This window comes from Streptomyces sp. NPDC047525, assembly GCF_040643025.1.
GTDB lineage: Bacteria > Actinomycetota > Actinomycetes > Streptomycetales > Streptomycetaceae > Streptomyces > Streptomyces durmitorensis.
The window spans coordinates 1-115,343 of the sequence record NZ_JBEYTL010000008.1 but is presented as its reverse complement, the minus strand read 5'-3'; the positions used below and the strand labels follow the sequence as shown (position 1 = coordinate 115,343).

Below are 115,343 nucleotides of genomic sequence, written 5' to 3'. Positions count from 1 at the left end.
CGGGGTTGGCGCGTCGTACGCGGTTCAGCGTGGTGATGAGGGGAGCGATGGTGGAGCCGGTGCGCTCGGCCGACTTCCAGTCACGCGGACGCAGTTGATACTTCTCCGAGTTCAGATACTCCTCGCTGTCGGCCCGTGCGGGGGCGTTCTCGCACAGCTCGTATCCGCTGTAGACGCCCCACGTCGGCGAGAGGGTTGCGGCGAGCACGGCGCGGGCCTCGAAGGCCGGTCGTCCGCCGTTCTGGAGGTAGGCATGCAGGATGTCCGGGGTGTTGACGAAGAAGTTCGGCCGCAGGTAATGGGCGGTCTCGGTCGACAACTCCCGCAGGTAGTCGGTCAGTTCGTCCTTGCCGTTGCGCCAGGTGAAGTACGTGTAGGACTGCTGGAAGCCGATCGCGGCCAGGGTGCGCATCATCGCCGGGCGCGTGAACGCCTCCGCCAGGAAGATGACGTCCGGGTCGGTCCTGTTGATGTCGCCCAGCACTTCCTCCCAGAAGCCGACGGGCTTGGTGTGCGGATTGTCCACGCGGAAGATACGCACGCCGTGGGCCATCCAGAACCGCAGCAGACGTAGGGTCTCGGCGATCAGGCCCGGCATGTCGCGATCGAAGGCCAGGGGGTAGATGTCCTGGTACTTCTTCGGCGGGTTCTCCGCGTACGCGATGGAGCCGTCGGCGCGGTGCGCGAACCACTCGGGGTGCTTGTCCACCCAGGGGTGGTCGGGGGAGCACTGGAGCGCGAAGTCGAGGGCGACTTCGAGGTCCAGTTCGGCGGCGCGGCGCACGAAGGCGTCGAAGTCATCCAGCGTGCCGAGGTCCGGGTGGACGGCGTCGTGGCCGCCCTCGGGGGAGCCGATCGCCCAGGGCACGCCGACGTCGTGCGGCCCGGGGGAGAGGGAGTTGTTCGGACCCTTGCGGAAGGTGCTCCCGATCGGATGGACCGGCGGCAGATAGACGACGTCGAAGCCCATCGCGGCGATGGCCGGGAGGCGCTCGGCGGCGGTGCGGAAGGTGCCCGACCTCGGTGGCTCGCCCTCGCGGACGACGGCGCCCTCCGAGCGCGGGAAGAATTCGTACCAGGACCCGAAGAGGGCGCGCGGCCGCTCCACGAGCAGCGGCAACCGGTCCGACTCCGTGACGAGTTCGCGCAGCGGATGCTCGGCCAGGACCGCGTCCACCTCCGGGGTGAGGGCGGCGGCCAGGCGGGCCGCGACGGGGCGGTCCGTGTCGCGCAGGGACTCGGCGGCGGTGCGGAGGGTGGCGCGGCGGCCCTTGCTCACGGGGGCGTCGGCGGCGGCGCGCTCGTGCAGACGGGCGCCTTCCTCCAGGACGAGCTCGGTGTCGATGCCCGCCGGGATCTTGATGTGCGCGTGGTGCCGCCACTGGGCGAGGGGATCGCCCCACGCCTCGACGCAGTACGTCCAGTTCCCCTCGGCGTCCGCGGTGACGTCCGCGCCCCACCGGTCGGTCCCGGGAGCGAGTTCGCGCATCGGCGTCCACGGCCCCGGGCGCCCTTCCGGGTCCCGCAGGACGACATTGGCGGCGACCGCCTCGTGCCCTTCGCGGAAGACGGTGGCGGTGACCTGGAAGGTCTCGCCCACCACGGCCTTGGCGGGCCTGCGTCCGCCGTGGACGAGGGGCGCGATGTCGAGGACGGGTATGCGGCCGGTGAGGGTGTCCGGCCGGGCGGGTCGAGGGGGTGGATCCTGCGGGTCCTGCTGTGGTGCCGGGGATGTGGGCACCCTTGTGGGGGCCTTTCCCGAGGGCTTCGCCGACGGGCGAGTTGAGGGCATGACCGCTCCTGTCCGCGTTACATAAGTGGGGCGGATACGGGGGTGTGGAGGGGTTCTGCGACTGCGTGCCGCGCTGTACAGGCCGTTCTGAGCCGTGACTGACCGTACTGAGCCGTGTGCGTACGGGGGAGCCTTCCCACCAACTTTGGGTGGGCAATCCGGCGCTTTGTTAACTACTGGTGCGTAAGGCTCAAACAAGGCTGTGCGTGTATCGGGAGTGCTCCCGGACGGCGGGCAATGCAGCACTACTGGTGCGTAAGGCTCAAACAAGGCTGTCGCCCTATCGAGGGTGCTTCGGGTCGGCGCCAGAGGCAAGGCCAAAGCTCGGGCACGCGGAACGGGCCCCGCCGTGTGCGGCGGGGCCCGTTCCGTGATGCGCAGTGCCTTAAGGGTTGTTGACCTGCAGCAACTTGTTCGGTGAGCCGAGACCGGCGCCCGTCACCTTGCCCGGCACCGCCCGATCGGTCAGTGCCTTGCTCACCTCGGCCGGTGTGGCCGAGGGGTGGTCGGCGAGGTAGAGCGCCGCCGCGCCCGCCACGTGCGGCGAGGCCATCGACGTACCCGAGATGGTGTCCGTGGCGGCGTCGTCCGTGTTCCAGGCGGAGGTGATGCCGACGCCCGGCGCGAACAGATCAAGGCTGCCGCCCCAGTTGGAGAAACTGGCCTTGGCGTCCTTGACGTCGGTCGCGCCGACCGTGACCGCTTCCTTCACGCGGGCCGGTGAGAACAGGAAGGCGGGCAGCCCGTCGTTCCCCGCGGCGACCGTGTAAGTGACCCCGGACGCGATCGAGTTGCGCACGGCCGCGTCCAGCTGGGCGTTGGCCGTGCCGCCGAGGCTCAAATTGGCGACGGCGGGTTTCTTCGCGTTCTTGGTCACCCAGTCGATGCCGGCGATGACCTGGGCGGTCGTCCCCGAACCCGCGTCGTCGAGCACCCGCACGCCCACGACGTCCGCCTTCTTGGCGACCCCGTGGCTCTCGCCCGCGACCGTCGCGGAGACGTGCGTGCCGTGTCCGTTGCCGTCCTGCGCGGTGGCGTCGTTGTCGATGAAGTCCCAGCCGCTGCTTGCGCGGCCGCCGAAATCCTTGTGCGTGGTGCGGACGCCGGTGTCGATGACGTACGCGGTCACGCCCTGCCCGGCGGATTCGGGAGAGGTGTAGGACTTGTCGAGCGGCAGACCCTTCTGGTCGATCCGGTCGAGCCCCCAGGACGGCGGATTCTTCTGGGTGTGGTCCAGGGACACGATGCTGTCCTGGACCACGGTGGCGACCCTGGAGTCGCCCGCGAGCTTCTTGGCCTGGGCCGAACCCGCCTTCACCGCATAGCCGTTGAGCGCGGTGCTGTAGGTGTGACTGATGTCCGCCCCGTACTTGGCGGCTATGTCCTTGCCCGTGTCCGACGGGGCCGAGGTCCCGCCCTTGAGCGTGACGATGTAACTCCCGCTGATGGAACCGGGCTCACCGGCGCCGAGTATCTCCCCGAGCGGGGCATCGGCGGGAGCGGCGTGTGCGGGCAGCGTGATGGCCGAAAGTACCGCTGCCGTGGTGGCGGCGGTGATGGCTCCCGCCCACCGCAAACGCTTCGTTCGCGTAAGAGTCATACGCTGGTTTCCCTCCCCAACTTGACGTGCCCACCGCAGAGTTGGCCGGTCAGTGCCGGATCCCCTGTATCTGCAAGGGCGTCACTTGGCAGCCTCTCGTGCGGTGTGAGGGCCTACAAGACCACAGGGCAGGGGGGAATCGGCCATATCGCCCGTGGGGGTGCTGTGAGGGTTGCGCCGATTTTCGGACGGGTTCAGGACGCCTCCGTCAGGTGCGGGGCCACGGGGTGACCGTCGGTACGTCGGCGTCCGATTACCGCCAGCCGACCAGCGCCGCAGCCGTCACGCTGAGGGCATGACCACCCAGCACGAATCACCCGCGCCGGACTCCCTGACCGTCCTCACCGGCATGTACGAGGCGGAGTCCCGCTACCTGGCGGCCGGCGGCCCCGGCCGGGCCACGTTCGACCTGCTCGCCCCCTATTTCGCCCCCGATGTCGTGATGCACCAGGCCCGGGCCCTTCCGTACGGCGGCACCTGGCGCGGCCACGACGGCATGACCCGCTTCTTCCTCGCCATGAGCCGGACGTGGGAGTCCTTCGAGATCGGCGAGCAGGAATTCCTGGCCACGGGCGAGACGGCGGTCGTGCACAGCCAGGTCCACGCGAGGGCCCGCGCCACGGGGCGTGAACTCGCCTTCCCCGTACTGCAGACGATCGCTGTGCGGGGCGGGCGGATCGCGGAGGTGCGGCCGTTCTACTGGGACACGGCGGCGATCGTGGCGGCGACGACGCCTTAGCGCGTCACAGGGCCCGGCCCGAGACGAGGCGGCCCTCGATGGACTCGGCGAAGACCGCGCCGCCCAGATAGAGCGGCGTCGTCAGGGTGGGTGCGAGGCCGTCGATCGCCATGGGGTCGGTCGTGGGGATCGTCCGCTGGGTGATGTTCTCCGCGTCACCGTCGAGGGGCACGGACCGGATCTCGTACGAGCCCACGGACAGGACCCGGTCTCCGGAGAGGCCGAGGGCGCTGGGCGTGCCGCGGGCCGGGAGGTCCCAGAGTTCCTTGCCGGACTTCCAGTCGTACGCGGTCAGGCGGTCCTGCAGCTGAGCCTTCTTGTCGCTGCTCGCGATCACCAGAACGCCCTTCTTGCCGACGACCGGGGCGACGTCGGGCTGCTTGGCGGCCCCGATCGTGCGGCGGGAGGCAAGGGTGTCGCCGTGGAGCACGCTCACGCCCGCGCGCTCCACGGACCAGCACAGGACCGCACCGCCGTAGCCGATGAGGTCGCCGCACGCGGGCTTCGACACCTTGGCCTTCTCGTCGCCGTTCCGGGTCGAGAGGGCGATGACGCCACCGGCCTCCAGGGCCGCGTACAGCCTGCCGCCCTGCACGAGCAGCGTGCCCCGGGGTTTGCCGTCGACGCGGGTCTCCCACAGTTGCCTGCCGGTGCTCGCGCGGCGGGCCCGCACCACGGTCGTGTACGGGGCGGGCGCGGTCTGGCTGTTGAACTCGGCGGTGTACACCACCCCTTGCGCGTACGTCACCGAGATCACCCCCGCGTACGGGGCGACCTTGTGCCGCCAGACTTCGTCGCCGGTCGCCAGGTCGAGGCCGATGACGCCCAGTTCACTGGGGACGAAGACCCGCTTGCCGTCGGTCTCGGGCGGGTTCTCCTGGATGCCGGTCGGCCTTCCCGCGAAGCCGGGGGCCTTCCATCGGTCCTTGCCGGTCGCCGCGTCCAGGGCGGTCGCGGCGCCCCACCCGTCCCGGCACACGAGCGTGGACCGCGCGATGACGCAGCCCTTGCCCATGCCGTCGACGCCTTTCGGCTTCTTGCGGGACCAGGGGCGCCAGCCCTTGGGCAGCGCGGCTTCGCGCACCGCGGATGTGCCGAACTCGCCCGAGTGGCCCTGGTTTCCGTACGCGGTGACCACGCGGCCGGACGGCGCGCCCGCGTCCGGTCCCGGCCCGGCGGCAGGAGGGCCCGCCGGGTCGTCCGTGAGGGCGTCCGGCAGCACCACCGCCGCCACGGCGACCACCACGGCCGCCGCGGCGGACGCCACGACCCACGGCAGGCGGCGCCGCCCGATGACGGGTGGGGGACCGAACGACCCCAGGGCGGGCGGCGCCACCGGCAGGGGCGGCGCGTCCGCCTCCGACCGCTCGAACCCGGCCGCGGCCAAACGGTACTCGGCGAACAGCGACAGCACGTCGGACGGCCAGGGGAACGTGGAGGCCGCGGGGACAGCCAGGCGCTCGGCGAGCTCCGTCGGAGTGGGGCGCCTGGCCGGATCGGTGTCCAGGCAGTCGGTGACGATGCCGCGCAGCTCGTCCGGCACGCCGGTCAGGTCGGCGTCGCCCTGGGAGATGCGGAAGACGACCGAGGCGAACTCCGGGTCGTCGAAGGGACCGCGGCCCGTCGCCGCGTGGCACAGGACCGCGCCGAGCGAGAAGACGTCCGATGCGGGGACGACCGCCTGGGACCCCTCGATCTGCTCCGGTGCCAGGAAACCGGGCGTGCCCACCAGCATGCCGGTCACGGTCAGGGCCGTGGCCTCGAAGGCCCGCGCGATGCCGAAGTCGATCAGACGGGGGCCGTCGGGTGTGAGCAGCACGTTCCCCGGCTTCAGGTCGCGGTGCAGGACCCTGGCCGCGTGCACCGCGGCGAGCGCGCGGGCCAGGCCCGCCCCCAGTGCGCGGACCGCCGGCGTGGGCAGTGGCCCCAGGCGTGCGACCGTGTCGGCGAGCGAGGGACCCGGCACGTACTCCGTTGCCAGCCAGGGGAGTTCGGCGTCCGCGTCGCCGTCCAGCAGCGCCGCGGTGAACGGTCCTGTGACCGCGCGGGCCGCCGCCATCTCCCGTCGGAAGCGGACCCGGAACGCGTCGTCCAGGCCCAGGTCGAGGTCCTGCCGTACGGCCTTGAGGGCGACCAGTGGCCGGGCCGCCCCTTGCTCACGTTCCGCACGCCGGGCGAGGAAGACCTCGCCCATGCCGCCCGCCCCGATCCCGGCAAGCAGCCGGTAGGGGCCGATGCGGCGGGTGTGGCCCGGCGGCAAGGGGGTGAGCATGGGTCTCCTCGGCTCGGCGGCTGGACGGGAACGTCAGGGCGGCGGTGCCGTCAGGGCAGTTCGACCGACGAGATCTTGCCCTCGTCGTAGATGACGTGGGCGACGCCGCCGAGGGCCAGGACGGTCGGCGCGCGCAGCGTCTCCGAGATGACGGTGCCGTTGGCGTTCTGCGGGGGCTCGGGGCGGTCGCCCGGCGCCCCCGGCACGGGATGCCGCTTCGGCTTCCCCGTACCGGCGTTGAGCGGCAGCGTGTAGAGCGCGCCGCTGTCCGCGTAGACGGCGCGCCCGCCGAGCAGCAGCGGCGCCGAGGCCGGGACGTTCCCCTTGGGCAGCTGCGCGGAACGCAGCACCTCTCCGTTGCCCCGGTCGTTCACGAGCACGCTCTTCTTGTCGGGGTCGACGGAGACCGCGAGGGCGTGGTTCATGGCCGTCGGGCCCGTGACCGGTGCGAACTCCTCGGGTGTCGGGTAGAAGAAGGGCTCGCTCGCCTCCTGGAAGGTGCGGGGCTTCAGCTGCAGCGCCCTCACGCGCGGCGCCGGAGCGTCCGTCCCGGCCGCGGCGCCGGCGGATGCCGTGCACAGGACGTCCTCGCCGACGAGCACCGCCCCGCACTCGCTTCCTGCCCGGCCGAGCTCCTTGCCGCTTCGCACGTCGTACGACGTCAGGCTGCCCTTCTCGTCGGCGTAGACGACCCCGTCGCGCAATGCCCGCAGCTGGTAGCGGTTGATGTCGGCCTTGGCCTCCAGCGGGGTGCCGAGATCCTCGTCCCACAGAGGGCGCCCGCCGTCGAGGTCGTAGGCGTGCAGGGAGGCGATGGAGCCCTCCTTGCCGTACACCCCCTCCGCCGTGACCAGGAGTGTGTCGTCGCCCAGGAGCGGACGCAGGCCGAACGCGCCCGCACCGTCCGGGGCCGGGGCGTCCCAGATGACGTCACCCGACGTGGAGTCGCGGACCTGCAGGACACCGTCGCTCGCGATGACCGCTCTGCCGCCGCGCACCTGCGGTTCGAGCACGTCGCCCGGCCTGAAGTAGGCGCCGCTCGGGCCGATGTACGCCTCGTCCACACCGCCCTGCGGATCGACCTTGCCGGACTTCCACAGCCGCCGTCCGTCGACCGCGCTCACCGCTTCGTAGGTGCCGTTGGTCAGCAGGCAGACGATGGCGTGGGTGTCGGCGGCGCAGCTCATGGGGGAGTGGCTGAGACGCCCCTGCCACGCCTTCCACCCCTTGGGGCGCTGGGCGGCGACCTGGTCCACCACCCCGGACCGGTCGGCCGTGCCGTCCGCGTCGACCCCGGCCCGCGCGATCAGCTTCTCGGCGGCGGCCGGGTCGGTGGGCCCCGGATCGACCTTGCCGGGCGCGGCCGAGCCGCCGGGAGTCGCGGCCTCCGATCCCTTGCCGCCGGACTCCTCCGTCCAGGGCCCCCACACGGCGAGCGCACCGCCCAGCGCGCCCGCCACCACGGCGGCGGCGACGGTGGCGAGCAGCGCGCGCGGCACCCGGCGACGCGGACGCGGCGGGGCGGGCGGCGGCGATCCGCTCATCGTCGGCAGCTGATGCACGCCGAAGGGGGCGGGCGCCCCGGTGGCGATGACCGGATGGCCCGGCGCGGTGGCGGGATGGCCCGGTGCGGTGACCGGATGGCCCGGTGCGGTGGCGGGGCCGCCCTGAGCCGTCGCCGGACGCCCGGCCTCCGGCTCCGGCCAGAGCGGAACCGGCAGCAACGGCTGCCCCGAGGCGCAGAGCTGCTCCACGTCCCGCCGCACCTCACCGATCGCCGCCCGCACCGCGTCCGGCCACCGCGCGTTCGTGGCCGCGTCCCGCAGCCGTGCGAACCGCTCGGCGACCTCCTGCGCGCCCGGCCGCTCGCCCGGGTCCCGCGCGAGGCATGCCGCAAGGATGTCCCGCAACTCATCGGGCATGGCGCCCAGTTCGGCCTCGGCCCGCGAGACCCGGTACAGGACAGCCGCCATCGGCCCGTCCCCGAAGGGGTCCCGCCCCGTCACCGCGTACGCGAGCACCGAGGCGAGGCAGAAGACGTCCGATGCCGCCACCACATGCCTGCCGCCCGCCACATGCTCCGGCGACATGAAGCCCGGTGTTCCGACGAGCAGGCCGGACCGGGTCATGGTCGTGGCGGCCTGCACCCGTGCCACACCGAAGTCGATCAGCTTGGGGCCGTCCTGGCCGAGCAGTACGTTGCCCGGCTTGAGATCACGGTGCAGAGCGCCCGCCGCGTGCACGACCGTCAGCGCCCCCGCCAGGCCGGCGCCGAGTGCGGCGACCGCGCCCGCGGGCAGCGGACCGTGCCCGCGCACCGCCTCGGAAAGCGTGGGCCCGGGAACGTACTCCGTGGCCAGCCACGGCACTTCACCCTCGGCCTCGCTCGCCACGAGCCGCGCCACGTAAGGGCTGTCGACGGAGGCGGCGACCTCCGCCTCGCGCCGGAAGCGCCGCCGGAACATCTCGTCCGTCGCCAGTTCGTTCCGGATGGCCTTGACGGCGACGAGGTCATCGGGCCCGTACCCGGAGGCATCGCCGGGGCGCGCGAGGAAGACCTCGCCCATGCCGCCCGCCCCGAGCCGGGCCAGCGTCACATACGGTCCGATCCGCCTCGGTGACGCATCCCGCAACTGGCCGATCATCCGCCCCGTACCCCCTGTGCCCCCGTCAACTCCCCCAATACCAGGTCACGTTACCCCCGACCCGGAATATGCGCCCTGTGCGCCGTGGTGACAGGGGCGGCGCACCGCTAACGTCGAGGCGACACGTCGATGCGCACGTCGTTGTGCGAGGTACGAACGCCCCCGTCATACGCCCCGTCGGACACCCTGACAGAGGTGCACCGTGATGAAGGCCATCCGTCGATTCACCGTACGACCCGCCCTTCCCGAACCTCTCACCCCGCTCTCGGAGCTTGCGCGCAACCTGCGGTGGTCCTGGCACACCGGAACCCGTGAGCTGTTCAAGGCCGTCGACCCCGAGCAGTGGGCCGCTTCGGACTGCGACCCCATGCGGCTGCTCGGCAGCGTGCCGCCCGCGCGGCTCGCGCAGCTGGCCGGGGACGGGGCCTTTCTGCGCCGCCTCGCCGAGGCCTCGGACGGCCTTCGGGAGTACGTCACCGGAGCCCGCTGGTATCAGGACCAGTCCGCCGAGCGTGGCGGTGAACTGCCGCGCGCCGTCGCCTATTTCTCGCCCGAGTTCGGCATCACCGCCGCCCTTCCGCAGTACTCGGGCGGGCTCGGCATCCTCGCGGGCGACCACCTGAAGGCGGCGAGCGACCTCGGGCTTCCGCTCATCGGGGTCGGGCTGCTCTACCGGCACGGCTACTTCCACCAGTCGCTGTCCCGCGACGGCTGGCAGCAGGAGACCTACCCGGTGCTCGACCCGAACGAACTGCCCCTGTCCCTCCTGCGGGAGGCGGACGGCACTCCGAGCCTGGTGGCGATCGCGCTGCCCGGCGGGCGACAGCTGCGCGCACACGTCTGGCAGGCCAGCGTCGGGCGCGTACCGCTCCTCATGCTCGACTCGGACGTCGAGGAGAACGACGCGGGCGCCCGCGAGGTGACCGACCGGCTCTACGGCGGCGGCAGCGAGCACCGGCTGCTCCAGGAGATGCTGCTCGGCATCGGCGGGGTGCGCGCCATCAGGACGTACTGCCGCCTGAGCGGGCACGCCGAGCCCGAGGTCTTCCACACGAACGAAGGCCACGCGGGCTTCCTGGGTCTTGAGCGGATCCATGAACTGGCCGCGCCGGGCGTGGAGTTCGACGCCTCGCTGGAAGCGGTCCGGGCCGGGACGGTCTTCACCACCCACACCCCCGTACCCGCCGGGATCGACCGCTTCGACCGCGAGCTGGTCGCCCGGCACTTCGGCCCGCACGCCGAACTGCCCCGCATCGACGTCGAACGCATACTGCGGCTCGGCATGGAGACGTATCCGGGCGGTGAGCCCAATCTCTTCAACATGGCGGTGATGGGCCTGCGGCTCGGGCGGTGCGCGAACGGCGTCTCGACCCTGCACGGCAAGGTGAGCCGCGAGATGTTCGCGGGCCTGTGGCCGGGATTCGACGCCGAGGAGATCCCGATCTCCTCCGTCACGAACGGCGTGCACGCCCCGACCTGGGTGGCCCCCGAGGTGTTCCGGCTCGGCGCCCGGCAGATCGGCGCCCAGCGGACGGAGGAGGCGCTGTCGGTGGGCGGCTCGGAGCGGTGGGACGCGGTCGCCGAGATCCAGGACGTGGACATCTGGGAGCTGCGGCGGGAGCTGCGGGGCCAGCTGGTGACGGAGGTCAGGCGGCGGCTGTACGCGTCGTGGCGTCAACGGGGCGCCGCGAGCGCGGAGTTGGGGTGGATCGACGACGTACTCGATCCGGACGTCCTGACGATCGGCTTCGCACGCCGCGTCCCGTCCTACAAGCGCCTGACGCTGATGCTGCGCGACAGGGACCGCCTGATGGAGCTCCTTACGCACGAGGAGCGGCCGATCCAGATCGTCGTGGCCGGAAAGGCGCATCCGGCGGACGACGGCGGCAAACGCCTCATCCAGGAGCTGGTGCGCTTCACGGACGACCCGCGGGTGCGGCACCGCATCGTGTTCCTGCCGGACTACGGCATGGCGATGGCGCAGAAGCTGTATCCGGGGTGCGACGTGTGGCTGAACAATCCCCTCCGTCCGCTGGAGGCCTGCGGGACGAGTGGGATGAAGGCCGCGCTGAACGGCTGCCTCAACCTGTCGGTCCTTGACGGCTGGTGGGACGAGTGGTTCGAGCCCGACTTCGGGTGGGCGATCCCCACGGCGGACGGGGCGGCGACGGACGACGACCGGCGGGACGAACTGGAGGCGGCGGCGCTGTACGACCTGCTTGAGCGCCGGATCGCCCCCCGCTTCTACGAGCAGGGGCCGGCAGGCCTGCCCGACCGGTGGATCGAGATGGTGCGGCGGACGCTGACCCGGCTGGGCCCGAAGGTGCTCGCGGGGCGGATGGTGCGTGACTACGTGGAGCAGCTGTACGTTCCCGCCGCGCGGGCGCAGCGCACGCTGGGCGGCGTGGACGCGGCGGGGGAGCTCGCCTCCTGGAAGGCACGGGTGCGTGCGGCCTGGCCGCGGGTTGCCGTCGACCATGTCGAGGCGTCGGCGACGGGGGCCACGGCGGAGCTGGGCGCCACGCTTTCGCTGCGGGTCCGCGTGCATCTGGGGGAGCTGACGCCGGACGACGTGGAGGTCCAGACGATCGCGGGCCGGGTCGACCCCGAGGACTTCATCGCCGACGCGAGTCCGGTGCCGCTGAAGCTGGTGGGCGGCCCCGACACGGAGGGCCGCCGCCTCTACGAGGGCCCTCTGGCCCTCGACCGCACGGGCCCGTTCGGCTACACGGTGCGGATCCTGCCCGCGCACCGGCTGCTGGCGAGCGGGGCGGAGCTGGGGCTCGTGGCGGTGCCGTCGGAGGGGACGGGGGAGGCCGCGGGGGTGTTGTTGCGGTAGGGGAGATCCGGCACGACGACAGGCGGCACCCGGGGGAAACGAGAACCCCGGGTGCCGCCTGGTCGTGCAGGGTGACTACTTGACGTTCACGCCGGCCCAGGCCGCGTCCACGCCCTTGTACTCCGCGGAGTCCGCGCCGTACAGGTCCTTCGCGGCGCTCAGCGTGCCCTCGCGGGCCGCCTTGTAGTCCGTCGTCGTCGTGAAGTACGACGTCAGCGCCTTGAACCAGATCTTCTCGGCCTTGTCGCGACCGATGCCCTCGACCTTGGAGCCGTCCGCGGTCGGGGAGTCGTACTTGACGCCGTTGATCTCCTTCGCGCCGCTGCCCTCGGACAGCAGGTAGAAGAAGTGGTTGGCGATGCCGGAGGAGTAGTGGACGTCTACGTTGCCCGCGTCCGCGCTCCAGTTGTCCAGGGACGAGCCGTCCTTGGAGGGCTTGTCCATGTAGCGGAGCGGCGAACCGTCGCCGTTGATGTCGATCTTCTCGCCGACCATGTAGTCGCCGATGTCCTCGGGGTTCTTGGCGTTGAACTCGACCGCCGCCGCGAAGATGTCGGAGGTGGCCTCGTTCAGGCCGCCGGACTCACCGCTGTACTCCATGTTGCCGGTCGCCGACGTGACGCCGTGCGTCATCTCGTGCGCGGCCACGTCCATCGACGTGAGGGGCTTCTTGTCGCCCTCGCCGTCGCCGTACGTCATGCAGAAGCAGCTGTCGTCCCAGAACGCGTTGACGTACGCGTTGCCGTAGTGGACGCGCGAGGTGGCGCCCTTGCCGTCGCCCTTGATGCCCTCGCGGCCGTGCACGGCCTTGTAGTAGTCCCACGTCAACTGGGCGCCGTAGGCGGCGTCGACGGCGGCGGTCTGGGCGTCGTCCGGCTTTCCGGTGCCCCACGTGTCGTCGTCGTCCGTGACGAGCTTGCCCTCGCCGCTCTGGCCGTGGGCCAGGTCGTACGTCGAGTGGCCGCCGCGCGCGTCGTCGGTCAGGTCGAAGCCGCTGGTGCCCTTCTTGGAGCCGACCTCGACGTCGCCGCTGTACTGGCTGTGGCCCGCGCCGTTCTCGATGGCCTGGTACTGGAAGAGCTTCTTGCCCGTGGCCGCGTCGGTGATGACGTGCAGCTTGCTGGGCGTGCCGTCCTTCTGGACGCCGGTGACGACGGTCTCGTGGGCGAGGACCGGCTTGCCGGACGCGGCCCAGACGACCTTGCGCGGCGTCTGCGCGTCGGCCTTCTTGGTGTCGCCGCTCTTCGACGCGGTCGACTCGGCGGACTTCGCGGCCGACTTGGCCCCGACCTTCGCGGAGGTGGAGGCGACCTTGATGGTGGCCTTGGCCGCCTTGGTCACGCTCTTGACCGAGCCGCTCTTGGCGGTGTGGACGACGAGGTCGCCGCCGAGGACGGGCAGACCGTCGTAGGTGCGCTCGTAGCGGGTGTGCGTGGTGCCGTCACGGTCCTTGACGACGTCGCGTACGACGAGCTTCTCCTTGGCGCCGAGGCCGATCTTCTCGGCGGTGGCGGCCTTCTCCGTGTTCGCGTCCTGCAGCAGGTCCGCACGGGCCGTCGAGGAGAGCGCGACGGGCGCTCCCGAGGGCGCGGCCGCCCGGTCGGGCTGCGCGGAGGCGCCGGTGGCAAGACCGCCCGCGAGCAGGGCACCTGCGGCAACAGCGGTGGCGATGGCCAGCGTCGAGCGCTTCCGGGATATGTGGGGGGTCACGCATGCTCCTTCTGTGGGGGGCCCGGACGGCATGGGGACTGTCCGGGCTGAAAGATGCGGTGCGGGTGTGCTGGTGTGACTGATCGAGGGAAGAGTGTCAGTTGAGCCAGGTTCATGTCAGGTCCCTGACCGCAGGTTGGCCAGAAATCGTCCGTTGAGCGATGGTCCATGTACGCAATGCGAACGGGGAGTTACGCGGTCGGCGCCACGCATGGGTGCGCCGCTCCGGGGAGTCGGTCCACCCGGAGCGGCGCAGTCTGCATGTGTCTCAAGCCTGGTCAGGGCTTACGGGAAGGTCAGCTTCCAGCTGTTGATGCGGCCGACGTCCTGCGCGGCCACGTCCTGGACCTTCAGCTTCCAGGTGCCGTTGGCCACCTCGGACGAGGCGTTGACCGTGTACGTCTCGACGATGTTGTCCGCCGAGTCGTTCGCGCTCGAATTCTTCAGGCGGTACGTCGAGCCGTCCGGGGCCACCAGATCGACGACCAGGTCACCGCGCCAGGTGTGCACGATGTCGACGCCGACCTTCAGCGCGGCGGGCGCGTTGCCCGTGCGTCCGGTGACGTTGACCGACGAGGTGACGGCCGCGCCCCGGTCCGGGATGGCCACGTCGGTGGTGTTCTCGAAGTCCGTGCCGCCGCCGGGGCCGCCACGCGTGCCGACGTTGACCGCTGCCCAGGCATCGCCCACCGCCTTGTACTCGGCGCTGGTGGTGCCGTACAGCTCACCGGCCACCGCGAGGGTCCCGGTGCGGGCCGCCGCGTAGTTGGTGGTCGTGGTGAACTTCGTCGTCAGCGCCTTGAACCAGATGAGCGACGCCTTGTCACGACCAATTCCGGCCACAGGCAGGCCGTCCGAGGTCGGCGAGTCGTACGAGACGCCGTTGATCACCTTGGCGCCGCTGCCCTCGCTCAGCATGTAGTAGAAGTGGTTGGCGACACCGGACGAGTAGTGGACGTCGATGTTGCCGATGCCCGAGTACCAGGAGTCCTTGGACCCGCCGTCCTTGCTCGGCTTGTCCATGTAGCGCAGCGGGGTGCCGTCGCCGTTGATGTCGATCTTCTCGCCGACGAGGTAGTCGCCCTTGTCCTGCGCGTTGTTGGCGTGGAACTCCACGGCCGCCGCGAAGATGTCGGAGGTGGCCTCGTTCAGGCCGCCGGACTCACCGCTGTACGTCATGTTGCCGGTGGCCGCCGTCACGCCGTGCGTCATCTCGTGGGCCGCCACGTCGATGGACGTCAGCGGCTTGGCGTTGCCCGCGCCGTCGCCGTACGTCATGCAGAAGCAGCTGTCGGACCAGAACGCGTTGACGTAGTTGTTGCCGTAGTGGACCCGCGAGTACGCGCCGACGCCGTCACCGCGGATACCGGAACGGCCGTGCACGTTCTTGTAGTAGTCCCAGGTCAGCGCGGCCCCGTAGTGGGCGTCCGCGCCGGCGGTCTCCAGGTTGGAGGCCGCGCCGTTGCCCCACACGTCGTCCGGGCCGGAGAAGAGCGTGCCCGTGCCGGACGTGCCGCGGTTCAGGTTGTACGTCTTGTGGTTGCCGCGACCGGTGTCCGTCAGGTTGTACGTGGACCCGGACTGGGCGGACCCCAGGGTGACTTGACCGCTGTACTGGGTGTTGCCCGTGCCGTTCTCGATGCCCTGCCACTGGAAGATCTTCTTGCCGGTGGCCGCGTCCGTGATGACGTGCAGCTCGTTCGGGGTGCCGTCGTGCTGCAGCCCGCCGACCACCGTCTCGTACGCGAGAGTCGGCTCGCCCTTGGCCATCCAGACGACCTTGCGCGGCGCGCGGTCCGCGTCGGTCTTCTTCGAGCCCGCGGCCTTCGCCGCGCCGAGCGCCTGCTTCTCGGCGGCCGACGCCTTCACGTCGGCGCTGGTGTCGACGCCCTTGAGCTCGGCCTTCGCGGCCTTGGTGACGCCCTCGGCCTTCCCGGACTTCGACTCGTCGACGACCAGGTCGCCGCCGAGGACCGGGAGACCCTCGTAGGTGCGCTCGTAGCGGGTGTGGGTCGTGCCGTCGCCGTCCTTGGTGACGTCACGTACGACGAGCTTCTCCTTGGCGCCGAGCCCGAGGTCCTTGGCCGTGTCCGCCTTGGTGGCGTTGGCGTCCTTGAGGAGCGCGGCACGCTGGGCGGGGGAGAGCTTCACGGGCAGGGAACCGGGGTCGGCCTTGCCTATCTTGGCCGCGGCCGGGGCCTTGGCCTTGGGTATCCCGGGGTCGTCGGCCGATGCCGGGCCCGTCTGGAAGGCCACCGCGACAAGGGCGGCGACGGCGGTCAGGGCGCCCGCGGCGGTGGCGCGTCTGTGGGAGGCAGGTCTGTGAGAGGTGCTTCTCAACACGGACTCCTTCTGCGTGGCCGCGGGATACGCGGCCAGGGGGACCGGTCGGCGCGGTCGTGCCGTCCGGGCAGAACAAGGCAGAACGTGGAGCGTGGTGGAGCGTGGTGGAGCTGGGAATCGAGGGGAAGAGTGGCACCGGGGCGCTCTGTTTGTCAGGAGTGCGTCAAGAGTTGGCCGGAACTGGTCCGCTGCCCGGTGGGTCACGTTCGATATACGGAGGGGTCGCTCAACGCCAAGGGCTCGCGATTGTTCGAGGTGAAACTTCGTGGGGTGCCCGAAGGGGTGTGGCCGATTCCGCACCCCAACCAGCGCCGGATGCCGACGAGTTCAGGCAGAACGAAAGCCGGCCTGGAGCGCTGCGTCGCTCCAGGCCGGTGCTCGGGTGGTGGGCCGCTGATCAGAAACGGATCAGCAGCGGGTCAGAGACTGCTCAGGACCGCTCAGAAGTCGTAGGGCTTCGTGGTGTTCCAGTTGGTGACCTCGGCGTCGGACCAGGTGAACTCCGACGGCGCGCCCTTGCCGTCGAAGGCGCCCGTCCCCGCGCCCGGACCGGTGTCGCCGGTCTGGTCGCGCAGGGCGACGGAGAGTTCCGCCGAGGTGTGGGTCTTGTCGGAGTCGGTGAAGAGGGACACGGCGGAGTAGACCTTGCCGCCGGGCTTGACCGTGATCCGGGCGGTGCCGCCCGGGGCGTCCTTGGCCGCGTGGGGCAGGACGCCCGAGGTGTCGCCGAGCATCACGGACGGGTAGGAAGTGACCCAGCAGGGCTTGGAGTCGGCGTTCGTCGCGGTGATCAGGAGGTGCTCGCCCTCCTCCGCCGGGAAGCGGTGCAGCACGGCGTACGAGATCTCGTCGCCCGTGCACGGCTGGGCCGCGGCGGCGCGTGCGGGGGCGGCCTTGCCCGCACCGGAGCCTGCCGTCCCCTGCTCGCCGCCGCCCGTCTCCGTTGTGACCGTCGTCCCGGACGCCTTCTCGGAGCCCGCCGTGCCGTCGGCCGTGGCAACGCTCCGGCCCGAACCGGCCTTCGACGCGCTGCCGCCGGAGCCGTCCGAGCCGCCACAGGCGGTCAGGGTCAGGGCGAGCGCGGCGGTGGTGGCGGCGAGGACGGTGGTGCGGATCCGGGTCGTACGCATGTGAGGTTCCCCCGTGCGGTGGTGGTGGGCGCGGAACGGGCTGGTCGTTCCCGCTGTTGAGACCACTGTGTCCACCCCCGCTGGCGTTCCGCTCACGCCGCGCTGACGTCCCGCTGACGCGGGGGGCCGTGCCGCAAGCGGGGCTGAGCCGGGGTCGGGGTCGGGGTCGGGGTCGGCGGGAACCTGCCCCCCGTCAGCCGCGCCGCACCCTCACGTCCGTTCCGCGAACCGGCCCCTCACGTCCGTTCCGCGAGCCGCACCATCGCCGTGTCGTAGCGCGCCCGCAGCCCCACGTCCGCCGACACCCGCAGCAGCGCACCGAGGGCCCGTACCGCGCCCTCGTCGTAGCCGGACGCCTCCGCCTCGCTCGCCGCGCCCTCCAGGCGGCGGATTCCCTCGGCCTCGTCGCCCATGCCGATGAGGGCCTCGCCGCCCGCGGTGAGCAGCAGGACGCGGGAGGTCGCCGGGGCCTTCGGGGAGCTCTCGATGTCCAGGGCCGCGACCGACGTGTCCAGGGCCGACTGCCATTGCCTGGTGTCCAGTTGATGCCGGGCGAGGTGGTGCAGGGCCAGGCGTTCGGTGTGGCGGTCGCCCGCCTCGTGGGCCAGGTGCGCCGCCTGTACGCAGCCCTCGGCCGCCTCCTCCGGGCTGCCGAGCGCGGCCTGGGCGAGGGAGAGGTTGATCAGTGCCGTCGCCTCGCCGAGCCGGTCGCCCGCGCGGGCGGCGATCACCGGGGCGGCCTCCAGGTGCACGAGGGCCTCCTCGGTGCGGCCCTCCTCGGTGAGCACCCACCCGAGCAGGGCGAGCACCCGCGACTCCGCACGGGCGTCCGCTTCGGCTCGCGTGGCCTCAAGTGCCTTGTGGAGCAAGGGAGTCCAGCCGTCGAGGACCCGCCACACCATCTGCGGCCACAGCCCGAGGACGATCCGCCACGTCCTGCCGGGCAGCCCGGCCGCCTCCGCCGCGGCCGCCGCGAGCATCAGGTCGTCACGCTCGGCCGCGTACCACTCCATGGCCTCGTCGCGGTCCGCGAACGTCCGTATCGCGTGCGGCGGACGGAAGTCCGCGGGCAGCGTGAAGCACGACTCGGCGCCGGGCTCGGCCGAGTCGGCCGCGGCCAGGGCGGTGGCCACGCCGTGGTCGAGCACCCGGATCAGGGCGTCGGGCTCCGCGTCCAGGTCGCGCGCGTAGAGGCGTACGAGATCGTGCAGGGTCCAGCGCCCCGGCGCGGTCCGGGTGACGAGATGGGCGGCGGTCAGCCGGTCGAGGGCGGCCTCGGCCGTGTCCGGGTCCGTGCCCGCGAGGGCCGCCGCCGTGAAGCGGTCGACGTGCGTGCCCGGATGGCGGCCGAGGTGGGCGAAGTGGTGCGCGACGTCATCGGGCAGCCGCCGCACGGTGAGCCGCAGCGCCGCGCGTACGCCCGTGTCCTCCACGTCGAGCAGGGTCAACCGGCGTGATTCGTCGGCCAGTTCGGTGCTCATCGCCCGCAGGGACCAGTCCGGCTGGTCCGCGAGGCGGGCCGCGGCCACCCGCAGCGCGAGGGGAAGCCCGCCGCACAGCTCCACGAGCCGCCGGGCGCCCACCGCCTCCGCGAGGACCCGCTCCTTGCCGAGCACCGCGGCGAGCAGGGCCGTGCTGTCGTCCGGTTCCAGTACGTCCACCGGGACGGGACGGGCGGCGTCGGACGCGATCAGGCCACGCAGGCGGTAGCGGCTGGTGACCACGGTGACGCAGCGGGTGCCTCCCGGAAGGAGCTCCCTGACCTGCTCGGAGCCGCGCGCGTTGTCCAGGACGACGAGGAGCTGCCGGTCGGCGGCGAGCGAGCGGTACAGCGCGGACGCGCCGTTCGCCGACTCCGGGATCCGGCGCGGCGCGACCCCGAGGGCGAGCAGGAACTCGCGCAGCACTTCGAGGTGCGTCGGCTCGCCCGTGTCGCTGAAGCCGCGCAGGTCGGCGTAGAGCAGGCCGCCGGGGAACGCGGCGCGGTTGCGGTGCGCCCAGTGCACGACCAGGGCCGTCTTGCCCACGCCCGCGGGCCCGGTGACCAGGCACACGGGGGCTTCGCCCGCGGCCGCGCGGGACAGGTCGGTCAGTTCGCCCGCGCGCCCGTGGAAGCCGCGGGGCATGCGCGGCAGCAGGTCGACCGTGTCCGCCACGGGGGCGGTGGGCGCGCCGTGTGCCGGGACGGGCGCGGGGGCTGCCGCGGCCGGGGCCGCCGTCCCCGCGTCGTCACCCTCCCCGCGCAGCGCGACCCCGTAGGCGTCCGCGAGTTCACGGCCCGGGTCGACACCCAGTTCGTCGGCCAGCAGCCGCCGGGTGCGGTGGAACCAGTCGAGCGCCTCCGAACGGCGCCCCGCGCGCTGGAGTTCGCGCATGAGCGCCGCGGACAGCGATTCGCGCAGCGGGTGGGCCTCGGCCTCCGCGCGCAGGACGGCCGCCGCGCGGTTGTGCTCGCCGAGGCGCGCGTAGGCCCCGGCCAGCATCTCCACGGAGGCGAGCCGGAGTTCGTCCAGGGCATGGGCGGCGGCCTGGAGCGGCGGGCTCGGATAGGTGCCGCTCAGCGCGGGCCCCTGCCACAGGGACAGCGCCTCCTGGTACATCGCCACGGCGTCGGCCGGCGCGCGCTGGCCGCGGGCCAGCGTCACCAGCTCCTCGAACCGGTGGGCGTCCAGGAGGCTCTCCGGCATCCGCAGGACGTAGGAGGCGCCCTGGGTGACCAGCTGCACCCCGAACATCTCGGCGTCCGCACCGGCGAACAGGACCCGCAGCCGCGACACATGGCCCTGGATGACGCTCCGGGCGCGCGGCGGAGGTTCGTGATCCCACAGGGTGGCCGTCAGCTGGTCCACCGGCACCGGGCGGTTGGGCCGCAGGAGCAGGGCGGCGAGGAGGCTGCGCCGCTTGGCCGGACCGAGTGGCAGTTCGCCGCTCTCGGTGGCGACGGAAACCGCTCCGAGCAGCCGGAACTCCACTGATGCATCTCCTTCTGGGGGAAAAGTCCAGATTACCGGAGGTGCCCGTGCGGACCGCGCGGCGGCCTGCCCCTGTGCCTACCCCACCACGCTGTCCCGCCACGCCCGGTGCAGGTCCGCGAACGACCCGCTCCCGGCGATCAGTTCGTCCGGTGTGCCGTCCTCCACGACGCGCCCGTGCTCCATCACCAGCACCCGGTCGGCGATCTCCACCGTGGAGAGCCGGTGGGCGATCACGACGGCGGTACGGCCGCGAAGCACCGTGTGCATGGCGCGCTGCACGGCCCGCTCGCCGGGGATGTCGAGCGAGCTGGTCGCCTCGTCGAGGATCAGCACCGCCGGGTCGGCGAGCAGCGCCCGCGCGAAGGCGACGAGCTGCCGCTGACCGGCGGAGATACGGCCGCCCCGCTTGCGTACGTCGGTGTCGTAGCCGTCGGGCAGCGACGTGATGAAGTCATGGGCGCCGATGGCCTTCGCCGCCCGCTCGATGTCCTCGCGGGTGGCGTCGGGGCGGCCGATGGCGATGTTCTCGGCGACCGTGCCGGAGAAGAGGAAGGCCTCCTGGGTCACCATGACGACGCCGCGCCTCAGCTCGGCGTTGGCGAGGTCCCGCAGGTCGACCCCGTCGAGCAGGACCCGGCCCGCCGTCGGGTCGTAGAAGCGGGCGAGCAGCTTGGCGAGCGTCGACTTGCCCGCGCCGGTGGAGCCGACGACGGCGACGGTCTGCCCGGCGGGCAGCGTCAGATCGAAGCGGGGCAGGACCTCGCCGCCGGTCCGGTAGGCGAACCGCACGCCGTCGAAGTCGACCTCGCGGCCCGGGTGTTCGGAGGCGAGGGCGGGCAGCGGGCGGGCGCGGTCGGGGTGGGGCTCGGGCACGGAGGGGGTCTGGGCAAGCAGTCCGGCGACCTTCTCCAGGGAGGCGGCGGCCGACTGGTAGGAGTTCAGGAACATCCCGAGCCGGTCGATCGGGTCGTACAGGCGCCGCAGATAGAGCACGGCCGCGGCGAGGACGCCAAGGGCGAGGGTGCCGTCGGTGACGCGGTAGGCGCCCCACAGGACGATGCCGGCGACGGCCGTGTTGGCGACGAGCCGGGAGCCGACGACGTAGCGGGCCATCTCCAGCATGGCGTCGCCGTTCGACCGCTCGTGGTGGCGGTTGAGCACGCCGAACTCGGCCTCGTTGGCCCGCTCGCGCCGGAAGGCGCGGACCGGCCGGATGCCGTTCATCGTCTCGGCGAACTTCACGATGACGGCGGCGATGGCGGTGGACCGCTTCCCGAAGAGGGGCCCGGCACGATGCTGATACCGGCGAACGAGCAGATACAGCGGCACGAACGACACGACCGCCGCCGCGCCGAGGCTCAGGTCGAGCCAGAGCAGCATCGCCGAGATGTAGACGAAGGACAGGATGACGGTGACCAGCTCCTGCAGCCCTTCGCTGAGGAGTTCCCGCAGGGATTCCACGTCGGTGGTGGACCGGGAGATGAGCCGCCCCGAGGTGTACTGCTCGTGGAAGTCCACGCTGAGGGCCTGCGCATGGCGGAAGATCCGCCCCCGCAGATCGAGCAGTACGTCCTGGTTGACGCGGGCGGAGGCCACGATGAACGCGTACTGGAACCCGCCGGATGCCGCCGCGCAGAGCAGATATCCGATGCCGATGGCGATGAGCGGCCCGTAGTCGTCGGCACGGACGGCGGGCACGCCACGGTCGATGGCGTACGCGACGAGCAGCGGCCCGCCCTGCACGGCGGCCTGCTGGAGAAGAAGCAGCACGGTCGCGAGAACAACGCGCCCACGCAACGGCGAGAGCAGCGAACGGAGCAGGGCGGAGGTGGCGCCGGGGGGCGCGGGGAGGGTGTCCTTGTCGAAGTGGTCCGTGGGGGAGGGGAGTTGGATGGCCTCCGCCTCGGGGGACTCGGTGACGGCCAGCGACCCACCGGCGGCCTCCCGGCCGGGAAAGCGGGGCGGGTCCTCTTCACCGGGCCCGGTGGTCCGTGAGGCGGGTGTAGACGCGCTCATCGTGCGGCCTCACCTTCCGCGGACGCGGGGCCCGCTTCTGTCTGTGGGGGTGGGGGTGGGGATGGGAGTGAGGGCGCGGTGGCGGGCGCAGAGTCCGCTTCCCCGGCCGCGGGGCCGGCCTCCGGCTTCGTCGGTCCGTTCGCGGGCGCCGGGTCCGTTTCCCGGGCCGCGGGAGCGGCGTCCGAGCTCGTCCCGCCGGGCGCGGGCGCCGGGCCCGCTTCCCCTGTCGTGGGGGCGGTGTCATGCCCCGGATCTGCTTCCCCAGCCGCGGGAGCGACCCCCGACCCCGACATCAGCCACGCGTACTCCGCGTTCCCCCGCAGCAGCTCCTGGTGGGTGCCCACCGCGGTGATTCTGCCGGCGGAGAGCAGGGCGACGCGGTCGGCGAGCAGGACCGTGGAGGGGCGGTGGGCCACCACCAGGGCCGTCGTGTCCTTCAGGACGCGCCGCAGAGCCGCCTCCACCAGGGCCTCCGTGTGGACGTCCAGCGCCGAGAGCGGGTCGTCCAGGACCAGGAAGCGCGGGCGGCCCACCACCGCGCGGGCCAGGGCGAGGCGCTGGCGCTGGCCGCCGGAGAGGCTCAGGCCCTGTTCGCCGACCTGGGTGGCCGTGCCCTGGGGCAGCGCGTGGGCGAAGTCGGCCTGGGCGACCTCCAGGGCGCGCTCCAGCTCCGCGTCGCCCGCGGCCTCTCCGGCCCCCATGAGGACGTTCTCGCCCACCGTCGCGGAGAAGAGCGTCGGCTCCTCGAAGGCGACCGCCACCAGCGTGCGCAGCCGCTCGCGGTCCATCTCCGTGATGTCCTCGCCGTCCAGCGTGATGCGGCCCCCGCTCACCTCGTGCAGCCGGGGCACCAGCGCCGTCAGCGTCGTCTTGCCGCTGCCCGTCGCGCCCACGAGGGCGAGCGTCTCGCCGGGGCGTATGTGCAGGTCGATCCGGTCGAGCGCGGGCGGCGCATCGGGCGGCGCGTCCGGGTAGCGGAACTCCACGCCGTGGAAGCGGAGTCCGGCCGCAGCACCGGAGCCCGGCCCCGCGTCGTCGGCCACCATCACCGAGGACTCCGGCTCCGCATCCATCACCTCGAAGTACCGCTCCGTGGCCGTCGCCGACTCCTGGCTCATCGCGAGCAGGAACCCGATCGACTCCACCGGCCAGCGCAGCGCGAGCGCCGTCGAGAGGAACGCGACCAGCGTGCCCGTCGACAGATCCCCGTCCGCCACCTGCACCGTCCCGAGGACGAGCGCCGCACCGAGCGCGATCTCCGGCAGCGTCATGATCACCGCGTATATCGCGGCGAGCAGCCGCGCCTTGACCAGCTCCGTACCCCGCAGCGTGTGCGACAGCTCGCGGAACGCGTGCGCCTGACTGCGGTGGCGGCCGAAGCCCTTGATGATGCGGATGCCGAGCACGCTCTCCTCGACGACCGTCGTCAGATCGCCGACCTGGTCCTGCGCCCGCCGCGCCACCGCCATGTACCGGCCCTCGAAGTACGCGCAGGCGACCACCAGCGGCAGCAGCGGGGTCAGCAGGACGAGACCGAGTGCCCAGTCCTGCGCCAGCAGGATCGCCATGCCGACCACGATCGTCGTCCCGTTCACGATCAGGAACGTCAGCGGGAAGGCGAGGAACATCCGGAGCAGCATCAGGTCCGTCGTGCCGCGCGACAGCAACTGGCCCGAGGCCCAGCGGTCGTGGAAGGCCACGGGAAGCCGCTGCAGATGGCGGTAGAGATCCGCCCGCATCGCCGCCTCGACGGAGGCGAGCGGCCGGGCCACGAGCCACCGCCGCAGGCCGAAGAGCAGCGCCTCCGCGACGCCGAGCAGCAGCAGGAGCAGCGCTCCGAGCCACACACCCGCCAGGTCCCGGTCGGCCACCGGGCCGTCCACGAGCCACTTCAGGACGAGGGGGAAGACAAGCCCCGTACAGGAGGCGATGATGGCGACAAATGCCGCGCTGAACAGGCGAGTTCGTACGGGTCGGACATACGGCCACAGCCGCAGCAGAGTCCGCGCCGCTGACCCTTCCCGGGTCGGTTCCTTGGTCGGTGCATCTGGTTTCGGCATCAGGAGCGAGCCTACGGACGGCCACCCGCGCAGCCCACTGAGTTTTGGCCCGTCCCTGCTCGTCCGCTGGTCCTAAGCCCCAGGAACGTGACGCCAGTCGTACCCCGCCATCAACCGATCGGCTGATGCCGCTTCGAGCGCGATGGGCGATGCCGGGACCCCCGCCCACCGGCGAGGCTCGACCCATGCCCATCATCGAAGTGCAGGACCTGCGCAAGGCCTACGGCGGACGTGCCGTCGTCGACGGTGTCTCCTTCGCCGTCGAGGAGGGCGAGATCTTCGGCGTCCTCGGGCCCAACGGCGCGGGCAAGACCACCACCGTGGAGTGCGTCGAGGGCCTGCGCCTGCCCGACAGCGGAACCGTCCGCGTCGCCGGGCACGACCCCGTCGCCGACCACGACCGGGTCACCCAGCTCCTCGGCGCCCAGCTCCAGGAGAGCGAGCTCCAGGCGAAGCTCACCGTGCGCGAGGCCCTTGAGCTGTACGCCGCGTTCTACCCGAACCCCGCCGACTGGCGCCCCCTCGCCGAACGCCTGCGCCTGACCGACAAGCTGGACAGCCGCTTCGGCAAGCTCTCCGGAGGCCAGAAGCAGCGCCTGTTCATCGCGCTCGCGCTGATCGGCAACCCGAGGGTCGTCGTGCTCGACGAGCTGACCACCGGGCTCGACCCGCGCGCCCGCCGCGACACATGGGAGCTCATCGAGGACGTACGCGACAGCGGCGTCACCGTCCTCCTGGTCACCCACTTCATGGAGGAGGCCCAGCGCCTCTGCGACCGCATCGCGGTCATCGACCAGGGGCGGATCGCCGCGCTCGACAGCCCGGCGGGCCTCATCAGCCGGGCCGCCGGATCCACCGTCATGTCCTTCACCCCGTCCGCGCCCCTCGACGAGCGGGAGCTCGCCGCGCTGCCGCGGGTGATCTCCGTCGACCAGCGCGACGGCCGCTACACCCTCAATGGCACCGACGAGACCGTCAACGCCGCCATCACGCTGCTCGCCCGGCACCACATCACCGCCCACCAACTGCGGGTCTCCGACGCCACGTTGGACGACGCGTTCCTCGACCTGACGGGAGCCACGGCATGACCGCCACCGCCGTCGCCGCACCGCACGCCACCGCGAGGAGCAAGGCCTCGGCCGCCGTCCTCAAGGCCGAGTTCCGGATCTTCCGCCGCGAGCCGGGCGCCCTCTTCTGGATCATGGCGTTTCCCACGGTCCTCCTGGTGATCCTCGGCTCCATCCCCTCCTTCCGGGAGACCGACGCCTCGCTGGGCGGCATCCGCCTCGTCGACGCGTACGTCCCCGTGACGGTGCTGCTCTCCCTGATCATGGCGGGCCTGCAGGCCATGCCGCCGATGATCACCGGCTACCGCGAACGCGGCATCCTGCGCCGCATGTCGACCACGCCGGTCCGCCCCTCCGCCGTACTCGGCGCGCAGATGGGCATCCACGGCGCCGCCGCGCTCGTCTCGGCCCTGCTCTCCCTGACCGTGGGCCGCCTGGTCTTCGACGTGCCCCTGCCGCGCCAGGCCTTCGGCTACGCGATCGCGCTGCTCCTCGCCATCCTGTGCGGGCTCGCGCTCGGCGCCATGGTCTCCGCCATCTCGCGCACGACCAAGGCCGCGACCGCGATCGGCTCCGCCGTCTTCTTCCCGATGATGTTCAGCGCGGGCGTCTGGCTGCCGGTGCAGGCGATGCCGGACGCGCTCGCCCGCGTCGTGGAGATCGCCCCGCTCGGCGCCGCGGCCCAGGCCCTGGGCGAGGCCGCGGCGGGCGACTGGCCCGGCCTGTCCCACCTCGGCGTGCTCGCGCTGTGGACCGTGGTCCTCTCGGCGGCGGCCGCGCGGTGGTTCCGGTGGGAGTGAGCCGGATGCGGCCCCGCAGGTGACCGACACTGGGAGCGTGAGTACGACTACGGCGGACGCCACGCAGATGATCGAGCGGCGATGGGGCATGTTCCACCGCTGGGGCCCCTACGTCCTGCTCGGGTTCGGCGTCCTCATGTCGGTCGCCACGAGCGGCGTCGTCGGCATGGGGCGCGACGCGTGGTACCTGTCGGGGGCCCTGGTCGCCGCCGCGGTGGCGCTCCAGCTGTGGTGGGGCCGCCTGGCCCCCGCCCACCCCGGCCCCTCGCGCACGGGCGCCGTCTACTACGCCCTGCGCTGGGCGATCGCCTTCGTCCTCACCTGGATCAACCCGTTCTTCGCGTTCTACGCCGTCGTCGGCTACTTCGGCGCCGAACGGCTGCTGTCCCCGCGCCTGGTCAAGCCCGGCCTCTTCGCCACCGCCGTCATCATGGCGGGCTCCCAGTCGGGCGGACTTCCGCCGGACGAGGAACTCGGCTGGTCCGTCTTCGGCGGGCTGCTCGCCGTGAACATCGCGCTGCTCACCGTCTTCGCCCACCTCGCGGAGCAGGAGGAACAGCGCGCCCGCGACGCCGCCGCCACCATCGTCGAACTGGAACGCACCAACACCGCACTCCAGCAGGCCATGGACGAGAACGCCGCCCTGCACGACCAACTCCTCGTCCAGGCACGGGAGGCGGGCGTCGCCGACGAGCGGCGCAGGCTCGCCGCCGAGATCCACGACACCATCGCGCAGGGCCTGACCGGCATCATCGCCCAGCTCCAGGTCGTCTCGACCGCCTCCGACGAGACCCTGGCCCGCGAACACCTCGGCCGCGCCGCCGACCTGGCCCGGCACAGCCTCGGCGAGGCCCGCCGCTCCGTCCACAACCTCTCCCCGACGGCCCTGGAGCACGACGCCCTGCCCGAAGCGCTGAAGAAGACGGTCGCCCAGTGGGCCGAACGCACCGGCGTCCGCGCCGACTTCACGGTCACCGGACCCGCCGAGCCGCTCCACGAAGAGATCGAGGCGACCCTCCTGCGCATCGTCCAGGAGGCCCTGTCCAACGCCGCCCGGCACGCGGCAGCCGCCCGCCTCGGCGTCACCCTCTCCTACATGGAGGGCGAGGTGGCCCTGGACGTACGCGACGACGGCCGCGGCTTCGACCCGCTGACCCTGGTGCAGCGCAGCGGCTCCGGCGGCTTCGGCCTGGACGGCATGCGGGCCCGCGCCGAACGCATCGCGGGCTCGTTCACCGTCGAATCGGAGCCGGGCAACGGCACCGCGCTCTCGGCTCGCGTACCGTTGGTCCGCCATGGCTGACCTGATCACCCTGCTCATCGTCGATGACCATCCCGTCGTACGGGACGGTCTGCGCGGCATGTTCCGGTCGGACCCCTGCTTCGAGGTGCTCGGCGAGGCCGCCGACGGCGTCGAGGCCGTCGCCCTGGTGGAGCGCCTCGACCCGGACGTCGTCCTGATGGACCTGCGCATGCCGGGCGGGGGCGGCGTCGACGCGATCGCCGAGCTGGGCCGGCGCGGGGCCCGTGCCCGGGTCCTGGTCCTCACCACGTACGACACGGACTCGGACACGCTGCCCGCGATCGAGGCTGGCGCGACCGGCTATCTCCTCAAGGACGCGCCCCGCGACGACCTGTTCACCGCGGTCCGCGCGGCGGCCCAGGGCCGCACGGTCCTCTCGCCCGCCGTCGCGTCCCGGCTCGTCTCACGCGTGCGTGCCCCCGGCAACGAGCCGCTGAGCACCCGCGAACGGGAAGTGCTCGCGCTCGTCGCCAAGGGCACGTCGAACCGTGCGATCGCCGTCGAACTCTTCATCAGCGAGGCCACGGTCAAGACGCATCTCACCCACATCTACGGCAAGCTGGGCGTCAAGGACCGAGCGGCGGCGGTGGCCACGGCGTACAGCCGCGGCATCCTGGGCTGAGGCCGGGCCCCGAAGGGGCGCGGGGAACTGCGCGACCAGCCACGGCGGTCCGCAGCCAACAGATGAGCGATCAGGCGGCAGCCCACAGCGCAGGAGTATTCGGCGGCTCCCAGCCCGACTGCGCCTGGTGCCCCTGGAGGCACCGGTAGGTCGACCCGCCGTAGGTGACGGTGTCACCCGCCGCGTAGACCTTGCCCGCGGCCCACGTGCCGCCGGGGTCCGGATCGCCGGGGCCGGGGCCACCCCCCGTGGTCTTCAGCGTCAGGCCGAACTGCTGGAGCAGCGGATTGATCGGCTGGTGGAAGGTCGTCCCGCCGCTTGAGCAGTTGCCCGAGCCGCCCGACGTGACGCCCTGCGCCTGGCTCCCGGATATGTAGGAGCCGCCCGAGTCGCCCGGCTCCGCGCAGACCGTCGTCCGCGTCACGCCGCTGATGGTGCCCTCGGGGTAGGTGACACTGGTGTTGTGCTGCTGGATCGTGCCGCAGTGCCACCCCGTAGTGGAGCCGGAACGGCAGATCGACGCACCCACCGGGGACTGTGTGGAGCCCCCGACGCCGACCCGTTGCCCGCCCTGGCCCTTCACGTACGGGGTGGCGGTCCACTGGGAGTTGACGGCGACCCAGGCCATGTCCCTGCCGGGGAAGATCGACGCCTGGAACGTGCCCTGGGCCACCTGGTTGTAGCCGCTGGTCGCGGTGCCCGCGCGCCCGCAGTGGCCCGCCGTGGCGAAGCCCTGCTGCGTGCCCTTGGTGATCGGGAAGCCGATGGAACACCGGCCGCCCATGTAGTACGCCTCGCCGCCCACGAGGTCGTACAGCGGGCGAGGCCGTTCCTTGGTCCTCTCGATCCGTACGAGGGAGGACGCGACACCCGCGGCGGAGACGAGGGATTTGGCGGCGGCGGTGTGCACGGCACGCACCACGACCGCGTTGGAGCGCACGTCGACGTACCAGACGGGCGCGTCGCGCGTCGCCGTCTTCTTCGCGGCGCGGTCCAACTTGCCCTTGGCCGCGTCCAGTTGAGCCGTGGAGTGCCGCACGACCTCGGCCCGCGCACCCCGCGCCTCGATCGCGGGGACGTCGGCGGCGTCGGTGGTGGCCACGGTGAGCCGCGCCGACGTGGCGCCGTGCACCCAGGCGCCCGCGAAGTCACGGCCGAGGGCGGCCCGCAGGGCTCCCGCGGCGGCGCCGGCCTCGGCCTCGTTGACCAGACGGGCCTCGGCCTGCGCCGACGTGAGGCCGAGGTCCCGCTGCATGGCCTTCAGGACCTCGGGCGATGTCCTGTCGACGGCGGCGGTCTCGGCGGGTGATGGCAGAGAGGCGCGAGCGGGATCGGCCTGGGCGTTCGCGGTGCCGGGCAGACCCGCGAGGACCAGGGCGCAGGACGCGGCGAGCGCGGCGCACGCCGCCGCGGCGCGTCTGTGGTGGGTGGGGAGCATGGGGACGTCTCCTCGGTTGCGAGGGGGTGAGCGGACCGGTGAGGGGGTCGGTCAGCGGATCGCCCACACCGTAGAAGCCTCAACTGCCGCCCAGTAGCTGTCAGCCGACCCCCTGCCCCGGCGTTATGGAACGCGCCACGAGGTTCCGTGAGGCCTCGCCGAGGCCCCACCGGGCAGGTCAGGGAAGGCGGGTCGAAGGCGCCGCGAGCCACGCCGTGTAGCTCTCGCTGCGCGCGGCGGCCTCGGCGTGCGCAGCGCGGGCCTGTGCGAAGACGGCGGGCGCGGTGTCGTGGGCCGGGGCCGTCGGATGCCAGCCGAGCAGATGCCGCCAGTACAGCGGCGCCCCGGCGAGCGGCCGGGTCACCAGGCCGTGCGTCGGCGGGAACGTCGCCCGGCAGAGGCCCACCGCCCGCCCCACCTGGACCAGATGGACACAGGACGCGACATCCGTCTCGTAGACGGACGACGGAGTGAACCCCGCGCGGGCGCACGCGGCGGTGAAGCAGTCCGCGAAGCAGCCGTCGCCCGGCACGTCCGTCCACGCCTCGCCCGCGAGCGCCGCCAGGTCGATCTCCTGGCGGGCGGCCAGCGCATGCCCGGTGGGCAGCATGACGAAGACGGGGTCACGGGCGACCTCACGCCACACAAGCAGCTCGCTCTCCGGCGGCGTGCTCGCCCCGCACGTCCCCACCAGCGCGAAGTCCAGGCGCCCGTCGGCCGTGCGGGAGGCGATCTCCCGCTCCGACCAGGAGGTGTGGGTCGTCACCGGCACCCCCGGGTGCGCGGCGGCCAGCCGGTCCACCAGGGCGCCGAGCAGCGGCCCGTGCGTCGCGCCGAGCCGGAACCCCGCCCCGCCCTCCCAGGCCCGGCCGAACCGCAGCGCCTCCTCGCGCAGGCCGCTGACCGCGGGCAGCACGACCCGGGCACGGGCGAGCACGAACTCCCCGAGCGGAGTGGCCCGCACCCCGTGCCGCCCCCGCTCGAACAGCTCACCTCCCAGGGCGCGCTCGATCCGCTTCAGCTGTGCGCTCAGGGCGGGCTGCGCGAGCCCGAGCACGGTGGCGGCCTTGGTCAGGCTGCCCGCGTCGGCGATCGCCCGGATCGTCTTGAGGTGCCGCAACTCCAGGTCCATGGGCCGAGCTTGACCCGTGGCCCGGAGCGCTGCAATGGGCAGGTTCGTACCAATGCGGCCGCTGCGGAGTGCCGCCCCCGGGCGACGTCCCGCACGGCGTCAGCCTCCTTCGCCCGTCACGTCGTCGCGCACCCGCAGCAGCAGCACCGACCGCGCGTCCATCGTGACCGTCGTGTCCGCGCGCAGGACGGTGCCGGGCGCGGCCCCCTGCTCCTCCAGGGAGGTGTCCACCACCACCTCGTACGCCTGGGCCCACGGCGCACCCGGCAGCACGAAGCTCCCCGCGCGGTCCGCCGCGTGCAGGACCGCGAGGAAGCTGTCGTCGACGACCGGCGCGCCCCTGGCGTCACGCCCGGGGATGTCGCGGCCCGACAGATACATGCCGAGCGTCGCCGCCGGCGCGTACCAGTCGCCCTCCGTCATCTCCGTCCCGCGCGCCGTGAACCACGCCAGGTCCCGGAGCCCGTCCGCCGAATGCGCACGCCCCGAGAAGAACGCCCGCCGCCGCAGCACGGGATGCCGGTGCCGCAACCCGATCAGACGGGACGTCAGGTCGTACAGAGCGCGCCACCCGGGCTCCTCCAGGAGCCCCCAGTCCACCCAGCTGACCTCGTTGTCCTGGCAGTACGCGTTGTTGCTGCCCCTTTGCGTACGCCCCATCTCGTCCCCGGCGACCAGCATCGGCACCCCGGTCGAGAGCAGTAGCGTCGTCAGCAGATTGCGCAGCTGCCGGCGCCGCAGCACGGTCACCCGCTCGTCCGCGCTCTCGCCCTCCACGCCGCAGTTCCAGGCCCGGTTGTCGTCCGTGCCGTCCCTGTTCCCCTCGCCGTTGGCCTCGTTGCGCTTGCGCTCGTACGTCACCAGGTCCCGCAGCGTGAACCCGTCGTGCGCCGTCACGAAGTTCACCGACGCGTACGGACGCCGCCCGCCCCACGCGTACAGGTCGCTCGACCCGGAGAGCCGGTACCCCAGATCCCGCACATCGGGCAGCGCGCCCCGCCAGAAGTCCCGCACCGCGCCCCGGTAGCGGTCGTTCCACTCCGTCCACAGCGGCGGGAACGCCCCCACCTGATAGCCGCCCGAGCCCACGTCCCACGGCTCGGCGATCAGCTTCACGCGCCGAAGCACCGGATCCTGCGCGATCACCGCGAGAAAGGGGGAGAGCATGTCGACGTCGTGGAACGAGCGCGCGAGCGCCGCCGCGAGGTCGAAGCGGAAGCCGTCCACGCCCATCTCGGTCACCCAGTAGCGCAAGGAGTCCGTGATCAGGCGAAGGACGTGCGGCTGCACCACCTGGAGCGTGTTCCCGCAGCCCGTGTAGTCCGCGTACCGCCGTGCGTCGGACGACTGAAGCCGGTAGTAGCCGCGGTTGTCTATGCCCTTGAGCGAGAACATCGGGCCCAGCTCGCCCGCCTCCGCCGTGTGGTTGTAGACCACGTCCAGGATCACCTCGATCCCGGCCTCGTGCAGCGCCCGCACCATCCGCTTGAACTCGCCGACCTGCCCGCCCGTCGTCCCCGACGCCGCGTACGCCGCGTGCGGTGCGAAGTAGCCGATCGAGTTGTAGCCCCAGTAGTTCCTCAGGCCCCGCCGCAGCAGATGGTCCTCGTGCGCGAACTGGTGCACCGGCAGCAGCTCCACCGCCGTCACCCCCAGCCCGACGAGATGCTCGATCGCCGCCGGATGCGCGAGACCGGCGTACGTGCCCCGCAGCTCCTGGGGAATCCCCGGGTGCAGCTTGGTGAAGCCGCGTACGTGGACCTCGTAGATGACGGAGTCCGCCCACGGCGTCTTCGGGCGCCGGTCGTCGGTCCACTCGTCGTCCGGGGCGTCGTCGTGCACGACCACGCCCTTGGGGACGTACGCGGCCGAGTCCCTGTCGTCCCGCACCGTGTCGGCCACCTGCTGCTGGGGCCAGTCCCGCACGTGTCCGTACACCTCGGGCGGCAGACCGGACGTGGCGAAGTCGCCGTCCACCGCACGCGCGTACGGATCAAGGAGCAGTTTCGCCGGGTTCCAGCGGGCGCCCGTCCACGGGTCCCAGCGGCCGTGCACGCGGTAGCCGTAGCGCTGCCCCGGACGGACGCCCGGCACGAAGCCGTGCCAGATCTCGTGCGTCAGCTCGGTCAGGGGCGAGCGTGTCTCGACGCCCTCGTCGTCGAAGAGGCAGAGCTCGACGGCCTCCGCGCCCCCGGCCCACAGCGCGAAGTTGGTCCCCGCGACACCATCGGGCCCCACTCTGAACCGCGCGCCGAGCGGCGTCGGGGCCCCCGGCCACACGGTCGGGCCGTGCGTGCTCGCGGCGGCCCGCGGCGCGGTGCGCGCCTCCGTCCGCGTCGGCGGACCGTTCACGGCGGCGGCCTTCCCGTTCACGGCGGCCGCGCCCGTCCCGCGCCGCCCACCCCGAAGTGCTTCCTGTTCGGCTGCGCTGGACACCCATCCGCCTCCTGCGGCTCGACCCCTGCCGCGTCCCGGCGGCGGGGGCTTACCAGACCGGACGGCACGCCTGGACCCGTGGGCCGGTGCCGTCCTCCCCACTGTTCTGCCCAGCGTGTGCGTCGCACTCACGTTTCCCCAGGAGGGGGACGGTCGTTGGGACGGACGTGAGACAGGTAGCGAGGCGCGCTCGGCGCGCAGGGGCCGCGCTGGCCGCCGCAGTGACATGGGCAGGACTGCTTGCCGGTGCCGCGGGGTGCAGTGGTGACGGCGGAGGCATCGACCGGCTGATGGGCAAGCCACGCTCGCCCGCCGACGCGATCCGCGTCACGCCCGACGACGGCAGCAAGGGAGTCAAGGGCGACGAACCGCTCCAGGTGAAGGTCCCCGACGGACGCCTCGAATCGGTGAAGGTCGTCCGGGTGCAGGACGCGCAGGAGGCTCCGGTGCCCGGCCGCATCGACGAGGACGGCATGACCTGGAAGCCCGCGGACGAGGGAGGCCTGGCGCTGGCCGCGAAGTACACGGTGGACGCCGTCGCCCTCGACGGCCACGGCCGCCGCTCGGCCCGGCACACGACGTTCACGACCCAGGTCCCCGACGAGCGGTTCATCGCCTACGTGTCGCCGGAGAACCGCTCCACCGTCGGCACCGGCATGATCGTCTCCCTGGAGTTCAACCAGGAGATCGAGAACCGCGAGGCCGTCCAGCGGGCCATCCACGTCACCGCGGACCCGGAAGTCGACGTGCGACCCCACTGGTTCGGCAAGACCCGCGTGGACTTCCGCCCCGAGAAGTACTGGAAGCCCGGCACGAAGGTCACCGTCGGCCTGCGCCTGCGCGACGTCGAGGCCGCCCCCGGCATCTACGGCCTCCAGGACAAGAGCTTCTCGTTCACCGTCGGCCGCAGCCAGACCTCCCTGGTGGACGCCGCCGAGCACACCATGGAAGTACGCCGCGACGGCGAGGTCCTCTCCACGGTCCCGATCACCGCGGGCGCCCCCAAGACCACGACGTACAACGGGAAGATGGTGGTCACCGAGATGCTGGAGGTGACCCGGATGAACAGCCGCACCGTCGGCTTCGGCGGGGAGTACAACATCCCCGACGTCCCGCACGCGATGCGCCTGACGACGTCCGGCACCTTCCTGCACGGCAACTACTGGTCGCCGAACGCCCCCGGCAACACGAATGTCAGCCACGGCTGCGTGGGCCTGCGCGATGTGAAGGGCGGCAGCTCACGGACCCCGGCGGGGTGGTTCTTCGACCGCACTCTGATCGGCGATGTGGTGGAAGTTGTCAACAGCGATGACAAGAAAGTCGCTCCTGACAACGGGCTCGGTGGCTGGAACATGGAGTGGAAGGACTGGACGGCACCGCCCGGCTCCAAGCCGGAAGCCAAGCCCGAGGGCCGGAACTGAGGCAGGGCCCGCACCTCATGCGCAGTTGGGACTGAACAGTGACATTGGCGGGGAGTCATCGGTCGGGACCGTGTGGTTATCTAGCGCAGGCGCGTGTCTGTGCGCGCTGAGGCACTGGGGTGCGGGCCTGACCAGGCCGTGCGAGGGGAGACACATCTTGAACGGGCGACCGATATCGGGGACGTCGGTTGGTGCGCGGGGGCGCGCACGGCGACGGGGCACCAAGGGCCTCTTTGCGGTGGCATCGGGTGTGACGCTGCTGTTGGTCACGGCATGCGGCGGGGGAGGCGGCTCGGACGCGGGCGGCGACGGCAAGGGCAAGGCGGCCGACAAGAACGCGCCGTCGACCGCGGTGGTGAACATAGCGCCGAAGGACGGCGCCGACTCGGTGGCCACCAGCGGCGCGCTGAAGATAGCCGCCGACAAGGGCAAGCTGTCCGAGGTCAAGGTCGAGGACAGCAAGGGCAATCCCGTCCCGGGCAAGATCACCTCGGGCGGAGCCTCGTGGGCGCCGGCGCATCACCTCGCCGCCTCCACGAAGTACAAGGTCCACGCGATAGCCAAGGACTCCGAAGGACGTGAGTCCGCCAAGGACACGTCGTTCACGACGCTGACGCCGAAGAACACCTTCATAGGTCAGTTCACGCCGGAGGACGGCTCCAAGGTCGGCGTCGGAATGCCGTTCTCGGTCCACTTCTCGCGCGGCATCACCGACCCGGAGGCCGTCGAGAAGGCCATCGAGGTCAAGACCGAGCCGGCCGTGGACGTCGAGCCGCACTGGTTCGGCAACGACCGCATCGACTTCCGCCCCGAGAAGTACTGGAAGGCGGGCACGAAGGTCACCGTCAACCTCAACCTCGACGGTGTCGAGGGCCGGCCGGGGGTCTACGGCGAGCAGGCCAAGACGCTGAAGTTCGAGATCGGCCGCAGCCAGGTCTCCACCGTCGACGCCAAGAAGCACCAGATGAAGGTCGTCCGGGACGGCAAGCAGATCAAGAAGATCCCGATCACCGCGGGCGCGCCGGGCACGACGACGTACAACGGCCAGATGGTCATCAGCGAGAAGCTGAAGGTCACCCGCATGAACGGCGAGACCGTCGGCTTCGGCGGCGAGTACGACATCAAGGACGTCCCGAACGCGATGCGCCTGTCCACCTCGGGCACGTTCATCCACGGCAACTACTGGTCGGGCGGCGCCTTCGGCAACACGAACGCCAGCCACGGCTGCATAGGCCTGAGCGACGTGCGCGGCGGCTACAGCAAGAAGACGCCCGCCGGCTGGTTCTTCGAGAACTCCCTCGTCGGGGACCTCGTGGTCGTGAAGAACTCGGCGGACAAGACGATCCAGCCCGAGAACGGCTACAACGGCTGGAACATGTCCTGGGAGAAGTGGAAGGCCTGACCGGTCGGCAGACGCGTGCGGGGCACGGCTAACGTGCCTCGCATGACATCTGTGCATCTCGAAGTCGCCGAAGGCGTCGGCACGATCCGCCTCGACCGCCCCCCGATGAACGCGCTCGACATCGCCCTCCAGGACCGGCTCAAGGAGCTGGCCGAGGAGGCGACCCGGCGCGACGACGTACGCGCCGTGATCATCTACGGCGGCGAGAAGGTGTTCGCGGCGGGCGCGGACATCAAGGAGATGCAGGCCATGGACCACGCGGCGATGGTCGCGCGGTCCAGGGCGCTGCAGGACTCCTTCACCGCCGTCGCCCGCATCCCCAAGCCCGTCGTCGCCGCCGTCACCGGCTACGCCCTCGGCGGCGGCTGCGAGCTGGCCCTCTGCGCCGACTTCCGCATCGCCGCCGACAACGCCAAGCTCGGCCAGCCGGAGATCCTGCTCGGCCTGATCCCCGGCGCGGGCGGCACCCAGCGCCTGTCCCGTCTGGTCGGCCCGTCCAAGGCCAAGGACCTCATCTTCACCGGCCGCATGGTCAAGGCCGACGAGGCGCTCACCATCGGCCTGGTGGACCGGGTCGTGCCCGCCGCCGAGGTGTACGAGCAGGCGAAGCAGTGGGCCGCGCGGCTCGCGCAGGGGCCCGCGCTCGCGCTGCGCGCCGCCAAGGAGTCCGTGGACGCGGGCCTGGAGACGGACATCGACACCGGGCTCGCGATCGAGCGCACCTGGTTCGCGGGCCTGTTCGCCACCGAGGACCGCGAGCGGGGCATGCGCAGCTTCGTCGAAGAGGGTCCGGGCAAGGCGAAGTTCCTCTGAGGCGACGTCCCGCGTTCCGTCTGCGGCGTCCGAAGTTCCTCTGGATCACGTTCAGTTGAGGACGCGTCAGCCAAAGTGTCCCTCGAAGGAGCGGATTATGCGGAGCTTAAGAGAACCTTAAGTCTGCCTCGTTCGCGGCCGTAGGTGATCATCCGTAAGCGGGTAGTCATTGCAGGTCAGCAGGGGTGTCATAGGGTCCCTTCTGCCACTGGCATATGCCTACCCAGCCCCCCGGAATGGATGGTTCCGGGGGGCTTATTCCGTCGGAACGGCCCCGGAACACGCTCTGTGCGGCCATGATGGGGGGCATGGCGGGGCTGGAGGGTATCGAACAGCCGCGGCGACACGGGAGTGCGACCGCGGCGCGCTGGTCGCCGGCGGTTGAGGACGAACACGCGCTCAAGGCGCTCGAGTTGTTCGGCAATCCGACGGACGCGGAGGTTCCGCTGCCGTCGCGCCCGGAGTCCGCCGCCATCGCGCGCAGGCTCACCCAGGTCGTCGTGCTCCGCCACTGGGGGCTCTCCCCGAAGCTGACCGAGGACGCGGTGCTCCTCACCTCCGAACTCGTCGGCAACGCCGTGCGGCACACCGGCGCCCGCGTCTTCGGGCTCCGGATGATGCGGCGGCGGGGCTGGATCAGGATCGAGGTGCGCGACCCCTCGCGCGGACTGCCCTGTCTGATGCCCGTCCAGGAACTCGACCTCAGCGGCCGCGGCCTCTTCCTCGTCGACAAGCTCTCCGACCGGTGGGGCGTGGACCTGCTGCCGCGCGGCAAGACGACCTGGTTCGAGATGCGGGTCGCCGACCGCTGAGGCGCGCGGGCTCCGCGGCGGTACGGGGGCAGCGCGGGGGCGGTACGCGAAAGCCCCCGGTCGCCGGCTGCGGCAGTGCGGGGGCCTTCGCGGAGCGCCGTGGACAAAGGGGTGTGGTCCACGGACGCTGATGACGACCTGAGCCCGGGTCAATGGGGGTCGTGGCTCCGACTATGGCAGACAGGGGCCAGCGATCCAAAAGTCCTGATCCGGTCATACAGGCACAAAACGTGACACATCAAAGGTGAATCCTTGGTGAGCTGGGACACCTGCCTGGTAAACGCTGGTTAAGTTCAGGCTGTGGCAGATGTTCCGTAAGAGGCGATGAAGGGGCCAAGTGCCCCCGCGGCCCCGACCCGTAGAGTTCGAGCGCGGGCAATCAGCGGCTTTTGCCCGCTTTTACCATTAAATGGTCGCGTGATCGAGACTGACCGCCGCGGAGCCCTGCGCGCGGGCGCCGCACTGGCCGTCGCCGGCGCGCTCACCGCAGGCTGCTCCGCCTCCGGATCCGCCCCCACGGCACACCGGGCCGCACCCGCCGCCCGGCACCCCGCCACGCAATCCCCCCGCGCCGCCCCCGCACCCCGCCGCTTCCCCGGCCTGCCCGACCAGATCGCGCACAGCCCCCGCGACCGCCCCCAGGTCGCCCTCACCTTCCACGGCCAGGGCGACCCCGCCACCGCGCGATCCCTGCTCACCATCGCCGAGAAGGCGGACGCCAGGATCACCGTCCTCGCCGTCGGCAGCTGGCTCGACGAACACCCCGAGCTGGCCCGCCGCATCCTCGACGGCGGCCACGACCTCGGCAACCACACCCACCACCACCGCACCATCAACGAGATGACCGAGGCCGACGCCTACGCGGAGATCACCGGCTGCGCCGACCGCCTGCGCCGCCTCACCGGCTCCATCGGCACCTGGTTCCGCCCCTCGCGCGCCGAGACCGCGACCCCCCTCGTCGCCCGCCTCGCCCGCCGCGCGGGCTACCCGCACGTCCTCATCTACGACGTCGACTCCCTCGACTTCACCTCGCCGGGCGCCCAGGCCGTCACCCGAAAGGTCGCCTCGGAGGTGCGCGCGGGCTCCGTGGTGAGCCTGCACTTCGGGTACGCCGACACGGTCGCCGCACTGCCCGCCGTCCTGGAAGCCCTCGACCGCCGCGGCCTGCGCGCGGTGACCACCACGGAGTTGCTGACCTGATGACCCTGCACCTGAACCTCACCCAGCGCACCGGAGCGGTCATCGCCGCCGGCGCCGTCGCCGCCGCCGCACTCGCGGGCTGCGGCACCGACGCACGCGAGAACGAAGCCCTCAGCACCCAGGGCATCCAGAAACCCGCCAAACCCAAGGTCGCACCCGGACTCCCGGGCATGCCGCCCGTCCTCGACGCGAAGGACGTCTACGCGGCGGACCGCCCCAACAAACTCTCCCCGGTGGTCAAGGACTTCCCCTCCCGGATCTACGTCCCCAACACCAACTCCAACACCGTCTCGGTCATCGACCCCAAGACGTACGAAGTCGTCGACACGATCGACGTCGGCGTCCAGCCCCAGCACGTCGTGCCCTCCTGGGACATGAAGACGCTCTGGGTCAACAACAACCGCGGCCACACGCTCACCCCCATCGACCCCAGGACCGGCAAGGCGGGCAAGCCGGTCGACGTCCACGACCCGTACAACCTCTACTTCACGCCCAACGGCAAGTACGCCATCGTGATGGCCTCGATGGACCGCGAGCTGGTCTTCCGCGACCCGCACACCATGAAGAAGGTCAAGACCGAACCGGTCAGCTGCTACGGCGTCAACCACGCCGACTTCTCGGCCGACGGGCGGTACTTCATCGTCTCCTGCGAGTTCTCCGGCGAACTCCTCAAGGTCGACACGGAGAAGATGAAGGTCATCGGCCAGCAGAAGCTGCCCTTCGAGGGCGCGATGCCGCAGGACGTGAAGATCTCGCCCGACGGCAAGACGTTCTACGTGGCCGACATGATGGCCGACGGCATGTGGGTCCTGAACGGCGAGAAGTTCGAGAAGCCGAAGCTGCTGCCCACCGGCAAGGGCACCCACGGCCTGTACGTCAGCCGGGACTCACGCGAGATGTACGTGTCCAACCGCGGCGAGGGCACCGTCTCCGTCTTCGACTTCCCCAAGAACAGGCTCACCAAGAAGTGGAAGCTCCCCCAGGGCGGCAGCCCCGACATGGGCGGCGTCTCCGCGGACGGCAACACCCTCTGGCTGTCGGGGCGTTACGACTCCGAGGTGTACGCCATCGACACCCGCACCGGAGTCCAGACGGCCCGCATCCCCGTCGGCGGCGGCCCGCACGGCCTCGCGGTGTACCCGCAGCCCGGCCGCTACTCGCTCGGCCACACGGGGATCTTCCGCTGAGTCATTCAACGGTTGACCATCACGGCCACCGGGCACCAGAAGGGTAGATCGACCCCTCCCCTCTGCCACGCAGGAGGCCGCGCGTGCTCAAAGGCATCGACGTCAGCTCGTACCAGTCCACGTTCAACACGGACGGCATATCTTTCGTCATCATCAAGGCGACAGAGGGCCGTTCGTACGTCAACCCAAGACTGACCGCACAGACGAAGCGGGCCAGGGACGGCGGCTGCGTGGTCGGCTTCTACCACTTCCTGTGGCCGGGGAACATCACGGCACAGGCGGCGTACTTCGTGAGCAAGGCCCCCGAGAAGGCGGGGGACTTGCTGGCGGTGGACTGGGAATGGACGGGCGAGCACACGCGCGCGAGCAACGCGGAGAAGGACCGCTTCATCCGGGAGGTGAAGCGGCTGCGCCCGAACCACAGGACCGTGCTCTATACGAACCGCGATTTCTGGCTGAACCACGACACCACGTCCTACGCGGGCGACGGCCTCTGGATCGCCGACTACGTCACGGCGGGCAAGCCCCGAATCCAGGCGAAGTGGCGGATCCATCAGTACACGTCGACGCCGCTGGACAAGAACGTCGCGGACTTCGCGAGCGAGGACGCGCTGCGGGACTGGGCCACGCCCTAGCCACCCCCGCCGCGCGGCCCGTGGCGGTCAGGCGCGCCACTCCGCCGTGCGCTCCGAGGACGCCTCGGTCAGCGCCGTGGCGACTGCTTCGGTGTCCGCGGCCAGGCCGTAGACGGGGGTGCCCGGCTGCTGGCGCCACGACTCGTCCTGACCGCCCGTGTCGACGGTGTCGAAGCCGATCTCGTCGATGAGGTCGCGTACGACCTTCTTGGCGGCCTCGTCGTCGCCGGACACCGGGAGGGCGACGCGGCCGGGGGTGCCGCCCGGCTGCGGCTTGTCGAGGATGTCCTGGGCGTACGTGCCGTTGAAGGCCTTGATGACCGGGTGGCCGATCTGGCGCTCGGTCCAGCGGCTCTCGGTCAGGCCGTCCTCGATCTCGGCGATCTTCCCGTCGCGCTGCTGCGGGTAGTAGTTGCCGGTGTCGATGACGGCGACGTTCTCGGCCGCGCCGTCGAGGAAACCGGACGGCAGGTTCGGCACGGCCTTCAGGGGGATCGTCACGACGACGACCTGGGCGCCGCGTGCGGCCTCCTCGACCGTCACCGGCGTCGCGCCGGTCTCCTCGGCGAGGGCGGTGAGGGTCTGCGGGCCACGGGAGTTCGCGACGGAGACGTCGTGGCCGATGGCCGTGAGGCGGCGCGTCAGGTTGCCGCCGATGTTGCCCGCGCCGATGATGCCGATCTTCATGACTGACCCTTCCGTGGTTGGTTCGCTGGTGTCGTAGCGGAGCCAACCTCCGGAACGGCTGAGGTATTCCGGCCGGGTGGTTCCGGGTGGGTGTTTCCGGTTGGGTGGGTCGGCCTCTCTCGGTCGGCGGCCGGTCGGCGAAGTGGTGTGACGAGGGGCACAGGAACTCGTCGGGGGGCGCGGAGAGATACGTGATGTGAGGCCTACTGAACTGGGAGATGGCATCCATGCACGGATACGCGCAGGTGAGCGGGGAGCGTTCGGTGAGTTGTACGAGGCGTATGCGCGGACGGTCTACAACCATGCCCTGCGGCTGACCGGCGACTGGTCGACCGCCGAGGAGGTCATGTCCGAGACCTTCCTGGCGGCCTGGCGCACGCGCGAGCGGCTGGAGCCGGACGGCGGTTCGCTCAAGCCGTGGCTGCTCGGTATCGCGACGCACAAGGCGCAGAACGCCAACCGCGGTCTGAGACGTCGGCTCGCTTTTCTGTCCCGTCAGCCGTCCCCGCCCCAAGTGGCGGACTTCGCCGAGGAGTCGGCGGGGCGGATGGACGACGCGCGACGCCTTGCGGCGGTGCACGGCGCGCTGCGCCGGTTGCGCCGTCAGGAGCGCGAGGTGCTCGTCCTGTGCGTGTGGTCCGGGCTCGACTACGCGCAGGCCGCCGAGGCGCTCGGCGTTCCGGTCGGCACGGTGCGGTCGCGGCTCTCGCGGGCCCGTGCGCGGCTGAGGCGGCTCAGCGACGACGGGGCCGACGTGACCGGTGTGGCGCAAATGAAGAACGTGACGGAACCTCTCCGTGGCCGCGGAGAGGTAGAGAGTGAGGCCGCGTTCGCGGCCCTGCCCCTGCGGGAGGAATTCCGATGAACGCCGCCACCCCGTCCCGGGGAGAGGCCGAGGCCGCTGAACTGGCCCGCCTGCTGCCGGAGTCGGACGAAGACGAATGGGAACTTCCGCCGGGGCGTCACCTTCACCACAAGGACGTCCTGATGCAGCAGATCGACCGAGACACCGAGCCCGTACACCAGGCCCCCGCCGCCCTGGCACCCCGCCGCAGGCTGCTGCGTCCCGCGGTGCTGATGCCGGCCGCCGCCGGGCTCGCCGTGGCCGGAATCCTGGCCGCCACGCTTCCCTCCGGCGGCTCCGACGGCGTACGCGACATGGGTGCGGGGCAAGGCGCCACTCCCGGCGCGGCCGTCACGCTCGACCGGATCGCGAACGCGTCCCTGAAGTCCGGCACGCGGCCGGTGAAGGCCAGTCAGTTCGTCTACGTGCGCAGCCTGGTCCGGGGCAACGACGGCGAGCTCAACGGCAAGGTGAAGCTCGGCGCCCCGTACACGGAGCAGACCTGGTTCTCGCAGGATCCAGCCCCCGTCACGGACATCGGCATGACCCGGGAGAGCGGCAAGGGGGCGCAGATGCCCGGCCAGGACGTGCCGATCGAGGCGTCCGCGGTGGACGGTTCCGAGGACTCCGGAGCCATTCCGGAGGGGCCCGAGCGGCCCACGTACAACTGGCTCGCCTCGCTGCCCACCGACCCCGACGCCCTCCTGAAGAAGCTGTACGCCGAGACGCGGGTGATCGAGGGGCAGGAGACGAAGGCGCAGGCCGTCTTCGACAAGATCGGTGGCCTGCTCGGCGCGACGATCATGCCGCCGGAGAATGCCGCCGCCCTCTACAAGGCGGTCGCGAAGCTCCCCGGTGTGACCGAGGTGCCCGATGCGGTGGACGCGGCGGGCCGCCACGGGATCGGCATCACCCTCGATGAGTCGTCGTACACGACGCGTGAAGAGTGGATCTTCGACAAGAAGTCCTTCACCTATCTCGGTTCACGCGGCTACATGACGAAGAACCACCAGCCGGGCGGCAGGCCGGGAAGGGAGGGCAACCCCGAGGTGCTCTACGGCAGCTCCGCGGTCCTGGAGCGCGCCGTCGTCGATCAGCGCGGCATGGAGCCCGCGGGCGAGAGCGGCTGATCGCGGTGCGTCCGCTGGGTCAGGACGGCCCGTATCGCCAGGAAGAGCAGCAGTCCGAACGGTGACAGGAGAATCGTCAGGACCAGGAGCGGTCCCATCACCAGCGGGTGGATGCCGATGCGCCGCGCCTCGCGGTACATCCACTGTCCGATCAGCAGGTCCCAGGCGATGACCTGGGCCCAGATCGCGCCCGCCCCGTTGGCGAGGACGAGCAGGTCGCGGAATCCGTCGATGTCCGGGCTGCTGACGGCGGTCCAGAGTTCGGGCATGACGGGCAGCGCCATCGCGACGTAGACGGCGAGGACCGGTACGACGGTGAGGGGAGAGGCGGCGACGCGGGCGGTCGTCCGCCACCCCGGGGCGAAGATCATGAGCAGCCAGACCGGGGCGGCCAGCCAGAAGGAGAGTTCGAAGAGGAATCCGGTCATGACACAAGCTCCTTGTAGTTGTCTTCGTGTTCTTCGTCTTTTTCGTTGCTGCGGGGCGTGTGACCCAGGCGGTTCTTGAGGTGAGTCGGGGTGCGCAAGGCTCCGTACGCACCCGCGGCCGTGGCGGCGATGATCAGTCCCGCCGCCGTCAGCGTCGCGCCGTCCGGGCGCAGGAGCGGCTGGCCGCGCAGGGCCTGCCAGGTGACCAGGGCGAAGAAGGCCGCGTACGCACCCGAGGCGATGAGCACGATCCGCAGTCGCGTCCGCTCGTCGGCAAGGCGGCTGAGGCGACTGAGGCGGCCGGGGTGGCCAGGGCGGACGGGGCGGGGGCGTGCCGCGAGTGCCGTGAGGCCCATGAGGAGCAAGGGGAGCAACTGCAGCGCGTGCATGCCGACGAAGTGCGGGATGCGCAGATCACCGCCGGTGGTCGACCAGCCGGTCAGCGGCATGGAGGGGCCGCCGTCCGGTACGCCGACGCTGTGGGCACCGACGATCGACGAGGAGCCCCGCTCCTGGTCGGGCGTCGGCTGCGTCATCAGGAAGCCGACGGCGGCACCGGCGAGCGCGATGGCGATCCCGCAGCGCATCGCCCAGGCGGAGGCGCGGTCGGCGATGCGGGCGCGCAGCAGCAGGGTCGCGATGAGCAGGGTGCCGAGCCACAGGATGACGACGGTGACGGCCATCGCGTTGAACAGCGCTTCGTCGAACGGGGTCTGCTGGTTGAAGTGGCTGCGCTTCCCCCGCACCACCTGCCCGGTGATGATCACCATCTCGGCGAGGCTCGACACGGCGACGACCGTGCCTGCCCACCAGCCCGTTCTCCGGCCGCGGTCGAGCAGCGACAGCATCCAGGCGAGCGAGAGCCCGTAGGCGATGAACGAGACCGAGAACTTGAACGGCTTGAACCAGATCGGCGAGCCGGCGAGGACGCGGTCGTCGACGACCAGGCCGACGCCGGACAAGACGGCCAGAGCCGCCATGGACGCGGAGAACGCCACGAGCGGCCGGTGCCATGAACGCCATGAAGACATAGGAATCCCCGAGATGGTGGTCGCTGAAAATGGATAGTGGAGCTGTCTACTATCCGATAGCGCCACTATCTATGATGGGGGCCGGGGATGGCAAGGGCGGAGCCGGTGGCAGAGTGGCGAGCGGGAGCGCGAACAGGAGAGTGGGCAGGCCGTGCGTATTGGCGAGTTGAGTCGCAGGACCGGTGTGCCGGTGCCGACGATCAAGTACTACGTCCGTGAAGGGCTGTTGCCGCCGGGCGAGCTGAGCAGCCCGAACCAGGCGCAGTACGGCGAGGCTCACGAGCGAAGGCTGCGCCTCATCCGCGCGCTGCTCGACGTGGGCGGCCTGAAGGTGGCCGCGATCGCGGACGTGCTCGGCGCGGTCGACGACCCCGGGCGCCCGCTGCACAAGGTGCTCGGCGCGGCCGCCGACCGGCTCGGTGCGGCGGGGGAGGCCGACGACGATGCCGAGGCGGCGGCCGCGCGTGCGGCGGTCGGGGAGCTGATCGCGCGCCGAGGCTGGCACACCAACGAGTCGAACCCCGCCGCGGCCGACCTGTCACGGGCCCTTGCCGCCATGGGCCGCGTCGGCCACGGAGCGTTCGCGGAACTGCTCGACGAGTACGCCGACGCCGCCGAGATGGTCGCCCGCGCCGACCTCGGTTACGTGGACCGGCGGGTGGCGGTCGAGGACCTGGTGGAGAGCGTGGTGATCGGCACCGTGCTTGGGGAGGCGGTGTTCAACGCGATGCGGCGGATGGCACATGTGAACGCGTCGGCGCGGCTGTACGGGGACGACCGTGAGGAGCCAGGCGGAAACCGGTAAGGGGGAGGGCTGGGCGCGCGGATGGTCGGCCGCCTAGCCGCGGGCCAGCAACCGGCCCAGGGTGTCCTGGAGTTCGGCCTGCGCCACGCGTGCCGCTTCCTCGGCGTCCATCGCCTCGACGGCCCGTACGAGCGCGGCGTGTGCGGCGTCCCCGTGGTTCGTCTCCTCCGTGCGTACGTCGATCAGGTCGAGCAGGCTGATCAGGCCCTCCCGCAGTACGGGGGTGAACTCCGCGAAGAGATCCGTGAGGACGGGGTTGCGGGCCGCCGCCACGACCGCCGCGTGCAGGGCGATGTCGGCGTCGATGAAGGCGGCGTCGCTCGCCGACGCGGTGGCCCTGCGGCCTTCGAGCGCGGCGCGCATCGCCGTGATGTCCTCGTCGGTGCGCCGCATCGCCGCGAGCCGGGCGGCCTGCACCTCCACCAGCATCCGCACCTCGTACACGTCCGACACCGCCGCCCGCCGCAACCGCGTCGGCCAGTCCGCGACCGGCTGCGTCGCGATGACGAAGACACCGGCGCCCTGCCGTGGCTGGACGAGACCGGCTCCGGCGAGGGAGCGCAGTGCCTCGCGGACGGTGGAGCGGCCGATGCCGAGCTCCTTGGCGAGGGTCGTCTCGCCGGGGAGTCGGCTGCCGATGGGCCAGTGGCCGCCGGTGATCTGCTCGCGCAGGCGCTGGGTTGCTTGTTCGACCAGGGGGCTGGGGCGCAGGGAGCCTAGCGGCATCCGGGGGACCTTTCGGGGTGAGGCCGGGGGAGGGGGTAGCTCATCGGGAGGAGTGACCCCTCTGAGGACCTACTCCTCGGAGGAGCTGAGGACCAACTTGTCTGAGGAGTACTTGTCTGAGGAGCTGAGGTGTGGCTAGTCTACCGCCATGATCTTCTGCGGTCTCCTTCTTCTCGGCTGCCGCGGCGGGGCCTGAAGCGACCGGCACCCCGCCGCGGGGTGCCGTGCTGCCGGTCGGCAACCGATCGCGAGCTGAAGGACACCGCTTCCGATGAGCGCCACTCCCGTCACTCCCGCCACCTCCGCCTCCGCGGGCCCGGCGGCCACCGCGTACGACATCGCGTACGACATCGCGTACGACTGGAACCCGCAGCGCCCCAGCCCCATGCCGCACCACCGCTACCGCCCGTACCAAGACCGGGTCAACATCCCCTCGACCCCCTCGATCCAGCGCAGTTGGCCCAGCTCCCGCATCGAGCGCGCCCCCCTCTGGGTCCCCGTCGACCTGCGCGACGGCAATCAGGCGCTCGCCGAGCCGATGGACACCGGCCGCAAGCGGCGCTTCTTCGATCTGCTCGTCTCGATGGGCTTCAAGGAGATCGAGGTCGGCTATCCGTCGGCCAGCCGCGCCGACTTCGACTTCGTGCGCGACCTCGCCGCGCTGAGCGCGAGCGGCGGCATCCCCGACGACGTCAGCATCGTCGTCTTCACCCCTGCCAAGCCCGAACTCATCGACCGCACCTTCGAGTCGATCGAGGGACTGCCCCGCGCGGTCGTGCACCTGTACATCCCCACCTCGCCCGTCTGGCGCGACGTCGTGCTCGGACGGTCGCGCGCGCAGGTGCACGACGTCGTCACCCAGGCCGCCTCGCACATGGCGCGCCTGGCCGACGCGCGGCCGGGCGCGGACATCCGGTTCCAGTTCTCGCCGGAGACCTTCAACCTCACCGAGCCCGACTACGTACTCGAACTCTGCGACGGACTCACCGAGTTGTGGGACGCGAGCCCCGACCGGCCCGTCACCCACAACCTCCCGGCGACCGTCGAGATCGCGACGCCGAACGTGTACGCCGACCAGATCGAGTACCTGCACCGCAACCTCTCCCGGCGCGACTCCGTCATCCTCTCCGTCCACCCCCACAACGACCGCGGTACCGGCGTCGCCTGCGCCGAACTCGCCGTCCTGGCCGGGGCCCAGCGCGTCGAGGGCTGCCTCTTCGGCAACGGCGAGCGCACCGGCAACGTGGACCTGGTGACCCTCGCCCTGAACCTGTACGCCCAAGGCGTCGACCCCATGGTCGACTTCTCCGACATCGACGCCGTGCGCGAGGTCGTCGAGCACTGCAACCGGCTGCCCGTGCACCCCCGCCACCCGTATGCGGGCGACCTCGTCCACACCGCCTTCTCCGGGACCCACCAGGACGCCATCAGCAAGGGCTTCGCCCATCACGCGCGCAGGGCAGCCGAGTTGGGGGTCCCGGAGAGCGAGGCGCCGTGGGATGTGCCGTATCTGCCCATCGATCCCGCCGACATCGGCCGCTCCTACGAAGCCGTCATCCGGGTCAACTCCCAGTCCGGCAAGGGTGGAATGGCGTACCTGCTGCAGACCCGGCACGGCCTCGACCTGCCGCAGCGCATGCGGCCCGACTTCTCGAGCGTGGTGCAGGAGGCCACCGACGACAGCGGGCAGGAGGCGAGCGCCAAGGAGCTGTACGAGCTGTTCCGCGCGACCTACGTCGCACCGGGGCAGGCCGGCGGCGGCGACGTGGAGCTGAGCTCCTGGACCACCGACCGGGCCCCGGACGGAGCCCACCGCTTCGTCTGCACCCTCCAAGTGGGCGACCGCACAGGGGACTTCGAAGGCGTGGGCAACGGCCCGCTGTCCGCGTTCGTCGAGGCGCTCGCCGCGGCCGGGATCACCGTCGGCATCCTCGACTACTCCGAACACGCCACCGAGGCGGGCGGCGGCAGCGAGGCCGTCGCGTACGCGGAGTGCCGGGTGGGCGATGCCGTCCGCTGGGGCGCGGGCCTGGACACCTCGGTCCTGACGGCGTCCGTGCAGGCCGTGCTCGCGGCGGTCAACCGAGCGGCGGCCAACCGTGCGGCGGTCGCCCGATGACCCCGGTCCTGCACGCCGACACCGTCACCGTCGTGCGCGAGGGGCGCCCCATCCTCGAAGAGGTCACCCTCACCGTCCGCCCCGGCGAGCACTGGGCGCTGCTCGGCGCGAACGGCGCGGGCAAGTCGACCCTGCTCGGCCTCTGCGGCGCCGTCACCCACCCCACGCACGGCACGGTCGAGGTGCTCGGCCGCCGCCTGGGCAGCGTCGACCTGCGCGAACTCCGTGCATACGTAGGTCATGTGAACCCGCGTCACCCGCTCCGCTCACCCCTGCGCGTGCGTGACGTCGTCCTCACCGGGCTCACCAACAGCGTGGAACCGCTGCCCCGTTGGCGCCCCACCCCCGAGCAGGAGGAGCAGGCCGACCGTCTGATCGCCATGCTCGGCCTCGCGCACCGCACGGAAGCGCGCTGGCCCACGCTCTCGCAGGGCGAGCGCGGACGGACCCTGATCGCGCGCTCGCTGATGCCGAGGCCGCGGCTCGTGCTGCTCGACGAACCGGCCACCGGGCTCGACCTCGCGGGCCGCGAGCGCCTCCTCGACAGCCTGGACGCCCTGCGCGAGACGCACCCCGAGCTCGCCACGGTCCTGGTCACGCACCACCTGGAGGAGCTCCCGGCCGGTACGACGCACGCGCTGCTCCTCCGCGACGGCCGCGCGCTCGCCTCCGGTGCCGTGGACGACGTACTGACCAGCGATCAGATCAGCAAGTGCTTCGACCACCCGGTGCGGCTCGAGCGCACCGAGGGCCGCTGGAGCGTGCGGGCCGCGCGGCGCCCCCGCTGAGGCACGCGGAAGGGGCCCGGCGCTCGCGCGTGCCGGGCCCCTTCCGCGTCGTGTCCCGCTACTTGTTCAGGCTCGCCCAGAACTCGTCGAAGGAGAGACGCTTGTCCTTGTCGGTGTCCTTCGTGCCGATCACGGCCTCGGCCACCGTCTCGGTGACGTAGAAGTCCCCCATCTTCGCCATCGCCGACTTCCACTCGGCCGCCGTGATGAAGCCGTCGCCGTCCGCGTCGAACTGGTCGAACGTCTTGCGCGCTTCCTCGATGTCCGCCACCGGATCCACCCCTTCTTGGTGCACTACTGACGAGGGCTAGGGTATCGGCCGTCCGGGGACGCGATCACAAGGAGTACGCCCATGGCCAGCACACCTGCCACGCTCGGGTCGATCCTCGACGCGGCGGCCCACGGGCGGTTCCCGCCGCCCGACGGCACCACCACCGTCGTGCCGCAGCCCTGCCACCGCGACGCGGGCGTGATCGCCTTCACCGCACACTCGGTGGTCTTCACGGACGAGGACCCGACATGGGTGCACGACACCCTCGCCGCGCTCGACTGCGACCCGCTGGCCGCCACGATGAACCCCCTGTTCCTCGCCGCCTTCCTGCACCGGACGGGACGCGCGACGGACACCACCGATCTCCTGACCGTGGCCGACGCACTGCCGGGCGGCCCCGAACCGGCCCTCGGCCTGCGCGAGATCGACGACCCGGACCATCCCCGGGTGGCACGGGCCCGCAAGCGTCGCGACGACGTGCGGGTGTGGGCGTCCGCCGAAGGCGGGGTGCTGGTCCTTGGCCGGGGACTCACCGGGCGCTGGGAGGCGGCCCTAGAGGTCGACGAGGACGTACGCCACCGGGGCCTCGGCCGCGCGCTCGCCCTCGCCGCCCGGCACCTGGTGCCCGGCGCGTCCCACGTGTGGGCGCAGCAGTCACCGGGCAACGCTCGCAGCGTGCGGGCCTTCCAGGCGGCGGGGTACCGGCCGGTGGGCGCGGAGGCGTTGTTCGTGGCGCGGTGAGGGCCCCGGCCTTTTCCTCGGCAGCAGGCCTCAGCACTCGATGATGTTCACCGCGAGCCCGCCCCGCGCCGTCTCCTTGTACTTCACGCTCATGTCCGCGCCGGTCTCCTTCATGGTCTTGATGACCTTGTCGAGGGAGACCTTGTGGCTGCCGTCGCCGCGCATCGCCATCTTCGCCGCGGTCACGGCCTTCACGGCCGCCATGCCGTTGCGCTCGATGCACGGGATCTGGACGAGGCCGCCGACCGGGTCGCAGGTCAGGCCGAGGTTGTGCTCCATGCCGATCTCGGCCGCGTTCTCGACCTGCTCGGGGCTGCCGCCGAGCACCTCGGCGAAGGCGCCCGCCGCCATCGAGCAGGCGGAGCCGACCTCGCCCTGGCAGCCGACCTCGGCGCCGGAGATCGAGGCGTTCTCCTTGAAGAGCATGCCGATCGCGCCGGCCGCGAGCAGGAAGCGGACCACGCCGTCCTCCCGCTCCTCCTGGGAGGACCCGCCGGCCACGAAGTTCATGTAGTAGTGCAGGACCGCCGGGATGATCCCCGCGGCGCCGTTCGTCGGGGCGGTCACGACACGGCCGCCCGCGGCGTTCTCCTCGTTCACCGCCATCGCGTACAGCGTGATCCACTCCATGGCGCGGGCCTGCGGATCGCCCTCGGCGCGCAGCTGGCGTGCGGAGTTCGCCGCGCGGCGGCGGACCTTGAGGCCGCCCGGCAGGATGCCCTCGCGGGACATGCCGCGCGAGACGCACGCCTGCATCACGCGCCAGATGTCGAGCAGGCCCTCGCGGATCTCCGCCTCGGTGCGCCAGGCCTTCTCGTTCTCCAGCATCAGCGCGGAGATGGACAGGCCGGTCTCGTCGGCGAGGCGGAGCAGCTCGTCGCCGGTGCGGAAGGGGTGCTTGAGGACCGTGTCGTCCGGCACGATCGGGTTCTCGCCGGCCACCGCGTCCTCGTCGACGACGAAGCCGCCGCCCACGGAGTAGTACGTCTTCTCCAGGACGAGGGCGCCCTCACGGTCGTACGCGAAGATCGTCATGCCGTTGGCGTGGTACGGCAGGGCCTTGCGGCGGTGCAGGACCAGGTCCTCGTCGAAGTCGAAGTCGATCTCGTGCATGCCGAGCAGGTTGAGGCGTCCCGTGCTCTTGATCTGCTCGATGCGGTCGTCGGCGAACTCGACGTCGACCGAGCGCGGGGACTCGCCCTCCAGGCCGAGAAGGACCGCCTTCGGGGTGCCGTGGCCGTGGCCCGTCGCGCCGAGGGAGCCGTAGAGCTCGGCCCGTATGGCGGTGGTGTGGGCCATCAGGCCCTCGTTCTTGAGGCGGCTCGCGAAGATGCGGGCGGCGCGCATGGGACCGACCGTGTGGGAGCTGGACGGGCCGATGCCGATCGAGAACAGGTCGAAGACCGAGAGGGCCACGAGAAACTCCAATGATGGTTGGTAGACGCCGTTGTCTGCCGGGGTGGTGCAGAAAACTACGAACGCGGGGCATGAGCCGGGGCACCGCACTCACTGTCTTCACTGTCCAGTGTGCGCGGTGCCCCGAAGATTCGTACGAAGGAAAGCGTACGAAAATGCTACAGGTTGGGGTACAGCGGGTGCTTGGCTGCCAAGGCCGAGACGCGGGCCTTGAGCGACTCCGTGTCGACGTCGCCCGGCTTCAGCGCCTCGGCGATGACGTCGGCGACCTCACGGAAGTCCTCCTCCTGGAAGCCACGGGTCGCGAGCGCGGGCGTACCGATCCGCAGGCCCGAGGTGACCATCGGGGGGCGCGGGTCGTTCGGGACCGCGTTGCGGTTGACCGTGATGCCGACCTCGTGGAGGCGGTCCTCGGCCTGCTGGCCGTCGAGCTCGGAGTTGCGCAGGTCCACCAGGACCAGGTGCACGTCCGTGCCGCCGGACAGGACGTCGACGCCGACGGCCTTCGCGTCGTCCTGCACCAGGCGCTCGGCCAGGATGCGGGCGCCGTCCAGGGTGCGCTGCTGGCGCTCCTTGAACTCCTCGGAGGCCGCGACCTTGAAGGAGACGGCCTTGGCCGCGATCACGTGCTCCAGGGGGCCGCCCTGGAAGCCGGGGAAGACCGCGGAGTTCAGCTTCTTCGCGAACTCCTTGCTGCGGGCCAGGATGACGCCGCCGCGCGGGCCGCCGAGCGTCTTGTGCGTCGTGGAGGTGACCACGTCCGCGTACGGCACCGGGTTCGGGTGCAGCCCCGCGGCGACGAGTCCGGCGAAGTGCGCCATGTCGACCCACAGGTACGCGCCGACCTCGTCGGCGATCCGGCGGAACTCCGCGAAGTCCAGCTGGCGCGGGTAGGCGGACCAGCCCGCGATGATCACCTTCGGGCTGTTCTCCTTGGCCAGGCGCTCGACCTCGGCCATGTCCACCAGACCGGCCTCGTCCACGTGGTACGCGACCACGTTGAACTGCTTGCCGGAGAAGTTCAGGCGCATGCCGTGCGTGAGGTGGCCGCCGTGCGCCAGGTCCAGGCCGAGGATCGTGTCGCCGGGCTTGGCGATCGCGAAGAGGGCGGCCTGGTTGGCGGAGGCGCCGGAGTGCGGCTGGACGTTGGCGTACTCGGCGCCGAACAGGTCCTTGATCCGGTCGATCGCGATCTGCTCGGTGACGTCGACGTGCTCGCAGCCGCCGTAGTAACGGCGGCCGGGGTAGCCCTCGGCGTACTTGTTGGTCAGGACCGTGCCCTGGGCCTCCATGACGGCGACCGGAGCGAAGTTCTCCGAGGCGATCATTTCCAGGGTGGACTGCTGGCGGTGGAGCTCGGCGTCGACGGCGGCGGCGACGTCCGGGTCCAGCTCGTGGAGAGGGGTGTTGAGAAGCGACATCAGGTGGTCCCTAAGGGTCTTCGGGGGGCTTCAGCTGCCGGAGAACTCGGTGTACTCGTCCGCGGAGAGCAGGTCCTTCGGCTCCTCCGTGACGCGCACCTTGAAGAGCCAACCACCCTCGAACGGGGCGGAGTTGACCAGCGACGGGTCGTCCACGACGTCCTGGTTCGACTCGACGACCTCACCGGTCACCGGCGAGTACAGGTCGCTGACCGACTTGGTCGACTCGAGCTCGCCGCAGGTCTCGCCCGCGGTCACCGCGGTGCCGGCCCCGGGCAGGTCGGCGTAGACGACGTCACCGAGCGCGTTGGCCGCGTGCTCCGTGATACCGACCGTCGCCACACCGTCCTCGGCGTTCGAGAGCCACTCGTGCTCCTTGCTGTAACGCAGCTGCTGGGGGTTGCTCATGACCTGAATTCTCCTGTACGCGGGGGAGTGCTGATGAACGAGGCTGTTGTGCGGGGTGTCACTTCTGGCGCTTGTAGAACGGCAGCGCCACGACCTCGTACGGCTCGTGCGTGCCCCGGATGTCCACTCCGACACCCTCGGTGCCGGGCGCCGCGTGCGCCGCGTCGACGTACGCGATGGCGATCGGCTTGCCCAGCGTCGGGGACGGGGCGCCGGAGGTGACCTCGCCGATGACCTTTCCGTCGGCGACCACGGAGAAGCCCGCGCGCGGGACGCGACGGCCCTCGGCGATCAGGCCCACCAGCTTGCGCGGGGGAGCGGTCTCGGCGCGCTCGGCGGCGGCCGCGAGCGCGGCGCGCCCCACGAAGGTGTCGGACTGCGAGGTCTTCTCGAACTTCACGACCCGGCCGAGACCGGCGTCGAAGGGCGTCAGCTCAGCGGTCAGCTCGTGCCCGTACAGCGGCATGCCCGCCTCCAGGCGGAGCGTGTCGCGGCAGGAGAGCCCGGCCGGGACCAGGCCGACGGGCTCGCCCGCCTCCATCAGCGCGCCCCAGAGCTTCTCGGCGTCGCCGGGCGCGACGAAGAGCTCGAAGCCGTCCTCGCCGGTGTAGCCCGTGCGGGCGATCAGCGCGGGGACGCCCGCGACCGTGCCCGGCAGGCCCGCGTAGTACTTCAGGCCGTCCAGGTCGGCGTCCGTGAGTGACTTCAGGATGCCGGGGGACTCGGGACCCTGGACGGCGAGCAGGGCGTACGCGTCGCGGTCGTCGCGGACCTCGGCGTCGAAGCCGTCGGCGCGGGCGGTGAGCGCGTCGAGCACCACCTGCGCGTTCGAGGCGTTGGCGACCACCATGTACTCGGTCTCGCCGAGGCGGTAGACGATCAGGTCGTCCAGGATCCCGCCGTCCTCGGCACAGATCATCGTGTAGCGGGCGCGGCCGACACCGACGGAGCCGATGTTGCCGACGAGCGAGAAGTTCAGGAAGTCCACGGCCTCAGGTCCTGTGACCGTGATCTCGCCCATGTGGGAGAGGTCGAAGAGACCGGCCTTGGTGCGGACGGCGATGTGCTCGTCGCGCTCGCTGCCGTAGCGCAGCGGCATGTCCCAGCCCGCGAAGTCGGTCATGGTCGCGCCGAGCGCGCGATGCACGGCATCGAGGGCAGTCAGACGGGGGGCGGTACTCATACGTGGAACTCCCAGGGCATGACGGGCGAGGTCGATCCTCCCCATCTGTCATCGGAACCTGAGAGGTTCACCACGACCCGCTCGTACAGGGGGTCATGACTTGCACCTTGGGTGGAGCCACCGGGGCGGCCCGCTTTTCAGATGTGCCTCGCCCGCGCGGTACGGGGCCTGAGAGATTCAAGGGAGGGACTTGCTCCTTCGGCGCCCCGGTGCGTCGTACGACGGTGACCGGGAACTCTCCCGCGCGGATTCAAACGGCCTGTATGGAGTTTGCGGGCACATCATTGCACGCGCCCGCGTCACAGGGCAGTGCCAGTCCAGTAATGCCCTTGTGCCGCATTACCTTCTCTTTACACTTGCCGGGGAAGCTGCGGGAAGCAGGTACGTGACCGCTATGGGGAGGCCGATCACGGTGCGCAGGACGAGTGTCTACGCGACCAACACAGGGGTGGCCCTGCCCAAACAGGCCGCCGCCCCCACCAGGGAGAGCTGCGGCCCCCTGCCGGCGGCCGTCGTCCGCGATCTGCGGCAGCGGACCGGCCACAGCCCGCACCGGCTGACGTTCGGCGACGGCGACCTGATCGTCGTCTCCGGGCTGCCGGGCAGCGGCAAGTCCACGCTGATGCGCAGAGCCGTCGCGGGCCCGCGCATCGACTCGCAGGACACCCGCGACCGCTGGGCCCGGCGCATGCCGGACCTGCTGCCGTACGCGGTGTACCGCCCCCTGGTCCGCCTCGCGCACTACGCGGGGCTGCGCAGGGCCCTGCGCTCCGGCGAGAGTGTCGTGGTGCACGACTGCGGAACGCAGGCGTGGGTGCGCCGCTGGCTGGCCCGCGAGGCCGCGCGGCGCGGCACGACGCTGCACCTGCTGCTGCTCGACGTGCCGCCGGACACCGCCATAGAGGGCCAGCTCTCGCGCGGCCGCGGCGTGTCGCGGTACGCCTTCGCGCGCCACCGCAGGACGGTCGGCCGCCTGGTCGGCGCCGCCGAGCGGGGCGATCTGCCGCGCGGCTGCGGCTCTGCGGTGCTGCTCGACCGGACCGCGGCGGGCGTGCTGCGGGGGATCGGCTTCGGCGACTGAGCCGCCCGCCGCCACGTTAGGGTCGTGCCGCAGGCAGAGCGGGACCGAGCAGGGGTTAAAGAGATGGACTTTCCGGCGCAGGCACACGCCCATCCCTATGGAGGATGGCCGGGCAACGAACTCGAAGAGGTGCTCGCCGCATCTCTCGGCACGCCGGGGGCGCCGCAGGCCTCCGCGGGGGCCCGCATCGTCGAGGTGCTCGGCCGCAGCCACGTCTGGGTCCCGCTGCCGAACGGCGGAGCCCCGGACAGCGGCACCCTGGACCTGCCCACGCTGGAGATCGACGGCCAGGCCTACGTCCCCGTCTTCAGCTCCGAGCAGCAGTTCCAGCAGGCCACCGGCGGCCGGATGGGCTGCACCGTGGCGCCCGCCGTGGAGTTCGCGCGCGGCCTGCCCCCGCAGCTGGGCATCGCGGTCAACCCGGACGGCACGATCGGGGTCCCGCTGCCGCCGCCTGCCGTCGCCGAGCTCTGCCGCGCCGGGCGCACCCCGCTGGACGGGCCCGCGAGCGGCGGCCGCGTACGCCTCTTCGAACCGGACTGGCAGGAGGACCCGGTGGACTTCCTGTCCGCCGCCGCCCGTGAGTTCGAGGCCACCGGGGTCGTCCTGAGCGCACGCCGCTGCCTGGCGAGTGTCGAGGGCGAGGACCCCACGCTGTTCGTCGGCGTCGAACTGACCTCCTGGGAGGGCAACGCGCGCGAGCTGCCGATGGAGGCCGTGGGGCGGGCCCTCGGCCAGGCCCCGGTGGCCTGGCCGGTGAACCTGGTGCTGCTCGACGTGGCCCAGGATCCGGTCGGCGACTGGCTGCGCGAGCGGGTGCGGCCCTTCTTCGGCCGGGCCGCCGGGCACGAGCACGGACACGCGTAAGGACATGTGCAGGTACGTGTGTGAGGGTGCCGTACGTCAAGTCGGTGTCAGGATCGCCGCTTAAGCTGGTTTCATGACCTGGGTCCACCGGGTCAGCGGGTCATCGCGAAGGGGCGGTTAAGGGTGAGTGCGTCGGGCACGGCTGCGGCCGGGCAGGTCGAGCACATGCTGCGCCAGGTGACGCCGGGGCGCTACGACGCCTACGAGGCGCTCCTGCGGGCGCTCGCCGCCGACCAGGTATGGATGCTGCTCTGGCACGGCCAGGCCGGATCCCCCGACGCGCAGTACGGAAACATGGAGGTCGAGGGCCTCGGGTACGCGCCGTGCGTGACCTCCGCCCAGGAGCTCTCCGCCAGTGGCTGGAACCGCTCGTACGAGGTGGTCAGCGGGCTCGACATCTCCCGCACCCTCTACCCCGACCACTACGGCCTCTGGCTCAACCCGCACGCCCCCGGCGGCGGCGTCGGCATCCCCTGGCTCGACCTGCGGCGCATCGCGTCGGGCCTCGACCTGCTGCCCGCGGGCCCGCTGCGGCTCACCGAGCCGGCCATCGAGATCCCCCAGTTCTACGCCCTGCTCACGCAGAACGCGCACCGCACCCCCGCGGTCCGCTCGCTGCGCCGCGCCTGGGTGCAGCCCGCTCTCGGCGCGCCGTACCTGGCCATCGGCCTCGATGTGTACGACACATCGCCGTCGTCGGTCGACGGGGTGCGCACGATGATGCAGCAGTCGATCGCCGCCGTCCCCGACGGCCTGCCCGTGTCGACCGTCGCGATGTCGGACGCGTACGACCCGGTGGCCATGTGGCTGCGCGCCAACGTCAGGCCCTTCTACGACCGCGAGGCCCAGCCGGCCCCGGCACCCGCGGGCGGATACGGCTACCCCGCGCAGTACTGAAGCGGCCGCGACGCGGCACTCGTCAGGGCCCTGAAGGGGCCCTGAACCGGCCACCGCGGCTCGTATACCTGCCCTGACCGTCACGATGTCCGTTCTGATGGTGGAGGGGCCCTATGGGCTCCCGTGGCACCTTGCGACCCAACTGCCCCGTGTTCGCCCCTCGTTCACGTGCGTCCGGATAACGGAACACCTCGATCAGCATCACGGTTGCGCATCCATTCACCGTCAAGGCTGGTAACAGATCGCGACCCCGATGAAGACTCCCGCACCAGGGGCGCTTCGCCCCTGTGTACGACGGACTGATCACATCGCTACAGCGACAAGTGCGGGCCGGTCACCACCGGTTGAGAGGGGTCCCTGCCACGATGACGGCACCATTGCATGACACACCTGCGGACGCGGACCCGACGGCGGACGTCGCTCCCGCAGCTGATGCAGGGGTGAAGAAGGTCGAGGGGCGGTCCCTCAAGCAGATCGCCTGGAACCGCCTGAAGCGGGACAAGGTCGCCCTGGCCGGCGGCATCACCGTGCTCGTCCTGGTCCTTGTCGCCGTCTTCGCGCCCCTGATCGTCTCCCTGCTGGGCCACCCGCCCAACGAGTTCCACCAGGACGAGCTGGAAGACCTGACGAACCTGCCCAAGGGCGCGTTCGGCGGCATGAGTTGGGACTTCCTCTTCGGAGTGGAGCCCAACAAGGGACGCGACGTCTTCAGCCGGATCGTCTACGGCGCCCGGATCTCGCTCCTCGTGGCGTTCCTCGCCGCCGTGGTGGCCGTGGTGCTCGGCACCTTCTTCGGGATCATCGCCGGTTACTTCGGCGGCTGGATCGACGCGCTGATCAGCCGGGTCATGGACGTGCTGCTCGCCTTCCCGCAGCTGCTCTTCGTGATCTCCCTGGTCTCGGTCCTGCCCGACGACCTGCTCGGGCTCACCGGCAGCGGCGTCCGCATCGCCGTACTGATCCTGGTGATCGGCTTCTTCGGCTGGCCCTACGTCGGGCGCATCGTCCGCGGCCAGACCCTCAGCCTGCGCGAACGCGAGTACGTCGAAGCGGCCCGCAGTCTCGGCGGCGGTCAACGGCACATCCTCTTCCGTGAGTTGCTGCCGAACCTGGTCGCGCCGATCACCGTGTACGCCACGCTCATGATCCCCACCAACATCCTCACCGAAGCGGCACTCAGCTTCCTCGGCGCAGGTGTACGCCCGCCGACGGCTTCCTGGGGCGGCATGCTCCGGGACGCGCTCGCGACGTACGAGCACGACCCGATGTTCATGGTCTTCCCCGGCCTGGCGATCTTCGTGACCGTGCTTGCCTTCAACCTCTTCGGTGACGGGCTGCGCGACGCCCTGGACCCCAAGGGAACTCGGTAAACAGCTCCAACTGGCTTGCCCCTGCCGCAGCGTCAGGTGGCTCTTCCCATGGTTCTTAAGGCAGTCAAAGCCAAGGACCGCGAATCTCGGAGGATGCGAGAAATGCCCACAGGTTCCTCTAAACGACGGTTGACCGCAGGCGCGGCCCTCGTCGTGGCGGCGCTGGTGACCACCACGGCGTGCGGCGGCGGCAGCGACGACGACGACAGCAAGGGCGCCGGCTACGACGCGGCCATCGGCAAGGTCGCGAACGAGTCGGCGAAGAAGGGCGGAACGCTCAAGTTCATCGCCAAGCAGGACCTGGACTCGGCCGACCCGCAGCGCGCGTACTACGGCATGACGTGGGACTTCATGCGGTACTACACCCGCACGCTGATCACGTACGACACCAAGCCGGGCGCCGCGTCCAACAAGCTCGTCCCCGACCTCGCCGAGTCCACGGCGAAGATCAGCGACGACGGGAAGACCTACACGTACAAGCTGCGTGACGGCCTGACCTGGGAGGACGGCTCGAAGCTGACCTCCAAGGACATCAAGTACGGCATCGAGCGCATCTGGGCCACCAAGGTCATCACCGGTGGTCCCGGCTACCTGAAGTCGACGCTTGACCCCAAGGGCGAGTACAAGGGCCCCTACGAGGACAAGTCCAAGGACAAGCTGGGCCTGAAGGCGATCGAGACGCCGGACGACACCACCATCATCTTCAAGCTGCCCAAGAAGAACGGCGACTTCGAGCAGATGCTCGCGATGCCGTCGGGCACCCCGGTGAAGCAGTCCGAGGACACCGGCGCCAAGTACACCCAGCGCCCGTTCTCCTCCGGCCCGTACAAGTTCCAGAACTACAGCGCGGGCAAGAGCATCACGCTCGTCCGCAACAAGAACTGGAAGAAGTCGTCCGACCCGGTCCGTCCCGCCCTGCCGGACAAGATCTCGGTCACCATCTCGGCGAACCTCGAAGAGAACGACAAGCGCCTGATGGAAGGTGACTACGACATCGACATGAATGGCACGGGCATGACCCAGTCGGGTCGTACCACCGCCATTCAGGATCACAAGGACAACGTCGACAACATGCAGACGGACTTCGTCCGTTACGTCGCCCTGGTGACCAAGACGAAGCCGTTCGACAACGAGGCCTGCCGCAAGGCCGTCTTCTACGCCACGGACTTCGCGAGCCTGCAGAAGACCCGTGGCGGCGAGGTCGCCGCCGGTGAGATCGCCACCAACGTCTTCCCGAAGTCGATCAAGGGTCACGACGACTACGACCCGTACGGCATCAAGGAGCGCAAGGGCAAGCCGGACGTCGCCAAGGCGAAGGCTCAGCTCAAGGAGTGCGGCAAGCCTGACGGCTTCTCGACCAAGATCTCGGCGCGCACCAACCAGCCGGGTGAGGTGGACGCCGCCACGGCGCTCCAGGAGCAGCTGAAGAAGGTCAACATCAACGCCGACGTCGACCAGATCGACGGCGCCGACTCCTCCAGCATCACCGGCTCTCCCTCGGTCGTGAAGAAGCGCGGCATCGGCATGACGATGGCGGGCTGGGGTCCTGACTTCCCGACCGGCCAGGGCTACGCCCAGCCGCTGTTCGACAGCCGTTTCATCAACGAGAACGGCAACTACAACGAGTCGCAGATCGACGAGCCGAAGGTCGACAAGTACTTCGACGACGCGATCGGCACGGTCGACCCCGACAAGGCCGGTGAGATCTACACCGACCTGGCCCACGAGATCGTGGACAAGGCCTACTGGATGCCCTTCATCTACGAGAAGAACATCTCGTGGCGTTCCTCGCGGGCGACCAACGTCTACTCGTCCGCCGCTTACAGCGGTCGTTACGACTACGTCTCGCTCGGTGTGAGCGACAAGAAGTAGTCCCCGCCGCCAAGGCAGTCCCACCGCCGAATCCCGCCAGTCCGAAGGGCAGGTGATGGCCCCGGGCGGTGGCCGGGACCCCTCACAAGGGGGCCCCGGCCACCGCCGGGCCGCGCACAGTGCTTGCTTATCTCATCCGGCGCCTGATCGCCGTTGTCGTCATGGTGCTGGTCGTACTGCTCGCGACCTTCACCGTCTTCTTCATGCTGCCCAAGTGGGCGGGACAGGACATCGCCGTCCTCTTCGCCGGCAAGTCGTCCGGAGCCGAGCAGCTCGCTGGCATCCGGATCAAACTGGGTCTGGACGATCCTCTGCTCGTCCAGTTCTGGGACTTCGTCAAGGGCATCCCGATGGGGCGTGACTACGCCAACGGGGCCGACGTCACCCACTGTCCGGCCCCCTGCTTCGGATACTCCTTCCGTACCGAGGCGCCCGTCTGGGAGACCCTCAAGGACGCCCTGCCCGTCACCGCGGCGCTCGCCGCCGGTGCCTGTGTGCTGTGGCTGGTCGCCGGTGTCGCCACCGGTGTGCTCTCCGCGCTCAAGCGGGGCACCATCTGGGACCGTTCCGCGATGATCACCGCCCTCGGCGGCGTCTCGCTCCCGATCTTCTTCACCGGCATGATCGCGATGGGGCTCTTCGTCCACACGCTCGGCTGGGTGAAGATCGAGGACACCCTCACCACGGACGATCCGATCAACATCTGGTTCGAGACCCTGATCCTGCCCTGGATCGTGCTCGCGTTCCTCAACGCCGCCATGTACGCGCGCCTCACCCGCGCCACCATGCTGGAAGTGCTCGGTGAGGACTACATCCGCACCGCGCGCGCCAAGGGGCTCGGCGAGGCCGTCGTCATCAGACGGCACGCGCTGCGCTCCGCCATGACGCCGATCCTCACGGTCTTCGGCCTCGACCTCGGTGTGCTCCTCGGTGGCGCCGTCCTCACCGAGTCCACGTTCAACCTGCCGGGGCTCGGCCTGGAGGCGGTCAAGGCCATCAGCAACAAGGACCTGCCGGTGATCCTCGGCGTGACCTTGTGCGCGTCGCTCGCGATCGCGCTCGCCAACCTCGTCGTCGACCTTCTGTACGCCGTCATCGACCCGCGAGTGAGGCTGGGATGACCGAACTGCACAAGACCGGGGCGGCGGTCGGAGAACCCGTCGCCGACGCGGTCGCTCCCACCGCCTTTCTCGAGGTGCGCGATCTCAAGGTGCACTTCCCGACCGACGACGGCCTGGTCAGGTCCGTCGACGGGCTCAGCTTCCAGCTGGAGAAGGGCAAGACCCTCGGCATCGTCGGCGAGTCAGGATCCGGCAAGTCGGTCACCTCGCTCGGCATCCTCGGCCTGCACACCGCCGGGCAGTACGGCAGCCGCAAGGCGCAGCTGTCCGGCGAGATCTGGCTGAACGGCACGGAGCTGCTCAGCGCGGACCCGAACGAGGTGCGCAAGCTGCGCGGCCGCGACATGGCGATGATCTTCCAGGACCCGCTGTCCGCGCTGCACCCGTACTACTCCATCGGCAAGCAGATCATGGAGGCGTACCGGGTCCACAACAACGTGGACAAGAAGGTCGCCCGCAAGCGCGCCATCGAGATGCTCGACCGGGTGGGCATTCCCCAGCCGGACAAGCGGGTCGACAGCTACCCGCACGAGTTCTCGGGCGGCATGCGCCAGCGCGCGATGATCGCGATGGCCCTGGTGAACAACCCCGAACTGCTCATCGCCGACGAGCCGACGACCGCCCTTGACGTCACCGTCCAGGCGCAGATCCTCGACCTCATCCGGGATCTGCAGAAGGAGTTCGGCTCCGCGGTCATCATGATCACGCACGACCTGGGCGTGGTCGCCGAGATGGCGGACGAGCTGCTCGTGATGTACGGCGGGCGCTGCGTCGAGCGCGGCACCGCAGAGAAGGTCTTCTACGAGCCCCAGCACCCCTACACCTGGGGCCTGTTGGGGTCGATGCCGCGCATCGACCGCGAGGAGACCGACCGTCTCGTGCCGGTCAAGGGCTCCCCGCCCAGCCTGATCAACCTGCCGGACGGCTGCGCCTTCAACCCGCGCTGCCCGTACGCCGACATCCCCAAGGACCAGATCACCCGCCGTGAGCGCCCCGACCTGCACGAGGTCGCACCGGGTCACTTCACCGCCTGCCACATGTCGCAGGGCGAGCGCACCCGCATCTGGACCGAAGAGATTGCGCCGAAGCTGTGAAAGACGATGCGAAAGATCAGGCGAAGGGCCAGGAGATGACGATCCCGGCGCAGACGAAGAGTTCCTCCGGGTCGCCCGAGGCGCTGCTCAAGGTCGACGGCCTGGTGAAGCACTTCCCCATCAAGAAGGGGCTGTTGCAGCGCCAGGTGGCGGCGGTGCAGGCCGTCGACGGCCTCACCTTCGACGTACGTCCCGGTGAGACGCTCGGCGTCGTGGGCGAGTCGGGCTGCGGCAAGTCGACGATGGGCCGTCTGATCACGCGCCTGCTCGAACCGACCGCGGGCCGCGTGGAGTTCGAGGGCGTGGACATCACGCACCTGAACACCGGCAAGATGCGGCCGCTGCGCCGCGACGTCCAGATGATCTTCCAGGACCCGTACTCGTCGCTGAATCCGCGGCACACCATCGGCACGATCGTCGGTGCGCCGTTCAAGCTGCAGGGCGTCAAGCCCGAGGGCGGCCTGAAGAAGCACGTGCAGGAGATGCTGGAGCGCGTGGGGCTCAGCCCCGAGCACTACAACCGCTACCCGCACGAGTTCTCCGGCGGTCAGCGCCAGCGCATCGGCATCGCCCGTGCGCTCGCGCTGCGGCCCAAGCTGGTCGTGGCCGACGAGCCCGTCTCCGCCCTGGACGTCTCCATCCAGGCGCAGGTGGTCAACCTCCTGGACGACCTCCAGGACGAGCTCGGCCTCACGTACGTGATCATCGCGCACGACCTCTCGGTCATCCGGCACGTCTCGGACCGCATCGCGGTGATGTACCTCGGCAAGATCGTGGAGCTCGCGGACCGCAAGGACCTCTACTCCACGCCGATGCACCCGTACACCAAGGCGCTCCTGTCCGCCGTTCCGGTGCCCGACCCCAGGCGGCGCGGCGTCAAGAGCGAGCGCATCCTGCTCCGCGGTGACGTCCCCTCGCCGATCGACCCGCCCACCGGCTGCCGTTTCCACACGCGCTGCTGGAAGGCGACGGAGATCTGCGCGAAGACCGAGCCGCCGCTGATCGCCCTCGCCTCCGGCCACCAGGTGGCGTGCCACCACCCGGAGAACGCCGAGGACCAGCAGCCGGGCGACACCAAGCTGCTGCAGGTCGCCAAGGAGGCGATCGACGTGGTGTCGGTGGTGAGCAAGGCCGAGGAGACGGCCGAGGAGGCCGCGACCCCGAAGAAGACCGTCGCGAAGGAGGAGGCCCCGAAGGCCGCCGCGGAGGGCGACGCCCCGAAGGCCGCTCCGGAAGCGGAAGTCGCGGGTCAGGAGTCAACCGGCAAGTAGTGCCTGATGACTTGGTAAAAATCAGTCACCAGGTCATGTACACGCCCATACGGGAGAGTGCAGAGTCTGCGTGTCCGTTTCATCGGAACACGCGCGAAGGGATGACTCATGGCACTCTCCCGTTCGGCACGTCTGGGGGCACTGGCCACCGCCGCCGCCTCCTTCTGCTTGATCGCCGCCGCACCCGGGCCCCAACCGGGCTCCGACGGCGTCGGAGACCCGTACTTCCCGCAGCTCGGCAACGGCGGATTCGACGTACGCCACTACGGCCTCGACGTGGCGTACAACCCCGACACCGACCGCCTCGACGGCCGCACCACGATCACCGCGCGCGCCACCCAGAACCTCTCCTCCTTCGACCTCGACCTCCAGAAGCTGGAGGTGACGAGGATCGAGGTGAACGGAAGACGGGCGCACTTCACGCGCAAGGGCGACGAGATCCGCATCAGCCCCCGCGACAGCCTGCGCAAGCACAAGAACTTCACGGTGAGCGTCACCTACGGCGGTGTGCCCGAGCCGCTGAGCGGCCCCATCGTCTTCGGCTCCGACTACGGCTGGATGAAGACCACCGACGGCGTCTTCGTCGCCTGCGAGCCCAACGCCGCGTCGACCTGGTTCCCCTCCAGCGACCACCCGATGGACAAGGCCGCCTTCGACATCCGCATCAAGGCGCCCAAGGGCCTGACCGGGGTCTCCAACGGCCGCCTAGTCGGCACGTACGACAAGGGCGGCCAGACCGTCGCCCACTGGCGCGAGTCCAAGCCCATGGCGACCTACCTCGCGACCGCCACGATCGGGAAGTTCGACGTGAAGCGGGGCAAGACCCCGGCGGGGACCCCGATCTACGTCGCCATCGACCCCGTCCTGGAGAACAGCAACAACGTGGATGTGTACGGCGTCACCGCGGAGGTCACCGACTACTGGTCGAAGATCTTCGGCCCCTATCCCTTCGAGGAGACCGGCGCGATCGTCGACGACATGCCGCAGGCAGGCTTCTCCCTGGAGACCCAGACCAAGCCGGTCTACTCCGCGATCCGCAGCGAGTCGACCATCGCCCACGAGCTCGCCCACCAGTGGTTCGGCGACTCCGTCACGCCCGACAAGTGGAACGACATCTGGCTCAACGAAGGCTTCGCCACCTACTCCCAGTGGCTGTGGAGCGAGCACAAGGGCACCCAGACCGCACGTGACGCCTTCCTCGCGGGCTACAACTCGCGCCCCGGTGACTCGGCCTTCTGGCAGATCGTCGTCGGCGACCCGCAGCGCGACACGATGTTCGCCTCCGCCGTCTACCAGCGCGGCGCGATGACGCTCCAGGTCCTGCGCGAGCGCATCGGCGACAAGGCGTTCTTCAAGCTGCTCCCGGCCTGGGCCCAGCAGAACAAGTACGGCAACGCGAACACCGCCGACTTCATCCGGCTCGCCGAGAAGGTCTCGGGCAAGCAGCTCGACGCGTTGTTCGAGACGTGGCTGTTCACGAAGGGCAAGCCCGCCCTGTAGTCGCCTCGCGGTGCCGCCCTGGTGAGGCCCGCGTCGGCGGGCAGGTAAGAATGTCGCGTGATTCAGGATCTGTTCAGTCCCTCCGTCCAGCACGCGCTCGACATCGTCGGGATCTTCGTCTTCGCGATCTCCGGGGCGCTGCTCGCCGTGCGGAAGAACTTCGACGTGTTCGGCATCGCCGTGCTCGCCGAGGTCACCGCGCTGGGCGGAGGGCTCATCCGTGACGTGGTCATCGGTGCGGTGCCGCCCGCCGCCTTCACCGACCTCGGCTACTTCATCACCCCGCTGTTCGCGGCCCTCCTGGTGTTCTTCCTGCACCCCGAGGTGGAGCGCACCCAGCTCGCGGTGAACGTCTTCGACGCGGCGGGCCTCGGCCTCTTCTGCGTCACGGGCACGACCAAGGCGTACGACTACGGCCTCGGGCTCACCGCGTCGGCCGCCCTGGGCCTGGCCACCGCGGTGGGCGGCGGCGTGCTGCGCGACATCATCGCCAACGAGGTGCCCTCACTGGTGCGCTGGGACCGCGACCTGTACGCCGTGCCCGCGATCGTCGGCTCCGCGATGGTCGCGCTCTGCATCAACTACGACATGGTGAACGCCTTCACCAGCAGCCTCGCCGTGGTCACGGCCTTCGTCCTGCGGCTGCTCGCACTGCGCTACCACTGGCGCGCGCCGCGGGCCTGGCACCGGCGTTCGACGGCGGTGGAGGTGGAGGATGTCGCGTCGTCGTGACAGAAAAAGCTACCGCTCAGAAAAAGCTACCGCTCAGTAATTAGATGTTGTACGTTGCCGGTATGGCAGAGGCAGCATCCATACCGGCAGCGGTGCCCGCGAGCATCGGCGACAGCGAGTTCGACCGCGACACCGCGGTCACCCGGCGGGAGCCCGGTGTCTATGACATCGAGCTCTCCGCCGGGTGGACGATCATCAACGCCGTCAACGGCGGCTATCTCCTCGCGGTCATCGGCCGCGCGCTGGCCGACGCCCTGCCGCACGCGGATCCCTTCACGGTCTCCGCGCACTACCTCACGGCGTCCCACCCCGGGCCCGCCGTCATCCGCACCGACACGGCGCGGGCCGGGCGGACCCTGTCGACCGGGCAGGCCTCCCTCTTCCAGTACGACGACGAGGGGCGCGAGGTCGAGCGGATCCGCGTGCTCGCCTCGTACGGAGATCTGGCGGGGCTTCCCGACGACGTCCGCACGACGGCCAAGCCGCCCGCCCTGCCGCCGATCGAGCAGTGCTTCGGTCCGCAGGACGCTCCGGATCACCGCCCCGTGCCCGGCAGTTCGGCGATCAGCGACCGGCTCTTCCTGAAGCTGGACCCCTCCACCCTGGGGTGGGCCCTCGGCCAGCCGTCCGGCAAGGGGGAGATGCGGGCCTGGTTCGGCCTCGCGGACGGCCGTGACGCCGATCCGCTGTCGCTGCTGCTCGCGGTGGACGCGCTGCCGCCGACGGCCTTCGAGCTGGGCCTCTCCGGCTGGGTCCCCACCGTGGAGCTGACGGTGCATGTGCGGGCCAGCCCCGCGCCCGGTCCCCTGCGGGTGTCCATCACCACGCGGAACCTCGCCGGCGGCTTCCTGGAGGAGGACGCGGAGGTCTGGGACGCGGCGGATCGCCTGGTCGCCCAGTCGCGCCAGCTTGCCCGGGTCCGGCTCTCCTGACGGGGCTCCACAAGACGGGGGTCTGTCCGGCGGGTCGGCGCCGGACAGGCCTTCTTTCCCCGGTCGGGCCTTCCTTCCCCGGTCAGGCCGTGAGGACGACGCCCACGTAGGAGACCCCCGCCACCACCACCCACGCGGACAGCCCAAGTGCCGCCATGCGCCCGCCCGTTCGGGTGAGCGAGGGCAGGTCCACCGCGGCGCCGAGCCCGAACAGGGCCGCCGCGAGGAGCAGTTCCTGGACGTGGCCCGCCAGGTCCAGGACGGATCCCGGCACCCAGCCGGTGCTCCGTACCGCGACCATCCCCAGGAACCCCGCCACGAACAGCGGCAGCACCGGCGGCCTCCGTTTCCCCGCAGTCGCCCCCGCCCCGCGCGCGGCGGACCGCGCCCGCAGGGAGAGCCCCACCGCCGCCACCAGCGGCGCGAGCACCGCCACCCGCATCAGCTTCACCAGGACCGCGTCCCCCAGCGCCCCCGCCCCGGCGGTCTGCGCGGTGGCCACCACCTGCCCCACGTCGTGCACGCTCGCACCGGCCCACCGCCCGAACTCCGCGTCGCTCAGCCCCAACGGCCCCTGCAACAAGGGAAGTACGGCGATGGCAAGCGTCCCGCAGAGGGTCACCAGGGCCACGGAGACCGCCGCGTCCCGCTCCTCGCTCTCGGTCACCTCGCTGACCGCGCCGATCGCGGACGCACCGCAGATCGAGTAGCCGGTGGCGATCAGGAGCGGCTGGTCGCCGGGCAGGCCGAGCCTGCGGCCCAGCCACCACGTACCGAAGAACGTCGCCGCGACCACCCCGAGCACCATCGCCACCGTCGCCCAGCCGAGGCCAAGGACGTCGTCCAGGCTCAGCTTCAGGCCGAGCAGGACGATGCCCAGCCGCATCAGCCGCTTGCCGGCGAGGGAGAGCCCGGCCTTGCCCCGGCCGCGTACGACAGCGCGCACGCCCGGGACATGCGCCGCCGCGAGGCCGAGCACCACCGCCGCCGTCAGCATCGGGACGGCGGGGAACAGCGCATGCGTCGCCCAGGCCACCGCGACACCGAGGGCCGCGAGAGCGAGCCCTGGCAGGGGACTGCTGGGGCGGGGAGGCGTGGTGGCGGTGGCGCGCGGCCGCTGCCCGAGCAGCGCCATCAGCGGTCGGCCGGCAGCTCGTACACCCGGCGCACGCTGGTGCCCAGGCGGGAGATGTCCGCGCCGTACACGTGGAGCGAGATCGCCCGCTCCGTGCCGGCGTTCCAGACCCGGTGGATGTCGCCGGGCGGCGCGAAGCCGCACACCGCGCCCTGCGGGTTGACCAGGTCCTCCGTGGCGACGAGCCGCGCCGGGGAGCCGGACGCTGCCGGGACGAGGCGGTAGCGCCGCTCGTGCTCCGCGCCCTCGTGGACGCCGGTGACGCACCAGGAGACGTGGTCGTGGACCGCCGTGTGCTGGCCCGGCAGCCAGACCAGGCCGACCACCGAGAAGCTGCCGTCGTGCTCGGCGTGCAGCAGGTGCTGCCGGTAGCGATCGTCGTGGCCCTCGCACTGCTCGTCGGTGAGCAGATCGGCCGCGCCCAGGTGGGGCGCGAGCCGCTCGCCGACGAGGTACGCGGTCAGGTCCGGCGGCAGGCCACGGCCGACGGCCTCGCGGACGCCGGCGACGAGGTCGTTCAGACGCCCGGTGGTGCGGGCTGCGCGGTACGCGGTGATGGAGGCACTCATAAAGGCAGCGTCCTGCCGCGCTTCCATCACGTCCAACGACAGTTTCTAAGCCTCGCCCCAACTTCCGCTTATGGATGGGAGTGTTCGGAGGGCCGCCGAGCGCCTCAGCAGCCCATCCGGTTCGCCGCGACCGTCTTCAACTCCTCGAGGACCAGCGCCGTCGAGGGAATCCGCAGGTGCTCCCGGAGCGCGTACGCCGAGACCTGCCGCCGCGACGCCGGATCGAGGGCCCGGCCCGTCACCTCCCGGTGACGCAGGAAGTTGAGGACGAGCCCCGGCATCATCGCGATGCCGAGCCCCTCGGCGACCAGGCTCTGGATGACGAGGTTGTCGTCCGTGGTGAAGGCGATGTCCGGTGCGAAGCCCTGCTCGGCGCACTCGTGCAGGAAGTTGGCGCGGCAGCGCAGGCAGCCCGCGATCCAGCGCTCGTCCGCGAGGTCCACGAGCCGGACGGAGCGGCGCCGGGCGAGCGGGTGGCGGGCCGGCATGAGGACCGTCAACTGGTCCTCCATCAGCGGGATCTCCATCACCTCGTCCGGCACGTCCTCGTGCAGGCCGGGGTAGTGGAAGGCCAGCGTGATGTCGCAGTCGCCGTCCACCAGGCGCTGGAGCGACTCGGGCGGTTCGTTCTCCTGGAGCTCGACGCGCACACCGGGATGGCTCTTCGCGAGCCGGGCCAGCGCCTCGGGGATGAGCGTGGCGTTGGCGCTGGGGAAGGCGCAGATGCGGACGCGCCCGGTGCGCAGGCCCGTGATGGCGTTCATCTGCTGCTCGGCGGCGTTGATGTTCCCGAGGATGATCCCCGCGTGCCGGGACAGCGCCTCGCCCGCCTCGGTCAGCCGCATCCTGCGGCCGACGCGGGTGAACAGGACCGTGCCGACGGACCGTTCGAGCGCCTTCATCTGCTGGGTGATCGCCGGCTGCGTATAGCCGAGCGAGCGGGCGGCGGCGGAGTAGGAACCGGTGCGGACCACTTCATGGAATGACCTGATGTGCCGGGAATCGAACACGCCTGAATCATAGGCAGGCCCCGGGAGGAGCCGACAGGTCCCCCTTCCCGGCACCACCTGACAGCCGTCGACGGCGTCGTCCGCCATCCTTGGCTGCGTGAAATCCGATCGGCTGCTCTCGATCCTGCTGCTGCTCCAGACCCGCGGGCAGGTCCCCGCCCATGAACTCGCCGACCGTCTCGAAGTCTCCGTACGCACCATCTACCGCGACATCGAGGCGCTCTCCGCCTCCGGCGTCCCGGTGTACGCCGAGCGCGGGCGGCACGGGGGCATCGCGCTCCTGCCCGGGTTCCGCACCGACGTCACGGGGCTCACGGCGGACGAGTCCCGGGCGCTGTTCATCCTGGCCGCCCAGGGCGCGCACGCCGCGCTCGGACTCGGGGACGCGATCGGCTCCGCGCTGCGCAAGGTGATGGCGGCCCTGCCCGCACCGCACCGTCCCGCCGCCGAGCTGACGAGCCGGCGCATCCTCGTCGACGCGGCGCGCTGGATGCCGGGGCCGCGCGGATCGGATCCGGTCACCGCCGACCTCGACGTGCTGCAGGACGCCGTCTTCTCCGACCGGCGGCTGCGGCTGCGCTACCGGCACAGCGGCGACGCGGAGCCGAGCACGTACACGGTGGATCCCTACGGCCTCGTCTCCAAGGCGGGGGTCTGGTACCTGGTCGCCGACCGGCGCGGCACGCCCCAGCTCTTCCGCGCCGACCGGGTGCGGGCGGCGACCCTCACGGACCTGCCCGTGCGGCGCAGGCCCGGTGTTGAACTCGCCGACGTCTGGCGTGTGCTGAAGCGCCAGGTCGAAGACCGTCCGGTCGGCGTCGACGTGACCGCGCGGGTCGCGCGCGACCGGTTCGCCCAGTTCCTGCGCCTGAAGGGTCAGTTCCTCAGCGCACGTCCCGAGGACGACGGGGAGAGCGAGTGGATCACCGTCCGGCTCGGTTTCGGCGTCGTCGGTGACGCCCGCACGCTGCTCCCGTTCGCCGCGAGCGTGGAGGTGCTCTCGCCGCCCGAGGTGCGGGCCGAGCTGGAGCGCGCCGCCGCCGCGGTCACCGGTCTGTACGCAGGAAACGGCTCAGCTCGCCGGTGAGTTCGGCGGGCGCGTCCTCCTGTACGAGATGTCCCGCGCCCTCGATCAGACGCAGCTGCGCGCCGGGGATCAGCTTGGCGAGCTCGTGGCCGCGCTCGACCGGGATCCAGCTGTCGTCCGTGCCCCAGCAGATGAGGACGGGCAGCGCCAACTCCCCGTACCGGCCCTGGATCTCGTCGGTGAACCGCTGGTCGTTCTGCTCGATCTGCCGGTAGAACGCGGGCCTGCCCTCCTGTGTGCACCAGGGCTCGACCAGGCGGTCGAGCACCGCGGGGTGCAGGCCGCGGTGGCTCGCCGAACCGACGTAACTGCGCACCAGTGCCTCGTGCAGGGCGGGCGGCAGCTGGGCGAAGACGTCGGCGTTCGCGCCGAGCAGGCGGTAGGCGGGGGAGCCCCAGGGGGCGAGGGCCACCGGGTCGACGACGGCGAGGCGTTCATAGCGGGCGCCGTGCAGGAGGTGGGCGCGCAGCGCGACGCAGCCGCCGAAGTCGTGGGCCACGACGGCGGGTTCGTCCAGGCCCCAGTGCGTGAGGAGTTCGGCGAGCACACGGGCCTGCGCGGCCAGGGTCACGTCCTGCCCGGAGCGCATCTCCGACGTTCCGTAGCCGGGCAGGTCCCATGCGTACACGCGGTGCTCGCGGGAGAGCGCGCGGGCCACGCCCCGCCAGACGTACGACGAGAAGGGCGTGCCGTGGACCAGGACGACGGGCGGCGCGTCCTCGGGGCCCAGCGCGGTCCAGCGGACGGCGCCGGTCGGTCCTGCGAAGGTCTGGTCGAGCGTCCAGTCGCGGTCGGTCGTCATGACCGTAAGGCTAGTAGCTCCTTACGGGAGAGTCGAGGCTCGCGGGGCGTACGTCGTTTCCCCGGTCACCGCTCGTCCAGCCAGTGGCGCCGCCCGAGCGAGACCAGGCGCAGCTGCCGGCGCGCACTGGCGGCCACTCGCTCCTCGGTGTCGGGCGACGCCTCCAGGAGCGCGGACGCGGTCATCACCATGTGGTCGACGTACATCCTGGCCAGCATCAGGAGGTCGTCCTCGTCCCAGCCCGCCGACTCGGGCTCCCGGGCGAACTGGTCCTTCACCTCCCGTGCGAACAGGGTGAGTTGATCGCCTATCGCGGAGCGCACGGCCTGTACTCCGCCGTGCTGCTCGCGCGCGATGAAGCGGACGTGGGCGGGGTGGGTGCGCACGTAGGCGACGATCAACTCGACCGTGGCCGCGATGCGTTCCTCGCCCTCGTCGTCGCCCTCGCTGTCACCGGTCGCCGCCAGGAGCGCGACGAGCGTGGTGTGCAGGCTGCTCAGAGCTTCCTCGACCAGGGCCACACCCAGGTCGGCCATGTCGCGGAAGTGACGGTAGAAGGCGGTGGGGGCCACACCCACGGCGCGGGTGACCTCGCGCAGGCCCAGGCTGCTCAGGCTCTGCTCCTCGAGCAGCTGGAGCGCCGCGTCCAGGAGTGCCTGCCGGGTTTTCTGCTTCTGGGCCTGCCGGATGCCGAGAGTGTGACTCATGCCATGCAGTTAACAACTGTTCTCCGAGATTGGGAAGCCGGAGAGGCGGTAGACTCCAGAGTCAGTGAACAGTTGTTACCACAAGCGTTCACCGAATTCTCAACGAGAGGCATCCCATGTTGTTCCTCGTCGCCGCTCTCCTGCTGCTCGGTGTGGCACTGGGCTCCGTTGCCCACGCGCCGCTCCCCGTCACCCTCGTCGCCGCCGTCGTCATCGGCGTCTGGCTCATGGTGTTCGCGGTCCGCGAGCGCCGCGCGGGCCGCCGGTCCTGAGCGCGCCACTGGTCCTGGGCGCGCCACCACCCCGGAGCGCGCCACCACTGATCCGTACGGCACCTGCAAGGAGTCGCACCATGGAACTCACCACCCTCACCCGCAAGCCCACCACTGCTTCCACCGCCGCCCCCGCCCCCGCGCCCGTCCCCACCCCCACCGGCCGGCGTGACACCGACGGCATGGCCGTCGCCTCGTTCGTCCTCGGCCTGCTCGGGCTGCTCGTCCTCAACCTCTTCCTCGGCCCGATCGCGATCGTCCTCGCGGGCATCGCGCTCCTGCGCGGGACCAGCCGAAAGGGCCGCGCGCTCCTCGGACTCGGGCTCGGTGTGGCCGATCTCGTCGTCCTCGCCGTGCTGATGTCCATGGACAACACCGTGTCGTGGGGTCTCGCGGGCTGACACCGCTTGGACGCGGGGCCCCGCGAGGCTCGTAGAATCGTGCCCACCATGGCCTACCTCGACCACGCAGCGACCACTCCGATGCTCCCGGAGGCGATCGCGGCGATGACCGCCCAGCTCGCCGTCACCGGCAACGCGTCCTCATTGCATGCCGCGGGGCGCCGGGCGCGACGCACCGTCGAGGAGGCCCGCGAGACGCTCGCCGAGTCGCTCGGCGCGCGCCCCAGCGAGACCGTCTTCACCGCGGGCGGCACCGAGGCCGACAACCTCGCCGTGAAGGGCCTGTACTGGGCGCGGCGCGACGCCGACCCCGCGCGCACCCGGGTCCTCTCCAGCCCCGTCGAGCACCACGCCGTCCTCGACGCCGTGCACTGGCTCGGCGAGCACGAGGGCGCCACCGTCGAGTACCTCCCCGTCGACACGTACGGCCGGGTGCACCCCGAGGCGCTGCGCGAGGCGATCGAGCGCAACCCCGACGACGTCGCCCTCGCCACCGTCATGTGGGCCAACAACGAGATCGGCACCATCCAGCCGATCCGCGAACTCGCAGACGTGGCAGCGGAGTTCGACATCCCGCTGCACGCCGACGCGGTGCAGGCCTTCGGTCAGGTGCCCGTCGACTTCGGCGCATCGGGCCTCGCAGCGATGACCGTCTCCGGGCACAAGATCGGCGGTCCGTACGGCATCGGGGCGCTGCTCCTGGGCCGTGAGTACAGCCCCGTGCCCGTCCTGCACGGCGGCGGGCAGGAGCGTCATGTGCGCTCCGGGACGCTCGACGTGCCCGCGATCGCCGCGTTCGCGGTGGCGGGGCGGCACGCCGCCGGGCAGCGCGAGTGGTTCGCCCGCGAGATCGGCGCGCTGCGGGACGATCTGGTCTCCGCCGTGCGCGAGGCGGTCCCCGGCGCGATCCTGGGGGGAGACCCGGTCGACCGCCTGCCCGCGAACGCGCACTTCACCTTCCCCGGCTGCGAGGGGGACTCCCTCCTGCTGCTGCTCGACGCCCAGGGCATCGAGTGCTCCACCGGCTCGGCGTGCACGGCGGGAGTGGCCCAGCCGAGCCACGTCCTGCTCGCCACCGGGACCGACCCCGACCTGGCCCGCGGCACACTCCGCTTCTCTCTCGGGCACACCTCGACGAAGGCGGACGTGGCGGCGGTGGCCCGGGCGATCGGCCCGGCGGTGGAACGGGCGCGGACGGCGGGGCTGAGCTGAGTCCGGCCTCCTGTGGCACCGGCTTGGTCCCGGTTCGCGGCGATATGTGACGAGGGTGACGCACGACTCGGTTGATCCCGCCCGGAGTTGATGCCGGTTTCGGCCGCTATCGGGCGGACAGGCGCAGGAGCGGGCTACGGCGCCCACAGTCCGCCGATCTATGCTTGCCGCTCGCGAGTCCGCTCCGCGCGTTCGGGGCTGCACGACAACCCCCTCATGGAGTTCACATTGAAGGCGAACCTCCGCTCTCGCATCGCCGCGCGGCTCGGGCGCATCTATCTCTCCAGGATCCAGAAGAACGGGATCAGCGCCTCGGCGATCTCGCGGCTGCCCGAGCCCCTGCTGGCACCGATGCGCCGCGACGGGCTCGACCCGGTGGCCCGGCTCACCGAGCACCAGGCGGAGCAGCCGGTCTCCAAGGTGCCGCTGCCGTTCGGCATGGACGCCTGGGTGGTCACCGGCTACGACGAGGTGAAGGCCGTCCTCGGCGCGACCGGCGGCTTCAGCAACGACTTCACGAACCTCGCGGGCAACGCGGGCGTGGTCGAGGACCACAACCCCGGTGGCCTCGGCTTCAGCGACCCGCCGGTCCACACGCATCTGCGCCGCATCCTCACGCCCGAGTTCACGATGCGCAGGCTGCGCCGCCTCACGCCCCGGATCGAGGCCATCGTCGAGGAGCGGCTCGACGCGATGGAGGCCGCCGAAGGGCCCGTCGACCTCGTCGAGGCCTTCGCGCTGCCGATCCCGTCGCTGACGATCTGCGAGCTGCTCGGCGTGCCGTACGAGGACCGCCACGACTTCCAGCAGCTGGCCATGGAGCGCTTCGACCTCTTCGGCGGGGCGACCGCGCCCTTCGGGGCCATATCCGCCTCGCTCTCGTACTTCCGGGACGTCGTCAAGAAGCAGCGCGAGAACCCGGGCGACGGACTGCTCGGCATGATCGTGAAGGAGCACGGCGACACGGTCGACGACGAGGAGCTCGCCGGTCTCGCCGACGGCATCCTCACCGGCGGCTTCGAGACCACCGCGAGCATGGTGGCCCTCGGCTCCCTGCTGCTCCTGCAGGACCCGCGGACCGCCGCACGGCTGCGGGACGACGAATCGGCGGCCGCACCCTTCGTCGAGGAGGCGCTGCGCTACCTCACCGTCGTACAGGTGGCCTTCCCGCGGTTCGCCCGCGAGGACATCGAGATAGCCGGGGTGCTCATCCCCAAGGGCGACCTGGTCCTGTGCTCCCTCAGCGGCGGCAACCGCGACGCCAAGTACACCCCCGACGGCGGCGGCTTCGACCCGCACCGCAAGGCCTCGGGCCACCTCGCCTTCGGCTACGGCATCCACCGCTGCATCGGCGCCGAACTGGCCCGCATGGAGCTGCGCGCCGCCTACCCGGCCCTGGTGAAGCGCTTCCCCGGGATGCGGCTCGCGGTCGACCCCGAGGACCTCGCGTTCCGCAAGCTGTCGATCGTGTACGGGGTGGAGTCGCTGCCGGTGCACCTTCGGTAGGAGGCGTCACCCGGCCACCTTTGGCAGGGCGCGTCACCCGAGCGCGGTGCGCGCCTTCCGTACCAGCCGCAGATACCGGTCCCAGTCCCAGTGCGGCCCGGGATCCGTGTGGTCCGTGCCCGGCACCTCCACGTGCCCGATGATGTGCTTCCGGTCCACCGGGATGTCGTACCGCTCGCAGATGCCGGCCGTGAGGCGCGCCGACGACTCGTACATGGCATCGGTGAACGAGGACTTCCGGTCGACGAAGCCCTCGTGCTCGATGCCGATGCTCCGTTCGTTGTAGCCCTTGTTCCCCGCGTGGAACGCCACGTCCAGCTCGCGGATCATCTGGGCGACGTGCCCGTCCTTGCGCACCACGTAATGGGCCGCCGCGCCGTGCGCCGGGTCCTTGAACACCCTCAGCGCCGTCGCGTACCCGCCCTGCACCACGTGGATGACGACCATGTCGATTCCGTAGTCGTCGGGGCGGTCCGCGCGGCGCCAGTTGTAGTCGGACGCGGCGACCCACTGGGCGCCCCGGGCGTCGACCTCGCCCTCCTTGCGCTTCTTGACGACGCCGGGCAGCCGCCACCACAGGCGGCCCAGCTGGTCCGAAGCGAGCGCGGCCGTGCCGACGGCCGCCGCCGCGCCGCCGATCAGGAGCGTCCGCCGGTTGACGCCCCGGCGTCCCCGCTCCGGCCCCGCCGTCGTGTCCTTTTCTTCCCCCATGTGATCGTCAACGCTTACTCACGGGCGGCTGGTTCCCGCGGGCCCGTACCCTGTTAGAGCTATGACTGAGAACCGGACCCCGCAGCACCCCCGCCCCCTTCGCGTACTCGCCGCCATGTCGGGCGGCGTGGACTCCGCCGTCGCCGCCGCGCGCGCCGCCGAAGCAGGGCACGACGTGACCGGAGTGCACCTGGCACTCTCGGCGAACCCGCAGTCGTTCCGCACGGGCGCGCGAGGCTGCTGCACCATCGAGGACTCCCGCGACGCCCGCCGCGCCGCGGACGTCATCGGCATCCCCTTCTACGTCTGGGACCTGGCCGAGCGGTTCCGCGAGGACGTCGTCGACGACTTCATCGCCGAGTACGAGGCGGGGCGCACCCCCAACCCGTGCCTCCGCTGCAACGAGAAGATCAAGTTCGCGGCGCTCCTGGACAAGGCGCTCGCACTGGGCTTCGACGCGGTCGTCACCGGCCACTACGCCACGGTCGTCGTGAACGACGACGGCACGCGCGAGCTGCACCGCGCATCGGACATGGCCAAGGACCAGTCGTACGTCCTGGGGGTCCTTGACGACCGCCAGCTCGCCCACGCGATGTTCCCCCTCGGTGACACGCTCACCACCAAGGAGGAGATCCGCGCGGAGGCCGAGGAGCGGGGCCTGGCCGTCGCCAAGAAGCCCGACAGCCACGACATCTGCTTCATCGCCGACGGCGACACCCAGGGCTTCCTCGCGGACCGCCTCGGCAAGGCGGAGGGCGACATCGTCGACGCCGACGGCAACAAGCTGGGCACCCACGAGGGCGCCTTCGGCTACACCATCGGCCAGCGCAAGGGCCTGCGGATCGGCACCCCGGCCCCCGACGGCAAGCCGCGCTACGTCCTGGACATCTCCCCGGTGAACAACACGGTGACGGTCGGCCCGGCGGCCGCCCTGGACGTCACGGGCCTGACGGCCATCAAGCCCCGCTGGTGCGGAGTGGCCCCCTCCGGGCCCGGCACGTACACCGCGCAGCTGCGGGCGCACGGCGGCGAGACGCCGGTGCGCGCGGAGCTGGTCGACGGCTCGGAGCTGCGGGTGTCCTTCGACGAGCCGGTGAGGGGCGTGGCACCCGGCCAGGCGATCGTGCTGTACGACGGCACGCGCGTGGTGGGGTCGGCGACGATCGCGACGACGGAGAGGGCCACGGCGGCGGCCTAGCCCCTCCGTCCGTCTCGCTCGCTAGTCGGCCGCTTCCACTTCGTACGCGTAGAAGCAGAAGTGGTCCTTGATCTGCGCCACCGCCTCCTTGGGCTCGGGGTAGGCCCACACCGCGTCCTTGGCGTCCTCGGAGCCGGGCAGCGACCAGTAGGACGCCGTTCCCTTGAACGGGCAGTACGTGGTCGTGTCCGAGGGGGTCAGGAGATCGGTGCGCACGTCCTGAGGCGGGAGGTAGTGGCGCACCGGGTAGCCCGTCTCGCGCAGCAGCAGCGGGCGTCGGCTCTCGGCCACGACCTGGCCGTCCCGCACCACCCGTACGAGGTCGGTGCCCTGCTCGATGGTGATCGTGTGTCCTGCTGTCACCGTGGTCTCCTTCTGTGAGCGGCCGCGTCCCACCCAGTCTGTGCCGGATCGTACGGTGAAGCCATGAACATCTGTGTCTTCCTCTCCGCAGCCGACCTCCCCGACCGCTACACCCGCCCCGCGCGCGAATTCGCCGAGCTGCTCGGCAGGGGCGGCCACACCCTGGTGTGGGGCGGTTCGGAGAGCGGCCTGATGAAGGTCGTCGCCGACGGAGTGCAGGAGGCCGGCGGGCGGCTCGTCGGGGTCTCGGTGGACTTCCTCGCGGCCAAGGCCAGGGACGTCTCCGCGCCCGACGAGATGGTGATCGCGCGCGACCTCGCCGAGCGCAAGGCGCTGCTCCTGGAGAAGTCCGACGCAGTGGTGATCATGGTCGGCGGCACGGGCACGCTGGACGAGGCCACCGAGATCCTCGAACTGAAGAAGCACGGCAAGCACACCAAGCCGGTGGTCCTGCTCAACTCGGCGGGCTTCTACGACGGCTTGAAGGAGCAGTTCCAGCGCATGGAGGACGAGGGCTTCCTGCCGGTGCCGCTGACCGGTCTCGTCTTCTTCGCCGAGGAGCCGGTCGGCGCGCTCGCCCACCTCGAGGAGTCCATGGGCGTGCGCTGACCTGCACCTGCCGGGGTGCGACGATGGACGCATGGCAACACATATGATCACCGGGGCGGGCTCAGGCATCGGCGCGGCCGTCGCCCGCCGCCTCCACGCACGCGGCGACGCCCTCGTCCTGCACGCACGGGACGCGGGCCGCGCGAAGGAACTGGCCGCGCAATTCCCCGGGGCGGACACGCTCGTGGGCGACCTCTCCGACCCGGACAAGCTCTCCTGGGCGTTCGGCCACCAGTCGCTGCCCGACCGGGTGGACTCCCTGCTCCACATCGCGGGCGTCGTCGACCTGGGCCGGGTCGGTGACCTCACCCCCAAGTCCTGGCGCCACCAGCTCAACGTCAACCTCATCGCCCCCGCCGAGCTGACCCGGCACTTCCTGCCCCAACTCCGCGTCGCCCAGGGCCACGTGGTCTTCGTCAACTCGGGCGCGGGCCTGAGCGCCCACGCCGACTGGTCCGCCTACGCCGCCTCCAAGCACGGCCTCAAGGCCCTGGCCGACGCCCTGCGCGCCGAGGAACACGCGAACGGCGTCCGGGTCACCTCCGTCTACCCGGGCCGCACGGCCAGCGCCATGCAGGCCAAGGTCCACCAGCAGGAGGGCAAGGCGTACGACCCCTCCCGCTTCATCGACCCGGAGTCGGTGGCCACGACGATCCTGATGGCGATCGACCTGCCGCGCGACGCCGAGGTCAACGACCTGACGGTGCGGCCGGGACAGTGACCGACATCAGTTGGGGCCCGGCCACCGGCATCGGGTCCATGCCGGGCGGCGACGCCCGAGAGACCGCGAAGACCGTCACGGGCAGCTTCGAGGAGTTCCCGTATCTGGCGGAGCTGCCCGCGCGGGGGCCGGGCGCCGACATGATCGGCCGGACCGCAGGAATGCTGGTCGAGCTCTACGCGCGCGTGGAGCCCAGCGGCTGGCGGATCGGCGACCGGCCGGGGCGGGACACGCGCCGCGCGAAGGCGTGGCTCGGCGAAGACCTCGACGCCCTGGAGGAGTTCACCCAGGGGTACGAAGGCCCGGTCAAGGTGCAGGCCGTCGGGCCGTGGACGCTGGCGGCAGCCCTGGAGTTGAAGAACGGCGAGTCCGCGCTCTCCGACCCCGGCGCCTGCCGTGACCTGGCAGGATCCCTCGCCGAGGGCCTGCGCGCCCACCTCGCGGACGTACGCCGCAGGATCCCCGGCGCCCAGATCGTGCTGCAGCTCGACGAGCCCTCGCTCGTCGCCGTCCTGCGCGGACACATCAAGACGGCGAGCGAGTACCGCACCCACCGCGCCGTGGACCGGCAGCTCGTGGAGAGCACCCTGCGCGACGTCATCGGCGTCCACGCGGACGGGCCCGCCGTCGTGCACTCCTGCGCGCCCGACGTGCCGTTCGCGCTCCTGCGCCGAGCCGGGGCCGACGCGATCTCGTTCGACTTCTCGCTCCTCACCGAGCGTGACGACGAGGCGATCGGTGAGGCCGTCGAGGGGGGCACGAAGCTCTTCGCCGGTGTCGTGGCGGGCGTGGACGGCTCATTGTCAGACCCTGCCGGTAGCGTCATGGGTGTCAGGACGCTGTGGCGCAGGCTGGGGCTGAATCCGGGTTCTCTCGCGGAGTCGGTCGTGGTCACTCCGTCGTGCGGGCTCGCAGGGGCTTCCCCCGCGTACGCGCGCGCGGTGCTCGCCCACTGCGCCCGGGCGGCGAGATCACTCGCGGACAACCCTGAGTAATTGGGTATGACGTAACGGGAGGACGAAACGGTGGCTGTCGAACAGCAAGGCTCTGTGCCCGCCGAGGCACGGGATCAGCACGCCCAGCTGGCCGAACAGATCGAGGAGCACCGCTTCCGGTACTACGTGAACGACCAACCGGTCGTCAGCGACGCCGAGTTCGACAAGCTCCTTCGCTCGCTCGAGGCCCTGGAGGAGCAGTATTCCGAGCTGCGCACCCCCGATTCGCCCACCCAGAAGGTCTCCGGGGCGTACGAGACCGAGTTCACCTCGGTGCAGCACCGCGAGCGCATGCTCTCCCTGGACAACGCCTTCGACGACGAGGAGCTCGCCGCCTGGGCCGACCGCGTGGCCAAGGAGGTCGGCACCGGTGATTACCACTTCCTGTGCGAACTGAAGGTCGACGGCCTCGCCGTGAACCTCACGTACGAGGACGGCAAGCTCACGCGCGCGGCCACCCGCGGCGACGGCCGCACCGGCGAGGACATCACACCGAACGTCCGCACCATCGCGGACATCCCGGACCGCCTCAAGGGCGACAACATCCCCGCCCTGGTCGAGATCCGCGGCGAGGTCTTCTTCCCCATGGAGAAGTTCGAGGAGCTGAACGCCCGCCTGGTGGAGGCGGGCGACAAGCCCTTCGCCAACCCGCGCAACGCGGCGGCGGGTTCGCTGCGCCAGAAGGACCCGCGCGTCACCGCGACGCGCCCGCTGCACATGGTGGTGCACGGCATCGGCGCCCGCGAGGGCTTCGACATCGACTGCCTCAGCCACGCCTATGAGCTCCTCCACGGCTGGGGCCTGCCCACCGCCCAGCACAACAAGGTGGTCCAAGGGCTCGACGGCGTGCGGGAGTTCATCACGTACTTCGGCGAGAACCGCCACTCGGTGGCGCACGAGATCGACGGCGTCGTCGTGAAGCTGGACGAGATCCCGCTCCAGGGCCGCCTCGGCTCGACGTCGCGGGCCCCGCGCTGGGCGATCGCCTGGAAGTACGCCCCCGAGGAGGTCAACACCAAGCTGGTCAACATCCGCGTGGGCGTCGGCCGCACCGGCCGCGTCACGCCGTACGCCCAGGTGGAGCCCGTGACTGTCGCGGGATCCGAGGTCGAGTTCGCCACCCTGCACAACCAGGACGTGGTGAAGAAGAAGGGCGTCTTCATCGGGGACACGGTCGTCCTGCGCAAGGCGGGCGACGTCATCCCGGAGATCCTCGGCCCCGTCGTCGACCTGCGCGACGGCACCGAGCGGGAGTTCGTGATGCCCGCCGAGTGCCCGGAGTGCGGGACGGCGCTGCGGCCGATGAAGGAGGGCGACATCGACCTCCGGTGCCCCAACGCCCAGTCCTGCCCCGCCCAGTTGCGCGAGCGGCTCTTCTACCTCGCGGGCCGCAAGAGCCTGGACATCGAGAACTTCGGGTATGTGGCCGCCGCCGCGCTCACCAAGCCCCTGGAGCCGTCCGAGCCGCCGATTCTCGACGAGGGCGACATCTTCGACCTGACCATCGAGCGCCTCCTGCCCATCAAGGCGTACGTACTGGATCAGGACAGCGGTCTGCCCAAGCGGGACCCCAAGACGGGCGAGGAGAAGATCGCCACGATCTTCGCCAACCAGCAGGGCGAGGCCAGGAAGAACGCCGTTTCGATGCTGGAGAACATCGCGGCGGCCAAGGAGCGCCCGCTCGCGCGGATCATCACGGGCCTGTCCATCCGCCATGTCGGCCCGGTCGCCGCGGAGGCGCTCGCCCGCGAATTCCGGTCGATCGACCGCATCGAGCAGGCCACGGAGGAGGAGCTCGCCGCCGTGGAGGGCGTGGGCCCGACCATCGCCGCCTCCCTGAAGCAGTGGTTCGAGGAGGACTGGCACCGGGAGATCCTGCGCAAGTGGCGCGCGGCCGGGGTCCGCATGGAGGAAGAGGGCGGGGGTGAGGACGAGGGGCCGCGACCGCTCGAAGGACTCACCGTCGTCGTGACCGGAACGCTGGAGAACCACACGCGGGATGGCGCAAAAGAGGCGTTGCAGAGCCGGGGAGCAAAGGTCACCGGTTCCGTTTCGAAGAAGACAGCATTCGTGGTTGTGGGCGACAATCCCGGCTCGAAGTACGACAAGGCGATGCAGCTGAAGGTTCCGGTTCTCAACGAGGAAGGCTTCGCCGTCCTGCTGGAACAGGGACCGGACGCGGCGGCGGAAGTCGCGCTTCCGACCGAGGAGTAGCGGTTGAAAGCCACCCGTTCAGCGCATACCAGAGGCATACGGGTGGCCGGGTCGCATTCGGGCAACCGTAGTGGACCGCTGCCCGTAGAAGCCTTCTGCGGCCTACTGTTGAGGTGTGCGCCTGCCGTGCCCCGCTGCGATTGGGGTATCCCCTGCTCATCGGGAGCAAGGGAAGGAGTTTCAGACGCGGCTGACTTCTGGACCGAGTCCGCGTGGCGTGGGCACCGCCGGCTGTGAGAGGGACGGGAATGGAACCGACCGAGAGCGCCGCACCGGACTCCCGGCTGCGCGCGCGCCTGCGGCGCGGACCGGGCGCGTGGCTCAGCGGACGCAGAGCGGAACGGGAGGCGCGCGAAGCCGAGAGCAGGCGCCCCGCCGTCCCGAGCACCGCAGTTGAGCGCCGCGAACGGGCGTGGAGCACCGTCGGCGGGTACGGCACACAGGAACTCGACGTGGGCGAGGCCTCGGGCGGCAGGGACGCGGCGGGGCCCTGCTCCGCCAAGTCCGGCGCCGACGGACGGCGCAGGACGCTCTGGCGCGGTTCCGAGGCGCACGGCCCGGACGACCCGTCCGGCGAGCGCGACCCCTGGCCGGTGCTTCCGGTTGCCGTCGTGGCCGTCGCCGCCGTCGTGCTCGGCACGGGCTTCTTCCACGCGTTCACCGGACGCAGCACGCTCTTTCCCTCCGGCACGGTCGGCTGGTCCCTCGCCGTCCTCACGGGCCTGATCGTCGGCCACCTCGTCGCGCTCGGCCGCGACCGCTGGTGGGGCGGCACCGGCTCGGGCGGCGCACTCACCGTCGCGGTGCTCCTGCTGTACGGCTGGGTGCCCGCCGGAATGGTCAGCCTCACCGTCGTCGTCCTGGTCGGCATCGCGCGCCGCCACCGCTGGCGCCAGGGCATCCTGCACGGCGCCGTCGACATCCTCGGCATCGGCGCGGGCGCGCTCGCCATGGCCGCGTTCGGCACGGCGCCGTCGGTGCAGTCGCCCTGGCTCCCCGAGACCTGGGACCTGTACTCGGCCCCCGAAGTGGCGCTCGCCGCGATCGCCTACCTCGTCGTCACCCGCGTCCTGCTCTGGTACGTCCACGCGCCGCGCACCGGCGCCCTGCCCACGGTCACCCGCACCGCCCTGGTCAGACAGGGCCTGGTCGGCGTCGCGCTGCTCGGCATCGCCCCGCTGATCTGCGTGGTCGCGGCCTCGACGCCCATCCTCCTGCCGCTGTTCGCGATCCCCCTCGTCGCCCTCGACTCGACGCTGTGGATCGCGCGGGCCAGGGCCGAGGAGCAGCTGCGCGACCCGCTCACGGGCCTGCCCAACCGGCAGTGGCTGCTCGAACGGACCTGGACGGCCCTGGACGACGCCGAGCGGATCGGGGCGCGCTCCGCCCTGATGCTGATCGACATGGACCGCTTCCGTTCGGTGAACGACACCCTGGGCCACCTCGCGGGCGACCGTCTGCTGCTGCAGATCGCCGACCGGCTGCGCCTCGCCCTGCCGCGCGGTGCGGAGGCCGCACGGCTCGGCGGTGACGAGTTCGCCGTCCTGCTGCCGGTCGCCGACTCCACGACGTCGGCCACCCGCGTGGCCCGGTCGCTCGTCGCGGCCCTCGGCTCGCCCCTCGATCTCGACGGCCTGACGCTGGTCCTGGAGGCCAGCGCCGGGCTCGCCGTCTTCCCCGACCACGCGATGGACGCGGAAGGCCTGCTCCGGCGTGCGGACGTCGCGATGTACCAGGCCAAGCGGGACCGCACGGGCGTCGAGGTGTACGAGTCCAAGCGCGACTCCAACACCCCCGACCGGCTCGGCCTGTTGGGCGATCTGCGGCGGGCGCTGGACGCGGGCGACGTCGAGCTCCACTACCAGCCGAAGGTCCAGTTCGACGGTCGCGTCGCGGGCCTCGAGGCGCTGGTGCGGTGGGTGCATCCCGAGCGCGGAAAGGTGCCGCCGGACGAGTTCATCGCCATAGCGGAGTCGTCCGGGCTCATGCCGCACCTGACGGAGTACGTCCTGGAGACGGCCCTCGCCCAGGTGGCGAAGTGGCAGGCGATGGGGCTCAAGGTCCCCGTCGCGGTGAACGTCTCGCCGCGCGACGTCCATACCCCCGGCTTCGCCGGAGCGGTCGCCGCACGCCTCGCCCGGCACGGGGTGCCCGCGGGAGCGCTCCAACTGGAGATAACGGAACACGTCCTCCTCGAGGACCCGCAGCGGGCCGCGGACACGCTGGCCGGTCTGACCGGCCACGGGGTCAAGATGTCGCTCGACGACTTCGGCACGGGGTACTCGTCCCTGGTGCACCTGAGGCGGCTGCCGGTCAGCGAGCTGAAGATCGACCGCTCGTTCGTGGCGCGGCTTGCCATCGACAACGAAGACGCGGAGATCGTCCGCTGCACCGTCGACCTCGCACACTCCCTGGGACTGCTCGTCGTCGCCGAGGGCGTCGAGGACGACGAGACGTGGGAGCGGTTGCGCGACCTGGGGTGCGACGCCGTGCAGGGATGGCTCGTCGCCGCCGCGATGCCGCCGGACGAGACGACCGCCTGGCTGCGGGCGCGGGGCTCGCGCGGCTGGCGCAGGCCGGTGGATGTCGCAGCCGAGGAGGCGGCGGCCGCGGCGGAGGCCGAGACCGGGGCCGACATCGTGAAGTAGCCGCGGGGCGATCGAGTGGGCGGCGGGCGGCACAGACAGCGCCCCGCCGCCGGGAGTGAGAGGCGGCCCGGCCCTCCGGGAACCCGCCAGGACCCCTGCCAAGGGAATCCGTTTCACGTGCACGGGGTGCGGCCCCATAGGATTGGGCCACAAACCACACACTCACCCCCAGAGGATCGCCGCATGCCTGGCATTACGCGCGAGGAGGTCGCCCACCTCGCCCGCCTTGCACGTCTGGAGCTGAAGGCAGAAGAGCTCGACCACTTCGCCGGACAGCTCGACGACATCATCGGCGCGGTCGCCCGCGTCTCCGAGGTCGCCGACCAAGACGTACCGCCGACCTCCCACCCGCTGCCGCTGACGAACGTCATGCGCGCGGACGAGGTCCGTCCGTCGCTCACCCCCGAGCAGGCGCTCTCCGGAGCCCCGGCCCAAGAGCAGCAGCGTTTCAAGGTGCCGCAGATCCTGGGGGAGGACTAACCCACCATGACGGACAGCAAGATCGACATCATCAGGCTCACCGCCGCCGAGATCGCCTCCAGGATCGCCTCCGGCGAGCTCACGGCCGTCGAGGTCACCGAGGCCCACCTCGCCCGCATCGAGGCCGTCGACGAGAAGGTGCACGCCTTCCTGCACGTCGACCGTGAGGGCGCGCTCGCGCAGGCCCGCGCCATCGACGCCAAGCGGGAGAAGGGCGAGAAGCTCGGCCCGCTGGCCGGCGTCCCGCTCGCGCTCAAGGACATCTTCACCACCGAGGGCGTTCCGACCACGGTCGGTTCCAAGATCCTCGAAGGCTGGATCCCGCCGTACGACGCGACCGTCACGCGCAAGCTGAAGGAAGCCGGCGTCGTCATCCTCGGCAAGACCAACATGGACGAGTTCGCCATGGGGTCCTCCACCGAGAACAGCGCGTACGGCCCCACCGGCAACCCGTGGGACCTCACCCGCATCCCCGGCGGCTCGGGCGGCGGCTCCAGCGCCGCGCTCGCGTCGTACGAGGCCCCCCTCGCCATCGGCACGGACACCGGCGGCTCCATCCGCCAGCCCGCGGCCGTCACCGGCACGGTCGGCGTCAAGCCCACCTACGGCGGCGTCTCGCGCTACGGCATGGTGGCGTTCTCGTCATCGCTCGACCAGGGCGGCCCCTGTGCCCGCACGGTCCTCGACGCGGCCCTGCTGCACGAGGTCATCGCCGGGCACGACGAGCTCGACTCGACGTCCATCGACGCCCCGGTGCCCTCGGTCGTCGAGGCGGCCCGCAACGGCTCCGTACAGGGCATGCGCGTCGGTGTCGTCAAGCAGTTCGCGGGCGAGGGCTACCAGGCCGGTGTCGTCCAGCGCTTCCAGGAGTCGGTGACGCTGCTCAAGGAGCTCGGCGCCGAGATCGTCGAGCTGGACTGCCCGTCCTTCGACCTGGCGCTCTCCGCGTACTACCTGATCGCGCCCTCCGAGTGCTCGTCGAACCTCGCGCGCTTCGACGCCATGCGTTACGGCCTGCGCGTCGGTGACGACGGCACGAAGTCCGCCGAGGACGTCACCGCGCTGACCCGCGAGGCGGGCTTCGGCGACGAGGTCAAGCGCCGCGTCATCCTGGGCACGTACGCCCTGAGCTCCGGCTACTACGACGCGTACTACGGAAGCGCCCAGAAGGTCCGCACCCTGATCACGAAGGACTTCGAGAAGGCCTTCGAGCAGGTCGACGTGATCGTCTCGCCCGCGACGCCCACCACCGCCTTCCCGATCGGCGAGCGTGCCGACGACCCGATGGCGATGTACCTCGCGGACGTGTGCACCATCCCGTCGAACATGGCGGGCAACGCCGCCATGTCGCTGCCCTGCGGCCTCGCGCCGGAGGACGGCCTGCCCGTCGGGCTGCAGATCATCGCCCCGGCCATGAAGGACGACCGCCTTTACAAGGTCGGCGCTGCCGTAGAGGCCGCCTTCGTGGAAAGGTGGGGTCACCCGCTGCTTGAGGAGGCACCGTCACTATGAGTCCGATGACTGCCAAGGCCAAGGGCTTCAAGAAGTCGAAGCCCGGCGCGTACCTGTCGATGGCCACCACCGCCTTCGGTGCGGTGTCCGTCGTCAAGCAGGCCAGGATGGCCCGCAAGGAGAACGACACGCTCCGTCTTGTCGACGCCGCTGTCTCCGCCGCCGCCATCGTCACCGGTCTTGCTCTGCTCTATCGCGAGCTGAAGAAGCTCGGCGACGACGACGTCCTGCTGGGTTGAGAGGGAAAGTTTCACCGTGACTGTCACGACTGACCTGGTGTCGTACGAGGATGCCCTCGCGACGTACGACCCCGTCATGGGCCTTGAGGTCCATGTCGAGCTGGGCACCAAGACCAAGATGTTCTGCGGCTGCTCCACCGAGCTCAAGCAGGACGCCAACAGCCAGACCTGCCCGACCTGTCTCGGACTGCCCGGCGCGCTGCCGGTCGTCAACGAGATCGGCGTCGAGTCCGCCATCAAGATCGGCCTCGCGCTGAACTGCGAGATCGCCGAGTGGTGCCGCTTCGCCCGGAAGAACTACTTCTATCCGGACATGCCGAAGAACTTCCAGACCTCCCAGTACGACGAGCCGATCGCCTTCAACGGCTATCTGGACGTCCAGCTGGAGGACGGCGAGGTCTTCCGCGTGGAGATCGAGCGCGCCCACATGGAGGAGGACACCGGCAAGTCCACGCACGTGGGCGGCGCGACGGGCCGTATCCACGGCGCGTCGCACTCGCTCCTGGACTACAACCGCGCGGGCATCCCGCTCATCGAGATCGTCACCAAGCCGATCGAGGGCGCGGGCGAGCGGGCTCCCGAGGTCGCCAAGGCGTACGTCGCCGAGCTGCGCGAGGTCATCAAGGCGCTCGACGTCTCCGAGGCCCGCATGGACAAGGGCCAGATGCGCTGCGACGTGAACCTCTCCCTGCGTCCGCACGGGCGCGAGGAGTTCGGTACGCGCTCGGAGACGAAGAACGTCAACTCGCTCCGTTCCGTGGAGCGTGCGGCGCGCTTCGAGATCCAGCGCCATGCCGCGGTGCTGAACTCGGGCGGCACGATCATCCAGGAGACCCGTCACTTCCACGAGGAGGACGGCTCCACGACGTCGGGCCGCATCAAGGACAACGCCGAGGACTACCGGTACTTCCCGGAGCCCGACCTCGTCCCGGTGGCCCCGGCCCGTACGTGGGTCGAGGAGCTGCGTGCAGGCCTCCCCGAGATGCCGCGCGTGCGCCGCAACCGCCTCCGCGAGGAGTGGGGCGTCTCGGAGCACGACATGCAGTCGATCCTGAACGCCGGCGCGGTCGACCCGATCGTGGCCACCATCGAGGCGGGCGCCGATTCGGCCGCCGCGCGCAAGTGGTGGATGGGCGAGATGGCCCGCGCGGCGAACGAGTCGGGCAAGGCCCTGGACGAGCTGGGGGTCACCCCGGTGCAGGTCGCCCGGGTCGCCGAGCTCGTCGCCAAGGGCGACCTGAACGACAAGCTGGCCCGTCAGGTCTTCGAGGGCCTCCTGGCCGGCGAGGGCACGCCGGACGAGGTCGTCGAGAAGCGCGGCCTGAAGGTGGTCTCGGACGAGGGCGCTCTGACGACCGCCGTGGACGAGGCGATCGCCGGCAACCCCGCCATCGCGGACAAGATCCGCAGCGGCAAGGTCGCGGCGGCCGGTGCGCTGGTCGGCGCGGTCATGAAGGCGACCCGAGGTCAGGCCGACGCTGCCCGCGTCAAGGAACTGATCCTGGAGAAGCTGGGCGTGGAGGGCTGAGTCCTCTCGCCGGTACGGCCTGAACCGCCGCTTCGCGACGGATCTTTCCCGCCCACCCACTCGATTGCCCTGGGGCGTCGAGTGGGTGGGCGGGGTGCTGTGCGGCCCGCCTTACGCTGGGGAGCATCCGTCCCGCCGAACCACCGCCTCACCCCGAACCACCGCCCCACCCGGGCCACGGAGTACCCCCTGAACACCGTCACCGCCGAGATCCTCTCCGTGGGCCTGCTGCTCGCAGTGCTCGCGTTCGCCGTCATACGGCCCAAGCAGTGGCCCGAGGCCGCCGCCGCGCTGCCCGCCGCCGGGCTCGTCGTGGCGCTCGGGGCCGTCTCGCCGCAGCACGCGCTCGCGGAGGTCGAGAGCCTGCTGCCGGTCGTGGGGTTCCTCGCCGCCGTGCTCGTGCTCGCTCAACTCTGCGCCGACGACGGGCTCTTCGCCGCCGCCGGTGATCTCGTCGCCCGGCTCTGCGGCGGGCGGACCAAGGCGCTGCTCGGCGGCGTCTTCGGTGTCGCCGCCGTGATCACCGCCGTGCTGAGCCTCGATGCCACCGTCGTGCTGCTCACGCCGGTCGTCTTCGCCACCGCCGCCCGCGTCGGCGCCAGGCCGCGGCCGCACGTCTACGCCACCGCCCACCTGGCCAACTCGGCGTCGCTCCTGCTGCCCGTCTCCAACCTCACCAACCTCCTCGCCCTCACCGCAAGCGGGCTCACCTTCACGCGGTTCGCGATGCTCATGGCGTTGCCCTGGCTCGTTGCGATCGGGATCGAGTACGTGGTCTTCCGGCGGTACTTCGCCGCCGATCTGGCCGCGGGCGCCCTTGAGCCCAAGGAGACCGAGCCGACCCCCGTGCCGGTCTTCACCCTGGTCGTCCTCGGCCTCACGCTCGCCGGGTTCGTCGTGACCTCGCTCGCGGGCCTCGAACCCCTGTGGGCCGCCCTGGCCGGGGCGGCGGTGCTCGCGGGTCGTGAGCTGCGGCGCAAGCGGACGACCGCCACCAGGATCGTCCGCTCCGCGAGCCCGCTGTTCTGCCTGTTCGTGCTCGCGCTCGGCATCGTCGTCAAGGCGGTCGTCGACAACGGCCTCGGCTCCGGGATCGAGTGGCTCCTGCCGGACGGCGCGTCGCTGCCCGCGCTGCTCGCCGTGGCGGCCGTCGCCGCCGTGCTCGCCAACCTGATCAACAACCTGCCGGCGATCCTCGCGCTGCTTCCCGCCGTCGCCCCCGCCGGGCCCGGCCCCGTCCTCGCCGCCCTGATCGGCGTCAACATCGGCCCGAACCTGAGTTACGTCGGCTCGCTCGCCACGCTGCTGTGGCGCCGCATCCTGCACGACCACGGCACGGACGCGGAGTTGGGGACCTTCACGCGCCTCGGCGTGCTGACCGTACCCGCCACGCTCGCTGCGTCGACGGTGGCCCTCTGGGCGGGGCTCCTGATCGGCTTCTGACCGGCTCCCGATTGACTCCTGAGCCGCGGCGACATCCGCCCGGCCCATCCGTTCACGTCGACTTCGTCCCCAAGTCTTCACAGGGAAACCAGACTTCACTACCGTCCCGGCGGAGCAGGTCAATGGATCAGCAGAGAACCATTGGCCGTCGACTGGAGGTCGTACGTGTCCCCGGAGATTTCACGCAGGCGGCTGATGGCAGTCGGCGGTGGCGCACTCGGCGCCGCCGCCGTCGGATCCTTCCTGCCGCCGTCGTTGCAGCAGGCACTGGCACAGGACCGGCACAAACCAGGCAGCGGTGGGCTCGACTCGATCGAGCACGTCGTCATCCTCATGCAGGAGAACAGGTCCTTCGACCACTACTTCGGCGCCCTGCGCGGCGTACGAGGCTTCGGTGACCGCAACGCCATCCGGCTCCCGGGCGGCAAGTCCGTGTTCGAGCAGCCGGGCGTGCTGCGCACGGTCATGCCCTTCCCCGTCCGCGAGGCCGCCGCGGCGCAGAAGAAGGACCTGCAGTACATCGGCGCACTCGACCACTCATGGAGCGGCGGCGCCAAGGCCTGGCACGACGGCTGGATGGACGGCTGGATCACCGCCAAGACCGCCGCGACCATGGCGTACTACACACGCGACGACATCCCGCTGCACTACGAACTCGCCGACACCTTCACCGTCTGCGACGCCTACCACTCATCCATCCACACCTCCACGAGCCCCAACCGCAACCACCTGTGGAGCGGAAAGACGGGCTATGAGGCGAACGGCAAGCGGGCCGTCGAGAACGACGCGTACGCCGAGGGCACCCACCCCGGCTACGACTGGGGGACGTACGCCGAGCGCCTGGAGAAGGCGGGCGTGAGCTGGCAGACGTACACCGAGTGGGAGAACTTCACCGACAACCAGATCGAGTTCTTCACCACCTTCAAGGCCATCGCCCGCAAGGTCCTCGCCAAGACCGGCCTGACCTTCATGGAGGCCTTCTACGCCAAGGTGCGCGACGCCAAGGACGAGGCCGAGCGCGAGAAGCTGCTGGCCACCCTGGAGGAGGGCGTCGCCACCCTCACCAAGGCCGAGAAGTCGCTCTTCGAGCGCGGCCTGCGGCGCGTGCCCACCGGCAGGCTCGCCGATGAGTTCGCCAAGGACGTCGCGGGCGGCAAGCTGGCGAAGGTCAGCTATCTGGTGCCCTCCGCCCAGGACTCCGAGCACCCCAGCGTCTCCTCGCCGATCCACAGCGCGACCATCGTCTACAAGGTCCTCGACGCCCTCGCCTCGCACCCCGAGGTCTGGCGCCGCACGGCCGTCTTCATCAACTACGACGAGAACGACGGCTTCTTCGACCACGTCCCGCCGCCCGTGCCCGGCGGCGACAGCGACGAGGCGAAGGAGGAGCGCTGGGAGGGCAGGCCCACCGGCCTCGGCGCGCGCGTCCCCATGCTCGTCGTCTCGCCCTGGACCGTCGGCGGCTACGTCACCTCCGAAGTCTTCGACCACACCTCCGTCGTGCGCTTCCTGGAGAAGTGGACCGGAGTGAAGGAACCCAACATCAGCGCCTGGCGCCGCAAGGTCACCGGCGACCTCACCGGCGCCTTCGACTTCAGGCGCGGCCACCGGCAGCCCGAGGTCGAACAGCCCGGCACCATCCCGGAGTTCAGCGGCCGCTGGTCACCGCAGCCGCCCCTGAAGCAGTCCATGCCGGTCCAGGAGCCCGGCACCCGCCGCGCCCGCCCGCTGCCCTACCAGCCCGACGCGTACGTGAAGCCGGGCGAGAGCGGTGCTCTGTCGGTGCGGCTGCGCAACGGCGGCCGCTCCAGCGCGCACTTCGCGCTCTATCCGTACGCGGATGAGTTCACGGTCCCGCAGCACCAGGACGTCGTCCGCGAGGGCTCCTGGACCGTTCCGGTGGCCAAGGACGCGTACGCCTTCACGATCACGGGTCCGAACGGCTTCCGGCGCGAGTTCGCGGGCGGCAAGGACGGCAGCGCGCAGCTCGCCTCCGCGATCACCCGTCGGGAGATCCACGTCACCCTGGCCAACCGGGGCCGCAAGGAGCTCGTCTTCAAGGTCGAGCCTGTCGGATATGTCTCGGAACGTCACGTCAGGTCGCGTACGCGGGTCGTCCGCGTCAAGGCGGGCAGCAGCCGCACGATCGCCTGGCAGACGGACGACGAGCACGGCTGGTACGACGTCGAGGTCACGGCCGCGGGCGAGCCCGCATTCCGGCGGCGCCTGATGGGTCACATAGAGAACGGACGCGCGAGCGTGTCGGGCTGAAGCCCCCAGTTCCCAGGGTGTGCGAGGTCCCGGTGGGGCCTCGCACGCCTTTTGTGCTCTTGTGAGGAAACCCACGAAGCGGTCCAACGATCTCCAGGTGCTGCCAGAGTGTCCGTGGCGCTTATGTCATCGCTCATGCGTTCTTTGCGGGCTGTTCAGGTCATTCAAGACTGTTCCCGATAAAGATCCACGAACCACATCAGGGAGCCGGTCAGTGGCAGCACTCGCACGGTGGTGTGTGAAACACCGCCTCCTGGCAGTCCTGCTCTGGCTCGTCGCCCTCGGCGGCGCCGCGAGCGCCGCGGCCGTCGCCGGATCCGCGTACTCGAACGACTACGAAGTGCCGGGCACCGAGTCGGGCCGCGCGACCCAGCTCCTGAACGAGGGCTTCGCAGGGCTCGGCGGCGACAGCAACACCGTCGTCTGGCGGACCGAGGCGGGCACCACGGTGCGCGCGGCCGACGTCGAGCAGACGATGACCGACGCCCTCGACACGATCGAGGACATGCCCGCGGTGGCCTCCGTCAGCAGTCCCTACACGGAGCGCGGCGCCGCACAGATCAGTGACGACGCCCGCATCGCGTACGCGAACGTCACCTTCCACGAGCAGGCCGACGCCATCGACAAGGCGGACGCGCAGGCCCTCGTCGACACCGCGAAGGCCGCGTCGTCGGACAGCCTGGACGTCGAGCTCGGCGGCAGCGCCGTCGGCCTCACCGAGTCCAAGAGCGCGCAGACCGCCGAGATCGTCGGGGTCGCCGTGGCCGCCGTCGTGCTCTTCCTCGCCTTCGGCTCGCTCGCCGCGTCGATCCTGCCCATCGCCACGGCGCTGGTGTCGGTCGGCACGGCGTACGCGGGCATCGTGCTGCTCGGGCACTTCATGACCGTCGCGGACTTCGCCCCGATGCTGGGCACCCTGATCGGGCTCGGCGTCGGCATCGACTACGCCCTGTTCATCGTGACCAGACACCGCAAGGGCCTCAAGCAGGGTCTCCCGGTGGCCGTCGCAGCGGAACGCGCGGTCGCCACCACCGGGCGCGCGGTCGTCTTCGCGGGCGCCACCGTGTGCATCGCCCTGCTCGGCATGCTCATCCTGCGGCTCAGCTTCCTCAACGGCGTCGCGATCGCGGGCTCGCTGACCGTGCTCCTCACGGTCGCCGCCTCGGTGACGCTGCTCCCCGCCCTCCTGTCCTGGATCGGGCCGCGCGCGCTCAGCCGCCGCGAACGGCGCACCCTCGCCGAGCACGGCCCCGCCCCCGAGGTGCCCACCGGGCTCGCCGCCCGCTGGTCCGCCTTCGTCGAGCGGCACCCCAAGCTGCTCGGCGGCGTCGCCATCGCCGTGATGGCGCTCCTCGCCCTGCCCACGCTCTCCCTGCACCTGGGCACGTCCGACCAGGGCAACAACCCGGCGTCGGCCACCACACGCCAGGCCTACGACCTGCTCGCGGACGGCTTCGGCCCCGGCGTGAACGGCCCGCTCACGCTGGTCACCGACGTCCACGGAGCGGGCGACCGGCTCGCCCTCACCAACCTGGTCCCCACGCTCGAGTCGACCAAGGGCGTCGCCTCCGTCAGCCCCGTCACGTACGACGCCGAGGGCACCGCCGCCTACGTCACCGTCGTACCGGACTCCTCCCCGCAGTCCGAGCGCACCAGCGATCTCGTCGACCGGCTGCGCGACGACGTGCTGCCCATGGCCGAGGCCGACACCTCGCTCGACCTGGCCGTCGGCGGCGTCACCGCGAGTTACGACGACTTCGCGGAGATCATCGTCGGCAAGCTGCCCCTCTTCGTGGGCGTGGTCATCGGCCTCGGCTGCGTCCTGCTTCTGCTCGCCTTCCGGTCCATCGGCATCCCGCTGAAGGCCGCCGCGATGAACGTGGCGGCGGTGGCATCGGCCTTCGGGGTCGTCGTCGCGATCTTCCAGTGGGGCTGGGGGAGCGAGCTGCTCGGCCTCGGCGCGGCCGGACCGATCGAACCCTTCCTGCCCGTGATCATGGTGTCCGTCCTCTTCGGGCTCTCCATGGACTACCAGGTCTTCCTGGTCAGCCGGATGTACGAGGAGTGGCTCGAGACCGGCGACAACCGGCGGGCCGTGCGGGTCGGCCTCGCCGAGACGAGCCGCGTGATCAACTCCGCGGCCGTGATCATGATTTCGGTCTTCCTCGCCTTCGTCCTCAGCGGCGACCGGGTCATCGCGATGTTCGGCATCGGCCTCGCGGCCGCGGTCGCGCTCGACGCGTTCGTGCTTCGTACGTTGCTGGTGCCGGCCCTCATGCACATGCTGGGCGGCGCCAACTGGTGGCTGCCGCGCGGCCTCGACCGCTGGCTGCCGCGCATCAGCATCGAGCCCCCGGAATGTCGTTCGAATTCGGCCGTCGCGGGTGCGAGTATCCCGGAGCAACGGGACACGCACGACGTACCGGTCGTGGAGCCGGACGGACTGAAGGAGCGGGATGTTCGCGATATCGCTGGGCGAGGGCGCTGAACTGAGGCCCATCGAGCCGTGGCAGGCGCAGGAGTTCCTCACGCACGTCGAGCGTGCGCGTGAGTACGCGGGACCGTGGGTCCCCCTGACCGCGCTGACGACGGACCTCGCATCGGCCCGGGAACGGCTCCAGGTGTTCGCCGACAAGCAGGCCGCCGACACGGGGCGGCTCTACGGCATCTGGCTGGACGGCACGCTCGTCGGCGGGGTGCTCTTCCGGATCTTCGACACGGCGAACGAGAGCTGCGAGATCGGCGTCTGGCTGGAGCCTTCGGCCGCCGGGCGCGGTCTGATCACCAGGGCGAGCCGGGTGCTCATCGACTGGGCGGTGGACGCGCGTGGCATGCACCGCGTGGAGTGGCTCGCCTCGTCGGCGAACGCCCCCAGCATCGCGGTGGCCAAGCGGCTCGGGATGACCAAGGACGGGGTGCTGCGGGAGAGCTTCCCCTGGCAGGGGGTGCGGCACGACATGGAGGTGTGGTCGGTGCTCGCGCCGGAGTGGCGGAAGGCGCGGGAGGCGCGCGACGCGGATGCCGACGCCCCTCGCGCCGCTCGTTAAGAAAGCTCTCAGACTCCGTCCGTACGGTGCGGAGCATGGGAACTAAGACAGAGGACGAGACCGCGGCCGAGGCGGCCGCAAAGCCCGCAGAGCCGGAGGCCGCGGACACCACGGACGCCAAGGGCGACACCAAGGACGGCACCAAGGCGGACGCCGTCAAGGTGGACAAGTCCACGGCGGCCGACGACGCCGTCGAGGCCGACGATGACGACGACGCCGATGAGATCGTCGTGGTCGACGAGGTCGCTCCGGCCAGGTCCAGCGGCGTGTTCCAGGGCGCCGCGGCCGTCGTCTCCGCCGCTCTCGGTGTGATCGGTCTGTCCGGCGGCTGGCTCGGCACGGTCGCCGCCGCGCGCTCGAACATCGTCGGGCAGCTGGAGACCAAGCAGTCGGCGAGCGTCGCCGACCAGATCCAGGCCCTGTACGGCGACTCCTGGCAGGTCACGGCGCTGATCGCCGGAGCCTTCGCGCTCGCCGCACTGGTCGTCGGGTTCGTCGTCCTGGTCAGGCCCGCGTTCGGCGCGCCCGACCAGGTCCAGGCGCCGTGGATCAAGTCGGTGGCCTGGGCGGGTGTCGCCCTGGGCGTCATCGGCCTGCTGCTGGCCATCGCGAAGTACTCGGACTTGATCTACGGACTGCCGTCGACCAGTTGATGGCAGCGCAGTGTTCGATACGCCGGTGGGGCTGAGGCCAGCCCCACCGGCGTTCTGCGTCTGAGGGCCCGCCTCGTTCTGCGTCTGAGGGCCCGCCTCAGGGAGGCGGGCAGTGCCCTAAGGCCCCCTCCCGCCTCCCTAAGGCCCCCCACCCCCTCAAGATGCGGCACTCTTCCGATGTGCCGCCCCTCCCTGGCAGACGAAAGTAAGGGCATCGCAGAAAGCGAAGCCGGAACGAGTAGCCAGATCAGACACCGGACCCCGGACCCCCGGACACCGGACGTCGGATCAGACCAGGGAGTCGACATGTTCGAGTACGAGATGCACCAGCTCCGCGCCGCCGACCTCACCCGCGAGGCCGACCGCCGCCGCCTCCTGCGCGAGGCCCGCGAGGCCAAGGCGGCCCGCGCCGAGCGCCGCTCGGCCCGCCACGAGACCGAGGGGCGGGTGAGTACCGGCGCCCGGCGCCGGAGCCGGTTCACGCGGGCCGCGTGATGAAGACAGGGGCGTCTGCCCGGGCGCTCGGAATATCCGCTGCCGCAAGGCTCGCACCCTGTGCGATGCTCACCGCTGTGGAGACCAGGTCCGTAAGCCCCGTGTTCGTCGGCCGCGCCGATGAGCTGGGCGTTCTGAACGACGCGCTCGCCCGTGCCAAGGGGAAGACCCCCGGCACGGGCGAGCCGCAGGCATTGCTGCTCGGCGGCGAGGCGGGCGTCGGCAAGACCCGCCTCATCGAGGAGTTCACCGCGGCGGCCCGCGCCGAAGGCGCCGTCGTCGCGCTCGGCGGCTGTGTCGAGATCGGCGCGGACGGACTGCCCTTCGCCCCCTTCTCCAGCGCCCTGCGTTCCCTGCGCCGCCAGCTCCCGGACGAGGTGGACGCCGCGGCCGCCGACCAGGAGGGCGAGCTCGCCCGGCTCCTGCCCGAACTGGGCGAGGCCCCGCAGCGCCGCCGCGGCACCGACGCCCAGCACGACGAGGAAGGCATGGCCCGCCTCTTCGAGCTGACGGCCCGCCTCCTGGAGCGCCTCGCCACCGACCGGCCGGTCGTCATAGCCCTGGAGGACCTGCACTGGGCCGACGCCTCGACCAGGCACCTCCTCGCCTACCTCTTCCGCACGCTGCGCAGCGGCAGCCTCGTCGTCGTCGCCACCTACCGCGCCGACGACATCCACCGCCGCCATCCGCTGCGCCCCCTCCTCGCCGAGCTGGACCGCCTGCGCACGGTGCGCCGCATCGAACTCGCCCGCTTCAGCAAGGTCGAGGTCGCCCGGCAGATGGCCGGGATCCTCAGCGCCGAGCCCGCGCAGACCCTGGTGGACGACATCTTCGACCGCTCGGACGGCAACGCCTTCTTCGTCGAGGAGCTCGCCGTCGCCTCGCACGGCGGCAGCTGCGCGAGCATCACGGACTCCCTGCGCGACCTCCTTCTCGTACGCGTCGAGGAGCTGCCCGAGGACACCCAGCGGGTGGCCAGGATCGTCGCCGAGGGCGGCTCGACCGTCGAGTACCCGCTGCTCGCCGCGGTCGCCGGGCTCGCGGAGGACGACCTGATCGAGGCCCTTCGGGCCGCTGTCGGCGCCAACATCCTGCTGCCGTCGCCCGACGGCGACGGCTACCGCTTCCGGCACTCCCTGGTCCGCGAGGCGGTCGGCGACGACCTGCTGCCCGGTGAACGCTCCCGGATCAGCCGCCGGTTCGCGACGGTCCTCGAGGCCGACCCCTCACTCGTCGCCGCCGACCAGCGCGCCGCCCGCCTCGCCAGCTACTGGTACCACGCGCACGACGCGGCGAAGGCCCTGCCCGCCGTCCTGCGGGCCTCCGTCGAGGCGCGCCGCCGCTATGCGTACTCCGAGCAACTGCGCCTCCTCGAACGGGCGATGGAGCTGTGGGACGACGCCCCCGAGGACATCCGCCTCGAACTGCGCCCCCTCGACTACGCCGAGGTCTATCCTCCCTGCGGCTGCGACCCCGCCACCACCCCGCTGCGCTATCTCGACCTCATGGCGGAGGCCGCCGTCGCAGGACGTCTCTGTGGCGAGCGGGAACGCGCCCTGAAGATCACCAAGCGCGCGCTGCGGCTCCTGGATGACGAGCAGGACCCCCTGCGCTCCGCCTGGTTCTGGATCCAGCGCTCCCGGCTCACCTCGACGCTCGGCCGCGGCGACGGCTGGGCGGAGATCGCCACCGCCCAGGAACTGGTCCGCGGCCAGCCGCCGTCCGAGGTGCATGCCGAGGTGCTCACCAACGTCGCCTCCTGGGGCATGCTCCACAACCCCGGCGAGGAGACCCTGGCGGCGGCCCAACGCGCCGTCGAATACGCCCGGATGGTCAAGGCCGAGGAGATCGAACTCAACGCCCGGCTCATCTACGGCGGCCTCCTGGTCGACGCGGGCGACGTCGAGCAGGGATTCGCGGAGATGTACGCGGTCAGGGACCGCTGCGTGGCGCCGCCCGGCCTGGTCTCCCGCATCCCGCACATCCACGTCAACCTGCCCTCCGTGCTCGAAGGCGCGGGCCGTTCCCTGGAGTCCCTCGAGGTCGGCGACCAGGGCATCGCGCTCTGCCGGAAGTACGGCCTCACGGACACCGAGAGCTGGGTCCAGGTCAACAAGGCGGAAACCCTTGAATCCCTAGGCCGTTGGGACGAGGCCGTCGACGCCTCCGAGGCGGCCCGCCGTGGTGCGCTCAGCGTCAAACCGCGGGCAGGCGCGGCCCTGCGCCTCGCCTGCATAGCCCTCGCCCGCGGCGATCTGGCCGAGGCCACCGCCCAACTGGCCGTGGCCCGCAGCCACTACGGCACGCACCACGTCCTCATGCCGCAGTACTCCCTGCCCATGGTCACCGCCGCCCTCGGCATCGCGGCGGCCGGCCCCGACCGCGCGGCCGGTGTCGCCGCCGCGCGCGCCGAGCTCGAACAGGCCCTGGCCAAGGGCTTCCCACCCGGCACCCAGCGCTACACCTGGCCCCTGCTGCTCGCCGCCGCCACCTCGGAGGCCGATACGCGCGGCCTGCCCGCAGCCGAGCCCGGCCGGACCGACGCCATCGACAGCATCCGCCGAGCCGCCAAGAAGCTCCCCTCACCCATGCCGGTCTGGGCCGCCCACGAGCAGTGGGTACGCGCCGAACTCCTGCGCGCCGAGGACCGCGACACCCCCGCCGACTGGTCCGCCACGGTCACCGCGTTCGAACCCCTCGGCCGCCCCTACGACCTTGCCCGTGCCCGCCTCCGGCTGGCCGAGTCCCTCCTCGCGACCTCTGCAGGAGCGGGCGCCGGAGCAGGCGCCGATGCGGATCGCGAGCGTGCCGCCGCTCTGCTGCGCCAGGCCCGTGAGGTGGCCGAACGCCTGAGGGCCCGGCCTCTCGCCGAGTCCGTCGCGGGGCTCGCCCAGCGCGCCCGCCTCACCCTGAACGACGACGAGCACGCCCAGGCCCACGAAACCGCGAGGGCTCACCTCACCCCGGTCGATCCCGCCGAGGCACTCGGTCTCACCAGCCGGGAGCGGGACGTGCTCCGCCGTGTCGCCGCGGGCCGCAGCAACCGCCAGATCGCCGAGGAGCTCTTCATCTCCCCGAAGACGGCGAGCGTCCACGTCTCCAACATCCTCGCCAAGCTGGGCGTCGCCGGCCGGGGCGAGGCGGCGGCCCTGGCCCACCGCCTGCGCCTGTTTCCCACGGAACGCGCACAGCCGACGGGCTGACCTGCCTGGGCCGACCTGAGCTGACCTGGTCCGGCCTGAGCTGACCCGGTCCGACCTCAGCTGACCTGGGCTTTCCTGGCCTCGATGGGTTCCGGATCGCCTCGCTTACGCTGGTAGGAGGAACTCGGCCGCCAGGAGGCGCAGTGTTCAACCCGATCGAGCTTTTCCAGCCCGGCCGCAAACACACGGACGACGAGCAGAAGCGGCTGGAGCTGAGCCGGGTCGACGTGGCCGACGGCGACCCGGGCCGCGGCCCGATAGACCTCACCTCGGGCAAGGTGGTGGTGAGGGTGCCGCAGCAGGCGGAGGCGGATCCTGCGGTGGGTGCCGGCGCCGAGCAGGATCCCGCGGGAGACCCCGACCCCGACCCCGCCCCGGAGGCCGACCCCTTGTCCTCGTCCTCGTCCTCGTCCGAGAAGTAGCCCGCTCGCCCTACTTCACCGTCACCTCAAGGATCTTGTCGTCCCCCTTCTCCGGGGTGCCACGGGAATCCGTCTCGTTCGTCACCAGCCACAGCTTGTCGCCGCCCGCCGCGACGACCGTGCGCAGGCGTCCGTGCTCGCCCTCCAGGAAGGACTGGGGCTCCACGGTGCCCTCCACGCCGCGGACCGGAATGCGCCACAGACGCTCGCCGCGCAGGCCCGCCATCCAGATCGAGCCCTCGGCATAGGCGATGCCGCTGGGAGAGGCCTCCGAGGTCTTCCACTGGGCCACCGGGTCGTGGAAGCCGTCCTCGTCGCCCTTGCCTTCCACCTCCGGCCAGCCGTAGTTGTCGCCGGCCTTGATCTCGTTCAGTTCGTCCCAGGTGTCCTGGCCGAACTCCGCCGCCCAGAGCCGCTTCTCCTCGTCCCAGGCAAGGCCCTGCACATTGCGGTGGCCGTACGAATAGACAGGGGAGTCGTCGAAGGGGTTGCCGGGGGCCGGCTCGCCGTCCGCGGTCAGGCGCAGGATCTTGCCGCCCAGCGACTTCTTGTCCTGGGCCAGGCCTGTGTCACCCGTCTCGCCCGTGCCCGCGTACAGCATTTTGTCCGGGCCGAAGGCGATCCTGCCGCCGTTGTGGACGACGCCCTTGGGGATGTCCTTGAAGATTGTGTCGGGCGCGCCCAGCTGCTGGCCGGAGGGCTTCTTCTCGTCGTACAGCAAGCGGGCGATGCGGTTGTCCGACTCGGTGGTGAAGTACGCGTAGACCATGTGGTCCGATGCGTACGAAGGAGAGAGCGCCAGGCCCATCAGGCCGCCCTCACCGGCGGGGGAGACGCCGGGGACCGAGCCCAGTTCGGTCTTCTTGCCCGTCTCGCCGTCGACGCGCGTGATGGTCCCCTCGTCGCGTGAGGACACCAGCAGGTCCCCGCCGGGCAGTGGTGCGAGGCCCCACGGCGACTTCAGGTCCTCGGTGAGGGTCTTGGTGACCGTCGCCGATCCCTTTTCCGGCGGGGCGTCGCCGGCGCGCGGCTTTCCCGTGGACGTCCCGTCCGACGTCGCGGGGCTCGACTCGGCGCTCTTTCCGTTGTCCGGCGCGTCTGAGCCCCCGGACGAGCAACCGGCCGTGAGCACCAGGGCAGCGGCAGCCAATGCGGCTGTGACAGCAGGTCGTTGCACGATCAGGTTCCCTTCGACGCAGCGCTTCTACTGTTCATACACCGCTCGGTCCCCACAGGTTCCCAACCCGGCTCCGCCGGCCCGGGGACGTCAGTGCCACGAGCTGATGGCCGGAGCCACGAGCTGAAGGTCAGGCCCACGCGCTCATGGTCAGTCCCACGATCCCATGGCCGAAGGCAGTGCCGCGATCTCCGCCAGGTCCGCCGCGGTCAGCCGCAGCGCCGCCGCCCCCGCGTTCTGCACCGCCCAGCGCTCCCGCTTGGCCCCCGGGATCGGCACCACGTCGCGCCCCTGCGCGAGCACCCACGCCAGCGCCACCTGCGCCGGCGATGCCCCGTGCCGCTCGGCCACCCGGCGCAGACCCACCACCAGCGGCTGGTTCGCCGCCATCATCTCGGCGGTGAAACGGGGATGCCGGGCCCGCACGTCGTCCGGCTCGAAGCCCTGCCCCGGCGTCAGCGTCCCGGTGAGGAAACCGTTCCCCAGCGGCATCGCCGCCAGAAAACCGATCCCGCGCGCCGCACACCACGGCAGCAGCGTCTCCAGCGCCTCCCGCGACCACACCGAGAGCTCGGCCTCCACCGCGGCGACCGGGAAGACCTGCTGGACCCGCTCCAGCTGCCGGATGGTCCCCTCGTGCAGCCCTCTGCCCTCGCGCCGCGAGGCACGGGCCCCCACCGCGCACAGCCCGAGCGCCCGCACCTTCCCCGCGGCGACGAGCTCGGCCATCGCGCCCCAGGTCTCCTCCACGGGCACCTCGGGATCGGCACGGTGCAACTGGTACAGATCGATCGTCTCGGTCTGCAGCCGTCGCAGCGACGCGTCGCAGGCCCGCTTCACGTAGCCGGGGCGGCCGTTGGCGACGATGTGCTGCTCACCCACCAGGAGCCCGCACTTGGTGGACACGAAGGCCTCGGACCGCCGCTCCTTCAGCGCCCGCCCCACAAGCAGCTCGTTGGTGAACGGCCCGTACATGTCCGCCGTGTCCAGCAGGGTCGAACCCTGGTCGAGCGCGGCGTGCACGGTGCGCAGGGACTCCTCGCCCCGCTGGCGTGAGCCGGTGTACGCCCAGTTCATCGGCATGCAGCCGAGCCCGACCGCCCCCACCTCGAGCGCTGCCGCGCCGATCGTCCTGCGGTCCACCTGGCCGTGCCCTCCCCACCTCATGTCCGAGCGGCCCCCAACGTAACCTCTGCCTCCCCCCACGTGACGTGCGGCCTGGGCGCATTAGCCTCCTGACCATGACGACAGATGTATGGCTTCCCTACGCCGCGGACGAGATCGAAGGCCTGCCCGGCGCAGCCGATGCCGGGCTCAACTACCGCTTCTGGGACGGCGGCCCGGACTTCCCCGCGGACCCGGCCGACTGCGCGTTCTATGTGGTGCCCTATCTGGCGCCGGCGGAGATCGCCGTGCGGCCGCTGCCCGAGATGACCTCCGTGCGCGCCGTGCAGACACTCTCGGCGGGCGTCGACCAGATGCAGTCCGGGCTCCGGTTCCTCGCACCCGGCGTGCAGTTGTGCAACGCCAAGGGGGTGCACGAGGCCAGCACCGCCGAGCTGGCGCTCACCCTGATCCTCGCGTCCTTGCGCGGCATCCCCGGGTTCGTGGAGGGGCAGCGGCAGGGGGAGTGGCGGTCCGGGTTCCATCCGGCGCTCGCCGACAAGTCCGTGCTGATCGTGGGGTACGGATCGATCGGTTCGGCGATCGAGGACCGGCTCGCCCCCTTCGAGTGCGCGCGGGTGGCGCGCGTCGCGCGCTCTGCACGTGCCACGGAGCGCGGCCCCGTGCACCCGCTCGCCGAACTGCCCGCACTCCTGCCCGACGCGGACGTGGTCATCCTCTCCACGCCCCTCACCGACACCACCCGTGGCCTGGTGAGCGCCGACTTCCTGGCCCACATGAAGGACGGCGCCCTGCTCGTGAACGTCGCGCGCGGCCCCGTCGTCGACACCAAGGCGCTCCTGGCCGAACTGGAGAGCGGCCGGATCAACGCCGCCCTCGACGTCACCGATCCGGAACCGCTGCCCGCAGGTCACCCCCTGTGGCACGCTCCTGGAGTGCTCATCAGCCCGCACGTGGGCGGACCGACCTCCGCCTTCCGGCCCCGCGCCAAACGCCTGCTCGCGGCGCAGCTGACCCGTTACGTCGCCGGGGAACCCCTTGGCAACGTCGTCCTGACGACCGAGTAGCGCACCAAGCCGCAGTCGCCCAGGGCTCGTTCGAGCACGCTCCGCACTCGTGCGCGTGCGGGCCGTGTCCGGCATGGCGTCGACAGTCACGGAGCGTAGAGAAGCTATGTCCCTGAGTGACGAGACTGGTGTATCGTCCCGACAGGGGCTGCGCCGTGGACCGTTCGGCGCCGGGGACGAGACATCAGACGCGAGGGGGGCGACGGGCGATGTACGGCCAATGGGCGAACGATCCGACGCGACGAGGCCGCCGGCGGCGACTCTCACGCGCACCGGCTCGCAGTCGGCGCGACGGTTACGCACACGAAGTCCCGGGGCCGATCAGTCACGGGAGGCGGACGGGCACGGGAGCGGCACGGATCAGGGCGGCCCGGTGAGCACCCGTCCGTCGACCGCCACCGCCCTGGAGGGCGGCGGAGGTCTGACGGCGCCGATGCCGCCAGGAGCACCACTGACCCGGCGCCCCGCGTCCGGCGGCGGTGCGGGACTGGTCTCGCAGATCACGCTCCTCGTGGTCTGCGGCGGGTATGCCACCGGGGCCGCGCTCGGCTGGGGTTCGGCCCGAGCCGCCCTGATCATGGGCGACTTCGGCCTGAGCATCGCGGCGGCGACAGCGGCGGTCTCCTGTTTCCGCTACTCACGCACCCGACGAAGCCGCTTTCGACCCGCGTGGCTGCTGTTCGCGCTCTCCTCCGCGATGGCGGCCCTGGGCAACGGCGTATGGGGCTGGTACGAGGTCGTGCTCGAACAGCCGGTGCCGAGTCCGGGCCTCGCCGACCTGTTCTTCCTCTGCTTCGCGCCGCCCGCCATCATCGGCCTGCTCGTGCTCGCCAAGCGCCCGGTGACCAAGGCCGGTTGGGTCTGCCTTTCGCTCGACGCCTGGCTCATCGGCGGCTCACTGCTCACGCTCTCCTGGAGCCTGGCGCTCGCGCACACGGCACAGTTCGAGGGCCAGAGCGTCGCGCACGCGGCGCTCTCGCTCGCCTACCCGCTTCTCGACATCGCGTTGGTCAGCATGGTCCTCGCGCTGCACTTCAGACGATCCTCCGCCAACCGCACGGCGGTGAACACGGCGATCGGCGCCCTCGCGCTGACCGTCATGTGCGACGCGATGTTCACCTCGCCCCTGCTGCACGCCAGTTACCGCTCGGGGCAGATGCTGGACGCGGGCTGGTTCGCGGGATCGCTGCTCCTCGCGTACGCACCCTGGGCGGCCCCCTGGCAGAAGCACGCGGACGAAGCGCAGCACGCGCGCGTGGAGCACGACGGCGCACCCAAGGACGCGCGGGCCGCGGCCACCCGGCCGATCGCCGGATCGCTGGCCGCGCTCACGCCGTATCTGGCCGCGGCCGTCTGCACGTTGGGGATTCTCTACAACGTACTCAGCGGCCGCAGTGTCGACGAAGTCGTGCTCTTCACCGCGGGCACGGTCGTGCTCGCCCTCGTCGTGCGCCAGGGCATCATGCTCCTCGACAACATCACCCTCACCCAGGAACTGGCCCAGAAGGAGAACCACTTCCGCTCCCTGGTGCAGGGTTCGAGCGACGTCATCATGATCGCCGCTCCGAACGGCATCCTCCATTACGTCAGCCCGGCCGCCTCCGGGGTGTACGGCAGGGAGGCCGATGAACTCGTCGGTTCCGAACTGGCCTCGCTCATGCACCCCGAGGACCTGGGCCGCGTGGTCCACGAAGTCCGCAGATTCCTCACCGCGAACCCGATCGAGGAACCCACGACCCGCATCGAGTGCCGCTTCAAGTCCGGCGGCGGCGACTGGCTGAACGTGGAGTCCACGGTCAACCGCCACCAGGGCGGCCTCATCTTCAACAGCAGGGACGTCACCGAACGGGTCCGTCTCCAGGCGCAGTTGCAGCACAACGCCGAGCACGACCCGCTCACCGACCTGCCCAACCGCGCCCTGTTCACGCGCCGGGTCGGCCAGGCGCTCACCGGCCGCAGAGTCACCGACCGGGGCACGGCCGTGCTCTTCATCGACCTGGACGGCTTCAAGGCGGTCAACGACACCATCGGCCACCAAGCGGGGGACGAGCTCCTCATCCAGGCAGCCCGCCGCCTTCAGGAGGCCGTCAGGTCCGGGGATTGCGCGGCCCGGCTTGGCGGCGACGAATTCGCCGCGCTGATCGTGGGTGACGGCACCCGCGACCAGGCCGCACGCGAGCAGCACATCTACGAACTCGCCGACCGTCTCAGAATCACCCTCTCCCAGCCCTACGCGATCGACGGCAACGACGTGCGCGTGGCGGCGTCCATCGGCGTGGCCTTCGCCGAACCGGGCATCGGGGCGGGCGAGTTGCTGCGCAACGCCGACCTGGCGATGTACCGCGCCAAGGCCGCGGGCAAGGGCCGCGTCGAGCTGTACGCACCCCAGATGCAGGCCGACGTCGTACGCAAGGCGGAGCTGGCGACGCGGCTGCGCACCGCCCTGCACGACGGCGAGTTCGCGCTGCTGCACCAGCCGGTGGTCTCCCTGGACGACGGGCGCATCACCTCCGTCGCCGCCCAGGCGCGCTGGCGCTCGGCGCAGGGCATCCTCTTCACGCCCGCCGAGTTCCTGCGCGTGGCCGACACCTCGGAATCCCAGGAAGGTGCACGCACCGCCGAGCTGGGCCGCTGGATGCTGGAGGAGGCCGTCCAGCAGGCCGCGGAGCGCGGGCGCACGGGTCACGCGACACCCGTCGCCGTCCGTATCAGCGCGCGGCGTCTCCTGGACCGCTCCATGCCGCTGGGCTCCATCGAGGCGCTCCTGACCCGGCACGGGCTGCCCTCCGGGGCGCTCATCATCGAGCTGGCCGACAGCGACCCCCGCGTCCCGCTGGACGATCTGGAGCGCCGGCTGACCTCCCTGCGCAGGCTCGGCGTCCGCATCGCCCTGGACGGCTTCGGGAGCGGCTATGCCGCCATCACCGCACTGCGGCGGCTCCCCGTCGACGTACTGAAACTGGACCGCAGCCTCGTCGAGGGCGTCGTCGAGTCCGCGCGCCTTCACAAGATCACCGCCGGTCTGCTGCGCATCGCCACCGATCTGGGGCTGCGCTCCGTGGCCGACGGCGTCGATCTGCCGGAGCAGGTCATCGCCCTGCGCGCGATGGGCTGCACGCACGGACAGGGCATGGCGTTCTCCGGTCCGCTCGACGAGTACCGCCTGCGCCGTGCGCTGTCGCTCGGGCACTATCCGGTGCCGCACGGGCCGGTGGAGCCGGTGCTCGCGGGTGCCCCTCCGATGGCGTTCGGAGGAGGTGTCGAGGCCTTCGTCCGCTCACATAATGAGACCCCCGTCCCACCTACTTGACAGGCACTGTGCGCCGGGGAGAGGGTCAATGCCATGCGCACCCGAATTCTCGTACTTGGAAAGCGCGTCGGCTGAAGCTGGGAGTCACCGGTCCGAACACCGGATTCCCTGCACCCGCTCCGACGCGCTCCCCTCGCCTGCCTCACGGCACGAGGGGTTTTTTGTTGCACTGGCGCCCGCCAAACCCCCGCAAACACCCCGCAAAAACCCTCAGCTTCGAGAAGAGAATGCCGATGACCGAGCAGGCCACCGGGGCCCACCATCCGCAGCCGCGGCCCCGATCCTCAGGACAGCAGTCCGCCCCCGTCGAGCACGTCACGGGTGCGAAGTCCCTCATTCGTTCTCTCGAGGAAGTCGGGGCCGACACGGTATTCGGCATCCCCGGCGGTGCCATCCTTCCCGCGTACGACCCGATGATGGACTCCACCCGCGTCCGTCACATCCTGGTCCGTCACGAGCAGGGCGCAGGACACGCCGCCACCGGATACGCGCAGGCCACCGGCAAGGTCGGGGTGTGCATGGCGACGAGCGGCCCCGGTGCCACCAACCTCGTCACGCCGATCGCCGACGCCCACATGGACTCCGTGCCCATGGTCGCGATCACCGGCCAGGTGGCCTCCAAGGCGATCGGTACGGACGCCTTCCAGGAGGCGGACATCGTCGGCATCACGATGCCGATCACCAAGCACAACTTCCTGGTCACCAAGGCCGAGGACATCCCGGCGACGATCGCGGAGGCCTTCCACATCGCCTCCACGGGCCGTCCGGGCCCTGTCCTGGTGGACATCGCCAAGGACGCCCTCCAGGCGCAGACCACCTTCCAGTGGCCGCCCACCCAGGACCTGCCCGGCTACCGTCCGGTGACCAAGCCGCACGCCAAGCAGATCCGCGAGGCCGCCAAGCTGATCACCGGCGCCAAGCGGCCCGTCCTCTACGTCGGCGGCGGCGTCATCAAGGCCCACGCCACCGCCGAGCTCAAGGTCCTCGCAGAACTCACCGGAGCGCCCGTCACCACCACACTGATGGCGCTCGGCGCATTCCCCGACAGTCACGAGCTGCACGTGGGAATGCCGGGCATGCACGGAGCGGTCACCGCCGTCACCGCGCTGCAGAAGGCCGACCTGATCGTCGCCCTCGGAGCCCGCTTCGACGACCGCGTCACCGGCAAGCTGGACAGCTTCGCGCCCTTCGCGAAGATCGTCCACGCCGACATCGACCCGGCCGAGATCGGCAAGAACCGCGCCGCCGACGTGCCGATCGTCGGTGACGCCCGCGAGGTCATCGCCGACCTGATCCAGGCCGTCCAGGCTGAGCACACCGCCGGGCAGAAGGGGGACTACACCGCCTGGTGGAACGACCTCAGCCGCTGGCGCGACACCTACCCGCTGGGCTACGACCAGCCCGAGGACGGCTCGCTCTCCCCGCAGCAGGTCATCGAGCGCGTCGGCAAGCTGGCCCCCGAAGGCACGATCTTCGCGGCCGGCGTCGGCCAGCACCAGATGTGGGCCGCTCACTTCATCGACTACGAGCAGCCCGCCACCTGGCTCAACTCCGGCGGCGCCGGAACGATGGGGTACGCGGTCCCGGCCGCGATGGGCGCCAAGGCCGGACAGCCCGACCGCACGGTCTGGGCGATCGACGGCGACGGCTGCTTCCAGATGACCAATCAGGAACTGACCACCTGCGCCCTGAACAACATCCCGATCAAGGTCGCCATCATCAACAACGGCGCCCTCGGCATGGTCCGCCAGTGGCAGACGCTGTTCTACAACCAGCGTTACTCCAACACCGTGCTGCACAGCGGTCCCGAGGACATCGGCCCCAACAAGGGCACTCGCGTCCCGGACTTCGTGAAGCTGTCGGAGGCGATGGGCTGCGTGGCGCTGCGCTGCGAGCGCCCCGAGGACCTCGACAAGGTCATCGCCGAGGCCAACGCCATCAACGACCGCCCCGTCGTGGTCGACTTCATCGTCCACGAGGACGCCCAGGTCTGGCCGATGGTCGCAGCCGGCACCTCGAACGACGAGGTCATGGCCGCCCGCGGGGTCCGCCCCGACTTCGGCGACAACGAAGACGACTGAGACCGAGAGCGAAAGAGAGACCAAGAGTCATGTCCACCAAGCACACGCTCTCCGTCCTGGTCGAGAACAAGCCCGGTGTCCTCGCCCGGATCACCGCGCTGTTCTCCCGCCGCGGCTTCAACATCGACTCCCTGGCCGTGGGCGTCACCGAGCACCCCGACATCTCGCGCATCACCATCGTCGTGAACGTCGAGGAACTGCCGCTCGAACAGGTCACCAAGCAGCTCAACAAGCTCGTCAACGTCCTGAAGATCGTCGAACTCGAGTCGACCGGCGCCGTGGCGCGCGAACTGGTCCTCGCCAAGGTCCGCGCCGACAACGAGACGCGCTCGCAGATCGTCGAGATCGTCCAGCTGTTCCGCGCCAAGACCGTGGACGTCTCGCCCGAGGCGGTCACCATCGAGGCCACCGGATCCAGCGACAAGCTGGAGGCCATGCTCAAGATGCTGGAACCCTTCGGCATCAAGGAGCTCGTCCAGTCCGGCACCATCGCCATCGGCCGCGGCTCCCGCTCCATCACGGACCGCAGCCTGCGGGCGCTCGACCGCTCGGCCTGAAACCGGCCACCGGGCGCGCCCGCATACCGAGACCGTAAAACCTCCCTCCCCCGCCCGCCGTACGGTGGGTCGCAACACCAGCACACATAGGAGATTTCCAGTGGCCGAGCTGTTCTACGACGACGACGCCGACCTGTCCATCATCCAGGGCCGCAAGGTCGCGGTCATCGGATACGGCAGCCAGGGCCACGCCCACGCGCTGTCGCTCCGTGACTCGGGTGTCGACGTCCGCGTCGGTCTGCACGAGGGCTCCAAGTCCAAGACCAAGGCCGAGGAACAGGGCCTGCGCGTGGTGACGCCCGCCGAGGCCGCCGCCGAGGCCGACGTCATCATGATCCTGGTGCCGGACCCGATCCAGGCCCAGGTCTACGAGGAGTCCATCAAGGACAACCTCAAGGACGGCGACGCGCTGTTCTTCGGCCACGGCCTGAACATCCGCTTCGGCTTCATCAAGGCCCCCGAGGGCGTCGACGTCTGCATGGTCGCCCCGAAGGGCCCGGGTCACCTGGTCCGCCGCCAGTACGAGGAAGGCCGCGGCGTTCCGTGCATCGCGGCCGTCGAGCAGGACGCGACCGGCAACGGCTTCGCGCTGGCCCTCTCGTACGCCAAGGGCATCGGCGGCACGCGTGCGGGCGTCATCAAGACGACCTTCACCGAGGAGACCGAGACCGACCTGTTCGGCGAGCAGGCCGTGCTCTGCGGCGGCACCGCCGCGCTGGTCAAGGCGGGCTTCGAGACGCTGACCGAGGCCGGCTACCAGCCGGAGATCGCGTACTTCGAGTGCCTCCACGAGCTGAAGCTCATCGTGGACCTCATGTACGAGGGCGGCCTGGAGAAGATGCGCTGGTCGATCTCCGAGACCGCGGAGTGGGGCGACTACGTCACCGGCCCGCGCATCATCACGGACGCCACCAAGGCCGAGATGAAGAAGGTCCTGACCGAGATCCAGGACGGCACCTTCGCCAAGCAGTGGATGGACGAGTACCACGGCGGTCTGAAGAAGTACAACGAGTGCAAGACCCAGGACGAGAACCACCTCCTGGAGACCACCGGCAAGGAGCTCCGCAAGCTCATGTCGTGGGTGAACGACGAGGCGTAAGCCGCAGGGCGTGAGGGCCGGGACCGCAGTCCCGGCCCTCACGCCCATCCACGGAGGGACAGCGGACGATCTCGTTGTCCACCCCGTCCAGCCACGGACGGGTGATCCTTCCACCGAGGCGTAAGACACCCGTCAGGACGCCACTACACTGCTTTCAACATTCGCGTCAGGCCCACAGCGTCGTGCGTCTTCCACGCGGCTAGCACCCTCCACCGCATGCGGCCGTCGGGACGGCCGTCCGCATTGGACTTGTGAGGACTCACGTGAGCACTGCTGCCAACGGCAAACCGGTCGTACTCATCGCTGAAGAGCTGTCGCCCGCCACTGTCGACGCCTTGGGCCCGGACTTCGAGATCCGTCAGTGCAACGGCGCGGACCGCGCCGAGCTGCTGCCCGCCATCGCCGACGTGGACGCCATCCTGGTCCGCTCCGCGACCAAGGTCGACGCCGAGGCCATCGCGGCCGCCAAGAAGCTGAAGGTCGTCGCCCGCGCGGGCGTGGGCCTGGACAACGTGGACGTGTCCGCCGCCACGAAGGCCGGCGTGATGGTGGTGAACGCACCCACCTCGAACATCGTCACCGCAGCCGAGCTCGCCTGTGGTCTGCTCATCGCCACCGCGCGCAACATCCCCCAGGGCAGCCAGGCCCTGAAGGCCGGCGAGTGGAAGCGCTCGAAGTACACGGGCGTCGAGCTCGCCGAGAAGACCCTCGGTGTCGTGGGCCTCGGGCGTATCGGCGCGCTCGTCGCCCAGCGCATGAGCGCCTTCGGCATGAAGGTCGTCGCGTACGACCCGTACGTACAGCCCGCGCGTGCCGCGCAGATGGGCGTCAAGGTCCTCACGCTCGACGAGCTGCTCGAGGTCTCCGACTTCATCACCGTGCACCTGCCCAAGACCCCCGAGACGGTCGGTCTGATCGGCGACGACGCCCTGCACAAGGTCAAGCCGGCCGTCCGCATCGTGAACGCCGCGCGCGGCGGGATCGTCGACGAGGAGGCGCTGTACTCGGCGCTGAAGGAGGGCCGCGTCGCGGGCGCCGGTCTGGACGTGTACGCGAAGGAGCCCTGCACGGACTCCCCGCTCTTCCAGTTCGACCAGGTCGTCTGCACGCCGCACCTCGGCGCGTCGACGGACGAGGCACAGGAGAAGGCAGGTGTCTCCGTCGCCAAGTCGGTGCGCCTGGCCCTCGCCGGTGAGCTCGTGCCGGACGCGGTGAACGTCCAGGGCGGCGTCATCGCCGAGGACGTGCGCCCCGGTCTGCCGCTCGCCGAGAAGCTCGGCCGGATCTTCACCGCGCTCGCGGGCGAGGTCGCGGCCCGGCTCGACGTCGAGGTGTACGGCGAGATCACCCAGCACGACGTGAAGGTGCTCGAACTCTCCGCGCTCAAGGGCGTGTTCGAGGACGTCGTCGACGAGACGGTGAGCTACGTCAACGCGCCTCTCTTCGCCCAGGAGCGCGGCGTGGAGGTCCGCCTCACCACGAGCTCGGAGTCCCCGGACCACCGCAACGTCGTGACGGTGCGCGGCACGCTGACCGGCGGCGAGGAGATCTCGGTCTCCGGCACGCTGGCCGGACCCAAGCACCTGCAGAAGATCGTCGCCATCGGCGAGTACGACGTGGACCTGGCGCTTGCCGAGCACATGGTCGTCCTGCGGTACGCGGACCGTCCCGGTGTCGTCGGCACGGTCGGCCGTGTCCTCGGCGAGGCGGGCATCAACATCGGCGGCATGCAGGTTGCCCGCGCCGACGTGGGCGGCGAGGCGCTCGCCGTTCTCACCGTGGACGACACGGTGCCGCAGCCGGTCCTCAATGAGCTGGCCGAGGAGATCGGTGCGGAGTCCGCTCGCGCGGTGAACCTCACGGACTAGTTGCCCCGCAGCTTCGGGCGCCGCCATCACCGGCTGCGCCGAGTTCGTCCTCAAACGCCGGACGGGCTGGAGATACGCTCCAGCCCGTCCGGCGTTTGTCTTGTGCCCTCAGACCAGTTCCTTCTGCCGCTCGTTCTCGGCCGGAGCCGCCGTCGGCGTGATCCTGCGCAGCGTCACCGCCGCCGAGGCCGCCGCGATCAGCAGCAGTGCCGCCCCGGCGAGCGCGGCGAGGTGCATGCCGCTGGTGAACGCCTCCCGGGCCGCGTCGACCAGCGCGGAGGCCGCCCTGTCCGGCAGGTGCTGTGCCACCGCGAGGGCGCCGCCGAGTGTCTCGTGGGCCTCGGCCGGGGCAGAGTCCGGGATCTCGCTCCGGTAGACCGCGTTGCCGATGGAGCCGAGCAGCGCCATGCCGAGCGCGCCGCCGAACTCCTGGCCCGTCTCCAGGAGCGATGAGGCGGAGCCCGCCTTCTCCGCCGGGGTCGAGCCGAGGGCCAGGTCGGTGAGTTGTGAGCCGACGATCACGGCACCGCAGGCGAGGAGCGCGGCGGCGGTGAGGGCCGTCCACATCGAGTCCGTGCCGGTCAGGGTCATCAGGCCGTAGCCGCTCGCCGAGACGGCGAAGCCGGACGAGACGACGTAGGCGCGGTTCATCCCCCGCTGCACCAGGGCCGTGGCGACCGGGGCGGCGAATCCGATCGGGACCGAGGGGAGCAGCGCCCACAGCGCGGCCTCCATGGCGCTCTTGCCGAGGACGGACTGGAGGTACTGGGTGGTGAAGTAGGCCGAACCCATCATCGCCAGCGAGCAGACGAGGTTCAGGAGGACGGCGGGGGCGAAGCCGCGGCCGCGGAACAGCGCGGGGGAGATCAGCGGGGACTCCGTGGTGCGCTGGCGGTGGACGAAGAGTGCGGCGAAGACGAGTCCGACGGCGAGCGAGGCGACGTACTCGAGTTCGAGGCCCGCGGCGGCCATCTCCTTGATGCCGTAGACGACGGGCAGCACGGCGGCCATGGACAGCGGCACGCTGAGCAGGTCGAAGCGGCCCGGCTTCGGGTCCTTGAACTCCGGGATGAGGACCGGGGCGAGGACCAGGAGCAGCACCATCGCGGGCAGGTTGACCAGGAAGACCGAGCCCCACCAGAAGTGCTCGACGAGGACGCCGCTCATCACCGAGCCGAGCGCGATGCCGGCGACCATCACGCCCGACCAGATGCCGATCGCCTTCGCGCGCTGCCCGGCGTCGCGGAACATCGTGCGGACGAGGGCCATCGTGGACGGCATCAGGGTCGCGCCGCCGATGCCGAGGACCGCGCGGGCCGCGATGAGCAGCTCGGCGCTGTTGGCGTAGGCGGCGGTCAGGGAGGCCGCGCCGAAGGCGGCGGCGCCGAACAGGAGCAGCTTGCGGCGGCCGATGCGGTCGCCGAGCGAGCCCATCGTCATCAGGAGTCCCGCGAGCACGAACGCGTAGATGTCGAAGATCCACAGCTGCTGGGTGCCGCTCGGCTCCAGGTCGGCGCTGATCGCGGGGACCGCGAAGTAGAGGACCGAGACGTCCATCGAGACCAGGAGCAGCGGCAGCATCAGGACGGCGAGAGCGGTCCACTCCTTGCGGCCTGCGCGCTCCGGGACCGCCGAATTCGCTTGTTCGTGCGTCGAGTTCGTCATGGCGAGGACTGTACGGACGTCTTAAACAGATGTCTAGTACGGTCGTATAAAACGCTGGTCTGGGACGACCGTATGGATCGGGAGTAGGCTGACCGCATGGGACACCGTGAGGATCTGCTCGAAGGCGCCAAGCGCTGCCTGCTGGAGAAGGGCTTCGTGCGGACGACCGCGCGCGACATCGTGAAGGAGTCCGGGACCAATCTCGCGTCCATCGGCTACCACTACGGCTCGAAGGACGCCCTGCTCGTCGAGGCGTACGTCGCGCTCATCGAGCCCATGGGCGAGGGTTTCGAGGGAGCGGTCGGCGCGGCGCGGGGCGCGGAGGGCAGCGGCATCGAGCGGTTCCGGGAGACGTGGGTGAACGTCATCCGCTCGATCCCCGAGTCGCGGGCGATCTGGATGCTGAGCCTGGAAGTCGTCACGCAGGGGGAGCGGCTCGCGGAGATCCGCGAACTGCTGGCCAAGGCGCAGGTGGAGGGGCGGCGCGGGCTCGCCGCGATGTTCACCGGCATCCCCGAGGCCGACCTGTCCGAGGACGTCGTGGAGACCGAGGGGCGCTTCTACACGACGCTGCTCAACGGCCTGATGGTGCAGTGGCTGTTCGACGAGGAGTCGGCGACCGACGCCGAGCAGCTGACCGAGGGGCTGCGGCGTGTGATGGAGCGGGTGTCGGGGGACTGAAACGCCAGTGGTGGGGGGGGGGGGGGGCCGCCCCCCCCCCCCCCCGGGGCGGGGGGGGGGGGGGGCGGGGGGCCCACGGTGTAGAGGACCGAAATAGGGCGAGGGGGGGGTAGGGGGAGAGATGGTTGGGGGTGGG

The 115,343-nt window shown here is 70.9% G+C and carries 92 protein-coding genes and 1 riboswitch (1 of these 93 running past the window's edge); of the genes, 60 read left to right on the top strand and 32 right to left on the bottom strand.

Translation table 11 applies throughout. The features are described from left to right. Together ABZ833_RS23980 and ABZ833_RS23975 are read right to left on the bottom strand one after the other, a co-directional pair. Positions 1 to 1,792, bottom strand: partial view of an alpha-1,4-glucan--maltose-1-phosphate maltosyltransferase gene (locus tag ABZ833_RS23980; protein ID WP_361049848.1) — the 5' portion only. It extends 338 nt beyond the left edge of the window; 1,792 of the gene's 2,130 nt are visible here — the first part of the coding sequence; its start codon is at positions 1,790 to 1,792; its stop codon lies off the left edge, out of view. 385 nt (positions 1,793 to 2,177) lie between these two features. Beyond that, positions 2,178 to 3,392, bottom strand: coding sequence for a S8 family peptidase (locus tag ABZ833_RS23975; protein ID WP_361049846.1), 1,215 nt, complete (start codon positions 3,390 to 3,392; stop codon positions 2,178 to 2,180). Positions 3,393 to 3,687: 295 nt separating this feature from the next. Here ABZ833_RS23975 and ABZ833_RS23970 point away from each other — a divergent pair, with 295 nt between their 5' ends. After that, entirely contained in the window at positions 3,688 to 4,131 is a 444-nt protein-coding gene (locus ABZ833_RS23970; protein WP_361049844.1) for a nuclear transport factor 2 family protein, read from the top strand. Between the two features lie 4 nt (positions 4,132 to 4,135). Here the strand turns inward: ABZ833_RS23970 and ABZ833_RS23965 are convergent, their stop codons facing one another. Continuing rightward, entirely contained in the window at positions 4,136 to 6,403 is a 2,268-nt protein-coding gene (locus ABZ833_RS23965) for a protein kinase (RefSeq protein WP_361049842.1), read from the bottom strand. 50 nt (positions 6,404 to 6,453) lie between these two features. After that, complete coding sequence (locus ABZ833_RS23960) at positions 6,454 to 9,000, bottom strand: serine/threonine-protein kinase (protein WP_361049840.1); 2,547 nt, start codon at positions 8,998 to 9,000, stop codon at positions 6,454 to 6,456. Positions 9,001 to 9,253: 253 nt separating this feature from the next. On the opposite strand from ABZ833_RS23960, the gene glgP reads away from it, so the two are divergent. Next, positions 9,254 to 11,887, top strand: a complete 2,634-nt coding sequence (glgP, locus tag ABZ833_RS23955; RefSeq protein ID WP_361049838.1) for an alpha-glucan family phosphorylase — start codon at positions 9,254 to 9,256, stop codon at positions 11,885 to 11,887. A gap of 75 nt (positions 11,888 to 11,962) precedes the next feature. Here glgP and ABZ833_RS23950 read toward each other — a convergent pair whose 3' ends face one another. The 6 genes from ABZ833_RS23950 to ABZ833_RS23925 form a co-directional block, all read right to left on the bottom strand. Further along, positions 11,963 to 13,597, bottom strand: coding sequence for a M4 family metallopeptidase (locus tag ABZ833_RS23950; RefSeq protein WP_361049836.1), 1,635 nt, complete (start codon positions 13,595 to 13,597; stop codon positions 11,963 to 11,965). Between the two features lie 285 nt (positions 13,598 to 13,882). Beyond that, positions 13,883 to 15,937 (bottom strand): M4 family metallopeptidase, encoded by a 2,055-nt coding sequence (locus ABZ833_RS23945; RefSeq protein ID WP_361049834.1) that lies wholly within the window; start codon positions 15,935 to 15,937, stop codon positions 13,883 to 13,885. Positions 15,938 to 16,380: 443 nt separating this feature from the next. Beyond that, positions 16,381 to 17,070: a DUF4232 domain-containing protein gene (locus tag ABZ833_RS23940; protein WP_361049832.1), complete on the bottom strand. Its 690-nt coding sequence runs from the start codon at positions 17,068 to 17,070 to the stop codon at positions 16,381 to 16,383. Between the two features lie 236 nt (positions 17,071 to 17,306). After that, the gene (locus ABZ833_RS23935; protein WP_361049830.1) at positions 17,307 to 20,042 is read right to left on the bottom strand and encodes a BTAD domain-containing putative transcriptional regulator; all 2,736 of its coding nucleotides are present in this window, start codon (positions 20,040 to 20,042) and stop codon (positions 17,307 to 17,309) included. A 78-nt stretch (positions 20,043 to 20,120) separates the two neighbouring features. After that, positions 20,121 to 22,061, bottom strand: a complete 1,941-nt coding sequence (locus ABZ833_RS23930) for an ABC transporter ATP-binding protein (RefSeq protein ID WP_361049828.1) — start codon at positions 22,059 to 22,061, stop codon at positions 20,121 to 20,123. After that, a complete protein-coding gene (locus tag ABZ833_RS23925; protein WP_361049827.1) occupies positions 22,058 to 24,121 on the bottom strand; it encodes an ABC transporter transmembrane domain-containing protein in 2,064 nt (687 codons plus the stop codon). The genes ABZ833_RS23930 and ABZ833_RS23925 overlap by 4 nt, the downstream gene beginning before the upstream one ends. Positions 24,122 to 24,306: 185 nt before the next feature. Here ABZ833_RS23925 and ABZ833_RS23920 point away from each other — a divergent pair, with 185 nt between their 5' ends. The 4 genes from ABZ833_RS23920 (at position 24,307) to ABZ833_RS23905 (ending at position 27,913) form a co-directional block, all read left to right on the top strand. Beyond that, positions 24,307 to 25,209 (top strand): ABC transporter ATP-binding protein, encoded by a 903-nt coding sequence (locus ABZ833_RS23920; RefSeq protein ID WP_361049825.1) that lies wholly within the window; start codon positions 24,307 to 24,309, stop codon positions 25,207 to 25,209. Next, positions 25,206 to 25,988: an ABC transporter permease gene (locus tag ABZ833_RS23915; RefSeq protein ID WP_361049823.1), complete on the top strand. Its 783-nt coding sequence runs from the start codon at positions 25,206 to 25,208 to the stop codon at positions 25,986 to 25,988. The genes ABZ833_RS23920 and ABZ833_RS23915 overlap by 4 nt, the downstream gene beginning before the upstream one ends. A 67-nt stretch (positions 25,989 to 26,055) precedes the next feature. Then, positions 26,056 to 27,291, top strand: a complete 1,236-nt coding sequence (locus ABZ833_RS23910; RefSeq protein ID WP_361050753.1) for a sensor histidine kinase — start codon at positions 26,056 to 26,058, stop codon at positions 27,289 to 27,291. Beyond that, a complete protein-coding gene (locus ABZ833_RS23905) occupies positions 27,284 to 27,913 on the top strand; it encodes a response regulator transcription factor (protein WP_361049821.1) in 630 nt (209 codons plus the stop codon). The genes ABZ833_RS23910 and ABZ833_RS23905 overlap by 8 nt, the downstream gene beginning before the upstream one ends. Before the next feature lie 70 nt (positions 27,914 to 27,983). Here ABZ833_RS23905 and ABZ833_RS23900 read toward each other — a convergent pair whose 3' ends face one another. The 3 genes from ABZ833_RS23900 to glgX form a co-directional block, all read right to left on the bottom strand. Next, positions 27,984 to 29,351, bottom strand: coding sequence for a carbohydrate-binding protein (locus ABZ833_RS23900; RefSeq protein WP_361049819.1), 1,368 nt, complete (start codon positions 29,349 to 29,351; stop codon positions 27,984 to 27,986). Between the two features lie 178 nt (positions 29,352 to 29,529). Then, positions 29,530 to 30,483, bottom strand: a complete 954-nt coding sequence (locus ABZ833_RS23895) for a LysR family transcriptional regulator (RefSeq protein ID WP_361049817.1) — start codon at positions 30,481 to 30,483, stop codon at positions 29,530 to 29,532. Between the two features lie 99 nt (positions 30,484 to 30,582). After that, complete coding sequence (gene glgX, locus ABZ833_RS23890) at positions 30,583 to 32,919, bottom strand: glycogen debranching protein GlgX (RefSeq protein WP_361049815.1); 2,337 nt, start codon at positions 32,917 to 32,919, stop codon at positions 30,583 to 30,585. A gap of 290 nt (positions 32,920 to 33,209) precedes the next feature. Here glgX and ABZ833_RS23885 point away from each other — a divergent pair, with 290 nt between their 5' ends. The 7 genes from ABZ833_RS23885 to ABZ833_RS23855 all read left to right on the top strand — a co-directional run bounded on the left by ABZ833_RS23885 (position 33,210) and on the right by ABZ833_RS23855 (position 40,389). Next, the gene (locus tag ABZ833_RS23885; RefSeq protein ID WP_361049813.1) at positions 33,210 to 34,340 is read left to right on the top strand and encodes an Ig-like domain-containing protein; all 1,131 of its coding nucleotides are present in this window, start codon (positions 33,210 to 33,212) and stop codon (positions 34,338 to 34,340) included. A 157-nt stretch (positions 34,341 to 34,497) separates the two neighbouring features. Next, the gene (locus ABZ833_RS23880; protein ID WP_249587639.1) at positions 34,498 to 35,742 is read left to right on the top strand and encodes an Ig-like domain-containing protein; all 1,245 of its coding nucleotides are present in this window, start codon (positions 34,498 to 34,500) and stop codon (positions 35,740 to 35,742) included. Between the two features lie 42 nt (positions 35,743 to 35,784). After that, positions 35,785 to 36,555 (top strand): enoyl-CoA hydratase-related protein, encoded by a 771-nt coding sequence (locus tag ABZ833_RS23875; protein WP_361049810.1) that lies wholly within the window; start codon positions 35,785 to 35,787, stop codon positions 36,553 to 36,555. 308 nt (positions 36,556 to 36,863) lie between these two features. Then, on the top strand, positions 36,864 to 37,367 hold the full coding sequence (locus tag ABZ833_RS23870; protein WP_249587637.1) for an ATP-binding protein: 504 nt from the start codon (positions 36,864 to 36,866) through the stop codon (positions 37,365 to 37,367). A gap of 417 nt (positions 37,368 to 37,784) precedes the next feature. Next, a complete protein-coding gene (locus ABZ833_RS23865) occupies positions 37,785 to 38,567 on the top strand; it encodes a polysaccharide deacetylase family protein (RefSeq protein ID WP_361049808.1) in 783 nt (260 codons plus the stop codon). Then, complete coding sequence (locus ABZ833_RS23860) at positions 38,567 to 39,754, top strand: PQQ-binding-like beta-propeller repeat protein (protein WP_361049806.1); 1,188 nt, start codon at positions 38,567 to 38,569, stop codon at positions 39,752 to 39,754. Before ABZ833_RS23865 ends, ABZ833_RS23860 begins: the two co-directional genes overlap by 1 nt. 83 nt (positions 39,755 to 39,837) lie before the next feature. After that, the gene (locus ABZ833_RS23855; protein WP_361049804.1) at positions 39,838 to 40,389 is read left to right on the top strand and encodes a glycoside hydrolase family 25 protein; all 552 of its coding nucleotides are present in this window, start codon (positions 39,838 to 39,840) and stop codon (positions 40,387 to 40,389) included. A gap of 27 nt (positions 40,390 to 40,416) precedes the next feature. Here ABZ833_RS23855 and ABZ833_RS23850 read toward each other — a convergent pair whose 3' ends face one another. Continuing rightward, positions 40,417 to 41,301 (bottom strand): NAD(P)-binding domain-containing protein, encoded by an 885-nt coding sequence (locus tag ABZ833_RS23850; protein ID WP_361049802.1) that lies wholly within the window; start codon positions 41,299 to 41,301, stop codon positions 40,417 to 40,419. On the opposite strand from ABZ833_RS23850, the gene ABZ833_RS23845 reads away from it, so the two are divergent. Further along, the gene (locus ABZ833_RS23845; RefSeq protein WP_361050750.1) at positions 41,300 to 41,941 is read left to right on the top strand and encodes an RNA polymerase sigma factor; all 642 of its coding nucleotides are present in this window, start codon (positions 41,300 to 41,302) and stop codon (positions 41,939 to 41,941) included. The genes ABZ833_RS23850 and ABZ833_RS23845 overlap by 2 nt on opposite strands. Continuing rightward, the gene (locus tag ABZ833_RS23840; protein WP_361049800.1) at positions 41,938 to 43,050 is read left to right on the top strand and encodes a CU044_5270 family protein; all 1,113 of its coding nucleotides are present in this window, start codon (positions 41,938 to 41,940) and stop codon (positions 43,048 to 43,050) included. The genes ABZ833_RS23845 and ABZ833_RS23840 overlap by 4 nt, the downstream gene beginning before the upstream one ends. Here the strand turns inward: ABZ833_RS23840 and ABZ833_RS23835 are convergent. Further along, positions 43,014 to 43,478: an ABA4-like family protein gene (locus ABZ833_RS23835; RefSeq protein WP_249587629.1), complete on the bottom strand. Its 465-nt coding sequence runs from the start codon at positions 43,476 to 43,478 to the stop codon at positions 43,014 to 43,016. The genes ABZ833_RS23840 and ABZ833_RS23835 overlap by 37 nt on opposite strands. Beyond that, positions 43,475 to 44,509 (bottom strand): hypothetical protein, encoded by a 1,035-nt coding sequence (locus ABZ833_RS23830; RefSeq protein WP_361049797.1) that lies wholly within the window; start codon positions 44,507 to 44,509, stop codon positions 43,475 to 43,477. The genes ABZ833_RS23835 and ABZ833_RS23830 overlap by 4 nt, the downstream gene beginning before the upstream one ends. A gap of 151 nt (positions 44,510 to 44,660) precedes the next feature. Between ABZ833_RS23830 and ABZ833_RS23825 the strand changes: the two genes are divergently transcribed. Further along, positions 44,661 to 45,314: a MerR family transcriptional regulator gene (locus ABZ833_RS23825; RefSeq protein WP_361049795.1), complete on the top strand. Its 654-nt coding sequence runs from the start codon at positions 44,661 to 44,663 to the stop codon at positions 45,312 to 45,314. Positions 45,315 to 45,347: 33 nt separating this feature from the next. Here the strand turns inward: ABZ833_RS23825 and ABZ833_RS23820 are convergent, their stop codons facing one another. Beyond that, on the bottom strand, positions 45,348 to 46,040 hold the full coding sequence (locus ABZ833_RS23820; RefSeq protein ID WP_361049793.1) for an FCD domain-containing protein: 693 nt from the start codon (positions 46,038 to 46,040) through the stop codon (positions 45,348 to 45,350). A gap of 385 nt (positions 46,041 to 46,425) precedes the next feature. Here ABZ833_RS23820 and leuA point away from each other — a divergent pair, with 385 nt between their 5' ends. Both leuA and ABZ833_RS23810 read left to right on the top strand, forming a co-directional pair. Continuing rightward, entirely contained in the window at positions 46,426 to 48,159 is a 1,734-nt protein-coding gene (leuA, locus tag ABZ833_RS23815; RefSeq protein ID WP_361050747.1) for a 2-isopropylmalate synthase, read from the top strand. Continuing rightward, entirely contained in the window at positions 48,156 to 48,947 is a 792-nt protein-coding gene (locus tag ABZ833_RS23810; protein WP_361049791.1) for an ATP-binding cassette domain-containing protein, read from the top strand. The genes leuA and ABZ833_RS23810 overlap by 4 nt, the downstream gene beginning before the upstream one ends. A gap of 58 nt (positions 48,948 to 49,005) precedes the next feature. Here ABZ833_RS23810 and ABZ833_RS23805 read toward each other — a convergent pair whose 3' ends face one another. Beyond that, the gene (locus tag ABZ833_RS23805; RefSeq protein ID WP_249587621.1) at positions 49,006 to 49,218 is read right to left on the bottom strand and encodes an EF-hand domain-containing protein; all 213 of its coding nucleotides are present in this window, start codon (positions 49,216 to 49,218) and stop codon (positions 49,006 to 49,008) included. An 81-nt stretch (positions 49,219 to 49,299) separates the two neighbouring features. Here ABZ833_RS23805 and ABZ833_RS23800 point away from each other — a divergent pair, with 81 nt between their 5' ends. Continuing rightward, positions 49,300 to 49,959 carry a GNAT family N-acetyltransferase gene (locus ABZ833_RS23800; RefSeq protein WP_361049788.1) on the top strand — a complete coding sequence of 220 codons (660 nt, stop codon included), beginning with the start codon at positions 49,300 to 49,302 and terminating at the stop codon, positions 49,957 to 49,959. Positions 49,960 to 49,989: 30 nt separating this feature from the next. On the opposite strand, the gene ABZ833_RS23795 is transcribed toward ABZ833_RS23800, so the two are convergent. The 4 genes from ABZ833_RS23795 to gcvT form a co-directional block, all read right to left on the bottom strand. Further along, positions 49,990 to 51,375 (bottom strand): L-serine ammonia-lyase, encoded by a 1,386-nt coding sequence (locus ABZ833_RS23795; protein WP_361050744.1) that lies wholly within the window; start codon positions 51,373 to 51,375, stop codon positions 49,990 to 49,992. A 158-nt stretch (positions 51,376 to 51,533) separates the two neighbouring features. After that, positions 51,534 to 52,796: a serine hydroxymethyltransferase gene (glyA, locus tag ABZ833_RS23790; RefSeq protein WP_361049786.1), complete on the bottom strand. Its 1,263-nt coding sequence runs from the start codon at positions 52,794 to 52,796 to the stop codon at positions 51,534 to 51,536. A 30-nt stretch (positions 52,797 to 52,826) separates the two neighbouring features. Further along, positions 52,827 to 53,204, bottom strand: coding sequence for a glycine cleavage system protein GcvH (gene gcvH, locus ABZ833_RS23785; protein WP_361049784.1), 378 nt, complete (start codon positions 53,202 to 53,204; stop codon positions 52,827 to 52,829). Between the two features lie 58 nt (positions 53,205 to 53,262). Continuing rightward, entirely contained in the window at positions 53,263 to 54,387 is a 1,125-nt protein-coding gene (gcvT, locus tag ABZ833_RS23780; protein WP_361049782.1) for a glycine cleavage system aminomethyltransferase GcvT, read from the bottom strand. A gap of 147 nt (positions 54,388 to 54,534) precedes the next feature. Beyond that, positions 54,535 to 54,640: riboswitch (glycine riboswitch) on the bottom strand. 141 nt (positions 54,641 to 54,781) lie between these two features. On the opposite strand from gcvT, the gene ABZ833_RS23775 reads away from it, so the two are divergent. The 11 genes from ABZ833_RS23775 to ABZ833_RS23725 all read left to right on the top strand — a co-directional run bounded on the left by ABZ833_RS23775 (position 54,782) and on the right by ABZ833_RS23725 (position 67,124). Beyond that, positions 54,782 to 55,468, top strand: coding sequence for an AAA family ATPase (locus ABZ833_RS23775; RefSeq protein ID WP_361050741.1), 687 nt, complete (start codon positions 54,782 to 54,784; stop codon positions 55,466 to 55,468). Between the two features lie 63 nt (positions 55,469 to 55,531). Beyond that, the gene (locus tag ABZ833_RS23770; RefSeq protein WP_361049780.1) at positions 55,532 to 56,335 is read left to right on the top strand and encodes an enhanced serine sensitivity protein SseB; all 804 of its coding nucleotides are present in this window, start codon (positions 55,532 to 55,534) and stop codon (positions 56,333 to 56,335) included. Positions 56,336 to 56,458: 123 nt separating this feature from the next. Further along, on the top strand, positions 56,459 to 57,232 hold the full coding sequence (locus ABZ833_RS23765) for an enhanced serine sensitivity protein SseB C-terminal domain-containing protein (RefSeq protein ID WP_249587615.1): 774 nt from the start codon (positions 56,459 to 56,461) through the stop codon (positions 57,230 to 57,232). Positions 57,233 to 57,597: 365 nt separating this feature from the next. Beyond that, positions 57,598 to 58,602 (top strand): ABC transporter permease, encoded by a 1,005-nt coding sequence (locus tag ABZ833_RS23760; protein ID WP_249587614.1) that lies wholly within the window; start codon positions 57,598 to 57,600, stop codon positions 58,600 to 58,602. 102 nt (positions 58,603 to 58,704) lie between these two features. Next, on the top strand, positions 58,705 to 60,474 hold the full coding sequence (locus ABZ833_RS23755; RefSeq protein ID WP_361049777.1) for an ABC transporter substrate-binding protein: 1,770 nt from the start codon (positions 58,705 to 58,707) through the stop codon (positions 60,472 to 60,474). A gap of 119 nt (positions 60,475 to 60,593) precedes the next feature. Beyond that, complete coding sequence (locus ABZ833_RS23750; RefSeq protein WP_249592822.1) at positions 60,594 to 61,595, top strand: ABC transporter permease; 1,002 nt, start codon at positions 60,594 to 60,596, stop codon at positions 61,593 to 61,595. After that, the gene (locus ABZ833_RS23745) at positions 61,592 to 62,689 is read left to right on the top strand and encodes an ABC transporter ATP-binding protein (RefSeq protein WP_361049775.1); all 1,098 of its coding nucleotides are present in this window, start codon (positions 61,592 to 61,594) and stop codon (positions 62,687 to 62,689) included. Before ABZ833_RS23750 ends, ABZ833_RS23745 begins: the two co-directional genes overlap by 4 nt. A 35-nt stretch (positions 62,690 to 62,724) precedes the next feature. Next, complete coding sequence (locus ABZ833_RS23740) at positions 62,725 to 63,960, top strand: dipeptide ABC transporter ATP-binding protein (RefSeq protein WP_361049773.1); 1,236 nt, start codon at positions 62,725 to 62,727, stop codon at positions 63,958 to 63,960. 108 nt (positions 63,961 to 64,068) lie between these two features. Beyond that, positions 64,069 to 65,460 (top strand): M1 family metallopeptidase, encoded by a 1,392-nt coding sequence (locus ABZ833_RS23735; RefSeq protein WP_361049771.1) that lies wholly within the window; start codon positions 64,069 to 64,071, stop codon positions 65,458 to 65,460. Positions 65,461 to 65,517: 57 nt separating this feature from the next. After that, the gene (locus tag ABZ833_RS23730) at positions 65,518 to 66,192 is read left to right on the top strand and encodes a trimeric intracellular cation channel family protein (RefSeq protein WP_249587609.1); all 675 of its coding nucleotides are present in this window, start codon (positions 65,518 to 65,520) and stop codon (positions 66,190 to 66,192) included. A gap of 62 nt (positions 66,193 to 66,254) precedes the next feature. Then, a complete protein-coding gene (locus ABZ833_RS23725) occupies positions 66,255 to 67,124 on the top strand; it encodes a thioesterase family protein (RefSeq protein ID WP_361049768.1) in 870 nt (289 codons plus the stop codon). Between the two features lie 82 nt (positions 67,125 to 67,206). Here ABZ833_RS23725 and ABZ833_RS23720 read toward each other — a convergent pair whose 3' ends face one another. From ABZ833_RS23720 to ABZ833_RS23710, 3 genes are all read right to left on the bottom strand, one after another. Next, on the bottom strand, positions 67,207 to 68,259 hold the full coding sequence (locus tag ABZ833_RS23720) for a putative sulfate exporter family transporter (RefSeq protein WP_361049766.1): 1,053 nt from the start codon (positions 68,257 to 68,259) through the stop codon (positions 67,207 to 67,209). Further along, positions 68,259 to 68,828: a cysteine dioxygenase family protein gene (locus ABZ833_RS23715; protein WP_361049764.1), complete on the bottom strand. Its 570-nt coding sequence runs from the start codon at positions 68,826 to 68,828 to the stop codon at positions 68,259 to 68,261. The genes ABZ833_RS23720 and ABZ833_RS23715 overlap by 1 nt, the downstream gene beginning before the upstream one ends. A gap of 104 nt (positions 68,829 to 68,932) precedes the next feature. Then, on the bottom strand, positions 68,933 to 69,838 hold the full coding sequence (locus ABZ833_RS23710; RefSeq protein WP_361049762.1) for a LysR family transcriptional regulator: 906 nt from the start codon (positions 69,836 to 69,838) through the stop codon (positions 68,933 to 68,935). 97 nt (positions 69,839 to 69,935) lie between these two features. Here ABZ833_RS23710 and ABZ833_RS23705 point away from each other — a divergent pair, with 97 nt between their 5' ends. Further along, on the top strand, positions 69,936 to 70,925 hold the full coding sequence (locus ABZ833_RS23705; protein ID WP_361049760.1) for a YafY family protein: 990 nt from the start codon (positions 69,936 to 69,938) through the stop codon (positions 70,923 to 70,925). Here the strand turns inward: ABZ833_RS23705 and ABZ833_RS23700 are convergent. Together ABZ833_RS23700 and ABZ833_RS23695 are read right to left on the bottom strand one after the other, a co-directional pair. Continuing rightward, positions 70,885 to 71,727: an alpha/beta hydrolase gene (locus ABZ833_RS23700; protein WP_361049758.1), complete on the bottom strand. Its 843-nt coding sequence runs from the start codon at positions 71,725 to 71,727 to the stop codon at positions 70,885 to 70,887. The genes ABZ833_RS23705 and ABZ833_RS23700 overlap by 41 nt on opposite strands. Positions 71,728 to 71,792: 65 nt before the next feature. Then, a complete protein-coding gene (locus ABZ833_RS23695) occupies positions 71,793 to 72,434 on the bottom strand; it encodes a TetR family transcriptional regulator (protein WP_361049756.1) in 642 nt (213 codons plus the stop codon). A gap of 116 nt (positions 72,435 to 72,550) precedes the next feature. Here ABZ833_RS23695 and ABZ833_RS23690 point away from each other — a divergent pair, with 116 nt between their 5' ends. The 4 genes from ABZ833_RS23690 to ABZ833_RS23675 all read left to right on the top strand — a co-directional run bounded on the left by ABZ833_RS23690 (position 72,551) and on the right by ABZ833_RS23675 (position 75,825). Next, on the top strand, positions 72,551 to 72,706 hold the full coding sequence (locus ABZ833_RS23690; protein WP_361049754.1) for a hypothetical protein: 156 nt from the start codon (positions 72,551 to 72,553) through the stop codon (positions 72,704 to 72,706). Positions 72,707 to 72,888: 182 nt separating this feature from the next. Continuing rightward, complete coding sequence (locus ABZ833_RS23685) at positions 72,889 to 73,107, top strand: DUF4190 domain-containing protein (protein ID WP_249592821.1); 219 nt, start codon at positions 72,889 to 72,891, stop codon at positions 73,105 to 73,107. 48 nt (positions 73,108 to 73,155) lie between these two features. Then, positions 73,156 to 74,319 carry a cysteine desulfurase family protein gene (locus tag ABZ833_RS23680; protein WP_361049752.1) on the top strand — a complete coding sequence of 388 codons (1,164 nt, stop codon included), beginning with the start codon at positions 73,156 to 73,158 and terminating at the stop codon, positions 74,317 to 74,319. A gap of 216 nt (positions 74,320 to 74,535) precedes the next feature. Further along, positions 74,536 to 75,825 (top strand): cytochrome P450, encoded by a 1,290-nt coding sequence (locus tag ABZ833_RS23675; protein WP_361049750.1) that lies wholly within the window; start codon positions 74,536 to 74,538, stop codon positions 75,823 to 75,825. Between the two features lie 33 nt (positions 75,826 to 75,858). Here the strand turns inward: ABZ833_RS23675 and ABZ833_RS23670 are convergent, their stop codons facing one another. Beyond that, complete coding sequence (locus ABZ833_RS23670; protein WP_361049748.1) at positions 75,859 to 76,536, bottom strand: N-acetylmuramoyl-L-alanine amidase; 678 nt, start codon at positions 76,534 to 76,536, stop codon at positions 75,859 to 75,861. A gap of 61 nt (positions 76,537 to 76,597) precedes the next feature. Here ABZ833_RS23670 and mnmA point away from each other — a divergent pair, with 61 nt between their 5' ends. Further along, the gene (gene mnmA, locus ABZ833_RS23665) at positions 76,598 to 77,734 is read left to right on the top strand and encodes a tRNA 2-thiouridine(34) synthase MnmA (RefSeq protein WP_361049746.1); all 1,137 of its coding nucleotides are present in this window, start codon (positions 76,598 to 76,600) and stop codon (positions 77,732 to 77,734) included. A 21-nt stretch (positions 77,735 to 77,755) separates the two neighbouring features. On the opposite strand, the gene ABZ833_RS23660 is transcribed toward mnmA, so the two are convergent. Next, positions 77,756 to 78,097, bottom strand: coding sequence for a DUF427 domain-containing protein (locus tag ABZ833_RS23660; protein ID WP_361049744.1), 342 nt, complete (start codon positions 78,095 to 78,097; stop codon positions 77,756 to 77,758). A gap of 63 nt (positions 78,098 to 78,160) precedes the next feature. Here ABZ833_RS23660 and ABZ833_RS23655 point away from each other — a divergent pair, with 63 nt between their 5' ends. The 17 genes from ABZ833_RS23655 (at position 78,161) to ABZ833_RS23575 (ending at position 100,577) form a co-directional block, all read left to right on the top strand. Further along, on the top strand, positions 78,161 to 78,706 hold the full coding sequence (locus ABZ833_RS23655) for a TIGR00730 family Rossman fold protein (protein WP_361049742.1): 546 nt from the start codon (positions 78,161 to 78,163) through the stop codon (positions 78,704 to 78,706). Positions 78,707 to 78,737: 31 nt separating this feature from the next. Continuing rightward, positions 78,738 to 79,427: an SDR family oxidoreductase gene (locus ABZ833_RS23650; protein WP_361049741.1), complete on the top strand. Its 690-nt coding sequence runs from the start codon at positions 78,738 to 78,740 to the stop codon at positions 79,425 to 79,427. Then, positions 79,424 to 80,422 (top strand): methionine synthase, encoded by a 999-nt coding sequence (locus ABZ833_RS23645; RefSeq protein WP_283779082.1) that lies wholly within the window; start codon positions 79,424 to 79,426, stop codon positions 80,420 to 80,422. The genes ABZ833_RS23650 and ABZ833_RS23645 overlap by 4 nt, the downstream gene beginning before the upstream one ends. A 30-nt stretch (positions 80,423 to 80,452) precedes the next feature. Continuing rightward, the gene (gene ligA / locus ABZ833_RS23640) at positions 80,453 to 82,636 is read left to right on the top strand and encodes an NAD-dependent DNA ligase LigA (RefSeq protein WP_361049740.1); all 2,184 of its coding nucleotides are present in this window, start codon (positions 80,453 to 80,455) and stop codon (positions 82,634 to 82,636) included. A gap of 248 nt (positions 82,637 to 82,884) precedes the next feature. Next, complete coding sequence (locus ABZ833_RS23635; protein WP_361049738.1) at positions 82,885 to 85,284, top strand: bifunctional diguanylate cyclase/phosphodiesterase; 2,400 nt, start codon at positions 82,885 to 82,887, stop codon at positions 85,282 to 85,284. A 183-nt stretch (positions 85,285 to 85,467) separates the two neighbouring features. Beyond that, positions 85,468 to 85,764 carry an Asp-tRNA(Asn)/Glu-tRNA(Gln) amidotransferase subunit GatC gene (gene gatC, locus ABZ833_RS23630; RefSeq protein WP_010984178.1) on the top strand — a complete coding sequence of 99 codons (297 nt, stop codon included), beginning with the start codon at positions 85,468 to 85,470 and terminating at the stop codon, positions 85,762 to 85,764. A 6-nt stretch (positions 85,765 to 85,770) separates the two neighbouring features. Next, positions 85,771 to 87,276 carry an Asp-tRNA(Asn)/Glu-tRNA(Gln) amidotransferase subunit GatA gene (gene gatA, locus ABZ833_RS23625; protein WP_361049735.1) on the top strand — a complete coding sequence of 502 codons (1,506 nt, stop codon included), beginning with the start codon at positions 85,771 to 85,773 and terminating at the stop codon, positions 87,274 to 87,276. Further along, positions 87,273 to 87,515, top strand: a complete 243-nt coding sequence (locus tag ABZ833_RS23620) for a hypothetical protein (protein WP_361049733.1) — start codon at positions 87,273 to 87,275, stop codon at positions 87,513 to 87,515. The genes gatA and ABZ833_RS23620 overlap by 4 nt, the downstream gene beginning before the upstream one ends. Positions 87,516 to 87,531: 16 nt before the next feature. Then, a complete protein-coding gene (gene gatB, locus ABZ833_RS23615; protein WP_361049731.1) occupies positions 87,532 to 89,043 on the top strand; it encodes an Asp-tRNA(Asn)/Glu-tRNA(Gln) amidotransferase subunit GatB in 1,512 nt (503 codons plus the stop codon). Positions 89,044 to 89,232: 189 nt separating this feature from the next. After that, the gene (locus tag ABZ833_RS23610) at positions 89,233 to 90,486 is read left to right on the top strand and encodes an SLC13 family permease (RefSeq protein ID WP_361050738.1); all 1,254 of its coding nucleotides are present in this window, start codon (positions 89,233 to 89,235) and stop codon (positions 90,484 to 90,486) included. 165 nt (positions 90,487 to 90,651) lie between these two features. After that, positions 90,652 to 92,757: a phosphocholine-specific phospholipase C gene (locus tag ABZ833_RS23605; RefSeq protein WP_361049729.1), complete on the top strand. Its 2,106-nt coding sequence runs from the start codon at positions 90,652 to 90,654 to the stop codon at positions 92,755 to 92,757. A 214-nt stretch (positions 92,758 to 92,971) separates the two neighbouring features. Next, entirely contained in the window at positions 92,972 to 95,245 is a 2,274-nt protein-coding gene (locus tag ABZ833_RS23600) for an MMPL family transporter (RefSeq protein ID WP_361049727.1), read from the top strand. Continuing rightward, positions 95,214 to 95,804: a GNAT family protein gene (locus ABZ833_RS23595; protein WP_361049725.1), complete on the top strand. Its 591-nt coding sequence runs from the start codon at positions 95,214 to 95,216 to the stop codon at positions 95,802 to 95,804. Before ABZ833_RS23600 ends, ABZ833_RS23595 begins: the two co-directional genes overlap by 32 nt. A gap of 35 nt (positions 95,805 to 95,839) precedes the next feature. After that, a complete protein-coding gene (locus ABZ833_RS23590) occupies positions 95,840 to 96,457 on the top strand; it encodes a hypothetical protein (protein ID WP_361049723.1) in 618 nt (205 codons plus the stop codon). 306 nt (positions 96,458 to 96,763) lie between these two features. After that, positions 96,764 to 96,952: a hypothetical protein gene (locus tag ABZ833_RS23585; protein WP_361049721.1), complete on the top strand. Its 189-nt coding sequence runs from the start codon at positions 96,764 to 96,766 to the stop codon at positions 96,950 to 96,952. Positions 96,953 to 97,017: 65 nt separating this feature from the next. After that, positions 97,018 to 100,155, top strand: coding sequence for an AAA family ATPase (locus ABZ833_RS23580; RefSeq protein ID WP_361049719.1), 3,138 nt, complete (start codon positions 97,018 to 97,020; stop codon positions 100,153 to 100,155). 143 nt (positions 100,156 to 100,298) lie between these two features. Beyond that, positions 100,299 to 100,577 carry a DUF6191 domain-containing protein gene (locus tag ABZ833_RS23575; RefSeq protein ID WP_361049717.1) on the top strand — a complete coding sequence of 93 codons (279 nt, stop codon included), beginning with the start codon at positions 100,299 to 100,301 and terminating at the stop codon, positions 100,575 to 100,577. A gap of 10 nt (positions 100,578 to 100,587) precedes the next feature. Here the strand turns inward: ABZ833_RS23575 and ABZ833_RS23570 are convergent, their stop codons facing one another. Together ABZ833_RS23570 and ABZ833_RS23565 are read right to left on the bottom strand one after the other, a co-directional pair. Continuing rightward, positions 100,588 to 101,760 (bottom strand): PQQ-dependent sugar dehydrogenase, encoded by a 1,173-nt coding sequence (locus tag ABZ833_RS23570; RefSeq protein WP_361050735.1) that lies wholly within the window; start codon positions 101,758 to 101,760, stop codon positions 100,588 to 100,590. Between the two features lie 144 nt (positions 101,761 to 101,904). Continuing rightward, on the bottom strand, positions 101,905 to 102,897 hold the full coding sequence (locus ABZ833_RS23565; protein WP_361049715.1) for an aldo/keto reductase: 993 nt from the start codon (positions 102,895 to 102,897) through the stop codon (positions 101,905 to 101,907). 98 nt (positions 102,898 to 102,995) lie between these two features. On the opposite strand from ABZ833_RS23565, the gene ABZ833_RS23560 reads away from it, so the two are divergent. From ABZ833_RS23560 to serA, 6 genes are all read left to right on the top strand, one after another. Next, complete coding sequence (locus ABZ833_RS23560) at positions 102,996 to 103,946, top strand: 2-hydroxyacid dehydrogenase (RefSeq protein WP_361049713.1); 951 nt, start codon at positions 102,996 to 102,998, stop codon at positions 103,944 to 103,946. 433 nt (positions 103,947 to 104,379) lie between these two features. After that, positions 104,380 to 107,256: an EAL domain-containing protein gene (locus ABZ833_RS23555; protein ID WP_361050732.1), complete on the top strand. Its 2,877-nt coding sequence runs from the start codon at positions 104,380 to 104,382 to the stop codon at positions 107,254 to 107,256. 233 nt (positions 107,257 to 107,489) lie between these two features. After that, positions 107,490 to 109,337: an acetolactate synthase large subunit gene (locus tag ABZ833_RS23550; RefSeq protein WP_361049711.1), complete on the top strand. Its 1,848-nt coding sequence runs from the start codon at positions 107,490 to 107,492 to the stop codon at positions 109,335 to 109,337. Positions 109,338 to 109,366: 29 nt separating this feature from the next. After that, positions 109,367 to 109,894 carry an acetolactate synthase small subunit gene (ilvN, locus tag ABZ833_RS23545; RefSeq protein ID WP_361049709.1) on the top strand — a complete coding sequence of 176 codons (528 nt, stop codon included), beginning with the start codon at positions 109,367 to 109,369 and terminating at the stop codon, positions 109,892 to 109,894. A gap of 100 nt (positions 109,895 to 109,994) precedes the next feature. Further along, entirely contained in the window at positions 109,995 to 110,993 is a 999-nt protein-coding gene (ilvC, locus tag ABZ833_RS23540; RefSeq protein ID WP_361049707.1) for a ketol-acid reductoisomerase, read from the top strand. A gap of 263 nt (positions 110,994 to 111,256) precedes the next feature. Continuing rightward, positions 111,257 to 112,861, top strand: coding sequence for a phosphoglycerate dehydrogenase (serA, locus tag ABZ833_RS23535; protein WP_361049705.1), 1,605 nt, complete (start codon positions 111,257 to 111,259; stop codon positions 112,859 to 112,861). 108 nt (positions 112,862 to 112,969) lie between these two features. Here the strand turns inward: serA and ABZ833_RS23530 are convergent, their stop codons facing one another. After that, complete coding sequence (locus ABZ833_RS23530) at positions 112,970 to 114,526, bottom strand: MFS transporter (RefSeq protein WP_361049703.1); 1,557 nt, start codon at positions 114,524 to 114,526, stop codon at positions 112,970 to 112,972. Positions 114,527 to 114,622: 96 nt separating this feature from the next. Here ABZ833_RS23530 and ABZ833_RS23525 point away from each other — a divergent pair, with 96 nt between their 5' ends. Continuing rightward, positions 114,623 to 115,207, top strand: coding sequence for a TetR/AcrR family transcriptional regulator (locus ABZ833_RS23525; RefSeq protein WP_361049701.1), 585 nt, complete (start codon positions 114,623 to 114,625; stop codon positions 115,205 to 115,207). Positions 115,208 to 115,343: the final 136 nt, after the last annotated feature.

Excerpts from the sequence above, each read along its gene's own strand:
- ABZ833_RS23975 (WP_361049846.1), bottom strand. The coding sequence starts at position 3,392 with ATGACTCTTACGCGAACGAAGCGTTTGCGGTGGGCGGGAGCCATCACC.
- ABZ833_RS23970 (WP_361049844.1), top strand. The coding sequence starts at position 3,688 with ATGACCACCCAGCACGAATCACCCGCGCCGGACTCCCTGACCGTCCTC.
- ABZ833_RS23965 (WP_361049842.1), bottom strand. The coding sequence starts at position 6,403 with ATGCTCACCCCCTTGCCGCCGGGCCACACCCGCCGCATCGGCCCCTAC.
- glgP (WP_361049838.1), top strand. The coding sequence starts at position 9,254 with ATGAAGGCCATCCGTCGATTCACCGTACGACCCGCCCTTCCCGAACCT.
- ABZ833_RS23940 (WP_361049832.1), bottom strand. The coding sequence starts at position 17,070 with ATGCGTACGACCCGGATCCGCACCACCGTCCTCGCCGCCACCACCGCC.
- ABZ833_RS23930 (WP_361049828.1), bottom strand. The coding sequence starts at position 22,061 with ATGAGCGCGTCTACACCCGCCTCACGGACCACCGGGCCCGGTGAAGAG.
- ABZ833_RS23925 (WP_361049827.1), bottom strand. The coding sequence starts at position 24,121 with ATGCCGAAACCAGATGCACCGACCAAGGAACCGACCCGGGAAGGGTCA.
- ABZ833_RS23920 (WP_361049825.1), top strand. The coding sequence starts at position 24,307 with ATGCCCATCATCGAAGTGCAGGACCTGCGCAAGGCCTACGGCGGACGT.
- ABZ833_RS23915 (WP_361049823.1), top strand. The coding sequence starts at position 25,206 with ATGACCGCCACCGCCGTCGCCGCACCGCACGCCACCGCGAGGAGCAAG.
- ABZ833_RS23910 (WP_361050753.1), top strand. The coding sequence starts at position 26,056 with ATGATCGAGCGGCGATGGGGCATGTTCCACCGCTGGGGCCCCTACGTC.
- ABZ833_RS23905 (WP_361049821.1), top strand. The coding sequence starts at position 27,284 with ATGGCTGACCTGATCACCCTGCTCATCGTCGATGACCATCCCGTCGTA.
- ABZ833_RS23900 (WP_361049819.1), bottom strand. The coding sequence starts at position 29,351 with ATGCTCCCCACCCACCACAGACGCGCCGCGGCGGCGTGCGCCGCGCTC.
- ABZ833_RS23895 (WP_361049817.1), bottom strand. The coding sequence starts at position 30,483 with ATGGACCTGGAGTTGCGGCACCTCAAGACGATCCGGGCGATCGCCGAC.
- ABZ833_RS23885 (WP_361049813.1), top strand. The coding sequence starts at position 33,210 with ATGGGCAAGCCACGCTCGCCCGCCGACGCGATCCGCGTCACGCCCGAC.
- ABZ833_RS23875 (WP_361049810.1), top strand. The coding sequence starts at position 35,785 with ATGACATCTGTGCATCTCGAAGTCGCCGAAGGCGTCGGCACGATCCGC.
- ABZ833_RS23870 (WP_249587637.1), top strand. The coding sequence starts at position 36,864 with ATGGCGGGGCTGGAGGGTATCGAACAGCCGCGGCGACACGGGAGTGCG.
- ABZ833_RS23860 (WP_361049806.1), top strand. The coding sequence starts at position 38,567 with ATGACCCTGCACCTGAACCTCACCCAGCGCACCGGAGCGGTCATCGCC.
- ABZ833_RS23850 (WP_361049802.1), bottom strand. The coding sequence starts at position 41,301 with ATGCCATCTCCCAGTTCAGTAGGCCTCACATCACGTATCTCTCCGCGC.
- ABZ833_RS23840 (WP_361049800.1), top strand. The coding sequence starts at position 41,938 with ATGAACGCCGCCACCCCGTCCCGGGGAGAGGCCGAGGCCGCTGAACTG.
- ABZ833_RS23835 (WP_249587629.1), bottom strand. The coding sequence starts at position 43,478 with ATGACCGGATTCCTCTTCGAACTCTCCTTCTGGCTGGCCGCCCCGGTC.
- ABZ833_RS23830 (WP_361049797.1), bottom strand. The coding sequence starts at position 44,509 with ATGTCTTCATGGCGTTCATGGCACCGGCCGCTCGTGGCGTTCTCCGCG.
- ABZ833_RS23820 (WP_361049793.1), bottom strand. The coding sequence starts at position 46,040 with ATGCCGCTAGGCTCCCTGCGCCCCAGCCCCCTGGTCGAACAAGCAACC.
- leuA (WP_361050747.1), top strand. The coding sequence starts at position 46,426 with ATGCCGCACCACCGCTACCGCCCGTACCAAGACCGGGTCAACATCCCC.
- ABZ833_RS23810 (WP_361049791.1), top strand. The coding sequence starts at position 48,156 with ATGACCCCGGTCCTGCACGCCGACACCGTCACCGTCGTGCGCGAGGGG.
- ABZ833_RS23800 (WP_361049788.1), top strand. The coding sequence starts at position 49,300 with ATGGCCAGCACACCTGCCACGCTCGGGTCGATCCTCGACGCGGCGGCC.
- glyA (WP_361049786.1), bottom strand. The coding sequence starts at position 52,796 with ATGTCGCTTCTCAACACCCCTCTCCACGAGCTGGACCCGGACGTCGCC.
- gcvH (WP_361049784.1), bottom strand. The coding sequence starts at position 53,204 with ATGAGCAACCCCCAGCAGCTGCGTTACAGCAAGGAGCACGAGTGGCTC.
- gcvT (WP_361049782.1), bottom strand. The coding sequence starts at position 54,387 with ATGAGTACCGCCCCCCGTCTGACTGCCCTCGATGCCGTGCATCGCGCG.
- ABZ833_RS23775 (WP_361050741.1), top strand. The coding sequence starts at position 54,782 with ATGGGGAGGCCGATCACGGTGCGCAGGACGAGTGTCTACGCGACCAAC.
- ABZ833_RS23770 (WP_361049780.1), top strand. The coding sequence starts at position 55,532 with ATGGACTTTCCGGCGCAGGCACACGCCCATCCCTATGGAGGATGGCCG.
- ABZ833_RS23760 (WP_249587614.1), top strand. The coding sequence starts at position 57,598 with ATGACGGCACCATTGCATGACACACCTGCGGACGCGGACCCGACGGCG.
- ABZ833_RS23755 (WP_361049777.1), top strand. The coding sequence starts at position 58,705 with ATGCCCACAGGTTCCTCTAAACGACGGTTGACCGCAGGCGCGGCCCTC.
- ABZ833_RS23745 (WP_361049775.1), top strand. The coding sequence starts at position 61,592 with ATGACCGAACTGCACAAGACCGGGGCGGCGGTCGGAGAACCCGTCGCC.
- ABZ833_RS23740 (WP_361049773.1), top strand. The coding sequence starts at position 62,725 with ATGACGATCCCGGCGCAGACGAAGAGTTCCTCCGGGTCGCCCGAGGCG.
- ABZ833_RS23735 (WP_361049771.1), top strand. The coding sequence starts at position 64,069 with ATGGCACTCTCCCGTTCGGCACGTCTGGGGGCACTGGCCACCGCCGCC.
- ABZ833_RS23725 (WP_361049768.1), top strand. The coding sequence starts at position 66,255 with ATGGCAGAGGCAGCATCCATACCGGCAGCGGTGCCCGCGAGCATCGGC.
- ABZ833_RS23720 (WP_361049766.1), bottom strand. The coding sequence starts at position 68,259 with ATGGCGCTGCTCGGGCAGCGGCCGCGCGCCACCGCCACCACGCCTCCC.
- ABZ833_RS23715 (WP_361049764.1), bottom strand. The coding sequence starts at position 68,828 with ATGAGTGCCTCCATCACCGCGTACCGCGCAGCCCGCACCACCGGGCGT.
- ABZ833_RS23700 (WP_361049758.1), bottom strand. The coding sequence starts at position 71,727 with ATGACGACCGACCGCGACTGGACGCTCGACCAGACCTTCGCAGGACCG.
- ABZ833_RS23695 (WP_361049756.1), bottom strand. The coding sequence starts at position 72,434 with ATGAGTCACACTCTCGGCATCCGGCAGGCCCAGAAGCAGAAAACCCGG.
- ABZ833_RS23690 (WP_361049754.1), top strand. The coding sequence starts at position 72,551 with ATGTTGTTCCTCGTCGCCGCTCTCCTGCTGCTCGGTGTGGCACTGGGC.
- ABZ833_RS23685 (WP_249592821.1), top strand. The coding sequence starts at position 72,889 with ATGGCCGTCGCCTCGTTCGTCCTCGGCCTGCTCGGGCTGCTCGTCCTC.
- ABZ833_RS23680 (WP_361049752.1), top strand. The coding sequence starts at position 73,156 with ATGGCCTACCTCGACCACGCAGCGACCACTCCGATGCTCCCGGAGGCG.
- ABZ833_RS23675 (WP_361049750.1), top strand. The coding sequence starts at position 74,536 with ATGGAGTTCACATTGAAGGCGAACCTCCGCTCTCGCATCGCCGCGCGG.
- ABZ833_RS23670 (WP_361049748.1), bottom strand. The coding sequence starts at position 76,536 with ATGGGGGAAGAAAAGGACACGACGGCGGGGCCGGAGCGGGGACGCCGG.
- mnmA (WP_361049746.1), top strand. The coding sequence starts at position 76,598 with ATGACTGAGAACCGGACCCCGCAGCACCCCCGCCCCCTTCGCGTACTC.
- ABZ833_RS23655 (WP_361049742.1), top strand. The coding sequence starts at position 78,161 with ATGAACATCTGTGTCTTCCTCTCCGCAGCCGACCTCCCCGACCGCTAC.
- ABZ833_RS23650 (WP_361049741.1), top strand. The coding sequence starts at position 78,738 with ATGGCAACACATATGATCACCGGGGCGGGCTCAGGCATCGGCGCGGCC.
- ABZ833_RS23635 (WP_361049738.1), top strand. The coding sequence starts at position 82,885 with ATGGAACCGACCGAGAGCGCCGCACCGGACTCCCGGCTGCGCGCGCGC.
- gatC (WP_010984178.1), top strand. The coding sequence starts at position 85,468 with ATGCCTGGCATTACGCGCGAGGAGGTCGCCCACCTCGCCCGCCTTGCA.
- gatA (WP_361049735.1), top strand. The coding sequence starts at position 85,771 with ATGACGGACAGCAAGATCGACATCATCAGGCTCACCGCCGCCGAGATC.
- ABZ833_RS23620 (WP_361049733.1), top strand. The coding sequence starts at position 87,273 with ATGAGTCCGATGACTGCCAAGGCCAAGGGCTTCAAGAAGTCGAAGCCC.
- ABZ833_RS23595 (WP_361049725.1), top strand. The coding sequence starts at position 95,214 with ATGTTCGCGATATCGCTGGGCGAGGGCGCTGAACTGAGGCCCATCGAG.
- ABZ833_RS23590 (WP_361049723.1), top strand. The coding sequence starts at position 95,840 with ATGGGAACTAAGACAGAGGACGAGACCGCGGCCGAGGCGGCCGCAAAG.
- ABZ833_RS23585 (WP_361049721.1), top strand. The coding sequence starts at position 96,764 with ATGTTCGAGTACGAGATGCACCAGCTCCGCGCCGCCGACCTCACCCGC.
- ABZ833_RS23580 (WP_361049719.1), top strand. The coding sequence starts at position 97,018 with ATGCTCACCGCTGTGGAGACCAGGTCCGTAAGCCCCGTGTTCGTCGGC.
- ABZ833_RS23560 (WP_361049713.1), top strand. The coding sequence starts at position 102,996 with ATGACGACAGATGTATGGCTTCCCTACGCCGCGGACGAGATCGAAGGC.
- ABZ833_RS23555 (WP_361050732.1), top strand. The coding sequence starts at position 104,380 with ATGCCGCCAGGAGCACCACTGACCCGGCGCCCCGCGTCCGGCGGCGGT.
- ABZ833_RS23550 (WP_361049711.1), top strand. The coding sequence starts at position 107,490 with ATGACCGAGCAGGCCACCGGGGCCCACCATCCGCAGCCGCGGCCCCGA.
- ilvN (WP_361049709.1), top strand. The coding sequence starts at position 109,367 with ATGTCCACCAAGCACACGCTCTCCGTCCTGGTCGAGAACAAGCCCGGT.
- ABZ833_RS23530 (WP_361049703.1), bottom strand. The coding sequence starts at position 114,526 with ATGACGAACTCGACGCACGAACAAGCGAATTCGGCGGTCCCGGAGCGC.
- ABZ833_RS23525 (WP_361049701.1), top strand. The coding sequence starts at position 114,623 with ATGGGACACCGTGAGGATCTGCTCGAAGGCGCCAAGCGCTGCCTGCTG.